Consider the following 113,051-nt stretch of genomic DNA (forward strand, 5'->3'; position numbering starts at 1 on the left):
GGGTGGTTGTTGATCACCCTGGACACGGTCTGGTGCGAGACTCCGGCGCGCTCCGCCACGTCCTCAAGCCGCGGCAGCCGCGCGTTGCTTTTAGTCATGGGGCTATTGTGCGCGACGCCGCGCCGCAACACGAATGCCGCCCGCCCCCGCAGGGCAGGCACGCAAAAAAGTCCCCGGTTCCTGTTGCCAGGAACCGGGGACTTTCCACTCTTCGCTAAAAGAGTGGGCCCTGTGGGGATCGAACCCACGACCCACGGATTAAAAGTCCGATGCTCTACCAACTGAGCTAAAGGCCCAAACTGACCGTCGAAATGCCTGCCTCAACGGCCTGCACAGCGGGTGTCAGTTCCAGTCCATTTCTGGACGTTAATACTGTACCCCAGTCCGGGGGTGACTTTTCGCACGGGGCCTTCCGCCGCCGTCGTCCCGCCCATTTCACGGCCCGGCGACGGCGGAAACCGCGCGGCGCCGGGGAGCAAAGGCCCCGAAAGCGCGCTCGATTCCCGCACGGACCAGGAGTAGCGTGGGAGCATGAGCGAGAAAGCAGGAACCAGCGGCCCGGGCGGGGCGGAGCGGCACCACAAACCAAAGCCTTTTGCGCCCATAGATTTCGAGCCATTCGCAGGGGGTGCGGATCCGGCACGCGTGTCCGAAGCGGCACACCTCGCCGCCCAGGCACTGGTGCGCCACGGGCGGGACAGCGACGATCCCGTCATCACCAAACGCCTAGTGAAGCTCGCCGACGAACAGGGCCTCGAGGCCATCGCCGAAATGTGGGCCGAGAGCCCCGCGCGCTCACTTCCCGGTGCACTGTGGCGGCTGTACGCACTCCGCGCAGCCACCGTCCAGGACCCGGAGCGCATCTCCGTCTACTTCAAGGCGGGCAAGGACACGGCACAGGTGTCCAACGTGGTTGCCGGAGCGGCCGAACCGCCGGGCGCCGACGAAATGAAGACCATGGCTGACGCCATTCTGTCCGGAGCGTTCGACGGCGACTTCGACGTCGCGCTGGAGCGTTCGGCCGCGTTTTGCCGCGTGGTTGCGCTGGGACAGGCTACCCTCGCGGACGGTGCCGATCACAGCAACGAGGTCCACGCCCGCAAGCTGACGCGCAACTCGCACCTCCTGGTGAAAACCGCCGAAGACCTCGAACACGCCGCCAACGCCTGGCGGCTGGGCGAGCTCGACTGACCCATTGGGCCCGATCTGTCAATGTTGACTTGGAAGGGCCAAAGTAGAACACTGAAACTGGTGCCGAGCCGCGAAACCCCCGGGCTTCAAAATTTAGCCGCCTAGAGCGGCCTACCGCCGAGAGGCGTATCCGGTTCGGCACCATTTTCATGCCCGGTTGCCGCTGCCGGTAAAGTACTGACTAGCTGCGGGGCGCGACGCCAAGTCACACAATCCGCGGTGCCCAGCCCTGACGATCCTCCGGAGACCAGTACTAATGAAGCTGCGCCTTTTTCCGCAGGAGCCCGCAGGGCTGAACCTTCTCTCACAGCTGGCAAGGCAGATCGTCCTGGCCAGCGCCACCATGGCGGAGATCCTGGGAGCACCGGCCACTGAGCATCACCGGCTTGTCGAGGACATGCACAACCACGAGGCCAAATCCGCTGAGCTGCACTTCGCCCTGCTGACCCACATGCGCACCAGCTTCGTGAACCCGCTGCCCCGCGAGGACATGTACGGCCTGTCCCTGTGCCTCAACGAAGCAATCGAGAAGCTGGACGCCGCGGCCGAGCTCGTGGCGCTCTACAAGCTGGACCGGCTTCCGAAACGGGCGGCCGACCAGCTTGAGATCATCAGCCGCCAGGCCGAACTCACCGCTGATGCCATGCGGCGGCTGAACAACCTCGACGACCTTGAGGACTACTGGATCGAGGTCCTCCGCCTGGCCAAGCGTGCCGAGCGGACGCACCGGATCTGGGTGGCGGACATGCTCAAGGACATGAAGTCCACGCAGTACGCCCGGAACAGGGACATCGCCAACCAGCTGGTGGACGTCACCAAGGACATGCGGCGCATCGCCACCCAGGTAGGCAGCATCATCGTCAAGGAATCCTGACGTGACGCTGTTCATCTTCGCCATGGTGGTGGTCCTGGCCGCGGCGTTTGCGTTCATCAACGGCTTTAGGGACGTGTCGACGTCGGTGGCCCTGGCAGTCCGCACCCGGGCGCTGACGCCTACGGTGGCCGTCCTGCTGGCTGCCACCTTCAACTTCGTCGGCGCCCTGCTCAGCGCCGGCCTGGCCGTGGCCATCAGCCAGACCTGGGTCACCCTCCCCCGCGGCGACAGCGGCCTGACCATCCTGGCGGCCGGCCTGGCCAGCGCCTGCACCTGGGGCCTGTTGCTCTGGTGGCGCGGCATCCCGTCGTCCTCCACGCATGCCCTCGTGGGCGGCCTGGCGGGCGCCGGCACCGCGAGTGTGGTGGTGGGTGGCAACTCCGTGGGCGGCGTGGACGAGTCGCTGCTGTTCCAGGTGGTACTGCCGCTGGCCCTCTCGCCGGTCATCGCCTTCATCGGCGCGTACCTGCTGGTCTTCCCGGTCACCTGGGCTGCCCGCTATGCGCAGCCGAGCGTCATTAACAAGCGTTTCAGGACCGCACAGTCGGTCGCCGCGGGGGCGGTTGCCTTTGGCCACGGGCTCCAGGACGGGCAGCGCATTAGCGCCGTGCTTCTCCTGGCCCTCTTGGCGGCGGGGTACAGCGGCGGCGGCTCGATCCCGCTCTGGGTGGCCATGCTGTCGGCGGTCATGATCACCGTGGGCACACTGTTCGGCGGATGGCGCATCTCGCACACAGTGGGCTACCGGCTCATCCGGATTGATCCGCTCCGCGGCGTGGTGGCGCAGGGCTTCAGCGCCATCCTGCTGTTCCTCGGCGCGATCGGCCTCCACTGGCCACTCTCCACCACGCACACCGTCACGTCGTCCGTGCTCGGCGCCGGGGAAAACCAGCATTTCGCCACAATCCACCGGAAGCTGGTGATCCGGATCCTGTGGCTCTGGGTCCTGACGCCGGTCACCACCGCAGCGGCTGCCTTCGTCCTTGAACTCGCGCTCTCCCCGCTCATCGGGGCCTAACACCCATCGAATGCTGCAAAACGGCCCTTCTGAGCGTTCAGAAGGGCCGTTGCGGAGCAATCGACGAGGCTGGGGCGATTTACCCGAAGCGGCCGGAGACGTAGTCCTCCGTGGCCTTCTGGCTCGGGTTGTTGAAGATGGTGCTGGTCTCGGCAAACTCGATGAGCTTGCCCGGCTTGCCGGTTCCGGCGATGTTGAAGAACGCCGTCTTGTCCGAAACGCGGGCTGCCTGCTGCATGTTGTGGGTCACGATCACCACGGTGTACTGGTCCTTGAGCTCGTTGATGAGGTCCTCAACGGCCAGGGTGGAGATCGGGTCCAGGGCCGAACACGGCTCGTCCATGAGGATCACCTGCGGCTCCACAGCGATGGCGCGGGCGATGCAGAGCCGCTGCTGCTGGCCGCCGGAGAGGCCGGAGCCGGGCTTTTCCAGCCTGTCCTTGACCTCGTTCCAGAGGTTGGCGCCCTGGAGCGAGCGTTCCACGAGGGCATCGGCCTCGCCCTTGGACATCTTCTGGTTGTTCAGCTTCACGCCGGCCAGCACGTTGTCCCGGATGGACATGGTGGGGAACGGGTTGGGCCGCTGGAAGACCATGCCGATTTGGGATCGGACCGTGACGGGGTCCACGCCGGGGCCGTACAGGTTGTCGCCGTCGAGAAGCACTTCACCCTCGACGCGGGCGCCCGGGAGGACCTCATGCATGCGGTTGAGCGTCCGCAGGAAGGTGGACTTGCCGCAGCCGGAGGGGCCGATGAACGCCGTGACGGATTTGGCTTCGATGTTGATGCTGACGTCTTCGACGGCCAGGAAGTTGCCGTAGTAGACGTTCAGGTCTTTGACGTCGATGCGCTTGGACATGATGTTCCTTTAACTTGCTGGTATGGATTGAAGTCTAGATCCCGGCTGTCCGTTCCGGAACGGCCGGCGACCTGCCTAGCGCCCGGTCTTCGGGGCGAAAATCCTGGCAATCAGGCGGGCCCCGAGGTTCAGGAGCATCACCAGGATGATGAGGACCAGGGCGGCGCCCCAGGCCCGCTGCGAGGACGGGTCCGGGTTGGACGGCGAGGTCGGGTTCAAAATCTGCGTGTAAATGAACGTGGGCAGGGAGGCCATCCAGCCGCCGAACACGTTGTTGTTGATGCTCGTGGCGAATCCGGCGGTCACCAGGATGGGTGCGGTCTCGCCGATCACGCGGGCGATCGCCAGGGTGACACCGGACGCTATGCCGGAGATCGCCGTCGGAATGACCACCTTGAGGATGGTGCGCCACTTGCGGACGCCCAGGGCGTAGGCCGCCTCGCGGAGTTCGTTGGGGACGATCTTGAGCATTTCCTCGCTGGAGCGGACCACCACCGGGATCATCAGCACGGAAAGCGCGACGGCGGCGACGGCGCCGGTCTTGGTGCCGGGCCCCACCACCGCGAAGAAGAAGGCGGCGGCAAAAAGGCCGGCAACGATGGACGGGATGCCGGTCATGACGTCCACGAAGAACGTGATGGCACGGGCCAGCGGGCGGTCGTTGCCGTATTCGACGAGGTAGATCGCAGTCAGCAGGCCCACCGGCACGGAGATGACCGTGGCCAGCAGGGTGATCTGGACCGTGCCGAGGAGCGCGTGGTAGATGCCGCCCAGGACGGGTCCGCTTCCTTCGGCGGCCCTGTTGTCATAGACGCCGGTGACGCCGTTCATGGACGTCCCCAGGAATCCTGGCGTGATGATGCCCGGGATGCCGTTGACCAGGACGGTCCAGATTACGGAGATGAGCGGCAGGAGCGCGACGAGGAAGGATCCCACCACCAGGCAGGTGGCCAGCTTGTCCTTGGCCTTGCGTGAACCTTCGACGGCGGCGCTCCAGCCCACCAGTCCGGCGGCGAAGAGGATGGCGGAGACGATTCCCCAGCCGAAGGCGTTGAAGCCGATCAGCGCGAGGATGGCTGCGCCGAGAACCAGCGCCACGGCGAGGACCACGTACGGGGCAAACTTGGGCAGCTGGCCCTTGGTCAGTGCCGACCTTTTGCGGGCCGGGGTCAGGGTGGAGGTCATTTAGTTGGCTCCCGAGAATTCTTTGTGCCGGCTGATGATCCAGCGTGCAACCATGTTGACGGCCAGGGTGATCACGAACAGGACCAGGCCGGCGGCGATCAGCGTGCTCACCTTCAGGCCGCTCGCCTCAGGGAAGTTCAGGGCGATCTCGGCGGCGATGGTCTGGTTGCCCGACTGGATCAGGCTGGCGGTGAGGGCGCCCGAGGACAGGACCAGCGCAACGGCCATGGTTTCGCCGAGCGCCCGGCCGAGGCCCAGCATGACGGCGCTGATGATGCCCGGGCGGGCGAAGGGCAGCACGGCCATCTTGATCATTTCCCAGCGGGTGGCACCGAGGGCCAGGGCGGCTTCCTCGTGCAGCTTGGGGGTCTGGAGGAAGATCTCGCGGGACAGCGACGTGATGATCGGGAGCACCATGACGGACAGCACGATGCCGGCGGTCAGGATGGTCTTGCCCGTGGCCGATGCAGGACCGTGGAAGATGGGCAGCCAGCCCATGTTGGCCGCGAGCCAGTCGTAGGCCGGTGCGATTTCCTTGGCCAGGAAGGCGGCGCCCCAGGCGCCGTAGATGACGGACGGGATGGCGGCCAGCAGATCGACCACGTAGCCGAGGCCGGATGCCAGCCTGCGCGGCGCATAGTGCGAGATGAAGAGGGCGACGCCGATGGCGATCGGGGTGGCGATGACCAGCGCGATGACGGCGGCGATCAGCGTGCCCACGACGATCGGCCAGATGTAGGCGAAGAAGCCCTTGCCGCCCTGGATGTCTGCGGCCGGGGCCGTTAAAGCAGGAATTGCCTGGATGACCAGGAAGAGCGCAACGCCGAACAGCACGGCAAGGATCAGGCACCCTGCTGCCAGGGTTGCTCCGGAGAAGACTTTATCCCCGGCGCGGCCTGCGCCTCGGGAACTTGTCAGGGAGGTGGTGGTCATACCTGGCCCTTCGGTGTTGGTGTTGCGGAGGTGTGGAACTTGGTGAAACTGCGTTTGACACGCCTAAGTTCCCCGCCCTGCCTTGCGGCTGGGCGGGGAACTTCGGCGTTCAGTTCAAACCTTACGACTTGACCTTGATGGACTCGATGGCCTTGGCAGCCTTCTCAGCCAGGGTGGAGGACAGCGGAGCCGACTTGGCGGACTCAGCAGCGGCCTTCTGGCCCTCTTCGGAGACTACGTACTTCTCGAATGCCTTGACCAGGTCAACGGTTTCCTGCTTGGGGTAGGTGGTGCAGACCAGGTGGTAGGAAACCAGGACGACGGGGTAGGCGCCGGATTCGGTGGTGGTGCGGTCCAGCTTGATGGCAGCGTCGTTCGTGGCGCGGCCTTCGACGGCCTTGCCGGCGTCAACAGCCTTGGAGGCGGCCTCGGGGGAGATCTTGACGAACTCGGAGCCGACCTTGATCTGGGCGGTGCCCAGCTTGCCGCCGACGGCGGAGTCATCGGCGTAGGTCACGGCACCCGGGGTGTCGGTGACGGTCTTGACGACGCCGGACGTGCCCTTGGCGTTCTCGCCCTTCAGCGAAGCAGGCCAGATGCCGTCAGCCTTGTCCTTCCAGACGTCAGGCGCTGCAGCAGAGAGGTATTCGGTGAAGTTCTTCGTGGTGCCGGAGTCATCAGAGCGGCTGACCGGGGTGACCTTGAGGTCCGGAAGCTTGGCATCCGGGTTCAGGGCAGCAATGGCGGGGTCGTTCCACTTGGCGATCTCGCCGCGGAAGAGCTTGGCGGCCGTGGTGGCGTCCAGCTTCAGGTCCATGACATCCGGCACGTTGAACGCGATGGCGATCGGGGAGATGTAGACCGGGATGTCGATTGCGCCTTCGGGGCCGCACTTAGCCTTGGAGGCCGCGAGTTCCTCGTCCTTCAGGTAGGCGTCGGAACCGGCGAACTGTGCCGAGCCGTCGATGATGGCCTTGCGGCCGGCGCCGGAGCCGTCCGGGGAGTACTGCACGGTGGCGCCCTGGTTTGCGGTGGCGAAGTTGGTCTTCCACACGTCCATGGCTGCGCCCTGCGCAGAGGAGCCGATGCCGGTCAGGGTTCCGGTGACCTTGGTGCCGGCAGCGGACTGCGTGCCTGCGGGAGAGTTCGTGGCGTTGTCTGAACCGCACGCGGTGAGCGCGAGTGCGCCAACGGCGATGACAGCGATAGCCGCGTGGCGGCCGAAGCGGAGTGCCTTCACTGGATGTACCCCTTCCAGGGTTTTCTGATGCGATCCGAACCGGAGACGTCCGGACAGGGAGCTGCGTACTTTTTGTACCTTCATTGAAGTTATGGGCCGCAGGTAACGAGTGTTGGGGTCCAAGGTGAACGGAAGGTTAACGACGGCGGGACATTGGCTTACACCTGCAGCGTCACCATTGCGTTAGGTACGTCACAGCCGTAGTGGGCCGCGTGAACTGCGCATGACACGATGGGCTTCATGGAGACACCCGGGAAACTGGACGCGCACCGCCTTGGCGAGGGGCCGCCGTCGGACGCTGACATCGATCTGTACCGCAGGCTCAGCAGCGACATCGCCGCCGGGGTGGCCGTGGTTTCCACGGTGCTGCGCAACCGGGATTATGCCGCGACGGTCAGCGCATTTCTCTCGGTTTCCTATGATCCGCCGACCCTGCTGGTCAGCCTCTATGCGGAATCGCGCATCGGCGAGGCGGTCGCAGAGGCAGGCACATGGGCGCTGAGCCTGCTGCCCGGCAAGCACCAGGGCACCGCAAACTGGCTGGCCAGCCCCGGGATCCCGCTGCACGGGATGCTCGCGCAGGTTCCGTACCGCCGCGGTCCCGCCACCGGAGCCGCCATTATCGACGGGTCCCTCGCCTACTTTGAGCTGCGAACGGTATCCGTTCATGCGGCCGCCACCCACCTGCTCGTTGTCGGAGAGGTCGTGGCGATGGGTAGTGACGCTTCACCGTCGGAGGCCGCTGACCCGCTGCTGCACTTCGGTTCGGAGTACCGCCGGCTGGCCCCCTGAGCCAGCCACATCAGCCGGCGACCAATCGCAGCCGGGCCACGAGCGTCGCGGCGAGCAGCGCCGTCGTGCTTCCCTCAGGCCTGCCTGGGAAGAGCCCGGAACTTGAGCCAAAATTGCGCCAACCTAACGGAGTCCCTGACTTTGCCGGTCCACCCTTGAGGCATAACCATCCAGGCACGAACCCAGCACCCGTGAGAAGGAAAGAATCACAGGCCGACCACACGATTCTGAGGGGGGATCACATTGAGTATCAGTTCGAATCACTGCACACACGGTGTCACGCACCGGTTCCAGTATTATCTTGGTCATGGCCAGGCCTGCGGTGAGGGTTCCCGTCACCGGTATTGCACGTACAGCACTGGATACCGCATGGGACCGGATCTTCTTCCTGGTCGGTGGTGTCGCCGCCGTCTGGTTGACGTACCTTCTCCTTGAGCTCAGCTTCCAGTGGGGCTGGGGCCAGATCTGGTTCACCTTCATCTTCTGGGCCATGCTCGCCTATCTCGTCCTGCCAAGGCTCCATTCGATCCTGACCCGTATCTACGTGCCCGATTACTTCATCGGGCGGGCCCGCACCAGCGACGGCCTGCTGGGCGACCCCGTGAACGTCGCCCTGCTCGGCACCGAAGCGCGGCTGCACCAGGCGATGCGCCGCGCGGGGTGGACCATCGCCGACGACGTGACCCTGGCCACCAGCTGGAGAATCGTCACCTCCACGCTCCTGCGCCGCAGCTACCTCGAGGCCCCGGTCAGCCCGCTTTTCCTGTTCGGCCGGCAGCAGGATTTCGCCTACCAGCAGGAAATGGACGGAAGTCCCGGCAAGCGCCACCACGTCCGTTTTTGGCATTGCCCTCCCGGGTGGCTACTGCCCGGCGGGCTGGCCGTGGACTGGCTGGCCGCCGGCACGTACGACCGCAGGGTCGGTTTCTCGCTGTTCACCCTCCAGATCACCCACAAGATCGACGAGCACACGGACGATGAGCGGGACCACATCGTCAAGACCATTTCCGACGCCGAGCCGTCCGCTGCCGTCAGGGTGGTCCGGGACTTCTCCACCGGTTACCACACGCGGAACGGCGGGGGCGATGAGATCGCGACGGACGGCGACCTCCCCATCGTCGACCTCCGCGGAACGCCGGCGCCCGGCGGCGCAGCTCCCCGCCTCCCGAGCGACAGCCGGAACAAGCGCCCCGCACCCACCATCATCGGCGCGGCCCTCGTCGCCGGACGTGCAGTGGCCGCAGCGGCTCTGGCCATGTCCATCGCACTCTTCCCCGACGAGCACCTGGAGCCGCTCCTTCAGCCCGGTGCCGGCGCGGGTGCCGATCCCGGGCTTACGTTGGTGCAGGCCCAGCTCGTTCTGTACTTTGGCCTGGCAGCGGTGGTCCTCTTCGCCCTCACGGAATTGCTGCTCGCCTGGCTGGTTTTCCTGGGCCGTAACTGGGCGAGGACTCTGACCATGGCCGTGAGCACTGTCGCGATCGGCCTTCAGGTCATTGACGTGGCCCGCGGCGGTCCCGGGATCACGCTGCAGACCAACCTCCCTGGCCTCACGCTGGATATCCTGCTCATCCTCGCCCTTTCGAGCCAGCGGTCGCGCGTGTATGCCCGCCGCGACCGTAAAGAGCCGAAGCGGATCTCGGCCCGCCCCGGCGGGCGCGCCGCCATCTGAAGGCGCGCCGCCATCTGAAGGCGCGCCGCCAAGTGAAGGCGCCCGCCGCTGAGAGCAGGGACAGTCAGACGGTGGAGGGGTCCGTGTTGGCGCCGCACAGGATAACGGCAACGCGTTCGCCCTCCGCCGGAACGTACGCCCCCGAGGTCAGCGCGGCATACGCGGCCGCGGCACCGTGCTCCACGACCATCCGGTACTCGGCCCACAGCAGCGAGCGCGCGGCGACGATCTCGTCGTCGGACACCAGCACGCTCTTCACACCTGTCCTGACCGCCACTTCAAAGCCGATCTGTCCGATCCGCCGCGCCCCCAGGGAATCCGCCGCGATCCCGGCGACGGCCACGTCCACCGGGGCTCCCGCCTCGAGGGCAGCACGGAGTGTCGGGGCGGTGACGGGCTCCACGCCCACGACATTGGCCAGGCCTTCGACGGCGGCCGCGATCCCGGCCATCAGGCCCCCGCCGCCCACAGCCACCATCACGGTGTCCACGCCGCCCAGCTGTTCCAGGAGTTCCGAACCGACCGTGCCGGCACCCGCGGCAATCTCCGGCTGGTCGTAAGCGTGGCAGTACACGGCTCCGGTTTCGGCTGCATACGCGATGGCGGCGTCGTAGGCGACGGCGTATTCGGCGCCGCGCTGGATGACGGAAGCCCCGGATTCCTTGAGCTTCTTCACCTTCATGGCGGGGGCGTTCTCCGGGACGAAGACGGCGGCCGGCACTCCGGCCTGCGCAGCGGCATAGGCGTTGGCGAGGCCGGCATTGCCGCCGGAGGCCACCACGATTCCGACGTCCTCCTTCAGCTCCCCGCGTTCACGGCAGGCAAGCACCCGGTTGAACGCACCTCGCGCCTTGAACGTCCCGGTGTGCTGCATGAACTCGCACTTCAGCCATACGTTCCCGGGAAAGCTCCCCTGGTCCGCTGCTATCACCGGGGTGCGGCGCACCAGCCCGGCAATCCTGGCAGCGGCTTCATCGACGTCAGTTCGCGTGATCATTTCATCCCCGGGTGGCAGTGTTGAGTGGTTCGGTGGCGCGGCCGCCGTAGTCGTGGCCGATCCGCCGGGCGGCGTCCTGCAGGAGCGGCACCACCGTTTTTTCGATGGCCTCCGCGGGCAACCTGTGGGTCTGGAGGGAAACGTTGACTGCCGCAACCACGTCGTTGCCGCGCCAGACCGGAACGGCCACGCCGCGGAGGCCTTCCTCCAGTTCCTGCGAAACCATGGACCATCCCCTGGCGCGGGCCTGTTCCACTTCGGCCTGCAACTGCTCGAGGCTTCCGATCGACCGCTCGGTGAACCGCTGCAGCTGCACGGAATCGAAGTACGTTTTCAGTTCGGCGTCGGACAAAGCACCCAGCAGCACGCGCCCCATGGAGGTGGCCCAGGCGGGGAACCTCGTGCCCACGCTGATGGAGACACTCAGGAGCCTGGGTGACGGGACGCAGGCAACGTAGATCACGTCGGTGGCGTCGAGGATGCACAGGGACGTTGTTTCGTTGAGTTCCGCGGCCAGCGATTTGAGGTGACGCTCCGCGATCCTCGGGAGCGCCAGGTTTGCCAGGAATGACTGCCCGATGTCCAACGACCGTGGAGTCAGTTCGAAGTACGGGCCGTCGGCGCGAAGGTAGCCCAGGTCCGTCAGCGTCAGCAGGAACCGCCGGGCGGAGGCCCTGGTCATGTCGGACTTCGCAGCGACCAGGGAGACGGTCAGCCGGGGCTCGTCCGGGGCGAAGGCGCGCAGTACGTCAAAGGCCTTCTCCACCGACTTCACGTAGTACGCGGGATGCTCCGCCATGGAATCGCTTGCCCTCCCTGAAGCTCACTTTCGGCGCCACGCAGGCGCTCGGCCGCAGGCTTATTTCGATCATATCCGGATGAACCACGACGTCGGCCCGCGTCAGGGAGGCATGGCCCCTGCGGAGGCGCTTGGCGGAGTCCGCGGAAGGTCAGTTTTTCGCTTGGAGGGCGTAAGTGTTTGGCCCAGAAGGGTTCCGGTCGCCGGCGCCAGTCCAAGGATGGGAATCATGGCGGCTGCCTGGGCGCGCAAGTGGTCCCCGCCGTCGGCGCACTCCACGCTCTGCGCCCTCGCGCTGGCGATGGTGGCCGTCACGTGCCCCGCGTAGACGAAGTCATAGACAAACGCGTCCGGGGACAGTTTCGCCCGCCCCCATGCCGGTTCATCGTCGTTTCCCTTGCCGATGGGGGTGGCGTTCACGATCAACGATGCCTGGGGAGCCTGGTCCTGGGCCTCTGCCCAGGTCACCGAGCTGGCGTCCATGCCCAGGCTGGCGGCCAGGTCCAACAGCTGCTGTGACGCCTGCGGATCCCTGTCGGTTACGGTGACCTTGCCCGTCAGCCCCCTCAGCGCGATCAGCGCCGCCCGTGCGGCTCCGCCCGCCCCCAGCATGAGGGCGTGCCGCTGGTGCCGGTTGCCGAGGAGTTCGGCGACGGCGGTGATGTCCGTGTTGTGCGCGGTGAGCGTCCGGCCTCGCCGGACCAGCATGTTGGAGGCTCCGCTGAGCCTGACCTGCCCCGTTACGGTGTCAGCCGTGCGGGCGGCCCATTGCTTATGGGGCATGGTGACGTTGGCGGCCACGACGTCGGCCCCCAGCAAGGCGGCGCGCACACCCGCCATGTCCTGCCCGGCCGGCACGTCCCACGCCTCATACGTCCAGCTGCTGCCGAGCTGTTCGAACACCGGGCTCCACAGTCCGGGGGACATTGCCCTCGAGGCTTCCGAGCCGATGAGGAACAAGCGGTATCCGGGCGTTTGGTTTTCCATGGTGACACCTCTCAGTTGGGAGACTCAGTTCGGGAGGCGTTGTGAGGCGCCTCACACTGCGGTACGCTATTCCATAATCGCATACCGCACAGCTGTTCGGAATGCGCACAATTTGGATCGCACCCCCATGCATCGGAGCATCCGTCTTTCAGTGTGGAAGGACCCTCAGAATGACCAATCTTGCAACCGCCGAAACCGCAGAGGCGCAGCGCAGGCTCAAGCGGGCCAAGAAGGCCGCGCTGGCCGCGTTCCTCGGCGGCGCCCTGGAGTACTACGACTTCTTCATCTACGCCACGGCGGCATCGCTGATCTTTTCGAAGATCTTCTTCCCCTCGGGTGACGCCACCGTCGCGCTGCTCGCCTCCTTCGCCACCTTCGGCGTGGCCTATGTGGCCCGCCCCTTCGGCGCAGTCTTCTTTGGCCACCTCGGCGACAAAATCGGACGCAAGGCAACGCTGGTGCTCACCCTCGTGCTGATGGGTGCTGCGACATTCCTGATCGGCGCACTGCCTGACTTCAACACGGCCGGCTACTGGGCGCCCGCCCTGCTGGTGCTGCTCCGCCTCATGCAGGGCCTCTCGGCGGGCGCTGAAACCGCGGGGGCCTCGGCCCTGACCACGGAGGAAGCTCCCACGGGCCGGCGCGGCTTCTTCGCCAGCTTCGCGATGAGCGGCATTTCCTTCGGCATCGTGCTGGCCTCCCTGGCCTTCCTTCCGGTGGCCGCCATGAACGAAGCGGACCGGCTTGCATGGGGCTGGCGCATCCCGTTCTGGCTCTCCGTCTTCGTGCTCTTCGTTGCCTACATGGTCCGCCGTTCGCTGGAGGAACCTGAGGTCTTCGAGGAGAAGCACGATCACGGCGAGCTGGTGAAGCTGCCCTTCGCCAAGATGTTCAAGACCCACCCGGCGCAGTTCTTCCAGGTGGCCCTGATGTCCTTCGAAACCGTCACCAACACCTTTATGCAGTCCTTCGGGCTGGCCTACGCGGTGTCAGTTGGCGTGGACGCTGCCACCATGCTGTGGGTCAGCATCCTGGGCAACGTGATCGCCATCGCCACCCAGCCCCTGATGGCCTCACTGTCGGATAAGTTCGGCCGGCGCAAGGTCTTCATCAGCGGCGTGGTCGGCTCGGGCATCATGATCTTCGTGTACTTCTCGGTCATCTCCACCGGCAACATCCCCATGATCTTCCTGGCAAGTACCCTGATCACCGCGGGAACGTACGCCGCATCCAACTCCGTCTACCCGGCGTGGTTCTCCGAGCTGTTCAACGTCAAGGTGCGCTACTCCGGGATGGCCATCGGGCTGCAGATCGGCATCCTGTGCGCCGGTTTCACCCCGCTGCTGGGAACCGCCCTTGTGGGTGCCACCAAGGCCAACTGGGGTCCTGCTGCCTGGATCGTGGCGGCGTCCTCGCTGCTGGCAGTCGCCGGCGCACTGTGGGCCCGCGAAACCCACAAAACGCCGCTGCGCGAACTGGGCAACCCGGTCCGCTGACGCATCAGTGGTTGAGCCTGTTGAAACCCTGGTGGTTGAGCTTGCCGCCCCCCCCGATCTCGACAAGCTCGATCACCGGCGGCAGTTCGATCACCGGGCGGGACGCTCGGTCACCAACGCCGGAGCCGGGCCAGCAGCGTGGCGGCGAGCAGCGCCGTCGTAATTTCCAGGGCGACGATGGCCAGCAATCCTTCGGCCGCGGATCCGGCCGGCCCTGCTGCCGGCAGGGCAGCCGCCCCGTGGCTGTGGCCGGCCGCCCCGCTACCGGCCACAGCACCACCCAGGAGCAGGGCGGCGTGCAGCACCGCCATGGCCAGCCCGCATGCCATCACCTGCCGCAGGGAACCAGCCCTTCCATCGCGCCAGATGTGGACAGCGCAGGGCACGCAGACTCCCACCATGGCCAGCATCAGCAAATTCAGCCACAGCCCGTGGTGGCTGCAAGCGACGAGCCAGAGGTGCACCAGGCAGGATGCGGCCGTCGCAGCGGCGACAACGCGGGAGTGGACCACGCGGCGGGGGCGGAGGACGGGGCCTGCGGCGCTGCCCCATCCCCGAAGGGCTGTCACGGCGTCAGCCTAGCCGTGGCAGTGGCCGCCCGCCGGCTGCGAACCGGCGGGCACATCGAGGACGGGGCTGCGGTCAAAGAACCCTTCGGGGCGCAGCTTGAAGCCGACGGTGTCCACCGGCATGATGGGCCAGTCTTCGGTCCGCGGGAAGTGCGTCAGGCCGAAGGTGTGCCACACCACGATGTCCTGGCCGTCGATGTCCCGGTCCTGGGCGACGTAGGCCGGCAGGCCCGCTCCCCCGACGTGCTGGTTCACGAAGTCCCCGCTGGGGTAGCGCTCGCCTTCCGCGAAACGGGTGACCCACAGGTCCTTCGTGGCGAACGCGGCCCGCTGCGCTATGGACGAGCCCGGATCGGCGAGCAGCGTGGGCTGGCCCTGGGCGTGAAGCTTGTAGCCCACGGGCTCGCCGAGCCTGTTGCGCGAGTCCGGGTTGGAGATGATCCAGGTGCGGCCGTTGCGCGCGTCAGCCTCACGGACGCCTTCCGATTCACGGGCCAGCAGGGTGCGCCGCCGCGAGAAGGCGTTCCCCCGTTCGTTGCCCTCCCCCATCGGCTGCCGGACAACGTCCTCCTCCTCGACCCGGTTGGTGAACCCGTCGATCGCCATGTCCAGGCGGGCACTGAACAGGTGCTGGTGGAAGGGCGCGCCCAGCCCGGGAGCCAGCTGGGAAATGTTGGCGGAGCCGCCCTCGGGGTAGGCACTGGTGAACACGACGCCGGTGGCTTTGGCCTCGAACTCGATGGTGCCGTCGAGGTACAGGTACCAGTAGAAGCCGTAGTCGTAGTTGCCGATGGTGGTGAAGAAGGAGATGACCAGTCGGCGGTTCCGGCGAGTGTAGGTGACGCCCGACCAGAGATCACTGTGCTTGGCCAGGATTCCCCAGTCCTCTTCATGCATGCAGATGCCGTTGCGGATTTCGCGGGGGTTGCCGAAGGCGTCGCTGATCACCGGGCTGAGGTAGGTGATGTCGCCGAGGCAGTCGCATCCGAGTTCAAGCGAGTTGGCGTACTGGCCTACGAGGTACTCCCCCGTGTCGAAGTAGTTCTGCCAGGACCTGATGGGTGAGGGGTCGCCGTACGGGACCACCATCTCGGCGATCGATGCCCGATTGATGATGGGGCGCTTCCGCCCGCCGTCCCGGAAGGCGATGTTGTGCAGCACCACGCCTTCGCGGACATCGAAGCCGACGTCCAGGCTCCACTTTTCCCACTCCACGTGGTTGCCGCCGGCGACGGTGAAGCTGGGCCCTTCGGGCTGCGTGATGCTGATGGGCTTCTGGGTGGTGCGGAGCGGGCCGGTCAGCTCCGGGTCGGTGTAGTTGCCGTGTTCCGCGGGAACCGGGAAGATGCCGGTGTCCAGCACCTGGGTCACCGTCTTGCTGACGACGTCGACGTATGCCACGAGGCCGTCGACCGGATGCGCCCAGGCGCTGTCCCCGGGGAATTCCTGGACGAACGCGAGGCCCCTGAGGATCCTGCGGCCCTTCTCCTCCGGGTATTCGAAGACGCCAGCGGACAGAGGGGCAACGCGCACCTTGCTGACGTCCAGTTCACGTGCCGCGAGCGCGCTGAGCCACCGTTCGTCGGAGGCAAGGAGTTCCTCGACGACCTCGAACTCCTCCTCGAGAACAGGGAGTTCACCCGTCACGGAAGTGTCCAGCTCGACGGCGGAAACCACCGCGCCGTACGTAGCGGAAACGGTGATGTCCAGGGGCCGGGCTCCGGCCACGTCGTGGATGAAGACCCGGAAGCGGCGGTCCTCGGAATCCGGCGCGGCGTCCCGGGCCGGATCCAGCAGGCCCAGGTAGGCGATCCGCTTCTCCGCGCCCAGCAGGCCCTCGGCGCGGAGGATACTCTGCACCTCGGTGATTTCGGCACTCGTGGCCAGGCGGTACGGGGTCACTACGTCTGTGATTGAGGGCGTCATTGCGGCCTTTGGTCGGGGACCCGGAAGGGTCGGTTTTTTATTTTCTATGTCTGTAGAGAATAAGCGTCCGTAAGATGTGCCACAAGGGTCCGACGCCAAATATTTCCGGGGAGTGCAGCTACGTGCCAAAGATTGTTGACCACGATGTTCGCCGGCTTGAGCTGGTTGACGCGACCTGGCGGATCATCGCCCGGCTGGGCATCGAGGGCGCCACGATGCGCGAAATTGCCACCGAAGCCGGCTTTGCCAACGGCGCGCTCAAGCCCTACTTCCCCACCAAGGACACCCTCCTGACATTTGCGTTCAGCCACGTCTTCAACAGGACCAACGAGCGGATCGAGGCGGTCACCGCCGGCAGATCGGGGATCGCTGCGCTGCGGGCGTTCTGCGTGGAGGTGCTGCCGCTCGACGAGGAGCGCATCAACGAAGCACGGATCGTGATCCCGTTTTGGCAGAAGGCCGTCAACGACGCCGGAAAGGCCGCCATCCACCGGGAATCCATGGAGCAGTGGCATGCAGCGCTGCTGGGACACCTCGCGGAGGCGAGGGAAAGCGGCGAGCTGACAACCGGCGTCGCCGACGCCGCCCTCGCCGGCCACCTGCTGAACATGCTCCTCGGCGCCCAGATATCTGCCGCACTGGCGCCCGAGGGCCAGGCGGACCTCGGACTGAGTGAACAGCTGGAGGGCTTCCTGGCGCTGCTGACCCGTTAGCCTTGAACCTCAGGATCCCATCCCCCGGACTGCGACGACCGGGGATAACCAACCAGGAGACGCCGGCTGTGACCATCCCAAAGGAAATCGACACGCCGGAGGTCATGGTTGACCTGGACATACTCGAGCGGAACATCGACCGCATGGCATCGGCCGTCCGGGCGAAAGGCCTAAGCCTGCGCCCGCACGCCAAAACGCATAAGATCCCCGAGATCGCCGCCCGCCAGATCGCCGCGGGAGCCTCGGGCCTGACCGTGGCAACCATCGGCGAAGCGGAAGTGTTCGCAGCCGCGGGTGTCGATGACCTGTTCATCGCCTATCCGCTCTGGGTTTCTCCACAAAAAGCCGACCGGCTTCGGCGCCTGTCGGAAACTGCACAAATCGCCGTCGGCGTGGATTCCGCGGCAGGGGCGGCCATGCTGGGAACCGGGCTGGGGAAGGCGGCCGGGAGCGTGAGCGTTCTCGTGGAGGTCGACAGCGGCCACCACCGGAGCGGCGTCAGTCCGGAGGCAGTGGCGCCGGTCGCCGAAGCAGCGGCGCGCGCCGGGCTGAAGGTCGCGGGAGTCTTCACCTTCCCCGGTCACAGTTATGCACCCGGCATGCCGGTCGAGGCGGCCCGGCAGGAGCAGCGGGCCCTGCAACAGGCGTCCGAAGTTCTTGCCGCGGCGGGGTTCGACATCACGCGCCGAAGCGGCGGTTCCACCCCGACGGCAATGCTGACTGGGAATTCGGTTGCCACCGAGGTGCGTCCGGGCGTCTATGTCTTTGGCGACGCCCAGCAGCTGGAGCTGGGGCGGTGCGCCGTGGAGGACATCGCACTGACGGTGGCGGCCACGGTGGTCAGCCATCATGAAACCCCGGCGGCCGGTCCCGCACGTTTCATCATCGACGCCGGCAGCAAGGTTCTCGGCAGCGATCGGCCGGCGTGGGCAAGCGGCTTCGGACGGCTGATCGACCAGCCCGATGCCCGGATCACCGCACTGTCGGAGCACCATGCCACCGTCGAGTGGCCCGAGCGCGGGACCATGCCGGCCATCGGGCAGCGGCTGCGCGTCATCCCCAACCATGTGTGCCTCGCGATAAACCTGGTCGACGACGTCGCAGTCACCAGCCGCGGCGAGCTCGTGGACCGGTGGGCCGTGGCTGCCCGCGGAAAGAACAAGTGATGACGAAGCCGGCCGGGAAATCTTTTTTCGACATGTGTTGAAAAAAGATGACACTGCGGACCTTCGGCGCTAACCTGAAATGACTGTGTTCCAGGACACAGTATTGGGGACCCACTTCAGATGGCCATCCGTCGTCAGGAACATCCATGTCTGCAACAACAGCCCGTCCCGCGTGCCAGGACCTCACCTCCAGCGTGGCCGCCTCGTTTGACCACTGGAGGCATCTGGTAGCCCAGTCCTTCGTCCCGCTGCTCGCCGAGACGGACGACGCCGGCACGTTCCGCGGCCGGATGCGGTCCCGCGTGCTGGACCGCCTGTGCATCGTGGAGGTGTCGGCCACATCCCACAGCGTGCACCGCACCCCGGCCCTCTTGGCGCAATCAGACCAGCGCTACTTCAAACTCAATCTCCAGCTGGAGGGAACCGGGCTTCTCATCCAGGACAACCGCGAGGCGGTGCTGCGGCCCGGAGATCTTGCCATCTATGACACCAACCGGCCGTACACGCTCGCCTTTGAAGAACAGGCCCGGATGATGGTGGTCATGTTCCCGCACGACTCACTCTCATTGCCGCCCGACTATGTGGGGCAGCTCTCGGCGGTCCGGCTGTCAGCCGGCAGCGGCCTGACGGGGATCGTGGGTCCGTTTATTGCCCAGCTCGCCCAGAACCTGGAGGCCCTCAGCGGCCCCAGCGGTTCCCGGCTGGCCACCAACGCGCTCGATCTCGTGTCCACCATGCTGCACTCGGAACTGGCCATGGCGCCGGACAGGATGAAGCCCCAGGCAGTGCTGGCAACGTCGGTCCGCGAGTACATCGAGGCCAACCTGGCGGACCCGGACCTGTCGCCGGCCAGCATCGCGGCTGCGCACTTCATCTCCACCCGGCACCTGCACAACGTGTTCCACGAATCAGGCTCGACCGTTGCCAGCTGGATCAGGAGCAAGCGGCTGGAGCATATCCGCCGCGACCTGCGGGACCCCCTGCACTCCGGCACCTCGGTGGGGGCCGTCGCGGCACGCTGGGGGTTCCTGGACGCGGCCCATTTCAGCCGCACCTTCCGCGAAGCATTCGGCCAGTCCCCCACCGACTGGCGGCGGTCAGCCCGGGACCAGGCCTAGATGAGCCCCTGGGCGAGCATCGCATCGGCCACCTTGACGAATCCGGCGATGTTCGCGCCCGCCACGTAGTTTCCCGGGGCGCCGTACTCGTCCGCGGTCGCTGCGCAGCGGTCGTGGATCCCCACCATGATGTCGGTCAGCCGCTGTTCCGTGTGCTCAAAGCTCCAGGAATCCCGGCTCGCGTTCTGCTGCATCTCGAGGGCTGACGTGGCCACGCCGCCCGCATTCGCGGCCTTGCCCGGGGCGAACATCACACCGGCATCCTGGAACACCGCCACGGCCTCACGGGTAGGCGGCATGTTGGCGCCTTCGCCGACGGCGAGCAGTCCGTTGCGGACCAGCCGGGCGGCAGCGTCGCCGTCGAGCTCGTTCTGCGTGGCGCACGGCAGCGCCACGGTGGCGTCGACGTCCCACACGGAGCCGCCGTCGACATAGGAGACTCCGGGGCGGCGGACCTCATAGTCCTTGAGGCGTCCGCGTTCCACTTCCTTGATCTGGCGGAGCAGGCCGACGTCGATTCCCGCCTCATCAACGACGTGGCCGGAGGAATCGGAACAGGTGGAACCGCAGGCCGCCCTTGTAGGGTCCCAGCGCGGAGTTGAACTCCACGCGGAAGCCGCGGTTGATCTGCACCCGGCCGGCATCGTCCATCCACGGCACCCGGAAGATGATCTGCCGCTCGGGCTCGCAAAGCCGCTCCAGCACCGCGCCCTCAAGGAATTCAGGGTGGCGGTCGTGCACCGGGCCCAAGCTTTCGAACACCTCGGTAACAGCTTGGTGGAACTCGGCTTCGCCCGCGTTCCTGGCCAGGACCGTGTCCCGGATGGCTTCAAGCCGCGCGTCCATGCAAATCTCCTCGTTTTGCTCCCCCGCTGCGGGGGCTGCCATCTGTCCGCACTGTTCGCAGCGCGGCGCGCCTGGTTTCCATCCAACGGATTGCGACCGACGCTCCCGCGGGCAGTTCCGCAGCCAGGCGTTAGTATTCCGTATTGTGATACTAACATTTCATACAATGAAATTACGGTCTGCGATGACGCTGCGTAGGGAAGCTCACCCGTGACTCACATCTGCCTCCTTCTCTCGGGAGCTGCGCTGTTGATCAACGGGCTGGCGTCGCTGGGCACACTCCCCCGCCGGGACGCGGCCGTATTCAGCCTGGCCATCGGCAGCATTCAGCTGGCCCTGGGCGTCACCTATTTGGGTACGGCCCCTCCTGGTGTTGACGGCGGCGGCCAGCAACTGCTTCTCGGCGCGGCCGGGATGTTCCTGTTCGGTCTGACGTACGCCTATGTGGGGCTGGATTACCTGCTGGCACTCGGGTCCAGGGGCCTCGGCTGGTTCTGCGGTGTGGTGGGCGCGTGCGGACTCCTGCTCGCTGCCGCCTGGTCCGCGGCGGATACTTTCCTGGCAGTCCTATGGCTCTGCTGGAGCTATCTGTGGATGCTGTTCTTCCTTCAACTGGCGTTGGGCCTCGCGCGCCTGACGCCGCTGGTTGGCTGGTCCCTCGTCCTCACCAGCCAGGCGTCGGCCACGGTGCCGGCGTTCATGGGGCTGACCGGCCGGTGGCCTGGCGAACCGGAGATCGCAGCGGGAGCCGCTGCATCCCTGCTGGCGCTATTGCTGCTTGCCGGCGGCCTCGCCTGGCGCGGGCGGCACCAAACCGCTGCCCGCGCCGCCGCCGCCGCCGTCGAAAGTCCGTTACCCGGCGAACTCAGGCTCTAGGATCCGGGCCCGCTTCTCCACGCGGACTTCCACCAGCACGCCCGCCACGAAGAGCACCGGGACTGCTGCCAGGAGTGCCACGGCGGTTTCGGTGCTTCCCCCGATCAGGGACGTGAAGTTGCTGACCACGAGGTAAAGCACCCAGGCGAGCAGCACGGATGCCAGCACCGGGGCTATCAGCGTCTGCCAGGACTGCCCCGGCACCGGCTCCCGGCGGAAATAGGCGACGACGGCCAGCGAGGACAGCATGTACAGCACCAGCAGTGCCGCAACAGCGAGTCCGCTGAACCAGGAGAAGAGAGTCAGCACCGGGTCCATGGCCAGCAGCGCAAACGGCGCCACGAGAAGCACGGCCACCGCCGTCTGGATCCAGGCCGCCACCGCGGGCGCGCGGTACTTGTTGGTCCGCGCCACGATTGCGGGCATGGAGCCGCGCAGCGCCAGCGAATGAAGGTAGCGGTTGATGCCGTTGTGGAAGGCAATGATGCCGGCCAGCAGGGACGTCACCAGCAGGACGCCGGCGGTGACGCCTGCCCACGGTCCGAACATCTCAACGAGCGGGCCGATCACGAACGAGGTCGCGTCGCCGGACTCGAGTGCAGCCCCTGCCGCGTCGGCAACGTGGGACGGACCGTAGAAGCTGACCAGCATCCAGGTGATGAAGGAGAAGAAGACGGCGATGATGCCCACGGAGAGATACGTGGCCCGCGCAACGGTCCGGTGCGGGTCCTTGGCTTCGGCGGAGTAGATGGCCGTGGATTCGAAGCCGAACATGGAGGCCACCGCGAACATGATGGCAACGCCGGGAGCTCCGCTGGCGATGGCTTCCGGCGCGAACGAGGCCGCGAGGTCCAGCCCTTCGGGGCCGCCGCCCTTGAACAGGACGGTGAATCCGAACATCAGCAGAATAGCAACTTCCAGGCCCACCAGGACCGCAAGGACGCGGGCGCCCAGCTCGATGTTCATGGATCCCAGGACCTGGACACCGGCCATGGTGACCAGCGCGAGCAGCCACCAGGGAACCGTTAGCCCGGCGGATGCCAGGAGGCCGGAGAATGCGGCACCGTATAGCCCGTACATCGCGGCCTGCACGGTGCTGTAGGCCAGCAGGGCCAGCCACGCCGCCCCGGCGCCGACCTTCCGCCCGAACGCTGCTGTGACATAGGCGTAAAAGGCACCGTTGGTCTGCACCTTCCGGCTCATGGCCACAAAGCCGACGGCGAAGATCACAATGACGATGCCGACGACGAGGTAGGCGCCCGGGGCGCCGGCACCGTTGCCGAGCGCGGCCGCCAGGGGTGCTGCTCCGACGATTCCGGTCAGCGGGGCCTGGGCGGACAGGACAAAGAAGAGAATGCCCAGCACACCGATGCTGCCGGCGCGCAGGGCGGTGGAGTGTTCCTGGCGTGGACTGGATTCTGCTGTCCGGGACTCGGAATTGGAAATACTCATTTGATCCTTCTTAACGGTCATGAGTGTTGGGAAAGGTTCTTGGGGGGCGACGGCGCCGGTTTGTCTGTGGGCTGTTTCGCAGGGTGAGGGCCGCGCAAGCGGGCTGCGCCGTGACATCCAGAATGGCACTGATGTCCGGGGGCGTCTTGTCAAGCAGCGATCAGTTATTGTTCCTGAGCGCAGTCACGCCGGGGACTGCCGGTTTGCCAGCATGGACTAAGCGCCTTTGGCGGCCTCCATGCCGCTTTCGATGGCACCGTCGATAAATCCGCCCCAGCCGTTGGCGATATCGGAGCCGGCAAACAGGATCCGGCCGTGTGCCGCCTGCATGGCCCGGACGCTGTTTGCTGCCCTTGACGGCCTGGTTCTCCAGTACCTCGCGGGAGTGGATCGCGCCCTTATCGCCGCGTCGCTTGAGGAAGTTCACGACGTACTGCTGCTTCGGACCGGCGCCGGCGGGCAGGCTTAGGCGCCGCCCGGACGCAGCTGTTCGCCTGGCGTCAAGAGCCGTTCGCGGATACACAAGACGCCCCGGAGGCAGCCGGGGCAGACTCGAGACATAGCCTCAGGCCATGCTGGCCGGTGCGCATTGCCTACTCGAAGTGGAGTACCCCATGGAAACTTACGACGCCCTCCTGGCCTCGATCACCCCGGACTCGGGCGAAACCCGGACCATCCTTGACCCCGCCACCGGCACCATTGTCGGAGAAGCACCCGTGCACACCGTCGAGGACCTGGAGCGGGCCATCACTGCCGCCGAGACAGCCCAGCCGGGCTGGGCTGCCCTGGGCCACGAGGCCCGGAGCGCCGCGCTGCTCAAGGCGGCGGACGCCGTCGAACGCTCCGCCGAAGAACTCGCCCGGCTGCTCTCCCGCGAGCAGGGCAAACCCCTGAACGGCCCCAACGCCCGCTTCGAAGTCGGCGCCTGCGCCGCTTGGCTCCGCGCCACCGCCGCCACCGTGCTCAACCCCGAAATCGTGGTGGACGACGGCGAAACGTACGCCGAACTGCACTACAAGCCCATCGGCGTCGTCGGCGCCATCGGCCCGTGGAACTGGCCCATGATGATCACCATCTGGCAGATCGCCCCCGCCCTCCGGATGGGCAACACCGTGGTGGTCAAGCCCTCCAAGATGACCCCGCTGTCCGTCCTTGCCCTGGCCAAGGTCCTCAACGAGGAGCTCCCCGACGGCGTCCTCACCATCGTCTCGGGGGACCGCGAGGTGGGTGCCCGCCTGGCCGAACACCCCGCCGTCGGAAAGATCATGTTCACCGGCTCCACCGCCGCCGGCCGGGCCATCATCAAATCCTCCGCGGACACCGTCAAGCGCCTCACGCTGGAACTGGGCGGCAACGACGCCGGCATCGTCCTGCCCGACGCCGACCCCAAAGCCATCGCCGAAGGCCTCTTCTGGGGCGCCTTCATCAACACCGGCCAGACCTGCGCCGCACTGAAGCGCCTCTATGTACACGACGACATCTACGACGCCGTATGCGAGGAGCTCACCAAGGTCGCCGCCGCCATGCCGATGGGCGTGGGCCTCGACGAGAACAACGTCCTGGGACCGCTGCAGAACAGGGCGCAGTACGACATCGTGGCCGGGCTCGTGGAAGCGGCCAGGGAATCCGGCGCCCGGATCCTGCTGGGCGGCAACCCGGACCCCGACCAGCCCGGACACTTCTACCCCGCCACGCTCGTGGCCGACATCGACAACGACAACCCGCTGGTCGCCGAGGAGCAGTTCGGCCCCGCCCTGCCGATCATCCGCTACGGCACCGTGGACGAAGCCGTGGCCAAGGCCAACGCGCTCGACGTCGGACTCGGCGCCTCCGTCTGGTCCCCGGACATCGCCGCCGCACGCCAGGTCGCTGCCCGGATCCAGGCCGGCACGGTGTGGATCAACAAGCACGGCGCCGTCGACCCCCGCGTTCCCTTCGGCGGAGCCAAGCAGTCCGGCTACGGCCTGGAATTCGGCGTCGAAGGCCTCAAGGCCCTCGGCGTGCCGCAGGTCATCAACGGCTAAGTTTTCCGGCGCTGCATGACGACGGCGACGGGCCGGGGCGCCAAAAGCACCCGGCCCTTAGTCCCGGGAAAACCTGCGGCAGTGGCAGCAGCATTAGGCCTGGACGAGCAGCCCCGTAGCGAACATCATGGCGATTCCGAGGATGACTCCGGTGGCGGTCAGCGGCGTAAGTGTCCGGCCGGTTCCGTCCTTGAGCATGGGCAGCAGTTTGATGGCGACCTGGCCGACAGCTCCGGCGCCCAGCCCCAGGAGGAATGCGGCGAGGGTGGGCTGGTAGACCGTGGCTCCTATCAGGGATCCGAGCACCGCGGGCGCCCCGGCAATGAGCCCCAGCAGCGCGAGGCGTCCGAACGGTGGGCGTTCCCTGGCCAGCGGCGTGACGATGGCGAGGCCTTCGGTGGTGTTGTGAACGGCGAAGCCGACGATAAGTGACGCGCCGAGGGCCAGTGACCCGACGGCATAGGCCGATCCGATCGCCAGGCCTTCGCCGAGGTTGTGCATTCCGATGCCGATGGCGATCAGCAAAGCCAACGTGCCGGGTGCGAGCGCGGCCGGCTCACCAGTGGTGAGAACGTTCCGGTGCCCGCGCATCCAGGCGTCGGCGGCTTCCAGCATCAGGTAGGCGATGACGGCACCGAGGATGACGACGAGCGGACCTCCGAAGGAGGCGTTCCCGGAGACAAGTCCGAAGGCTTCGAGCGTGGCGTCGAAGGTCAGGAAGGCCAGCAGCCCGATGGTAAATCCAATGAGCCCCCGCACCCAGGCCGCGGATGAACGCCGCACGAATGGCATCCAGAGCATTCCCATGGCCACGGGAATGACACCCACGTAGATTCCCAGCAGCGCCATAAGCCCGAAGAAGGAGCTGTCGCGCTCGGGGCTCAGCGAGGCAGCGTCGATGCCAGCGGTGATCTTGCCGCCGACGGAGGTCACGAGCGCCAGCTCGTAGGGGTCCCCGTCCACCCAGTTATAGCTGACGGTGATGGTGCTGGCCTCCATCGGGGCCATGGTGTCCCGGGTCTGGGTGAAGGCCGCGTAGTAGTCGGAGACGTTGACCTGGGCGATGGCCACAGGGTCCGGCCCCTCGTTGCGGACCGTGAGGATTATCTGGCCAGGCGTGAGGCGGATGCCCTCCACCGCGACCTCTTCCTTGGGAGGAATCCCCTGGCCGAGCCGGGACAGTCCGGGTCCGTTCAGCAAGGAGAACAGGCCCAGGAGGACTGCTATGAGCACCAGGGGCCCCAGTCCGAGCAGCCAGCGAGGCTTCGGTCGCCTCAGTGCGGTGCCGCCTTGAGTGGTTGTCTCAGGGATGTCTGTCCGTGTCATGATGCGCTCACCTCGAAGAAGCCCATCCAGCCCAGTTCAGCGAATTCGGTCTTGTGCGCGTGGAACATGTACTTGCCCGGGTACGGGAAGCGAAGCTCCAGCATGCCGCGCTGCCCCTGCACCTGCGAGACGGTGTCCGTGTATTCGCTCGGGGTCAGCATCGTTCCGGTCGGGTAGTAGTGGAAGAAGTTCGCGTGTATGTGGAACGAGTTGATGGGGTCGTATTCCAGCACGTTGATCAGGTGGATCCGGACCAGTTCGTTCTGCTTGACCTGCACGGGGAAGTCCATGAAATGGAAGGGCAGGCCGTTGACCGAATAAAACTCGTTGTCGTCTCCCCCGTCGGTGTTGTACCCGTTCATCACCATGACCATTTCATTGTCGGCCTTCGGGCGGCCCTTCTTGGGCTCGATGATGAAGCCGCCGTAGAGGCCCTTGGCGATGTGCGGAGCCAGGGGCGACTGGTGGCAGTGGTACAGGTGGGTGCCGAAGGGCGTGGCATCGAATTCATAGGTGAAGCTCTGCCCGGGGGCAATGGATCCGGCCCCGATGCCGGGGGTGCCGTCCATCTCGGCCCGGTGGATCCCGTGGAAGTGAATGGTGTGCGGGTGCGCACCGGCGTTGGTGAAGTGGATCCGCAGCGCATCCCCTTCGCGGGCCCAGAGCGTCGGTCCGGGGATCCGGCCGTTGTAGCTCCAGCCCGGGAATGTCACACCGGGGGCGATCTCGAAGTCCTTATCCACCGCGACGATGTCCCATTCCCGCAGCGTCTGGCCATCAGCCAGGGTGCTGGTCTTGCCGCGGTCAAAGTCGTGAAGGATTGCGGTGGGGTCGATGCCGGCCCGCTCAGGCAGCACGGAACCACCGGCGAATCCTGCATGCCCGGCGTGGTTTCCCGTATGGGCAGGGTGGTGACCGGCCGCAGCATGCCCCGGATCCTGCACTGCCCCGGGCACCCACGACGCCAGGGCGGGCACGGCGGCGAGCGCCGCGGCGCCGGAGAGCATGGTCCTCCGGCTCGGCCGCGCGCCTGCGGCTGATTCAGGCCACCGCTCCATCGGATCTCCAATGAGAGAACAATTTTGTTAGGCCAGTCTAACATTCATGTTCTGTTGGTAGTATCGGATCATGAGCGTCTCCGAACTTAGTTCCGCCGCCCAGGACTACCTCAAGATGATTTGGTCGGCCACGGAATGGTCGGCGACCCCGATCACCGTCGGGGCGATGGCAGAGCGGATGGGCGTGAAGCCGTCCACCGTATCGGACGGGATCAGGCGGCTCGCCAAACAGGGGCTGGTCACCCACGCGCCGTATGGAAGTATCGAGCTGACCCGGACGGGGAACGATCACGCGGTCGAAATGGTGCGCAGGCACCGGCTCCTGGAGACATTCCTCGTGAAAGTTCTGGGTTATGGCTGGGACGAGGTGCACGATGAGGCTGAGATTCTCGAGCATGCCGTTTCGGCCACGATGATCACGCGCATTGATGAACTGCTCGGGCACCCGGTCCGCGATCCCCACGGGGATCCGATACCGTCGCCGGACGGCCAGCTGCGCCCGCCGCAGGGAGTCCGGCTGGCCGCCGTGGATCCGGACAGGCCGCTGACGATCACCAGGATTTCCGATGCTGATCCGGATATGCTGCGGTACTTCACCGAGCTCGGACTGGCACCGGATACCCGGCTCACCGTACTGGCTCACCGCCCGTACGCCGACGTCACGACGATCCGCCTGCCGGACCGCGACCTGGACATTGACCTGGGCCCGTCAGCAGCAGAATCCATCTGGGTCATCGCCAGCTAGCCCGACAAGCGGACGCGCGGCGCGCGCCTCAGGAAGCGCTTCCCGTCACACTGTCTCGGACAGTCCTGCCCGCAGGAGCGGCGCGAAGAACGTGGCGAGCTCGGCTGCCGCCGTGAGCGGCAGGACGTTCGCCACGTACTGGTCCGGGCGCACCACCACGACGACGCCGCCACGATCAAGGCCGCGCAGTTCGAAGATGTCGGCAGTGGGATCGGTGCCGTAGACGTTCTCCAGGTAGGTGAGCTTGAACGGGCCGACTTCCGGCTTGAACACCGCCGGGACTGTGCCGATGTCGATGCCCGTGTGGTCCTGCTGGTAGATGACCTTCACATCGAACCAGGCGTCGCGGTCGGCGCCTTCGGGTGTGGCGGCGAGCGGCGAGTCCGTCGCGCTCGCCAGCCATGCGGCCAGGTCCGCGGTCGGCGAGGAGGCGCCCGCAACGGCCGCGTCGGCGAAGACGTAGATCCGCCACCTGCCGTCCGCCTTCGCCTGGTGGCCCAGGTGCACCGGGTTGGTGTCGCAGACCCGCACAACGGGCGCGGACTTGAAGCGCTTGCCGATGGTGAACCCGGCGGCCAGGTCCTGGTGCGTCGGCTCGCCGATGAGCACGGACGGGGCGTACTGGGTCATGAACCCGGCGGGGAACTCGGCGGTGTTTACGTAGAAGTCCTCGAGCTCGGAGGGGCTATCAAATTCCTCGGGCTTCTTCGCCATGAGCGTGGACCACTCCTTGTCGAAGTCGATGAGGTTCTTCGCAATGACCTGGCGCTCGGCCGAGTAGGTGGACAGCAGGCTCTCCGGGCTGCGGCCCTCAAGCACGTGGCCGAGCTTCCAGCCCAGGTTGAAGCCGTCCTGCATGGAGACGTTCATGCCCTGGCCGGCCTTGGCACTGTGCGTGTGGCAGGCGTCGCCGGTGATGAATACGCGGGGCGTGCGGCTGCCCCGCTCGTGCGGGAGGACGTCGTCGAACCGGTCGGTCAGGCGATGGCCCACCTCGTACACGCTGTGCCACGCGACGTTGCGTACGTCGAGCGTGTAGGGGTGGAGGATGTCGTTCGCCTTGGCGATGATCTGCTCAATGGTGGTGCTGCGGACGGCGCCCTTGTCATTGGGGTCCACTTCGCCGAGGTCGACGTACATGCGGAAGAGGTGGCCGCCTTCGCGCGGGATCAGCAGGATGCTGCCGCCCTGGCCGGACTGGATGGCACATTTCAGGCGGATGTCGGGGAAGTCCGTGGCGGCAAGGACGTCCATGACGCCCCAGGCGTGGTTGGCCTGGTCGCCGGCGAGCGTGCAGCCGATCGACTCGCGGACCTTGCTCCGCGCGCCGTCCGCGCCGACGACGTACTTGGCCCGGACAATGCGCTCCCGGCCTTCGTCGGGGCCTGCCGTGTGGATGAGGGTCACGGTGACCGGGTACTCGCCTTCACCGGTGACCTCGAGGCTCCGGAACTCATAGCCGTAGTCCGGCGCCATGCGGGCGGGCGAGTTTGCCATGAACTCCGCGAAGTAGTCCAGCACGCGGGCCTGGTTGACGATGAGGTGCGGGAATTCGCTGATGCCCGCCGGGTCGTCGATGGCGCGGGCGGCACGGACAATGCGGGAGTGATCCGCAGGGTCCGGCTTCCAGAATGCCATTTCGGTGATGCGGTATGCCTCGGCGATGATCCGCTCGGCGAAGCCGAAGGCCTGGAAGGTCTCGACGCTCCGGGCCTGGATGCCGTCGGCCTGGCCGATGGCGAGCCTGCCGCCGCGGCGCTCCACGATCCGCGTGGTGACGCCCGGGAACTGGGAGAGCTGCGCGGCGGTGAGCATGCCGGCGGGTCCGGTGCCCACAATGAGCACATCAACCTCGTCTGGAAGTTCGGCGGGCCGGTCGATGCCGACGCCGGCGGCGGGCTGGACTCGCGGGTCTCCGGATACGTAGCCGTGGTGGTGGAAATGCACGGGGTTTCCTCACTTCGTTGTGTGGCTGTCTAGGGCCGTCATTTGTGTTCGATATCAGAACTATGCGTTCGATAATAGAAATCTATTGCTGATCAAAAACTGTACGCAGATATGACCTGCGTTACAAGTGCCCGAAAAACTCCCGGAAAATCAGGGGTTGACGTTCGGAAGCTCCTAGGCAATAGTTATCGTATACGATTTCGTACTCGATGAGGAGTAACACTTGGAACAGGTCACCGACCACATCCTGGCCGCGGCCCGCAAGGTCATCGCGGTGCACATCAACTATCCCAGCCGGGCAGCCCAGCGCGGCCGCACGCCGGAGCAGCCCTCCTACTTCCTGAAGCCATCGTCCTCCCTGGCCCTCAGCGGCTCGGTCGTGGAACGCCCGGCCGGCTGCGAACTCCTCGGATTCGAAGGCGAGATCGCCCTGATCATCGGCAAGCCGGCCCGCCGCGTCGGCCTCGAGGACGCCTGGAGCCACGTCGAGTGGGTCACCGCCAGCAACGACCTCGGCGTCTACGACCTTCGCTACGCGGACAAGGGCTCCAACCTCCGGTCCAAGGGCGGCGACGGTTTCACTCCGGTCGGGCCCGGGCTGATCCCCGCCGACACGGTGGATCCGGCAAAGCTGCGCATCCGCGCCTGGCATAACGGCGAGCTGGTCCAGGACGACACCACCGAAGACCTGCTCTTCCCGTTCGCCAGGCTCGTGGCCGACCTGTCCCAGCTGCTCACCCTCGAAGAGGGCGACATCATCCTGACCGGCACGCCGGCCGGCGCCTCCGTTGCCAAGCCGGGCGACGTCGTCGAGGTTGAAGTCAGGACCAGTACGACGACGGCGGGCGGCACCGCTTCCGGCCTCTCCACCGGCCGCCTGGTCACCAGGGTGGAGGAAGGCACGACGGCGTTCGCTGACTTCGGCGCCCGGCCCAAGACTGATGACCTGCAGCGGGAGGAAGCCTACGGCTCCCGGGAGGGGGCGGGGCTGCCGGCTCAGGCACCAGAGGCGCCGGCTCCGGTCCTAACCCCGGAGCTGAAGGCCAAGCTGGAAAGTGTCTGCACCGCCACCCTGTCCTCCCAGCTGCGCAAGCGCGGCCTGAACAACGTCAGCATCGACGGCCTCACGTCCACCAGGCCGGATAAGCGGATCGTCGGACTGGCCCGGACCCTGCGCTACGTGCCCAACCGCGAGGACCTGTTCAAGACCCACGGCGGCGGCTTCAACGCCCAGAAGAAGGCCATCGACTCCGTCAACGAGGGCGAGATCCTGGTGATGGAGGCCCGCGGCGAAAAGGGCACCGGCACCATCGGCGACATCCTGGCCCTCCGCGCCCAGGTCCGCGGCGCAGCCGCCATCATCACCGACGGCGGCGTCCGGGACTTCTCCGCCGTGGCCGCCATGGACATGCCCACCTACTATGCCAACCCCCACCCGGCCGTGCTGGGCCGCCGGCACATCCCGTGGGACACGGACATCACCATCGCCTGCGGCGGCACCACCGTGCAGCCCGGCGACATCATCGTGGCCGATTCTGACGGCATCCTGGTCATTCCGCCCGCCATGGCCGAGGAGGTCGCGGACGACTCCGTCGCCCAGGAACGCGAGGAAGTCTTCATCTCGGAAATGGTGCAGCAGGGCCACAGCGTGGACGGGCTCTACCCGCTGAACGCCGAATGGCGCCTCAAGTACGAACAATGGGAAACGGACAACCAATGACTGAGACTGTCACCGCCGCCGGCACCCAGACAGGCAGCAAATCCGAACAGGCCTACCAGGCGGTCAAGGCGCGCATCGTGGACGGGACCTACTCCCCCGGCTACCGGCTGGTGCTCGCCAAGATCGCCGAGGACCTCGGCGTCAGCGTGGTCCCGGTCCGCGAAGCCATCCGCCGGCTCGAAGCCGAAGGGCTGGTGAAGTTCGAGCGGAACGTCGGCGCCACCGTGTCCGGCATCGATCCCACCGAATACCTCTACACCATGCAGACCCTGAGCATCGTCGAGGGTGCCGCCACAGCCCTGTCGGCACCGCTGATCGGGGCGGCGGACGTGGCCCGCGCCCGGGCGGTGAACGAGGAGATGCGCGAATGCCTGCTGCACTTCGACCCCGTCCGCTTCACCCGGCTGAACCAGGACTTCCACAGCGTCCTGTTCGAGCACTGCCCCAACCCGCACATCCTGGACCTGGTCCACCGGGGCTGGAACCGGCTGGCGTCGCTGCGGTCCTCCACGTTCCGCTTCGTCCCCGGCCGGGCGCACGACTCCGTTGAAGAACACGAAGCCCTCCTGAAACTCATTGAAACCGGCGCCGACGCCGACACCATCGAAAAAGCAGCACGACTCCACCGCAGCGCCACCCTGGACGCGTACCTGGCGCAGGCGACACCCGATCACCAGACCCCACAGCAGTAAGGAAACAACAATGACGTTCACTGCCGAAGCGACCAAGACGCACTACATCCCGGAGGACCTCCCCGCCCATATCCAGCACTACATCAACGGCGAGTTCGTTGACTCGGTGGGCGGCAAGACCTTCGACGTCCTGGACCCGGTCTCCAACACCAACTACGCCACCGCCGCGGCCGGCCAGAAGGAGGACATCGACCTCGCCGTCGCCGCCGCCCGCGAAGCGTTCACCAAGGGCCCGTGGCCGAGGATGAAGCCGCGGGAACGCGCCCGCGTCCTGAACAGGATTGCCGACGCCGTCGAGGCCCAGGAGGAGCGCCTCGCCGAGCTCGAGACCTTCGACACCGGCCTGCCGATCACCCAGGCCAAGGGCCAGGCCCTGCGCGCGGCGGAGAACTTCCGCTTCTTCGCGGACCTGATCGTGGCCCAGTTCGATGACGCCATGAAGGTCCCCGGCTCGCAGATCAACTACGTGAACCGCAAGCCGATCGGCGTTGCCGGCCTCATCACCCCGTGGAACACCCCGTTCATGCTGGAGTCCTGGAAGCTCGCCCCGGCCCTGGCCACCGGCAACACCGTGGTCCTCAAGCCGGCGGAGTTCACCCCGCTCTCCGCCTCGCTGTGGGCGCAGATCTTCAAGGACGCGGGACTGCCGGACGGCGTCTTCAACCTGGTCAACGGCCTCGGCGAGGAAGCCGGCGATGCCCTGGTCAAGCACCCGGACGTCCCGCTGATCTCCTTCACCGGCGAGACCACCACGGGCCAGACCATCTTCCGCAACGCCGCCGCCAACCTCAAGGGCCTGTCCATGGAGCTCGGCGGCAAGTCCCCCTGCGTCGTGTTCGCCGACGCCGACCTCGACGCCGCGATCGACTCCGCCCTGTTCGGGGTCTTCTCGCTCAACGGCGAGCGCTGCACCGCGGGCTCCCGCATCCTCGTGGAGCGCGCCATCTACGACGAGTTCTGCGAGAAGTACGCCGCCCGCGCGAAGAAGATCGTCGTCGGCGATCCGCACGACCCCAAGACCCAGGTGGGCGCCCTGGTCCACCCGGAGCACTACGAAAAGGTGGCCTCCTACGTGGAGATCGGCAAGTCGGAAGGCCGGCTGCTGGCCGGCGGCGGCCGCCCGGAGCACCTCCCTGCGGGCAACTACATCGCCCCCACCGTCTTCGCCGATGTCGCCCCGGACGCGCGGATCTTCCAGGAGGAGATCTTCGGCCCCGTCGTCGCGATCACCCCGTTCGAGAACGACGACGAAGCCCTCGCCCTGGCGAACAACACCAAGTACGGCCTGGCGGCCTACATCTGGACCCAGAACCTGACCCGGGCCCACAACTTCTCGCAGAACGTCGAGGCCGGCATGGTCTGGCTCAACAGCCACAACGTCCGCGACCTCCGCACCCCGTTCGGCGGCGTCAAGGCCTCTGGCCTGGGCCACGAAGGCGGCTACCGCTCCATCGACTTCTACACCGACCAGCAGGCCGTGCACATCACGCTCGGCACGGTCCACACACCCAAATTCGGCGCTTAAATCTCAAGCCGGCGCCAGCCAGACCCCTTTCAACGAAGAGAGAACATCATGACTGACTTTGTACCCACCCCCTCCGTCCCGGCTCCGGACATCGTCCGCTGCGCGTACCTGGAACTCGTTGTCACGGACCTCGCGAAGTCCCGCGCGTTCTACGTGGACCTCCTGGGCCTGCACGTCACCGAGGAAGACGAGAACGCGATCTACCTCCGCTCCTTCGAGGAGTTCATCCACCACAACCTGGTGCTCCGCAAGGGCCCGGTGGCCGCTGCCGCGGCCTTCGCCTACCGCGTGAAGTCACCTGCAGAAGTGGACGCCGCCGAGGCGTACTACAAGGAACTGGGCTGCCGCACCGAACGCCGCAAGGACGGCTTCACCAAGGGCGTCGGCGACTCGGTCCGCGTCGAGGACCCGCTGGGCTTCCCCTACGAGTTCTTCTACGACGTGGAGCACGTGGAGCGCCTCACCCAGCGCTACGACCTCTACTCGGCAGGTGAGCTGGTCCGTCTGGACCACTTCAACCAGGTCACCCCGGACGTTCCCCGCGGCCGCAAGTACCTGGAGGACCTGGGCTTCCGCGTTTCCGAGGACATCAAGGACTCCGACGGCGTCACCTACGCCGCGTGGATGCACCGCAAGCAGACCGTGCACGACACCGCCCTGACCGGCGGCAACGGCCCGCGCCTGCACCACATCGCGTTCTCCACCCACGAGAAGCACAACATCATCCAGATCTGCGACAAGATGGGCGCCCTGCGCATCTCGGACCGGATCGAGCGCGGCCCCGGACGCCACGGCGTGTCCAACGCCTTCTACCTCTACATCCTGGACCCGGACGGCCACCGCATCGAGATCTACACCCAGGACTACTACACGGGCGACCCGGACAACCCCGTGGTGACCTGGGACGTGCACGACAACCAGCGCCGCGACTGGTGGGGCAACCCCGTCGTTCCCTCCTGGTACACCGAGGCCTCCCTCGTCCTGGACTTGGACGGCAACCCGCAGCCCGTCGTCGTCCGCGAGGAAAAAAGCGAGATGGCCGTGACCGTGGGCGCGGACGGCTTCTCCTACACCCGCAAGGAGGAGTCCGCAGGACAGAACACAGTGGAGGGCTTCAAGCTCGGAGCGCAGGTCTAAGCCATGCTGGACGCGAAGACGATCGAGGCCATTGCCGACGAACTGCTCGAAGCCGGCCGGAACCGCAAGCCGGTGCCGCGCCTGACTGCCCGCTACCCGGACATGACGGTGGAGGATTCCTACGCCGTGCAGCAGTTGTGGCGGCGCCGGAACGAGGAAGCCGGGCGCACGTTGGTGGGCCGCAAGATCGGGCTCACGTCCAAGGCCATGCAGGCCGCCACCGGCATCACGGAACCGGACTATGGCGCGATTTTCGACGACATGGTGCTCGAAACCGGCTGCTCCGTGCAGTGGGACAAGTACACCCACCCCCGGGTGGAGGTGGAGCTGGCGTTTGTCCTGAAAGACGCACTCAAAGGCCCCGGCTGCACGATTTTTGACGTCCTGAACGCCACCGACTACGTGGTTCCTGCCCTCGAGATCCTGGACTCCCGGATCGAGATGGAGGGCAGGACCATCGTGGACACCATCGCGGACAACGCCGCGATGGGCGCCATGGTGGTGGGCGGCAATCCCGTCCGCCCGGACGCCGTCGACCTCCGCTGGGTCTCCGCGATCCTCTACAAGAACCAGACCGTGGAAGAGACGGGCGTGGCAGCCGGCGTCCTGGACCACCCGGCCAACGGGGTGCACTGGCTGGCCAACAAGATCGCCGCCCACGGCGACGGAATGAAGGCCGGGGACATCATCCTGGCCGGGTCCTTCACACGCCCGCTGTGGGTCTACAAGGGCGACACCGTGCACGCCGACTACGGACCGCTGGGGAGCATCACATGCCGCTTCGAGTAGAACCCGATGCAACGTTCCGCGACGCCCTGGCCGCCGCGGACCGTCCCTTGGCGGGAATGTGGGTGTGCTCCGGCAGCCCGCTCGTCGCCGAAATCTGCGCCGGGGCCGGACTGGACTGGCTCCTGATCGACGCCGAACACAGCCCCAACGGCCTGGAATCCATCCTGGCCCAGCTGCAGGCGGTCCACGGCTACCCCGGGCACGTGGTGGTGCGGCCGCCCGTCAACGACACGGTGGTGTTCAAGCAGTACCTGGACCTCGGCGTCCAGAACCTGCTGGTCCCCATGGTCAACTCCGCAGCCGAGGCCGAGGCAGCGGTCGCCGCCACGCGCTACCCGCCGCACGGCGTCCGCGGAGTCGGCTCCTCGCTGGCCCGCGCTGCACGCTGGAACCGTGTCCCGGACTACCTCGCCCGTGCATCGCAAACGGTGAGCGTGACAGTTCAGATCGAATCCGAAGCGGCCGTGGCGGCGGTGGAGAACATCCTGGCGGTGGACGGCGTGGACGCCATTTTCCTGGGCCCCGCCGACCTCGCCGCCTCCATGGGCCTGCTGGGACAGCAGGAACATCCCGAGGTGCGCGCCGCCGTCGAACACTGCATCGCCGCCGCGAAGAAGGCGGGCAAGCCCGCCGGAGTGAACGCCTTCGCCCCGGCCACCGCCCGCGCCTACCTCGACGCCGGCGCTGCGTTTGTCCTGGTGGGCGCCGACGTCGCCATCCTGGCCCGCGGCTCCGAAGCACTCGCCGCCGAATACATCCCCCGCGTCCCGGTGGTTGGGCCCGGGGAAACCCCCGCCAGCTACTGATCCGAACCCGGCAAGCATCAGGCGGTGAAAACGCCCACCACATTCTTGAGGAGACCCCCCGCATGACCACTTCCCCCGTAATCTCCCCTGCCGTCACCCCTGAGCAGGAGGCCGCGCTTCTGGCGTCGGTCCCCAGCGGTCTGCTGATCGGCGGCCAATGGCGGAACGCGTCCGACGGCGGCACGTTCGACGTGTCCGACCCCGCCACCGGCGAGGTGCTCGCCACCCTCGCATCTGCCACCAGTGAGGACGCCCTCGCCGCGCTCGACGCCGCAGAAAAGGCCCAGGCTTCCTGGGAGCGGACGGCGCCGCGGGAACGCGCCGAAATCCTGCGCCGGGCCTTCGACCTTGTCACGGCACGCGCCGAGGATTTCGCGCTGCTCATGACCCTGGAAATGGGCAAGCCCCTGGCCGAAGCCCGCGGCGAAGTCACCTACGGCGCCGAGTTCCTGCGCTGGTTCTCCGAAGAGACGGTCCGCGACTACGGCCGCTACCTCACCACCCCCGAAGGCAAGAACAAGATCCTGGTACAGAAGAAGCCGGTCGGGCCCTGCCTGCTCATCACGCCGTGGAACTTCCCCCTGGCGATGGCCACGCGCAAGGTTGCTCCCGCCGTCGCCGCGGGGTGCACCATGGTGCTCAAACCGGCGAAGCTCACCCCGCTGACAGCCCAGGTGTTCGCCCAGACCATGCTCGACGCCGGACTTCCCGCAGGAGTCCTCAACGTGGTGTCCTCCTCCAGCGCCTCCGGGATCTCCGGCCCGCTGCTGGCAGACCCGCGGCTGCGCAAGCTCTCGTTCACCGGTTCCACCCCGGTGGGCAAGGGGCTCATGGCAGACGCCGCGCAGAACGTACTGCGCACTTCCATGGAGCTCGGCGGCAACGCCCCGTTCATCGTGTTCGAGGACGCAGACCTGGACCAGGCCGTGGAAGGCGCCATGGCCGCCAAAATGCGGAACATGGGCGAGGCATGCACCGCGGCCAACCGGTTCCTGGTCCAGGAATCCGTGGCAGCCGAGTTCACGCAAAAGTTCGCCGCTGCCATGGCTGAACTGGCCACCGGCCGCGGCACCGAACCGGACTCGCAGGTGGGTCCTCTCATCGACGCCGGCGCCCGTGACGACGTGCACGCCCTGGTCAGCGCCGCCGTCGACGCGGGGGCAACAGCCCTCACCGGCGGTTCACCCGAGGCGGGGGCCGGCTATTTCTACCCGCCCACCGTTCTGGGCGACGTGCCGAATGACGCCGAAATCCTGCGCCAGGAAATCTTCGGCCCGGTGGCTCCCGTCACCACCTTCAGCACCGAGGAGGACGCCATCCGCCTCGCCAATGCCAGTGAGTACGGCCTCGCCTCCTACATCTACAGCCGCGATTTCAACCGGCTGATACGGGTGGCCGAACAGATCGAGTTCGGCATGGTGGGCTTCAACGCGGGCGTCATCTCCAACGCGGCGGCCCCGTTCGGCGGCGTGAAGCACTCCGGTCTGGGCCGCGAAGGCGGCTCCGAAGGGATCGCCGAATACACCACCACGCAGTACATCGGCATCGCCGACCCCTACGCTCCCTGACCTCCTGCAGTTCGCCAAACCACCACCAGCGGGCCACACCGTCGTGCCCGCGGAAAGAGACACCATGAGCGCTCCGTCGCATCCACAACGCAATTCGGCACGGGATAACCGCCGGGTAGCGTTTGCCACTATCGTCGGAACCACCATCGAGTGGTACGACTTCTTCATCTACGCGAACGCTGCCGGCCTGGTTTTCGCCAAGCTTTTCTTCGAACCCGCCGGCAACGACATAGCCCTGTTGGTTTCCTTCGCGTCAGTGGGCCTGAGCTTCCTGTTCCGGCCCCTGGGCGCATTCCTCGCCGGACACTACGGCGACCGGCTGGGTCGCCGGGCCATGCTGGTCCTCACCCTGATCCTCATGGGGGCCGCCACCACGCTGATCGGCGTGCTGCCCACCTACGAGACCGCTGGCCTGGCTGCACCCGTCCTGCTGTTGCTCCTGCGCATCCTGCAAGGCATCTCTGCGGGCGGCGAATGGGGCGGTGCAGTCCTCATGGCCGTGGAACACGCGCCCAGTGCCAAGCGCGGCCTGTTCGGTTCATTCCCGCAGCTCGGAGTCCCCTTGGGCATGCTGCTTGCCTCAGCGGTCCTGGCCCTGATGTCCGGCGTGGTTTCGCCGGGCGCGGCTTTCGTCGAGTGGGGCTGGCGTGTCCCGTTCCTGCTCAGCTTTGTGCTGATCGTCGTGGGCTTCATTGTCCGCCGGAGCGTAGACGAGAGCCCTGTCTTTGCGGAAATTGCCACTCGGAGGCAGCAGACGCGCGTTCCAATCGTGGAGCTGTTCAAGAAGCACTGGCTGCTGGTCATCATTGCGGCGCTGGTCTTTGCAGGCAACAACGCGGCGGGCTACATGACCACCGGAGGGTACATCCTCAGCTACGCCACCGCACCCAAGGGACTGGCCATGGACCGCACCGAAGTGCTCCTAGCCGTCACGGCCTCCGCCGCGCTGTGGTTCATCTTCACACTCCTCGCCGGCTTCCTCGCCGACAGCATTGGCCGGAAGAAGACCTACCTCATCGGCTATGGCTGCCTGATCGTCACGTTCTTCCCCCTGTTTTGGCTCATCAATACCGGCAACATCTGGGCCATGCTCCTGGGCCTGGCCATATTCAGTGTCGGACTCGGCCTGACCTACGGACCGCAGGCCGCTCTCTACAGTGAACTCTTTCCGGCATCCATCCGGTTCTCCGGAGTTGCCATCTCCTATGCGTTGGGCGCGATTATCGGCGGTGCCTTTGCTCCGACGATCGCCACTGCACTGGTCCAGGCGACCGGGACCACCACGTCAGTGTCTGCGTACCTGCTGATTCTCGCACTGATCTCAACGGGGGCGGTGCTGGTGATCCGCGAACGGAAAGGCATCGATCTGGGCATCGACAACCAGGCCGAGCAGGAAGTCGGCGCCACCGTGTTCGACAAGCGCAGCGCCGTCGTCGCTACGGACATCGCCGCCAAGGTCTGACGCAACCGTCCGCTTCCCGGGCCTCCGCGCGCAGCGGTGCGGGGCCCGCTGGCGTCAAGCACCCTCCGCCGGCGATGCAGCGGCCGCCTGCCGCGGCAATGTCGGGGCAGGCTCCGGCAATAGACTGGAGCCATGGCCCAGACTGGACTCTACGCAAGCAGACGGTTCCTTCGCGGCCGGATCAGGACAGGGCTGGTCCGCAGCCGGAACTCGCTGATCCCCGGGATCCAGATGACCGTCGGCGCGGTGGGAGCCTACGCCTTCGCTGAGTACGTCCTGGGCCATTCCGGCCCGCTGTTCGCCGCCACGTCCGCCCTGATCGCGCTGGGTTTCTCCCGCGATCCCCGCCTGCGGAGGGTGATCGAGGTGGGCCTGGGCTGCACCATCGGCATTGCCGTGGGCGACCTGCTGCTCCACTGGCTCGGCGCCGGGATCTGGCAGGCCGCCGTCGTCCTCCTGATCTCAATCCTGCTGGCCCGCTTCCTGGACAGCGGCACCATCTTCACCACGCAGCTGGCGCTGCAGTCACTGCTGGTGGTGCTCCTGCCGGCACCTGCCGGCGGGCCCTTCACGCGCAGCCTCGACGCCGTGGTGGGCGGCGTGGTTGCCCTGTTGGTAACCATCCTGGCGCCCAAGGATCCGCGCCGCGAACCGCGCAAGGACGTGCAGAAGCTGCTCCATGAGCTGGCGGAAGTGCTGCGGGAATGTGGCTCGGCCCTGACCCACAGCGATTCCACCCAGGCCTGGCACGCCCTTGTCCGCGGCCGGAGCAGCCAGCCGCTGGTGGACGCCATGCGGCACTCGCTGCGGGCATCCGGCGAGGTGGCCACACTGGCTCCCGCGTACCGGAGGCACCGGGACGAACTGGACCGGCTGGAGCAGTCGCTGGATTACATCGACCTCGCGCTGCGAAACAGCCGCGTCTTCGCACGCCGCCTGACCAGTTCCATCAACCATGCGGCGCTGTCAGACGAAGCCACCGAGAACATCGCCGAGGTCCTGCAGGAGACCGCCGCGGCCATCGACGAACTCTCGCTGGGGCTGGCCGAAGTGCACGAGGGCGCCCGCCGCGCCCACCTGCGCAGTGCGCGTCAGGATCTGGGTGTGATCGCCGGGCGGCTGCACCCGAAGATGCTGAAAGTGGAGCGGCTCGAGGGCGAAACCGTGGTGATGCTTTTCCGGCCCCTGATGGTGGACCTGATGGAGGCCGCCGGCATGGATTCCAGCGAGGCGCGCGACATCCTGCCCCCGCTGTAGCGGGGCCACGGAACCCCGGACCAGGAATGTCGGGCCCGCCGGATAGTGTGGAGCAATGGCTACAAAGACTTCCCGGGCGTCCAAGACACCGGGCTATAAGTGCGCGGAATGCGGCTGGACCACGGTCAAGTGGGTGGGGCGCTGCGGTGAGTGCCAGGCGTGGGGAACCGTTGAGGAAACCGGCGCCGCGGTGGCCCGTACGACGGCGGCCACTACCGTTTTGGAGCCCGCCCGCCCCATCGCCGAGGTGGACGCCACCACCGCCGCCTTCCTGCCCACGGGCGTGGACGAGCTGGACCGCGTGCTGGGCGGCGGCGTCGTGCCCGGCGCCGTGATCCTGCTGGCCGGTGAGCCCGGGGTCGGCAAATCCACACTGCTGCTGGACGTGGCCGCCAAGTTTGCCCGGACGGGCCAAAGCGTCCTGTACGTCACGGGCGAGGAATCCGCGGCGCAGGTCAAGCTGCGGGCTGAGCGGATCGACGCGATCGCGGACACGCTGTACCTGTCCGCGGAGACCGACCTTGGCCAGGCCCTGGGCCAAGTGGAAAAGGTGGAACCGAAGCTCCTCGTGGTGGACTCCGTGCAGACGCTGAGCAGCGCGGACGTGGAGGGCAGCTCGGGCGGCGTTTCCCAGGTGCGTGAGGTGGCGGCGTCCATCATCGCGGCCGCCAAGCGCCGCAACATGACCACGCTGCTGGTGGGGCACGTGACGAAGGACGGGTCCATCGCCGGGCCGCGCCTCCTGGAGCACCTCGTGGATGTGGTGTGCCAGTTCGAGGGCGAGCGCCACTCACGCCTCCGGCTGCTGCGTGCGGTCAAGAACCGGTACGGTCCCACGGACGATGTGGGCTGCTTCGACCTCAACGAGGACGGCATTGAGGGCCTGGCGGACCCCAGCGGGCTGTTCGTCACCCGCACCAAGGATCCGGTGTCCGGCACATGCATCACGGTGACCATGGAGGGCAGGCGCCCGCTGCTGGCCGAGGTGCAGTCGCTCCTAGCCGAGAGCCCCAACTCGCAGCCGCGCCGGGCCACCAGCGGCCTGGACAGCTCGCGCGTGGCCATGCTGCTCGCCGTGTTGCAGCAGCGGGCGGGCTGCCTGCTGCAGGAGGACGACTCCTATGTGGCCACCGTGGGCGGCGTGAAACTCAGCGAGCCGGCCACGGACCTTGCCGTGGCGCTGGCGGTCGCATCTGCCAAGGCTAAGAAACCACTGCCGCAGCGGCTCATCGCGTTCGGGGAGGTGGGGCTGGCCGGTGAGGTCCGTCCCGTGCCCGGCATCAACCAGCGCATCCAGGAGGCGCACCGGCTGGGCTTCACGCACGCCGTGGTTCCCTCCAGCCACAACGGCCCGGGCCCGGTGCCGGCGGGCTTCTCGGTGCGGGAAGTCGGCCACCTGACCGAGGCCCTGAGCCTGCTGATCAGTTAGGCGGCACGCCTTCGAGCGGGGACGCGCCTTCTGATCGACCTACCCGGCCGGACGAGCCGGACGGCGGGCGGGCCGGATGGTCGGCCGGCGGGCGGGCGGGTCCAGGCAAAAAGTGGCCCGCGCTGGTCTGCCGGCGCGGGCCACTGCTGTTGATGTTCGCCTCCCTCGGAGGGCTGGGGCTAGTTCTTCCGTGCCCGGGTGCGGACCAGTGCGGTGGCGCCAGCGGCGAGGCCAAGCACGCCTGCTACCAGCCCGAACCAGCCGGCGGTTTCGCCGCCGCTGGACGAACCCGCAGGGGCCGTTGACGCGGCCGGTGCCGCTTCCGGCGTCGTGGTTGCAGAGCCGTCGGCTTCAGCTGCAGTGGTGACGAAGGCGGGTGCCGGACGGTGCTCTTTTTCTGCAGACGCGGGCGCGGATGCGGACGCGGATGCAGGCGCGGACGCGGATGCTGCGGCGTGATCGCGCTCAGCCTCTTCCGTGTCAGCCCAGTTAACGGTGGTCCCGTCGGTGTAGCCCTGCATGGCCGGCAGCGTCACCGTCGTGCCGGCAGCCGGGAGCCGGCCAACCGAGAGGGTGAACGTCTGGAATTCGTTCTGGCCGATCTGGTGGGCGGTGTCGGCCGTCCAGATCACGCTCGTGGGAGCCTTGGTCACGGTAGCCCCGTCAATCTCCACAGGCTTGGGCAGTGCAGTGGTGACAACCTGCGCCTTCCAGCCGTCGATCGGCTTGACCGAGACCGACGTCAGCGGCGTGTCGGTGGGGAGTTTGACCTCGAGCCGGTTGGTCTTGGCGGTCTCGGATTCATTCGGGACGCTGAAGGTCAGTTTGGTGAATCCGCCCTCGGCGGTCTTGGACGGATCGACGGTGACGTGCGCGGACGCGGCCACGGCGCCGGCGCCAAGGAGCCCTGCGGTCATCGAGGCGGCGGCTGCGGTCTTGAGGGCACGGCGAAGGAAGCTATTCATGGCAGGTTGCCTTTCACAAGAGAAAAAATTCGTCAGGAACAGGCCCGCAGCAGTGCGGGCGCGGGAAAGAGAGTGTGAGCCGCCCCTCGGTCCCTGTCCTTATGTGAAGGGACCCTTCTAAGCGGCCGGCGCGAACGCGGGAGGTCCCCGCAGGGACGGCAGTCGCAGCCCTGGGCTTGACGGGGGAAGAAGGGCCGGCACAGCGCAGGGGCCGGAGACACGGGCCGGAACGATGCCGACCGGCTCGGGCCGGCGGACCAGGGGACGCAGCCAGGAGGCCAGGATTCCCAGGGCCTGCTCTCCGCGGGCCATGATCAGTGCGGTGGCGAGGGTGGCCAGGGCGTGGGCTGCAAACATGAGGCCGTCGGAAGCGGCATCGTGGGCAGGTGCGGCACCGGCGAAGGCCTCCGCGGCCAGCACCGTGCCCGAGTGCTGGGCATGGCCCGGCATCAGCGGGTGGGGCGTCGTCGCGGGGGACGCGGCCCGCAGTGCGTCGAATGCCCAGTGAAGCCAGAGCTGCCCGGCACCCAGCAGACCTGTAAGTGCGGGGAAGGTCAGCCGGAATCGCGTCAGCGCGGCCACCGGGATCATGGCGACGGCACAGAGCGCCGCGAGGATCGCGGGCGCCGGCAGTTGGCCGCCGGCGGCAAGGTGCCCGCCGGCCGAGAATCCGATGACGATGGACCCGATCAGCGCGGTCCGGAAAAGCCGGAACGAGGCACGGGGCAACATCGGCGGTCCTTTCCGGAAGATCAACGGCGCGAGCGAGGGGCGGTGGCCCGATTCGGGAGCTGGCACGATTCGGGCACTGGCACAAGTCTGGCTGTGGCCCAATTCTGGCGGCCGTTCAATTCTACTGTCCCGCCAGTGCCGCACCTTCTCCGGCGGGCGATCATGACATGCTGCCGGCCAGGTTCTCGGGTCTCGTAGCAGGACTCGTTCTCAGTACTCGTGGCGGCGTCGTTGGGAGCCAGGCGCCGCCGCACGTACGCACCCGTTGCGAGCAGTCCCGCCGCGAGCGCAGTTCCTCCCGCGGCAACGCCCCAGGGGAATCCGGCCGCCTCTGCGGGCTCATGTACGGGAGCCGGCGTTGCAGGCTGCGCTGTTCCGGATTTCCGGATCCCGTTCGCCTGCCCGGCCGTGAAGGTGAAACTTCCCTCAATGGGGTGGGAATCGGAGGACACCACGCGCCAGAGAACCTTGTACCGGCCGGCGGGGGCGCCGGCTTTGATGGCTTGGGCGACGTGGTTGTTCACGATGACCACCGGCCCTACAGCCTGGTTCGTGCCGCTTTCGTCCTTAACCAGAATCTGCGAGCCGATCGCGATCGGCGTCCTGTTGAACGTCAGCCGGACCATGCCCGGAACAGCCGTGACGACGGCCCCGTCAGCAGGCTCCACAGCTTCAGCCACGTCGTGGGCGGCCGCCGGCTGCGCCGCGGCCAAAGGGAAAACGGTCACGCAGGCGGCAAGGAGCGGGCCTCCGATCGCCCTGCGCAGCCGCCACGTTCTGAACCGCGGGCCCGTGGCACACCACCCTCCGTCGTCGGCTGTATTTCCTGCCCCAGTGTAAGACCCGGTGCTGGATCGCGGACCACCCTTCCGGGGCGGCCTCCATGACCAACCGCCCTCCCGGGCACAAGGTTTTCCCACGCTGCCGTGCTTAGAGTCGGCATGTCACAGCGGCCTGCGCTCTGAGGGGAGGCACAGATGGATCTTCGTGGCTCACTGCGCCTTTTCCGCGCTGTCCTGGTTGCGGGCATGGCGATGTCCCCCACCACCGCGGGGCACGTGCTCGGCGGCGGGGCGACCGCTCCGGACAACGCCTTCGGCATCGCCGGGCGGGGGGCCGGCCTTGTCGGCCTTGCCGCAGGGACCGCCGCCCTCATCCGGACGCGCACTCGGCGGAAGAACTGACCCGACTAAGCAGGCCTGTGGCTTGGTCAGGGCTGTGGCCTGGTCAGGCCTTCGGCCCAACCAGGGCCCTGCCTACGAAGCGGTTACCACCAGCGCCACGCTGTGCCCGCCGAAGCCAAACGCGTTGACGATGCCCGCCGTCGCGGTGCTGCCGCTGACGGTTCCGGTGATGACGTTGAGGTCCACCTCGGGGTCGAGGTTGCCCAGGTTGTACGTGCCGGGCAGGTCGCCGGTCCGCAGGGCCTGGAGCGTGGCGATCGCGCCCAGCGCGCCGGCACCGCCGAGCAGGTGCCCGGTGAGCGACTTTGTGGACGTCACCGGCACCGCGGTGCCCATCACGGCACTGATGGCCTGCGCTTCCAGCCTGTCGCCCACCGGAGTGGACGTCGCGTGGGCGTGCACAAACCCGATATCCGCCCCGCTGAGGTCCGCCGAGGCGAGCGCCTTCTCCATGACCCGGCGCTGCATGTCCGGATCAGCAGCCACGATGTCGCTGGCGTCCGAAGTCACGGCACCGCCCGCAATGGCACCGAGGACGTCCGCGCCGCGCGCCCGGGCATGGGCCTCGCTCTCCAGCACCAGGATGCCGGCGCCTTCCGCGATGACGAAGCCGTCACGGTCCCGGTCAAACGGGCGAGAGGCCCCCTGCGGGTCGTCGTTGCGGGTGGAAAGGGCCCTGATCTGGGAGAAGCCGCTGATGATGAGATCGTTGACGCACGCATCAACACCGCCGGCAATGACGACGTCGGCCGCTCCGGAGCGGATCATCTCGGCGCCTTGCGCGATCGCTTCGGCGCCGGACGCGCAGGCGCTGACGGGCGTGCGCGCCCCGCCGCGGGCGCCGAGGTCGATGGAGACCCAGGCCGACGGCCCGTTGACCATGATCCGGGTCAGGGTGTGCGGCGAGACCTTTCGCGGGCCGCCGCTGTCCAGCTCCCGGGTCTGGGCGAGCGTCGTGTCCAGTCCCCCGTAGCCCGAACCGATCACCACGGCGAGCCGTTCGGGATCGACGTCGGGGGTTCCTGCCTGGGCCCAGGCCTCCCGGGCAGCAACGAGCGCAAGCTGTCCGCAACGGTCCATCCGTTTGAGCTCGCGGGTGCTCAGCAGGGACGCCAGATCGGCCGTGACGCGTCCCGCCATCCGCACCGGCAGGGCCTGCGCCCACTCCTCGGACAGCGCGGCGATGCCGGAACGCCCGGCCAGCAGCGCCGTCCAGGTCTCGGGAACCGTGGCGCCGAGGGGGTTGAGCGAGCCCATGCCGGTAACGACGGCCCGGGATGAAACTGCAGACATGGCACACCTTGCTTCCAGGAACCGGACGTGATGCCCGGCGTTAGACAATTCGGAACCGCTCAGCCCGACCGGATAAACCGAGACCGGCGCGAAGGACGCCAACCCCGGGGTTCCATGGGGTATTCGGATCCTTCTGGCCGGCGGAGGGCCGCGGCGGCTACTTTGCGGGGTTGTGGGTTCCGATCGGCACGAGCGTGAGGTCCGGATGGTTCTTCTCGATGCGGCGCAGCGCCCAGACGTCGTTGAACAGGGCGAGGTATTCGCCGTCGGACCGCAGCAGCACCTCAGCGCCGATCACGTTGGCCAGCGCGGGCATGGCGTCCGCCGTCGAAATCCTTGCCATGGAATACGGGAGGCGCTCCAGCCGCATGGGTGCGCTGAAGTCGTGGGCCATGCGGTCCTCCACCACTTCGAACTGCATGGGGCCGACGGCGGCAAGCACCGGCGCCTGGTCACCGCGGACGTCGGAGCGCAGCACCTGGATGACGCCCTCGTGCTCGAGCTGCTCGATGCCGCGGCGGAACTGCTTGAAGCGGCTGGGGTCCTTGGAGCGGGCCACCTGGAAGTGTTCCGGCGCGAACAGCGGAATGGCCGGGAACTCCACGGGCTCCTCGAGGAAAAGGCTGTCCCCCACCCGCAGCGAGGACGCGTTGACCAGGCCGACCACGTCGCCGGGGTAGGCCTCGTCGATGACTTCGCGTTCGCGGCCGAACACCTGCTGCGCATACTTCGTGGCGAAGGATTTGCCGGTGCGCGTCTGTGTCACCACCATGCCGCGCTCGAACACGCCCGAGCAGACCCGGATGAATGCCACGTGGTCGCGGTGGGCCTTGTTCATGCCGGCCTGCACCTTGAAGACGAACCCGGCGAACGGGGAGTCCACGGCACGCGGCTGGCCGTCCACATCGGGGCGCGGCGCGGCGGGCGGGGCGAAGTCCACCAGGGCGTCCAGGATTTCCTTGACGCCGAAGTTCAGCGCCGCGGAGCTGAACAGGATGGGAGTGGCCTCGCCGGCGTGGAAGCTCTCCACGTTGAACTCGAGGTTGGATTCGATGACCAGCCCGGCTTCGTCGACGGCGTCAGTCCAGTTGTTGCCCTGGCTCTCCGCCGCTTCCTCCGGGGTGAAGTACTCGGTGAGGGCGATGTTGGCGCCGGCGTTGTTGCGCTGGAACCGGGCGAAGCGGTCGTTGCGCAGGTCCCACACACCGCGGAAGTCGCCGGAGATTCCCACGGCCCAGGTCAGCGGCATGGGCTGGAGTCCGGTGCGTTCGGTGATTTCGTCCATGAGCGCCAGCGCGTCCAGGCCCGGACGGTCCCACTTGTTGATGACGGTGATGATGGGCAGGTTCCGCTGCTTGCAGACCTCGAAGAGTTTCATGGTCTGCGTTTCCAGGCCCTTCGCCGCATCCACCAGCATCACTGCGCAGTCGACGGCGGCGAGCACCCGGTAGGTGTCCTCCGAGAAGTCCGCGTGGCCGGGGGTGTCCAGCAGGTTGATCACGGTGTCGCGGTAGGAGAACTGGAGCGCCGCGGAGCTGATGGAGATGCCGCGGTCCTTTTCCATCTGCATCCAGTCCGACACTGTCTCCTTGCGGTTGGCCTTTCCGCTGGAGGCTCCCGCCGTGCCGATGACCTTGGCGTGCAGGGCGAGGGCCTCGGTGAGCGTGGACTTGCCGGCGTCCGGGTGTGAGATGACAGCGAACGTCCGGCGCCGGCCCGCCTGCTTGTGAATCTCATGGACTCGGGCGGGGCTGAGGACTTCTTGGGACACGGTGCTACTTTCGCTGCGATCCGCGGAGGATCCTGGTTTCGGAAATATATGCGGGGTCTGAAAGGTCAGAAGCCCTGATGAATCTGAGGCTTAGGAGAATTCAGTTGCCGGGTGGCGGCGGGAACGCGCCAGCCAAGGCTTCAAGTTTATCGCAGCGCCGGAAACCGTGCGGAAGGCGGGCCAAAAATGGCCGTCCGCCGGCCCCCGTCGGACGCACTCCGGAGGGCTTCCCGGCAGCTCTCCGAAGGGGCACTTTGAGGCTTGTCCGTGCGGTTCTTGGGGTAATGTACGTCTAGGATGGTGCATGCGGGAAACCGAGTACTTTTGATCCTGCCGGCGGACTCCTGAAAACCGGCATACTTGCAGGGCCGCCCTGCACCTTTGAAGGGAATGTCTATGGCTCGCAGCCCTGAAGAATCGCTGAAAGCGACTTTGGGGAGGGTGGCCCCGGGAACCCCGCTGCGGGACGGTCTGGAACGCATTCTCCGCGGACGCACCGGCGCATTGATTGTGCTGGGATCGGACCGGACCATCGAATCGATCTGTTCCGGCGGCTTCGACATCGGCATCGATTTCTCCCCCACGCGGCTGCGCGAGCTGGCCAAGATGGACGGCGCCATCATCTGTGACAAGGACGCCGGGAACATCCTCCGTGCCGCGGTCCAGCTGGTCCCGGACTCGAGCATCGAAACGCAGGAATCCGGCACCCGCCACAGGACCGCGGAACGCGTCGCCATCCAGACCGGCGTCCCGGTGATCTCGGTGAGCCAGTCCATGCAGATCATCGCACTTTACGTAAACGGGCTGCGGCACGTACTGGAGGGCTCCGAGAAGGTCCTGGCCCGCGCCAACCAGGCCCTCGCCACGCTGGAACGCTACCGGTCCCGGCTGGACCAAGTCACGAGTTCGCTCTCCGCCCTGGAGATCGAGGCCATGGTGACCGTCCGCGACGTCGCAGTCACGCTGCAGCGCCAGGAAATGGTGCGCCGGATCTCGGAGGAGATCTCCCAGTACGTGCTGGAGCTCGGCGAGGACGGCAGGCTCCTGTCCCTCCAGCTGGACGAGCTCACGGTGGGCCGCGGGCCCGGCAGCGACATCATCATCCGGGACTACGCCGGGCCGAATGCGTCCCCCGAGGACATCGACGGTGCCGTCAACGCCCTGCTCAGCCTGGGCCCCACCGAACTGATCGACCTCGGCAAGATCGCCGGGATCATCGGGTTTGCCGGCGGGGTGGACACGCTCGACGCAGTCGTTCAGCCGAGGGGCTACCGCCTGCTGTCCGGTCTGAAGGCCGTCCCCAAGGCCGTGGCGGACCGGCTCGTGGACCACTTCGGCGGGCTGCAGCACCTCATGGCCGCGAGCATCGACGACCTCATGACCGTGGACGGCATCGGCGACCAGCGCGCCCGCACGGTCCGCGAGGGCCTCAGCCGGATGGCCGAAGCCAGCCTCCTGGACCGCTTCCTCTAAACCCCAACGATTGCTCCGGAAGTGCCGTTTTGGGCGTCCAAAAGGGCAGTTGCGGAGCAACCGATGGCGGAAAGGCTGTCAGCTCAGCTGGAAGACCGCCGGCGGGCTGACCTTGGCGCCGAGCTTGGCGATGAACACGTAGTATCCGCTGCCGGCGCCGGACCCCTCCGCGATCTTCGCGCAGCCCTGCACCGAGCGGCTGCGCGACCAAGGGAAGTTCGCCGTCTCGCTCTTGCCGGGGGCGATGGTCTTGACGAGGTCGTTGCTGGAGGCCTGGCAGTCGCCGGACGAGAAGATCCGGTCCGAGCCGCTGGTGACCAGGAACTCCATCTGCGAGGTGCCGATGTTCACCTTGCACGGCAGTTTCCCGCCGTTGGTGACCTTCAGGGTCAGCACCGGCTTTTCCTCCGGGCCGTAGGAGGCCTTGTTCGTGGCGGCCGTGACGGTCACCAGCTTCTGGTCACAGGTAGGTGAGGCCGACGGCGTGGCGGAGGGGCTCGCGGACGGCGCCGCGGCCGTCTGGCCACCGGTGGGCTGCGGGGTGCTCCCGCCCTCCGTGGCGGCGACCTGCTCCGTTTTGGCGGTAACGGCGGCGGACACTGTGGCAACACCGCCGGCGATCAGGCCCAGGACCAGCAGCAGCGCTCCCCCGGCGAACAGCCGACGACGGCGGTACACTGCGGGGCTCGCCTTCCGCACGGTCCGGGCCCCCGGACCGGCAGTGTTTTTTCCCGCTGTTTTTCCGGCCGGCGCCTTCGTTGCCGGTTTCTTCTTCATCGCCGATTTCTGCGCCGGAACCCGGCCCGCGCCGGATGTCGGATCGTCCTGCCTACCCATCCTTCTAGGCTAGAGAACGGCCGGGTTTATGGAGTTCCACCACGCCGGACCCAGGAACAACCATGTCCAATTCGTTGCTCAATTTTCCGTGACAACTGTCAGCAGGCTTACTAAAATTGAATTCCGGTTACCACTTACCGGGCCTAGTAGGAGAGGAGCACTGATGGAAAATCATGTGTCTGTCGGTCATCTTGAAAGAGTCCTGCTGCCGCTGACTTTTGGAAAGCACCAGAGCCACGGAACGGAGTTCACAGTTCTCGCCGTTGAGATCTGGAACACCGGCATCGTGGTCAACCTGCACCTTGCATCAACCAACGGCTCCGAGCCACACACCCCGGAAATTGCCATCTACGACCACTTCGGCACGGAGTACCGGCTGGATGAGGTTGCCACCGTCGGCGCCCGTCAGCTGCAGTTCTTTGCTCCGTCGATTCCCGAAGGGACGCGGAGCCTGACCATCCGCTGCGCGGATCCGGACGGTGCCAGCTTTGTGGTCGCGCTTGCCGTGCCGGCCGCCAATGGCCGGGGAGGCGAGACGCTGCACGGCCACGTGAAACGCCTGCCCGCCCGGCTCAACGGAACTCAGCCCAACGGGCTGGACCCGGACATGCATCAGGAAGCCAGCTGACAAATCACCGGCCGGCATGGCCGGACCGGATTTCAACTAGAGTGTTGGCATCAAAACCACAACCGTTTCCTCCGCCGCGTCCACGGACGCCCCTGCCGAAATAGAGCTGCCAGCGATCCACCGCGCCCTGGAGAACTGGTTCGGGGACGAAGCCCGGGACCTGCCGTGGAGATCGCCCGACTGCTCTCCGTGGGGCGTGCTCGTAAGCGAAATAATGCTCCAGCAGACCCCCGTGGTGCGGGTTCTCCCTGTCTGGGAAGAATGGCTGCGGCGCTGGCCCGAACCCGCCGCGCTGGCCGGCGAACCGGCAGGTGAAGCCGTCCGTGCGTGGGGCCGCCTCGGCTACCCGCGGCGCGCCCTGCGGCTGCACGGCGCGGCTCTCGCGATCGTGCAGGACCACGGCGGCGAGGTCCCCGGGGACTATGCCGAGTTGCTCGGCCTGCCGGGCGTGGGCGGCTACACGGCGGCCGCCGTCGCCGCCTTTGCCTTCGGGCGCCGCGAAACAGTGGTGGACACCAACATCCGGCGCGTCCACGCGCGCCTCTTTTCGGGCAGCGCGCTGCCGGCACCGGCGCTCACGGCCGCGGAAATGCGGCTTGCCGCCGAGCTGCTGCCGGACGACGTCGGCAGTTCCGTCCGCTGGAACGCTTCAGTCATGGAGCTGGGGGCGCTGGTCTGCACCGCGCGTGCGCCCAAATGCGCCGCGTGTCCGGTGCGCGAGCGGTGCGCATGGCTGGCGGCCGGCGAGCCGCCGCCGTCGTACACGCCCAAGGGCCAGGCCTGGCACGGCACGGACCGCCAGGTCCGCGGCGGCGTGATGGCCGTCCTGCGGCTGGCCGACGCGCCGGTGCCGGCGGAGATGTTCCAGCAGGCGCCGGCGGACCTCGGCTTCGAGGCTACCGGGATCGGCGTCCCGCTCGCCGCGCTGCATCGCCTGAACTGCGCGCCAGAGCAGCTGGAGCGGGCACTCGCCGGGCTGCTGGAGGACGGTCTCGCCGAGCTGCATCATGGCGGCTACAGACTGCCGGCCTAGCGGCTCGGAACCCGTGCAGAGCTTCTGCGGGCCGGCTTTTGATCTCGAATTGGCAGTCGTTCCGGAGTCAGGGGTAACGATGTCTGCACCAGTTTTGGCCAGCGGGTCCGCGCAGCAATGAGCCGGATCTACGCTGAAGTATGGGCAAGGCACGGGTACTTCTGGCCACAATTGCGACGACGATGGTCCTCTCCGGATGCCACATGTTCGAAGTGGCGTGTCCGGCGATCGCCCAGGCGTCGGGAGTGTCGGTGACGGTCGCGGCAAGCTACGCCCCGGCCGTGAAGGCCCTCCACTTGAAGGCGTGCCAGGACGGGGTGTGCAGGGAGTCTGACCTGAACCTCGTGCCGGGCAGCATTGCCGTGGACCTGGGCTGTGAGCCCTACGTTCCGGGACCCGGCGTTCCGAAGCCTGGCGTTCCGGGGCAAGGCGGCGCTCCGGGGACGGGCGCTCCGGGGACGGGCGCTCCGGGGACGGGCGCTCCGGAGCCCGGCGCTCCGGGGCAAGGCGTTCCGGGGACCGCCGTTCCGGCGCCTGATGTTCCGGAGCAAGGCTTCCGCGGGCCGGACAGTCCGTGCTCGGCCACGGCGTCGCCGGACGGGACCAAACGGGGAATGCTCATGCTGGATTTCCTGACGGAGTCGCCGATGGACGTCACGGCCACGGGAACTTCCATTGACGGAAGCGCCTTGCCGGTGCGCACCCTGCGCTTCACTCCGAGGGGCGATTACCCGTTCGGCGAGCCGTGCGGGCGGTTTATCTCCGCTTCCGTGGTCCTGGATGAGACCGGACTTCACCAGGACCGCTAGGCTGCTGGACCGCTAGGCTGCTGGTCCGCTGCTGCAGGTCCGCTCACGGGCGGCCTTCAGGGTTCTCCGAAACCCGCCTGCACCAGGCCGGCCACATATGCCACGGCCCGTTCCGCATCCGGGCCGGACGCTTCCACATGGAGCACCGAGCCTTTTCCTGCCCCCAGCGTCATGAGCCCCGTCATGGAGGCGCCATCGACGCCGTTCACCGTCACGTCGGCGTCGAGCGCGGCAAGGCCACCGGCGATCTTTGCCGCGGGCCGGGCGTGCATGCCGGCCAGGTTGACGAGCTCAAAGTCGCCGGTCGCGTCCGGAACCGCGGGAACCGACACAGCTCCGGGAACTCCTGCCTGACTGTTTTCGCTGCGGGCTACTCCGGCGGCGCGGCCGGCCCCTGCGGCAACGTGTGCGGCCGAGGGAACATGTTCCTCGAGCTTCGGGCGCGAGGCGGGGTAGCCGTGGGTTGCCTCGGCCGCCCGTTTGACCGCGTGGACGCTGGCGCCGCCCTGTGCCGCCACAGCGGCCGCCACGAGGCCCTCCACAATGGGCGCGTCGGCGAGGAGCACGGTAGCGGGCCCCTCCGCGAATTCCAACGCCGATTCAGCGGTCATGACGGCCGAGCCGAGGTCGGTGAGCACCACAACGCCGTCGCCGCCGGCGGCCAGTTCCAAGGCGGACATCACCTTTTCCAGGCTGGTGCCGATCCGGCCGTCCGAGGTCCCGCCGGCCGGAACCATCATCACGTCCGGCGCCATCTGGGCTGCCAGTTCCACGGCGCCGTCGGCGATCTTTTCACTATGGGAAACCACAACGATCCGCACTGTCACGCGGCGGCTCCGGCTGCGGCGCGGAGGATCAGGGCGCTCGAGGCCGCCCCGGGATCGCGGTGGCCGGCACTTCGCTCGCCAAGGTAGCTGGCCCTGCCCTTGCGTGCTACGAGGGGATCAGTGGCCACTGCCCCAGCCTCGGCGGCCTCCGCCGCGGCAATCAGCACGGCAAGGGTGTCGCCGTCGGCGGCTGCTGCGGCTGCGGCTTCGACGGCGGGGGTCCACGCATCAACCATGGTTTTGTCTCCGGACTCAGCCTTGCCCCGGGCTACGATGCCGTCCCGGGCGGCGCCAAGCGCCGCAGCGAGCCCCGCGGCATCGATGTAGGCTGCGTCGCCGAGCGCTGTGCCGGCGCGCAGGAACGCCGTGCCGTAGAGCGGACCCGCCGCCCCGCCCACCTTCGACATCAACGCCATGGCCGTCAGCTTGAGCGCAGCCCCCGGGGTTTCCGGCGGGCTTTCAGCCAGCTTGTCCAATACCGCCTGGAAGCCGCGGTCCATGTTCTCGCCGTGATCCGAATCGCCGATGGCCCGGTCCAGTTCAATGAGCCACACCCTGTGCTCCGCCATCGCCTGCGCAGAGAGCGTCAGCCATTTCACGGCCCAGTTGACGTCCAGCCCCACGGCTACACGCCCCAGCGCAGGGCGGCGGTGTGCACGGGCGCATCCCAGAGGGCAGTCAGTTCGTCATCAAGCCGGAGCACCGAGATGGAGCAGCCCTGCATCTCAAGGGACGTGATGTAGTTCCCGACGAGTGAACGCTCCACGGTGGCGCCCCGGTCCGCCAGGACCTGCGCGGCCCGGCGGTAGACAATGTAGAGCTCGCTCAGCGGAGTTCCGCCCATGCCGTTGACGAACAGCAGGACCTTGTCTCCGGAAGCCACTCCGAGGTCGCCGAGTACGGGATCCAGCAGGCGGTCGGTGATGGCGTCGGCTCCTTCCATGGCGATCCGGTGCCGCCCTGGTTCACCGTGGATTCCAATGCCGATCTCGATCTCGTCATCCTTGAGGTCGAAGCTCGGGGAACCCGCATGCGGGACGGTGCATGCAGAGAGCGCGACACCCATGCTGCGCACGTTCTGGTTCACCCGGTCCCCGATGGCCGCAACGGCATCAAGGTCATCGCCCCGCTCAGCTGCGGCGCCGGCAATCTTCTCGACCAGGACCGTGCCGCCCACGCCCCGGCGCCCCGCAGTGTAGAGGGAGTCCTCCACGGCGACGTCGTCATTGACCAGTACCGTGCGGATCTCCACGCCTTCCGCCTGTGCCATCTCCGCCGCCGTCTCGAAATTGAGGACGTCACCTGTGTAGTTCTTGACGATGTGGACCACGCCCGCACCGGAGTTGACCGCGAGTGTGGCCGGAATGATCTGGTCCGGAGTGGGTGACGTGAAGACGGCGCCTGGCACAGCGGCGTCGAGCATTCCCAGCCCGACAAATCCGGCGTGGAGGGGTTCGTGCCCGCTGCCGCCGCCGGATACCAGGCCTACTTTCCCCGCCACGGGGGCGTCCCGGCGGGTGACGAACTTCGGGTCTGCGTTGACGGTCACGAGGTCGGCATGGGCGAGCCCAAACCCTTCCACTGATTCGTCCACCACAGCGCGGGGGTCATTGATGAGCTTTTTCACGGCCGGGCTCCTGGGCTCTCGGTGCTTCGTCATTGACATCGGTCACGATGTGATTTGACCCTACTACCGGGACCCGGCCTTCGGTAGCTCTGGTTACGGCCACATGCGGAAACCACGCGAACAGCCGCTGGAACATGCGCGGAAACAGCGGAGGGACAGCGAAAGGGACAGCCCCCAATGACTGTCCCTTCCGACCTCCCGAAAGTTTATCCAGCAAATGTATAAAAAGAAAGATGTGATTGCGGGAAGGTTTGAGCAGATCTTGAGCTTTTCCAGCGCGAATTCCGCACTATCGCTGTCACCATCAAGGTGTTGGGCGGTCACCGGACCGATAAGTCAGCAGAGTCGGGGTAATAGATGTACTCGAAGCGTCCCATTCAGGGATCCGCGGGGCTGCAGATCGCTGCCGCCGCCGCTGGTGCCGCTACCCTGCTTGGTCCGCTGTCTCTGCCGGGGTTCCGGTGACCGCCCACGCCCCAGCAAGGGAGGCCGGGAAGACTCCTAGAGGTTCTTGATCATCCGGGTGTTGCCGAGGGTGTTCGGCTTGACGCGGGCAAGATCCAGGAATTCGGCAACGCCCTCGTCATGGGAGCGCAGCAGTTCGGAGTACACCTGCGGGTCCAGCGCCGATTGATCGGCCATCACTTCAAAGCCGTGCCGCTTGAAGAAGTCCACCTCGAACGTCAGGCAGAACACCCGCGAGACACCGAGCGCCGCGGCCTCCTCCAGGAGGCTCTCGACGAGGACGTGGCCCACGCCTTTCCCCCGCCAAGCATCCGAGGCGGCAAGCGTGCGGACCTCAGCGAGGTCCTCCCACATAACGTGAAGGGCGCCGCAGCCGATCACCTCTCCGTCGGCCGATTCCGCGATCCGGAACTCCTGCAGGCTCTCGTAGTAGGCCACAGTCTCCTTGGCCATCAGGATCCGCTGGTCGGCCAGGGGCGCTACGAGTCTCTTGATGGCGGCCACGTCGCTGGTGCGGGCGGGGCGAATAGTGAAGGCGTCAGTCACAGCCCCATCTTACGGCGGCCACCCACCCGGCCCGGTCAGGCACGTCAGCCGCCGACCCCCGCAACCTCCGGCAACCGATCCCCCTCAGGAAATCCGCTACCCTCACCTCCGCGTCCGATCGCCTCACCTCCGCAGCGGCCGCAGCACCCCCAGCCGGCGCCGGCCGCTCACCTCCGGCTCGGAGACTGCGACATTTACCGCGTGCTCGCTCGTTCCTCGCTTAGACGCACGCTACATAAATGCCTCAGCCTCCTTCGCCTCTTGCCGCACGGCGGCTTGGGCCCCTGGCCGCATTGCGCGGCCAGCCGCCGGCCTACCCTGCCCGGCGTTTGGCGACTTGCGCTTGAGCGGCGGCCGGAGCAGGCATTTGTGTAGGCGCCGTCTAAGCGAGGAACGAGCGAGGCGCCGGCAAATGGCTGTCCGGCCGCTGCGGAGGTGACCACGGGAGGGCGAGCCGGAGGGGACCACGGGAGGGCTCGCAGGCGGCTTAGAGACCGAGTTCGGCTGGCAGCGGCAACTCCTTGCCCAGGACGTTCTGGGCGAGGAAGTGCTCCACCACGCCGTACCAGACCTTGGCGTGCTGCGGCTGCAGGATCCAGTGGTTCTCGTCGGGGTAGAACAGGAACCGGTGGCTGGTCTGGCCATTCTCGTCGGCGGCAAGCTGGGATTTGGAGAGCAGTTCGTACCAGAGCCGCAGGCCTTCGCCGATGGGCACCCGGTAGTCCTTGTCCCCGTGGATCACCAGCATGGGCGTCCTGATGTTCTCCACGTGGAGGTGCGGCGAGTTCTCCATCGCCATCTCCGCCGTCATTTCCTTGAGCCAGTACTGGGACGCGTCCGTGGTGGGTCCGAACTGGTCCAGCGCCCACAGGCTGGCGTGGGTCACGATCGCTTTGAACCGGTCCGTCTGCCCGGCGACCCAGTTGGCCATGTACCCGCCGAAAGATCCGCCCATCGCTGCTGTCCGGCTTTCGTCAATGTCCGGCCGCTGCACCACCGAGTCCGTGATGGCCATCAGGTCCGTGTAGGGCTCCTTGCCCCAGCCGCCCCAGCCCCGCTGGATGTACGCCTGGCCGTAGCCCGTCGACAGGCCAGGGTCCGGCAACAGGACGGCGTAGCCCTTGGCCGTCAGCAGCCAGGGGTTCCAGCGCCAGGTCCACACATTCCAGGACCCCAGCGGGCCGCCGTGGATCCACAGCAGCAGCGGCGCCGGGCTATCCGCCGACGCCCCTGCCGGCAGCGCAAGGTAGGCGGGAACGCGCGCGCCGTCGGCCGCCGTCGTCTCCACCCGTTCGAGCGAACCCTCAAACCGCGGGCGCTCAGCCGGCGCCGGCAACCTGGTGACGTCCCCGGTGGCGAGATCGATCCGCACGGGCTCCGAGGGAAACTCGTAGGAGCTGCGGAGCGCATAGGCGCTCGCGCCGTCCGGTGAAACCACGACGTCGGTGTAGGCCGCCGCGTCCGGCGTCACCCGGGCGACGCTCCCCCGGGCGGCTCCTGCCGCAGCAGTGACCCTGAAAACGGGCGACGCGCCGTCGTCGTCCGCGGTGACCAGCAGGGCCGAACCGTCCGGGAGCCAGGCCTCGGGGTGCGCCCAACGGTCCCAGTCGTGAGCCAGGGGCGTGAGGTCCTCACGACCGGCCTGACCGGAAACATCGAGAAGATGGAGCTTGACCTGCGGGGCCTCCTGCGGCGTGGTGTCGCTCTCGCTGACGACGGCCAGGAACCGCCCGTCAGGGCTTACGGGCCCCGGGAAGTAGCTCATCCCTTCCCGGTCGAGGAGGACGCGCTGCGTGCCCGAGGCAACATCCACCGCTACGAGGACAGAACGCAGGTCCGCCTTGGCCAAGGGCTTGGCGAAGCTCGTGTAGATGGTTTTTCCGTCCGGGCTAATGACGGACTCCGCCTCACGGAGCCTGGATCCCGCCGTTGGGGTGAGGTTTCTGAGCTTCAGGGGCGCGGCGCTGTCCACGGTGCCGGGCTTGCCGGGTTCCCCCTCCGGCCCGGATTCCACGGCGAACAGCCGCGGCTGGGCAGGGCCGAGGTCCGCGTCCCAGTACCGGACGGGGTATTCGCTGTGCAGGATGGCCGCCACCTTGTTGTCCTTGCGGCTCTTGCGTCGCTCAGCGTCGCTGTCTTCGTCCGTGGAGCCCGCAAGGACGGAGGCAACCACGAAGGCCGCGTCAGCGTCCTTCGCCGTCATCACCTTCTCCACTCCGCCGTCCCTCGACAGCACCACCCGGGCCTCCCCGCCGTCGGCAGGCAGCAGCCAAAGGGCGGTCACGGGTTCACGGTCACTGTCCGTGTTGTCCGGATCGGGGCGGGCCGAGGTGAAGTAGACATCGCCGTTGGCCGCGAACACGGCACCGGCCTCGCCCTTGGCGCTGCGGGTGATGCGGCGGGCCTGCTTCTGCCCCGCGGGATCCACCTCCCACAGCGCGGTGACGTACTCCGTGCCCTTGCTGTTGAGCGTGGCGACCGTGGTGACCAGCCGCCGCCCGTCGGGGCTGAGGGCCAGGCCACTGACGCGCGGGATCGCCAGGTAGTGGTCGAGGTCGTGGAAGGGGGTCGCTGGTTTTTCGCGCAGGATCTCTGCGTCATCGGAAGCCATGTGGCGATTCAACACTGTCTGTGCGCTGGATCACAGGGACGTTCACTAGCGGTGAAACGGTGCTTTCAGAACAGCGGGCTGCGGGTGCTGGGGCGCTCCGGCACCGGGGTGCCCGGCAGCGGCGAGACCGGCCCTCCCCCGCACGAACGGCCGTGCCCCGCAAGAACGGCCGTGCCCAAGGCCGGTTAGGCGGGCCAGGGCCGGTTATGGGAGCAAGCATGGGGCGTTGCGGGGGCCGGGGTGCTCCGGACCGGCGAAGGGCGCTACGGCACCGCCACGACCGGCCGTACCCCGCACGAGCGGCCGTACCCCGCACGAGCGGCCGTGCCCGGGGCCGGTTAAGCGGGCCAAGGTCGGTTAAGCGGGCCAGGGCCGGTAGTGCGGGGTGGAGCGAGTTAGAGCCGGAGCGCCGCCCTCGAGGCGACGTACGGACGGAGTCGGGAGCAACACAGAAGCCCCGCCTGCTCCCTTTCGGGGCGGGCGGGGCTTCCTTGGTGCTGGAGTGCGGCTCGAGCCTAGGCGCTCGGGGCGATTTCCGGAATGCGCGGCTTGGCGTTGCCGGCGAAGGTGAACTTGGCGTCGTCTCCTTCGCCGTCCACATCCACCACCACGATGTCGCCCGAGTGCAGCTCGCCGAAGAGGATCTTCTCGGAGAGCTGGTCCTCGATCTCGCGCTGGATGGTGCGGCGCAGCGGCCGGGCGCCCATGGCGGGATCGTAACCGCGGGTGGCCAGGAGGACCTTGGCCGCCTTGGTCAGCTCGATGCCCATGTCCTTGTCCTTGAGGCGCTTCTCGAGGCGCGTCACGAACAGGTCCACGATCTCGATGATCTCGTCCTGCGTCAGCTGCGGGAACACCACGACGTCGTCAACACGGTTCAGGAACTCGGGGCGGAAGTGCTGCTTGAGCTCTTCCGTGACCCGGGCCCGCATCCGGTTGTAGCCGGTCTGGGTGTCCGTGCCGGACTGGAAGCCGGTGGCCACGCTCTTGGAGATGTCCCGGGTACCGAGGTTCGTGGTCATGATGATCACGGTGTTCTTGAAGTCCACCACCCGGCCCTGGGAGTCGGTCAGGCGGCCGTCTTCCAGGATCTGGAGCAGCGAGTTGAAGAGGTCCGCGTGGGCCTTTTCCACTTCGTCGAACAGGACCACGGAGAACGGACGGCGGCGGACCTTCTCGGTCAGCTGACCGCCCTCTTCGTAGCCGACGTAGCCCGGAGGGGCACCGAAGAGCCGCGACACCGTGTGCTTCTCCGAGTACTCGGACATGTCCAGGGTGATCAGGGCGTCTTCGTCACCGAACAGGAATTCGGCGAGGGCCTTGGCGAGCTCGGTCTTGCCGACGCCGGTGGGGCCGGCGAAGATGAACGAGCCACCGGGGCGCTTCGGGTCCTTCAGGCCTGCCCGGGTCCGACGGATGGCCTGGGACAGGGCCTTGATGGCCTCGTTCTGGCCGACGACGCGCTTGTGCAGCTCGTCTTCCATCTTCAGCAGCCGCGAGGACTCTTCCTCGGTCAGCTTGAACACCGGGATGCCCGTGGAGTTGGCCAGGACTTCGGCAATCAGGTCCTCGTCCACCTCGGAGATGTCGTCCATCCCGCCGGTCTTCCAGTGGCGTTCCTTCTCCGAGCGCTCCGTGATGAGCTTCTGCTCCTTGTCACGCAGCGCGGCGGCACCCTCGAAGTCCTGCGCGTCAATCGCGGACTCCTTCTCCATCTTCAGCACAGAGATGCGTTCGTCCATCTCCTTGAGCTCCGGCGGAGCGGTCATGCGGCGGATGCGGAGCCGGGCACCGGCTTCGTCGATGAGGTCGATCGCCTTGTCCGGCAGGAAGCGGTCCGAGATGTAGCGTTCGGAGAGGTTCGCTGCCGAGGCGAGGGCGCCGTCGGTAATGGTGACCCGGTGGTGTGCCTCGTAGCGGTCGCGCAGCCCCTTGAGGATCTCGATCGCGTGCGCAACCGAAGGCTCCTTGACCTGGATGGGCTGGAAACGGCGCTCCAGCGCGGCGTCCTTCTCGATGTGCTTGCGGTACTCATCCAGCGTGGTGGCACCAATGGTCTGCAGCTCACCGCGGGCCAGCATGGGCTTCAGGATCGAGGCCGCATCGATGGCGCCTTCGGCGGCACCGGCACCCACGAGGGTGTGGATTTCATCGATGAAGAGGATGATGTCGCCGCGGGTGCGGATCTCCTTGAGGACCTTCTTGAGGCGCTCTTCGAAGTCACCGCGGTAGCGGGAGCCGGCCACGAGGGACCCGAGGTCCAGCGTGTACAGCTGCTTGTCCTTGATGGTCTCCGGCACATCGCCGCGGACGATCGCCTGGGCAAGGCCTTCGACGACGGCGGTCTTGCCGACGCCGGGCTCGCCGATCAGCACCGGGTTGTTCTTGGTGCGGCGGGAAAGGACCTGCATGACGCGTTCCATTTCCTGCTCGCGCCCGATGACTGGGTCCAGCTTGTTCTCGCGCGCAGCCTGCGTCAGGTTGCGGCCGAACTGGTCCAGGACAACCGAACCGGCAGGCGTGCCTTCAGCCTGTCCGGGGCCGACGCCTGCGCCGGTGGCTTCCTTGCCCTGGTAGCCGGAAAGCAGCTGAATGACCTGCTGGCGGACGCGGTTGAGGTCCGCACCGAGCTTGACCAGCACCTGAGCCGCAACGCCTTCACCCTCGCGGATGAGTCCCAGCAGGATGTGCTCCGTGCCGATGTAGTTGTGGCCGAGCTGCAGGGCCTCGCGCAGCGACAGCTCCAGCACCTTCTTTGCACGCGGGGTGAAGGGGATGTGGCCGGAGGGCGCCTGCTGGCCCTGGCCGATGATCTCCTGTACCTGCTCGCGGACGCCGTCGAGCGAAATGCTCAAGGACTCAAGAGCTTTGGCGGCAACACCCTCACCCTCGTAATGTAATTGTGGTTCAGCATGCGTGCCTCTTCTTGGGCAAGCACAACTACGCGACGGGCACGGTCCGTAAATCGCTCAAACATTTCGCCACACTCCTAGCTACGACGTACTTTGATGCTACGTGGGAGATCCAGACTTGGGGAGCTTGTTCGCCACAGGGGAAACCGTGACGCTTGCGCCACCTTCGCGGCCGACTGCCGGAACCGGCCGCGCGGCGCCCAAGACGCTTCCTCAGATGCCCTCCCTGCTCCGCGCGGCCTGCCCGTGCATTGCATGCCGCTCAGCCGCAATACCGGTCCGGAATAACGGTTGATGGCTCCGTAACATTTTACGGATATGGCCGCCGCCGAAGAGCCGGCATTCACGAGCTGACCGATTACTCCGCGCCCGGCAGTTGATTCCACCAAGAGGGGATGCCTGCTGATTAAGGCGGCGGGAAAGAACCTCATGCTTAAACGACGGCGCCCCCGGTAAACACCGGGGGCGCCGTCCTTATGCTCAGAGTCCCAGCAGCCTAGGAATTTGCCTTTTGATAGGCTTCCTGAATTTCAGCCTGGATGCGGCCGCGGCTATTAACCGTGTAACCGTGGTCCCGCGCCCACTGCCGTATCTGCGCCGAGTCCTGGCTGCGTCCAACTGATGCCCTGGTGCGGGCAGGGCGGCCGGTGGACGTTTTGCGGCCGGCGGAAACAAAGCGTTCCAGCGAGGACCGCAGTTCTGAAGCATTGGCGGATGACAAGTCAATTTCGTAACTCACACCATCCAGCCCAAAGCGGACAGTTTCGTCCGCCGATCCCCCATCCAGATCGTCCACGAGGACGATATTGACTTTCTGTGCCATGAAAATTCTCTCTTTTGGAAAGGGTCCTGAATCCAGAAAAGCAGGATGTAACTATTTAAGTATCTCCCGCATTAAGGCAACGCGTCAAAACGCGCAAGGGTTCCCTGTGGGAAACCCCCGGAAAGAATGTTGCCTGTTATTTGTCTGATTCAGCCGGCGGCGCGGAAGGCGCGTCCGGACCCTGGCCTGGCCGAGGGCCGGCTGCGCTGTCCGGGCTTGCCGCAGGCCCGTCTGCAGCCGCCGGTCCACCCGGACCGCCCTGCCCGTCGGCAGCCGCCCGCGCGTCGGCTTCGGCCTGCGCCCGGGCCTCGGCCTGACGCTCGGCCTTGTCCGCATTGAAGATCGACTTCATGGCAAACCAGAAGAGCAGGCCGACCACCAGCGACGGCAGCAGGACGGCTACGTAATCCATGCTCAGTGCCCTTCGGGCTTAAGGAGCGGGAAGAGGATGGTTTCGCGGATGCCGGCGCCGGTGAAGAGCATCACGAGGCGGTCGATGCCGAGGCCGATGCCGCCCATGGGCGGCGCCCCGTACTCGAGGGCACGGAGGAAGTCCTCGTCCAGCTGCATGGCCTCGACGTCGCCCGCGGCCGCGTGCCGGGACTGCTCGGTGAGCCGCTCCCGCTGGATGACGGGGTCGATGAGCTCGGAGAAGGCGGTGCCGCGCTCCATGCCGCCGATGATGAGGTCCCAGGCCTCGATCAGGCGCCCGTCCTCACGGTGCGGGCGGGCCAGCGGCTGGGCCGACGGCGGGTAGTCGTATACGAAGGTGGGGTTCAGCAGAGTGGGCTCCACGATCTCGCCGAAGAGTTCCACGGCCAGCTTCTCGGCGTCCCACTTCGGGTCCATCTTGACGTCGTGCTTCGCCGCCACCGCGCGCAGTTCCTCCAGCGGGGTGTCCGGGGTGATCTCCTGGCCCACAGCCTCGGAAAGGCCGGGGTACACGGACAGCCAGGCCCAGTCGCCGTCGAGGTTGATCTCGCCGGCTTCGGTCTGCAGCGTACGTCCGGCGCCCACGGCGTCCGCGGCGTCGAGGATGATCTCCTTGATGCGGTCTGCCATGACGAACTGGTCAGCCCAGGCCTCGTAGCATTCGAGGGTGGTGAACTCAGGGCTGTGGGTTGAGTCCACGCCCTCGTTGCGGAACACGCGGCCCATGTCGTAGACGCGGTCGATCCCGCCCACCACCGCGCGCTTGAGGTAGAGCTCGGTGGCGATCCGGAGGGTCATCTTCTGGTCGAACGCGTTCATGTGCGTTTCAAACGGGCGCGCCAGGGCGCCGCCGTGGACCAGCTGGAGAATGGGGGTCTCCACCTCCACGTAGTTGTGGCGGTACAGGCTTTCACGGATTGACCGGGTGATGGCGGCCCGGGTGTAGACCATCTCGCGTGCCTCATCGCGGACCATCAGGTCCACGTAGCGCTGGCGGACGCGGGTTTCCTCGTTCAGCCCCGCGTGCAGCACCGGCAGCGGACGCAGCGCCTTGGACGCCATGGACCAGGAATCCGCCATGACGGAGAGCTCGCCGCGGCGGGAGGAGATGACCTCGCCCTTGATGAAGACGTGGTCGCCCAGGTCCACCAGGGCCTTCCAGTCCGCGAGCGCCTCTTCGCCGACGTTGGCCAGGCTGAGCATGGCCTGCAGCCGGGTGCCCTTGCCGTCGACGCCGCCTTCCTGCAGCGTGGCGAAGCAGAGCTTGCCGGTGTTCCGGACAAACACCACACGCCCGGTGATTCCGACAACGTCCCCGGTGGTGTCGTCGGCTTCCAGGTGCGCGTACTTTTCACGGATCTCGCCGAGTGAATGCGTGCGTTCAACACCCACCGGATATGCCTCGGCCCCGCGTTCAATCAGCTTGGCGCGCTTTTCCATGCGGATGCGCATCTGTTCGCTGGCGTCGACCGGCTCTGGGGCATTCTTGGGGGCGGGGGTGTTTTGGGAAGTCACAATCATCAAGTTTACCGGGACTTCGCCTGCCCGGCTTTCGGGCCGCCGATGCGCCGGCCGCCCTGCCGGAATTACTGTCAGGGGCGGGGCATAGACTCGGGCTGTGGAGACGTGGACGGTTCAGACGGACGACGACGGCGGCCAGCTTGAGGTGCATTCCTTCCGGCCCGCGGGCCTCACCACGGCGGACCGCAGCGCCGCCGCCGGTGACCGGCCCGCACCGGCGGCACCCGGCGTCGTCGTAATTCATGGAACCCTGGTGACCGACGCCCTGTACCGTCCGTTCGCCCGGAACCTGTGCCTCCTCCTGAGCCGGCCGGTGCACTGCTATAACCGCAGGGGCAGGGCCGGGTCCGCGCCGCAGCCGGACGACTATTCGTTGGCCACTGAGATCAGCGACCTCACGGCAGTCATGCGGGCGACCGGATCGCAGGATGTGGTGGCCCACAGCTACGGCGGCTTCGTGGCGCTTGAAGCTGCGCGCAGCATTCCGCCCCGACGGCTCGTAACCTATGACGCCGCGGTGTCGCTGTCCGGAAATCTGAACCCCCGCTGGCGTCCGGAGCTGGAGCACGCTGTGACGGAGGGGCAGCTCAACCACGCATGGGCGCTGCTGGTGCAGGGTCTCGCGACCGCGGGGCCTGTCTCCTACCTGCCCCTCGGGGCGCTCCGGATGCTGAGCATCCTGTCCGCCCGGACCAACCTCGGCGCCGAGATGCGGGAGCTGCTGCCGACAGCCGTCAGGGAAATGCGGGCCGTGCTCGACGCCGACGCGCACCCGGATGATTTCGTGGGACTGTCCACGCCCACACTCATGCTCAGCGGTGGCTGGAGCCCCGGATATTTCGCGGAATCGGGGCGCCAGCTCGCCGCCGCCGTTGCGGCGATCGAGTTCGGTGTGGTCCCGGGCCAGCTGCACGAGGGCCCCATCCGCCCCGGGAAGCGCCTGGCCATCAGGATGGCGCGCTTCCTGGACGGCACCGACGGCGGACTGCGCCACTGAGCATGCAGGCACCTGGCCCGCAGTGGCCCGGGCCTGCAGTGACCAAGCAGACGGGCGCCGCAGGCGGGCCGGGCTGTCAGCGGAGCCCAGCCTCGGCTAGGCTCGGAGCATGACGCGCGAGATCATCAGCACACCCGACGACGGCAAACTTGAGCTGTTCACCACGGGCGCGGAGCTCGCATCGGCGGGTTCCGGCGTCGTTATCGTCACGGCCTCCATGGTGACGGCTGCCGACTACACCCGCTTCGCCCAGAAGCTCAGCGCCGAACTGGGCCGTCCGGTCCACACCTTCAACCGCCGCGGCCGCGGCGAATCGTCCGAGCAGCCCGCGGACTACACGCTGGACGTCGACATCCGCGACCTCGCTGCCGTGATGAAGCACACGTCCAGCACCGACGTTTTCGGCCACAGTTTCGGCGGCGCCGTGGCGATTCACGCTGCCAGGACCCTCCCGGTGGAGCGGCTTGCCGTCTATGACCCGGCCGTTTCCGTCAACCACAGCGTCAAGGCTGACTGGACCACTGAATATGAACGCGCGACGGCGGCCGGAGACGACGACCGCGCCCTTGCCGTTTTGCAGCGCGGAATTGAGGCCGGCGGGGCGTTCTCGTCGCGCATGCCGCTGTCCATGCTGACCCTGGCCAACAAGCTCACGGCGGGCACCTCGGTGGGCAAACAGCAACGCGAGATGATGCGCACCGGCGTCCGTGAGATCAAGGCCATCATTGCCGCCGACATGCCGGCGGAGCCCTTTCTTGACCTGCCGCTGGAGACGCTCATCATTGTGGGCGAGAAGAGCCCCGCCTATTTCGGCGTGGCCTGCGGCCAGATCCACGACGTCCTGTCCGGCTCCAGCTACACCATCCTGCCGGGCTTCGGGCACGACGGCGTCAACCGCGCACCGGACAAGCTCATCACGGAACTCAGCGACTTCTTCGCCGGCTGACCTGACCCCGGCCGCCGGTTGAGCCCGTCGCAACCAGCGCGAACGGACACTTGAGGCCCTCTTCCAGCGGAAAATCAGGGCTTAAGTGTCCGTTCGCGCTCAGCGGGAGGGGCTTAAGTGTCCGTTCGCGCTCAGTGGCTGGCGGTGCCTGACGTCTTTCGCATCATGGCGGACAGGACGACCGCTGCAACGGCGATGATGGTGGCCGTCAGGAAAGCGGCATTCATCCCGGCGACGAGCCCGGATCCTGCCGAGACCACGGCGAAGATGGACACCAGCAGCGCCGTGCCGGCGGCACCGGCCACCTGCTGCAGGGTGCTCATGATGGCGGACCCGTGCGAGTACAGGTGCGGCGGCAGCGGATTCAGTCCGGTGGTGAAGGCCGGCGTGAACAGGAGCGCGAGCCCCAGGCTCAGGCCAACGTGCATGGCGATGATCCACCACACCGGGGTGCCTGCATTCAGCAGCGAGAACTGCCACAGCGCCAGCACCATGAGGGACGATCCCGTCACGGTGAGCGGCAAGGGGCCCACTTTGTCGAACAGCCGGCCGATCACCGGTCCGAGCAGGCCCATGGCGAGGCCGCCGGGCAGCAGCGCCAGCCCCGTCTCGAGGGACTTCAGGCCGCGGATTTCCTGCAAGTACAGCGGAAGCAGGATGACGGCACCAAACAGAGCCACCATGGCCACGACCATGAGCAGCACGGACACCGTGAACATGCGGAAATCGAATGCCCTCAGGTCCAGCAGCGGGGCCTCGGACTTTTGCAGCCGGAGCTGGCGCAGCACGAACGCCACGAGTCCGGCGACGCCGATGACCAGGGCTGCCACGGCGAGCGTGCTCGGTCCGCCATTGCCGCCGTGGCTTCCGCCGATCTGGCTGAGGCCGTACACCAGGCCGCCGAACGCGGGGATGGTCAGCGCCACGGACAGGAAGTCGAGCCTGGACTTCTCTGTTTCGCCGACGTTGGTCAGGAACCTGGCACCGATCGCCAGCGCCGCCAGCGCGATGGGCAGGACGAAGACAAACATGAAGCGCCAGGAGAAGTGCTCCAGGATCAGGCCAGAAACCGTGGGGCCCATGGCCGGCGCCACGGAAATGGCGATGCTGACGTTGCCCATGACTGCCCCGCGGCGCGACAGCGGCACCAAGGTGAGGATGGTGGTCATCAGCAGCGGCAGCATGATGGCGGTGCCGCCGGCCTGGACGATTCGCGCCAGCAGGAGGACTTCGAAGCCGGGCGCGGCGGCAGCCAGTGCGGTTCCGCCCGTGAAGAGGCCCATGGCCAGCAGGAAGACGGCGCGGGTGGACAGCCGCTGCAGGATGAAACCGGTGGTGGGGATCACCACCGCCATGGTCAGCATGAAGCCGGTGGAAAGCCATTGCACCGTGGGTGCGTCCACTCCCAGGTCCACCATGAGCCGCTGCAGGGCAACGTTCATGATGGTCTCGTTGAGGATCACCACGAAGGTGGCCACGAGCAGCGTGACGATGACGGTCACGGCCTCGCGGGACATCTTGTCAGCCGGCAACCCTCCGGTTGGGGCTGGGGCGGCCTGCTTCGTTTCGGTGACCGCTCCGGATGGCGGGTTCAACGAGGCGTCTGGCTCGCGCACGGGTTCACCGTGGGAATTTGACGTGACTTCGGTAGACATGGAGAGACCCTCGGGGTGTTGGGAGTGATGGCTTGCGGACACCGCCGCTGCAGACTCCAACAGTGTAAGGGCCGGACTCATTCCCGTACATGGGCATGAGTGTTACGCCGGCAGGTAGGTGCCGTGCCCCGCTGTGGGGCTAGGAGCTGAGCGGCACGTTGTCGATGAGCCGCACGGCACCTACCTTGGCCGCAACGATCGCCAGTCCTTCGCCGCGGAACGGAGTCTCCCGGCAGTTCTCGGCCAGCGGTTCCAGCGTTCCGGGATCCACCACGTCGAGGTAGTCCAGTTCGACCAGCCGCTGGGATTCGATGAGGGCCCGGGCCGACTCCACATCGAGGGCCTCGTTCGCGTTGGCCCGGTCTTCAATAAGCCGCAGCGAACGCGACAGCACCAGGGCGGCTTCGCGTTCCTCGTCCGAGAGGAAGCGGTTGCGGCTGGACAGCGCCAGGCCGTCTTCCGAGCGGACCGTGGGCACGGCGACGATCTCCACGGGAAAGTTCAGGTCAGCCACCATCCGCCGGACCAGGGCAAGCTGCTGGGCGTCCTTCTGCCCGAAGTAGGCCCGGTAGCGCGGCAGTCCTCCTCCGGCGCCGGTGACGAACGCACCGTTGCCCGGGAGTCCCGTGCCGGGGGTCCCCAAATGGAGCAGCTTCGCCACGACGGTAAGGGCGCCGTCGAAATGCCCGGGACGGGACGCGCCTTCCCATTTATCGCCCAGCGCGCCGGCCGTGATCCGGACCATTGGCCTGCCGCCGGGGTACATTTCCTCCACCGACGGGGCGAACACCAGGTCCACTCCCTGTTCCTCGAGCAGGGCCATGTCGGCCTCGAGCGTCCGCGGATAGCGCTCCAGGTCCGCCGCTTCTCCGAACTGCAGCGGGTTCACGAAGATGGACGCCACCACCACGTCGTTCTGTTCGACGGCGGCCCGCGCCAGCCGCACGTGCCCCTCGTGCAGGGCGCCCATGGTGGGCACCAGCCCCTGGGAGGAGCCACGTTTCTGGGTCAGGAGCAAGCGGCTCTGGGCACGGAGCGACGCTCCGGTGGTCACAAGTCGGATTCCCATTTCAATGTCCTCCCGGGGCCTGGGGGCCGTCGTCATCTGTGCTGTCAAGGGCGTTGCGGATGCCGTCCAGCTGGTCCGGTTTCAGCAGCCCCCGCCCTTCGGCCCGCCGCGCTGTTGCCCGCGCCATGGCCAGGTACGCCTCGAGGATGTCGCCGTCGTGCTCCCGGAGCGCCCGCGCGTGAGCGGCCACGGTTCCCGCGTCACCGCGGGCCACGGGTCCGGTGAGCGCGGACTCGCCGGAGGCGAGCGCGTTCTCCAAGGTGGCCCGCAGCAGCGGGCCGAGCATGCGTTCCGGCGCGTCCACGCCCACTTCGCGGAGCAGCTGCGATGCCTGCGCCACGAGGGTCACCAGGTGGTTGGAGCCGTGCGCGAGGGCTGCGTGGTAGATGACGCGGTCGCCCTCGGCGATGACCACGGGTTCCGCGCCCATCTCCACCACAAGGGCCTGGGCGATGGGCAGCATGGCGGCATCCGCCGTGACGCCGAACGTGCAGTCCAGGAGCCGGGTCAGGTCAAGGCTCATGCCGGTGAAGGTCATGGCCGGATGCAGCGCCAGCGGCACGGCTCCGGCGGCGCGCACAGGATGGAGAACGCCGACGCCGAAGCGGCCGGACGTGTGTGCCACGAGCTGCCCCGGCTGCCAGGCGCCGAGTTTGGCCAGCCCCGCCACGAGCCCTTCCAGGGCGTCGTCCGGGACGGCCAGCAGCACCAGTTCCGAGCGCTCCACGATGTCCTGGACGTCGAGCACCGGGACTCCGGGGAGCAGCGTTTCGGCCCGCTCCCTACTTGCGTCAGAGACGGCGGAAACGCCGACGACGGCGTGTTCGGCCGCGCGCAGAGCCGCGCCCAGGACCGCGCCGACCTTGCCGGCCCCGATGATTCCGACGCCGAGGCGTCCGGGCTTAGCCACGTTGCGGGCCTTCCTGTTGAGGTGGATTGGACGCCCGGGGCGAGGCGCGCTGATCGAGCAACCGCTGATCGAGCTTGGGGCCACGCCAGCCGGGTTCCCTAGGCGAGCTTGCGAGCTTAGGGGGCTGGTGGGGAGCGAGATCTCCGGTTTCGACAGGCTCAACCAGCGGGGCAGGCTCAACCGGCGGTGCGGGCTCAACCAGCGGGGCCACCTGCGCGAGCCAGTGTTCGCTGGTCTGCCGTTTGCGGGCGGCGCGGGCGCGGGCTGCCTGGGCGTCGAAGAGGGCCAGGGCCTCCACAACGTCCGCCTGGATGACCCGCGGGGTCACCGGACCGGCCGTGGTGTGGAGCACGAGGTCGGCCAGCCTAAACCTCCGCGCCAGCGGCCCCTGGTGCAGCGCCATCGACTGGGTGCGCTGGTGCGGCACCACCACGAGTTGGCGCCACCAGCGTCCCGATCGCATCAGCAGGGCGGTGTCTGTCGCGGCGAAGCCGTTGCGCCGCCAGCCGAGGGGCGCCAGGAGGCGGGCCCGGCGCGGCGTGGTGACAAAGCCGCCGTCGGAATCGAGGCCGTTCAGCCCGCACCGGAAAACCCGCAGGGGCTCGGCGGTGCCGGGATCCGGCAGGACCAGGGCCAGCATGTTCAGGACGTCACCGATCTTCCCGACCGGCAGCAGGGTGGTGCGGGATCCTGCCTCGCCGTTGTTGCCGGCGGCCCCGTACCCGGCGACGTTGACCTGCATCCGGTACCAGCCGAAGATCCGCCACAGCGGCGGCTGCACCACCCTCAGCGCCTGGATCCTGCCCGGCGGAAGGGTCTGCGCCTGAGTGTCCAGGAGCCCGTACCGGAGCCGGATGCCGTCCGGGGAAATTGCCGCGGTGAAGTTGTAGCCCTTGTGGAAGGAGCTCCAGTAGGCGGCGATCAGGCCGAGCGCCGCCGGGATCAGGTACAGGAAGAAGCCTCTGTTCTCGGTGACCGCGGACAGCACCACGGACGTCACAGCGCCCAGCACCACGAAGACGCTCTGCTCGCTGAGCAGCAGGGAACCGATCAGGCGCGACGGCGGGACCTGCAGGACCTGCTGCTCCGGCGCCTCCGGCGCGGCGGCTTCAGGACGCCCGGGATCGGGTTCAACACCCGATGCGCGGGCCAGGATGGTGGCCCGCAGCTGCCGGGCATCGTCCATCCGCAGGTACGCGAGCCTGACCGCTGACTCGCCGGCGTCCGCCACCTCGAATTTCAGTTCCGCGAGTCCAAAGATCCTCGCCAGCAGGGGCTGGACGATGTCGATCGCCTGGACCCTGTCGAGCCGGGCCTGCCGCTGCTGCTTGAACAGGAAGCCCGTGTTGACGCGGACATAGCCTTCCGCCACCTGGTACCGGGTGAAATACCAGGACAGGATGAACCCGAGAACCGCCAGCACCAGGACCAGGGCCCCGCCGGCCAGGAGCCACGGGGCCCGGCCGGCAATCTGGCCGTCCACGAGCGGCTCGCCCTGGAGCATCCTCTCGAAGGTGTCCCGCCCGAAGAAGTACCCGATAGCAGCCAGCGCCACCCAGCCCCGCACGAACGGCGAGGCCGGATGCACCCGCAGCCACTCGCCGTCGTACTTTTCGCCGGGAACAGCCATGGGACCGCCGGCGGTCACAGCCCGGCCAGCCTGGCTTCACCGCGCGCTGAGAGCTGTTCGCGCAGGCGTGCGCCTTCCTCGGCGGGAAGCCCGGGGATCGAGGCGTTGGTTGAGGCTGACGCCGTGTGCAGCGTCAGCGTGCACAGCCCCAGCCACCGTTCCACCGGCCCGACGCTGATGTCCACGTACTGCATGCGTCCGTACGGGACCACCATGACGCGCTGAAAGAAGATGCCGCCGCGGATCAGGAGGTCGTCGTCACGCTCCGCATAACCGATGGCGCGCACCTGGCGCGGAATCACGACCAGGCGCCACAGCGCGAGCACCAGCATGAACGCGGGCACGGCGACGGCGAGCCAGAGGGGCGGCCACGTCCACCAGCCGAGCAGGATGAGGAGCAGGGGCAGGCTCAGCAGGGCAACCACGATGAGGTTTCCAAAGGCCCATTCGGCCAGGCGGACCGTGACGTATTTGGGGGAAACGCGCAGCCACGTGATCCCCGGCGGATCAATCGCCGCGGTATGCATACTCGCCTTCCCCTTTTGCCTTGCCGCGGTGGCCCTGGCCGGGCAGGCCCTGCGCCGAATCGGTGTCGCCGTCCTCGGGCGGGATCTTGCAGAAGCGTTCGACGACGAGTCCCACCACCACCATGACCAGGCCTCCGCCCGCCATGGCGAAGGCAACCCAGGTGATGTCCTGGGTGCTGCGCAGGCTCCAGACCCGCAGCTGGTCCACGAAAATTCCGGCGTGCCAGCCCAGCAGGACGGATCCCGCGTACGCGCAGGCCTGCGCGAGCACAAGGGTCCTCGCGGCGAGGATCGGATTGAGCGGGGCCCTCTTCTTGGTGCCGTTGCTCTTTTTGGTGCTGTTGCGCCAGCGCAGGACCCTGATGCCCAGGACCAGGGTGAGGGCGACGATAACGCCCATCGTGACGAGGGCGGTGACCGGCAGCACCGGAGTGGCCATGCCGTAGCGGCTGGTCAGGACGGTCGCGGACCAGCCCGCAACGGCCACGGCCAGTCCGACCACGGCAAGCAGGAGCGGGTTCATGGGCTTCACGTCCTTACACCGCCCCCGCTGTGGGCACTCCGTTGAAGTCCCCGAAGCCGTCGAACGGGGTGAGGTCAGGGAAGTCGGCGGCCTTGGCCGCCAGCTCGCCGACGCGCACACCATTCAGGGTGGCCGAAGGTTCGATCACGGACCACGGGTAGAGCACGAACGCCCGCTCCGCCGCGCGGGGATGCGGAACCGTGAGCACGGGATCGGAGCTTTGCAGGTCGCCGTACACGATGATGTCGACGTCGAGCGTCCGCGGGCCCCAGTGCACCTCGCGGACCCTGAGGTGCTTGTTCTCCACCGCCTGGCAGTGCTTAAGGAGCTCCAGCGGCTCGAGGGACGTTTCCACGGAAATAACCATGTTGAGGAAGTCCGGCTGGCCGGCCGGGCCGCCCACGGCTTTGGTCTGCACCACCGGCGACACCGCGAGCAGCCGCACCTCCGGCCGGTCGACGAGGTCCGCCACGGCTTCGGTCAGCGTGTCGTTCCGTTCTCCGAGGTTGCTGCCCAGGGCGAGCACCGCCCGCGTGTACTGGGTGTTCATGGGCGCTCCCGGTAGACACTGACGGCGACGTCCCCGAAGGGAACCTCGATTGGGGCTTTTGGCTTGTGCACCGTGATCTCCACGGCTTCGATCTTGAATTCCTTGAGCAGGCCCTCGGCCATGCGCACTGCCAGGGCCTCAATCAGGTTCAGGGGCTCACCGGTGATCCAGTCCGTGATCCGTCCTGCCACCTCGCCATAGTGGGCAGTGTCCCGGACATCGTCCGACGCCGCGGCCTGGCTGAAATCCAGGTGCAGCACGGCGTCAACAACAAACGGCTGGCCCTCGCGGCGTTCAAAGTCGAACACCCCGTGGTAGCCCGTGGCCGTGACACCGCTCAGTGAGATCCTGTCCATCGTGCCTGCCTGCTCAGTGGCCGGGACTGGGGGCCATGCGGGCCGCGACCTTGACGGCGTCCAGGCTGGATCCGACGTCGTGCACGCGGACAGCCCACGCTCCGCGGGCTGCGCTGATAGCCGTGATGGCGGCGGTGGCGGCGTCGCGCTCCTCCGGGAGCGCGGCCTTGCCGGACACCGTGAGGAGCGTGCCGAGGAAACGCTTGCGGGAAGCGCCCACGAGGACCTTGTGCCCCATCGCCTCGAGCCGCCCGAGGTTTCCGAGGAGCTCCCAGTTCTGCTCGTCCGTCTTGGAGAAGCCGATGCCCGGGTCAATGATGATCTGCTCGGGCAGCACGCCTGCTGCGTAGAGCTTGTCCCGGACGCCGCTGAGCTCGGAGACGACGTCGTTCGCGACGTCGTCATACTCCGTCAGGGAGGTCATGGTCTTGGCGTCGCCGCGGCGGTGCGTCAGGACATACGGTGCCTTGCGCGCGGCCACGAGCTCGGCCATTCCCGGTTCGATGCTGAGACCGGAGATGTCGTTGATGATCGCGGCGCCGGCGTCCAGGGCGGCTTCCGCCGTGGAGACGTGGGTGGTGTCGATGCTGACCAGCGCACCGGCCTTGACCAGGGCCTCAATGACCGGCAGGACCCGCCGCTGCTCCTCGTCGGGGCTGACTTCCTCCGCGCCCGGGCGCGTGGATTCACCGCCGACGTCGATGATGTCGGCTCCCGCGTAAAACATCCGCAGGCCGGCGGCGATGGCGGTGTCCGGCGTCGGGTGCTTGCCGCCGTCGCTGAACGAGTCCGGGGTGACGTTCAGGATGCCCATCACCAGCGTGCGGCCGGTGGGCAGGTCTTCGAATTTGGCTGCCGGCCGCGGTTTGCGCAGGACGGGCAGGGGTGATGTAGCGGGTCCGGTTCCAGGTGCTGCAGCTAGGGAATCCATAGTCTGTTTATTACCTTCCGAGTATGAGGCTCATGGCTTCGGCACGGGTGGCCGGGTCATGAAGTTGCCCGCGGACCGCGCTTGTGACGGTTTTGGCCCCGGGCTTGCGGATGCCGCGCATGGACATGCACATGTGTTCGCATTCCACGACCACGATGGCTCCGCGCGGCTTGAGGTGCGTGACCAGTGCCTCGACGATCTGAGTGGTGAGGCGCTCCTGCACCTGCGGCCGGCGGGCGAAAATATCCACCAGCCGTGCAAGTTTGCTCAGTCCCGTGACCTTGCCCTCGTGGGAGGGGATGTAGCCCACATGCGCCACCCCGTGGAACGGAACCAGGTGGTGTTCGCAGGTGGAGTAGAACGGGATGTCCTTCACCAGCACCAGTTCCTCGTGGTCGAGGTCGAAGGTGGTGGAAAGGACGCTTCCCGGATCCTGGTGCAGGCCGGCAAAGACCTCGGCATAAGCCTTGGCCACGCGCCGCGGGGTGTCATGCAGGCCGCCGCGGTCCGGATCCTCGCCGATGGCCAGCAGGATTTCCCGCACCGCCGCTTCAATCCGCGGCCTGTCCACCTTGTGGTGCCGGCCGGATCCGCCCTCCGCTGAGTGATCGGCGGAGGCGGAATGGTCGTCGTCGTCGAAGTGAGTCACACCAAAGAGCTTAGCCGTGGTGGCCGTCTGGACCGGCCTCCGTGACTCCGCTTTGGAAGGAGGCGTCCTCCGAAACACCTTGGGAATGCGGCGGCAGCGCGTCCAGCGGCTCTTCCAGCCGGGCTTCCTTCGCTTCTTCCTGGGCCTCGCGTTCGGCCTTCTCCAGCCGGGACTCCACCGGGCCGGCCGTCTGGACGGGCCGGGTCTCCTTGGACAGCCACACTTCGCGGAAGTCGCGCTTGCGGATGTCGCGGAAGACGTGCGCGATTTCGGCCTGGTTCAGGGTCTCCCGTTCGAGCAGTTCCAGCGCCAGCTGGTCCAGCACGTCGCGGTTTTCCGTGAGGATGGCGTAGGCCTCGTCATGGGCCTGGTCGATCAGGCGGCGGACTTCCTCATCCACGATGTAGGCGATCTGGTCCGAGTAGTTGCGCTCGTGGCTGGCGTCCCGGCCGAGGAACGGCTCGCCGCCGCCCTGGCCCAGCCGGACCGCGCCCACACGCTCGCTCATGCCATACTGCGTGACCATCTGGCGGGCCGTGGCCGTGGCCTTCTCGATGTCGTTCGAGGCGCCGGTGGACGGATCGTGGAAGACGATCTCCTCGGCAACACGGCCGCCCATGGCGTAGGCCATCTGGTCGAGCAGCTCGTTGCGGGTGATGGAGTACTTGTCGGTCTCCGGCACAACCATGGTGTAGCCCAGTGCGCGCCCGCGGGGCAGGATGGTGATCTTGGTGACCGGTGCCGAGTTACGCAGGGCCGCGGCAACCAGCGCGTGGCCGCCTTCGTGGTAGGCCGTGATCTTGCGCTCGTGTTCCTTCATGACCCGGCTGCGCTTCTGCGGCCCGGCCATGACGCGGTCAATGGCCTCGTCCAGCGCACGGTCATCGATCAGGTTGGCGTTGGAGCGGGCGGTCAGCAGGGCCGCCTCATTCAGCACGTTGGCCAGGTCCGCACCTGTGTAACCGGGTGTTTTCTTGCCCACTGCCTTGAGGTCCACGTCCGGCGCCATGGGCTTGCCCTTGGAGTGCACCTCAAGGATCTGGACGCGGCCCACGAGGTCCGGCGCTTCAACGGAAATCTGCCGGTCGAAGCGGCCCGGGCGGAGCAGCGCCGGGTCCAGGACGTCGGGCCGGTTGGTGGCGGCGATGAGGATGACGTTGGTCTTGACGTCGAAGCCGTCCATTTCAACCAGCAGCTGGTTGAGGGTCTGCTCGCGTTCGTCGTTGCCGCCGCCGATGCCCGCACCGCGGTGGCGGCCGACGGCGTCGATCTCGTCCACGAAGATGATGGCGGGTGCGTTGGACTTGGCCTGCTCGAAGAGATCGCGGACGCGGGAAGCGCCAACGCCGACGAACATTTCAACGAAGTCCGATCCCGAGATGGAGAAGAACGGCACGCCGGCCTCGCCTGCGACGGCCCGGGCCAGCAGGGTCTTGCCGGTGCCCGGAGGACCGTACAGCAGCACGCCCTTGGGGATCTTCGCGCCCACAGCCTGGAACTTGGCAGGTTCTGCAAGGAACTCCTTGATCTCCTGGAGCTCCTCCACGGCTTCGTCGGCACCCGCGACGTCCACGAAGGTCACCTGCGGCATGTCCTTGTTGACCATCTTGGCCTTGGACTTGCCGAACTGCATGACCTTCGAGCCGCCGCCCTGCATGCGTGACAGCAGGAACCAGAACAGGACTCCGAGCAGCAGCACCGGGATCAGCAGCGAGAACAGGCCAGACAGCCAATTGCTCTCCACCGGCTGGTCCGTGTAGCCCTTGGAGGGGTTCGAGTCGGTAACGGCTTTGACCACGTCCGGGCCGCGGTCGTTGACGAAGAAGAACTGGACATTCTTGCCCTTGTCCTGGCCGTCGATGACCAGGTTGTCCTTCAGGACCAGGTCCACGCGGTTTTCGCCGTCGAAGATCTTGGCCTGTTCCACCTTGCCGCTCTGGGCAAGAAGCTCAAGGCCCGGCTGGGTGTCGATCCGTGTCGCACCGCCCGGAGCCAACGTTGCAAAGGCCAGCAGGAGCATGCCGACCACAACAATGATCCAGATGCCCGGGCCTTTGAAGAAACTCTTAGCTTTCATCTGTTCGGGGGCTGGCCCCGTCCCTCCTGGTAGTGCTGCACGGCGCGTGGACTGCGCGCGTGTGGTGCTGCTTCGCTTCTAGCTATACACCGTCCGGAGTAGATCACGCACGATGTAGGGGAAAAGTTCCCTCTGGGCGTAGCACGGCGCGTGGGGCGCGCCCGTTGGTGCGGCAGGCAGGCCTGACGCCGGGCCCGTCCGCCGGGCCGGCCGCTCGCGCATTTCTGCACCACTTCCGGCGCCGGCAGGATCCGGGCTCCGCGGATTGGATGGGCCCGGCCCCGTCCTCCGCGGCCAAAGAGGTGCAGAAATGCCGGACGGTGCCGCCGCCACTCCCCCTCCACAGCCCGCCTCACTCCCCTCCACAGCCGCGAAACGGGCCGGTTGTCCACATAGCCAGCCCGGCGACTGCCGCAATTCCGGGGCACAGTGCAGGCTGAACACCATGCTTCCTGCGGATTTCCTCACCGGGCAGGGCGGGGTGGCCAGGCTCGCGCACCTCCGAAGGGCAGGCTTCACGCGGGCTCAGATCGACCACGCAGTGGACTCCGGCCTGATTCTCAAACACCGGCACGGGGTCTACCGCCTGCCCCAGGCCGATCCGGACTTCATCCGCGCCTATGAGCTCAACGCCGCGGTCACCTGCGTCTCAGCCGCGGGCCACTACGCGCTGTGGACCATTCGGGCTCCGGACCGTCCACACCTGGCAGCCTCCCACCGCCGCCTCCCCGCCGGCCCCCTTGCCCACAGGATCAGCGGAAATGTCTCGACGCTGCTTCCTCCGGTCCTGCCCTTGAAGGACGTCCTGGTTCATTGCCTCCAATGCCTGCCTGAACTTGAGGCCCTCGTGATGGTGGAGTGCGCCTACAACCGTGGCGAGACCGATCCGGATTTTTTGCGGCGGCTGCTGCCGGGCGCCCGCAACGGCCGGGCACGTGCGGTCCTGGATCTCGTCGAACGCGGGTCGGATTCGCTGCTTGAGACGGTCGCCCGCGTGCTGTTCCGGAGGCACGGCTTCGACGTCCGCACGCAGGTCTACCTTGAGGGCATCGGCTATGTGGACTTCCTCATCAACGGCTGCCTCATTGTCGAGATCGACGGCGTGGGCTTCCACCTCAACAAGCCGCAGTTCAAGAAGGACATCCGGCGGAACAACGTTGGTGCAGCAACCGGCTACCGCGTCCTGAGATACCTTTACGAGGACGTGCTGCACCGCCCCGACGAGATGCTGGAACAGATCCGCCTGGCCCTGGCCACGCCGCCACGGACCTCCTGCTGACGGCCGCTTTTCCCCTGCCCGGGCTCCCCCAGCCGGCCGCGAAGGCTCGGCCTCTGCATTTTTGCACCCTATTAACCACCTCACGCCGCCATCTTAACCGCCTCACGCCGCCATCGAGCCCTTGTTTCCAAGGTTCGACGGCGGCGTGGAAGCCCAAAGCGGAGCAGAAATGCGCAGTCCGCGGGAAAAGAGGCCCGCTTACTCGTATACGTGCGGGGCCAGCGTGCCCACGAAGTCCAGGTTGCGGTACTTTTCGGCGTAGTCCAGACCGTAGCCCACCACGAATTCATTGGGGATGTCGTAGCCGACGTACTTGACGTCGATCTGCACCTTCGCGGCCGTCGGCTTACGGAAGGCCGTGCAGACTTCCACGGAAGCGGTGCCGCGGGACTCGAGGTTGGTCTTCAGCCAGGACAGCGTGAGGCCGGAGTCGATGATGTCCTCGACAATGAGCACGTCCTTGCCCATGAGGTCGGTGTCGAGGTCCTTCAGGATGCGCACCACGCCGGAGGACTGCGTGCCGGAGCCATAGGAAGAAACGGCCATCCAGTCCATGGAGATGTGGCTGTGCAGTGCACGTGCAAGGTCCGCCATGACCATGACCGCGCCCTTGAGCACGCCCACGATCAGGATTTCACGGCCTTCGTAGTCTTTGTCGATCTGCGCCGCGAGCTCGGTGATGCGCTGCTGGATCTGTTCCTTGGTGTAGAGAACGTGTTTAAGGTCTGCCTGGACGTCGGATGAATCCACCAATAGCTCCTGTGTAGATGCGGGGATGTGTAGATGCTGGTGCGACTATTTACGGATCGGTTTTCGAAGCCGGAATACAAGCTTCCCACAGCGTGCGCCCTCGCGGGGAACCCCGGCGGCGCCGCCCTGCTTCCCGTCCCGTTCGCCTGCCAGCAGCTGGGCAAGCGAAAGACGGTAGACGCTCACTCCGCCGGGCAGCTCCACGGGTCCGGCCGAACCCTGCCGGCGAAGCAGCGCTTCCGCGGCGAGGAGCCGCTGGTAGCTGGGCTGCTGGCCGCCGACGTCGGCGGCGGCCTTGGCGATCACCCGGAACCTGATGGCCGGCGACAGTTCGTTGAGGGCCGCCTCCGGCAGGCTGACGTCGTGACCGGCGCGCTCTGCGAGCCCGGCATAGGTGTTGTTGGCCACCTCCTCCAGATAGTCCGCGTCCAGCTGGAGGATCGCGGCGGTCCGGGCAAGGGACTCCGCAACGCCGGGGCCCAGCTTTTCCTCGAGCAGCGGCATGACTTCCACGCGGGTCCGGGAGCGGGCAAAGGCAGGGTCCGAGTTGCTGGGATCGTGCCAGGGTTCGAGCTCCTCGGCACGGCAGATCTCCACGGTGTCCGCGCGCCGGAGGCCCAGGAAGGGCCGCAGCAGCTTCCCGCGCACGGGCCGCATGCCGGCCAGCGACCTGGTGCCGGAGCCGCGCGCGAGGCCGAGCAGCACCTGCTCGGCCTGGTCATCGAGGGTGTGCCCCAGGAGAATCGCGTCCGCGCCCCACTCGGCCGCTGCGGCTTCCAGCGCGGCATGCCGTGCGTCCCGGGCTGCCGCCTCCGGGCCCACACCGCTGGAAGCTACGTCCACGGTGCGGATCTGAACCGGGCTGAGGCCAAGTTCCCTGAGGGTTTCCGCCGCACGGGCTGCCACGTCCGCGGAACCGGGTTGCAGCTGGTGGTCCACCACCACTGCTCCCACAGCTACCGGGTGGCCGTCCACGTGGCCGCGGCGGGCGAAATAGGCGGCAACGGCGGCGAGGGCCAGCGAATCGGGGCCTCCGCTGCAGGCCACGAGGATCCGTTCCGGGTAGCCGGCCTGGGACAGCGCTTCCTGCAGCATCTTCCGCGCTGTGCCAAGGACGGGGGCCAGCCGGCCGGGCCTGCGCCGTCCGGTACGGGCGGGGCTGCCGCCGCCGGAATCGGGCATGGAGGCGGCGGTTGATGCGCCCTGCACGGAAACTAGAGCCCCATCCTGTCGATCCAGATCTTGGCGTCGTGGATCTCCGGTTCGGTGGGGAGGTTCTCCGCCCCTTCCCAGACCCGGTTGAAGCCTTCCATTCCTGCCACTTCCACCACGGCGCGGACAAACTTGGCGCCGTCGCTGTACTGCCGCATCTTGGCGTCAAGGCCCAAGAGGCTGCGGATGAACTTCTCCATGGCGCCCCTGTCCTTGCCGCGGGCGTTGAAACGCTGCCTGATGGTCTTCACGGAGGGCACGATGCTCGCATCCACAGCGTCCATCACCACGTTGGCGTGGCCCTCGAGGAGGCTCATTACGGCGGTGAGGCGGGACAGTGCGGCCTTCTCTTCGGGGTTCTGCAGGAGGTCCAGGATAGCGCCCCTGCCGGGCGTGGTGCCTGAGGCGGTGCGGTCCTTCAGCGACCGGGCAGCCGCCGACGCCCGCTCCATGAGCGAGTCGACGTTGCCCAGAAGATGTCCGCTGAGGTTGTCGATCTCGCTCAGCATGTGGTGCCGGAGCCAGGGCGCCGCGGCGAACTGCACGCGGTGCGTCTGCTCGTGGAGGCACACCCAGAGCCGGAAGTCCTCGGGGTTCACGTTGAGCTCGCGCTCCACGGCGATGATGTTCGGGGCCACGAGCAGCAGGCGCCCGCCGGACGGTGCATGGGAACCTTCGGCGAGTGCGGCGAACGGATCGTACTGGCCCAGCACCTTGCTCGAAAGGAACGCCAGCACCGCGCCCAGCTGGCTGCCGGTGATGGCTCCGCTGACAGCCGCAGCACCGGGGCTGATGTTCCCCCTGCGGTTCTCCAGCATTTTTTCGATGGCGGGCTTCAGCATCACCGCGAAGCTCTGCGTGTTGGCTTTGGCCCAGGAGGCGCGGTCCACCACCAGGACCGAAGAGTCGCGGAGATCGCGCGCGGCCTCCAGCCCCGTGATGTGGTGAACGTGGGGCACCGATGCATCGGCCAGTGTGCGCAGCTGGTCCACGGCTTCGCCGATCTCCCTGGCGCTCAGTGAAGGGCCCGCGGGAGCAAGCCGTGCTGCTGTGGACGCGGCAAGGTCCCAATTGATCAGGCCCTGGGCCGGTGCTGTTGTCTGGCCTGCAGTTGACTCCATACGCACCATCAGAACACACGCGCCCGGCAACGCGCCTTAAAGTTCGCTCACCGGCGAACAGCCGGCAACCGGGCCCGGCGCCGGCAGGCAGCGGTGTTTGACCGTTAGCTGCAGCCGCAGGCGGCAAGCACAGTCGCCGAGGCGTCCAGGGCCGGTTTGTTGCCCGCCGCACCCGGGGTCAGGCCGTTGCCGATGAACGAGAACACTAGAAGCCGGCCGTCCGCGTCCACCACGTAACCGCTCAGTGCAATGACGCTGTTCAGGGTTCCCGTTTTGGCGCGGACCAGACCGGCGCCCTCGGCTGTGGACTCATCGATATACCTGTCCCCGAGCGTCCCCGTGAGGCCGGCCACCGGGAAGCCGGCCAGCGCCGCCCTCAGGCGTGTATCCCGGCCGGAGGTGATGGCACGGACCACCTCCGAGAACTGCCGGGCGGAGACCTGGTTGCCCAGCGCCAGCCCGGAAACATCCGCTGCCACCATGCCATCCGTGCGGACGCCCAGGCCCGTGAGCTGTCCGAGGACCGCAGTCTTGGCCGTTTCGTTGCTCGCTGGCTGGCCGGTGGCGACAGCCGACATCCGGCCGAGGGTTTCGGCGAGGTAATTATCGGAGGTCTGGAGCATGAGGTCGACCTGCTGGCTGACCGTTGCCGACTGCACCTCCCCGAGAACGGCGGCGTCTGCCGCTTGTTTTCCGTCAACACGTCCGACGGCGGGCGCCACCGTCAGTCCCGCGGCCGCGCCGGCCTCCCTGAGCCGGGCCGCGAATGCCTCACCCGCGGCAAGGGCGGAGTCCTGGGGCCGCGGCCCGGTGGTCACTGCAGGATCGAACCGTGCGGAGTTAAGCGCCAGCGGGAACAGCGGGGCCATCTCCCCGGCTGCCACGTCATCGGGGCTCCAGGCCGGGTTGAGCGAAGGCCCGGTGAAGAGTGAGTCGTCCACGAGGACCTCCACCTTGCCAGTGAACCCGTCCTTGCGCAGCGACTCCACGGTCAGCCTGGCAAGGGTGGCCAGCCCCGCATGGCCGAGCACCTTGTCCTCGGCGGATTCGCCCTCACCCAGCAGGACGTCCCCGCCGCCCACCAGCACCACGGACCGTGTCCCGGTGCGGGCCGAACCCGACGGCGACGCCGCCGGCGAGCCCGCCGGGGGAACGGCGACCGCCTTGGTGCTGAACCGCGCCTCAGGACCGATCGCCCGCAGCGCCGCCACAGCGGTGAGCAGTTTCATGTTCGACGCCGGGACCCTTTTGGCGGCACCGTCCCGGTCGAACAGCACCTTGCCCGTGGCTGCATCCTGGACCACGCCCGTGAAGGAACCTCCGCCGTCGGTCTTGAGGGCAGGGTTCAGCCTGGCTGCCACTTTCGCCGGAACGGGAACGGGTGCCGCGTTGCTGAGCGGCCCGATGCCCTGGGGGACGGACAGGCGTTCCGGCACGAGCTGCCATGCAGGGGTTTGGGCGGCGTCGGCGGCCGACTGATCGGGGCCGGTCAGGGCCGGGGCGATGAGCATACCGGCGGGCAGCGCCAGAGCGGCAAGCAGAAGCGTCAGCAGGGCCGTGGGCCAGGCCCGGATCAGCGTGTGGAGCCTTTCGCGGCTGTTTGTTGTGCCGGTGGTGCCACTCATACTGCTGGTCCTCAAAGTTCTGAAATTACCCCACTAGTTCCTGAAACCTGGGACTGTCGCTATATCCTCAATAGTAGTCGGCGGCACTGACAGTCTTTCCGCGTGCCGCGAACACCAAGCAATCGTCGAGGAGCATTCCATGAAGCATGACGTGACCATCGAGATCCCCAAGGGATCGCGCGTCAAGTACGAAGTCGACCATGAGACCGGCCGAGTCCGCCTGGACCGCGTCCTCTTCACTTCAATGCAGTACCCCACCCACTACGGATTCTTCGAGAACACCCTCGGCGAAGACGGCGACCCGCTGGACGCACTGGTGCTCCTGCAGGACTTCGATCTGCACCCGGGCGTCATCGTTGAAGCCCGCCCGATCGGCGTCTTCAACATGACCGACGACGGCGGCGGGGACGCCAAGGTCCTGTGCGTGCCGGCCGACCCCAGGTTCGACCACATCCAGGAAGTCAGCGACGTCAGCGAGTTCCTGATCAAGGAGATCGAGCACTTCTTCACCCGGTACAAGGACCTGGAGCCCGGCAAGTGGGTCAGGGCCGAGGGCTGGGCCGACCGCGCCGCTGCCGAAGCAGAGCTCGAGGCTTCCATCAAGCGTTACGTGCCTGCGGCACACTAGTCCCCACCGTCACCCTAACCTCGCTTCGCTCGGTCAGGGAACCCGGACGGCGTGGGCCCAGCGCTTTACCTCGACGGCGGCAGGTGCGGTTCCATGTGAACCGCACCTGCCGCCGTCGCGTTTTTCCCGGCCACTTTTTCCCGCCCCAGGGTGCTGCGCGGAGGGCATGTCCGGGCACCTTAGCGCAGGCGTCCGCCGGCCGAAGTCAGCTCCGTAACGTCCCCCGTCCGGAGATCTTGCCTCCCAGCTACCACCGGGTAGTCTGATTTTCACCATGTTCACGCTGACTATCAACCAAACAGACAGCCGGCGCGACGGCGACCGGGTCCCGCAGCTCCTCAAGGACCTCCGGCATATCCCGGCGCGCCTGGACTTCGACCGCTCCGTGGAGGACGAGGTGCAGGGGATCCTGGACTGTCCCCATCAGGCCGTGGAAGCCGCCATGATCGCGCTGCGTTGCGGCAGCTGGTTCGTGGGGATCGGCGTGGGCCCCGTGAACGAGCCGCTGCCGAACCAGATCAAGGACGCCTCCGGGCACGGGCTGGTCTACGCGCGCCGGGCGGTGGACCGGCTCCGCTACGGCAAGGAGCGTATTCCGGTGGCCGTGGAGGGACCTCTGGCGGACGTGGCAGCGGAATCCGAATCGGTGCTCCGGCTCCTGGGCCATATTGTCCGGGACAGGAGCGAGGCCGAATGGCGTGTCCTGGATCTGCTGACCCCCGGTGTTCGCGGCCAGCAGAAGGCAGTGGCGGCGGAGCTGGGCATCACGTCCCAGGCCGTCAGCAAGGCCGTGGCGAGGTCGCAGTGGAACGAGGAGCACGCTGCCCGGCCGGCCGCGGCAAGGCTGCTTTCACTCATTCTCGAGGTGCGGTAGTCACTATCGGGGTGGGCCGAAGCCCTATCTGGCCGTCAGCGCGGGAGCGCCTGAACAGCCCGGCGCTTACAGGAGCCCGCGCAGCACGTGCGCGGCGCCGTCGTCGTACACGGACTTGGTGACCTCATCCGCCGCGGCAACCACTTCCTCCGGGGCCTGGCCCATGGCGACGCCGCGTCCCGCCCACGTGAGCATTTCGATGTCGTTGCGGCCGTCGCCGATGGCAACCGTGCTGGAAGCCTCCACGCCGAGCCTGCGGCGCAGGCTTTCGAGCGCACTGGCCTTGGTGACTCCCGCTGCGGCAATGTCCAGCCAGGCGGTCCAGCCCACCGAGTACGTGACGCCGGCAAGGCCGATGTGTTCAATGGCCTCGTTGAACTCCTCCGGGGTGTTCTCCGTGCTGAAGACCACGACGCGGACGGCCGTGGCCTCCAGCATGGTCTGGAAATCGACGCCGATGGCTTCCACGCCGAAGCTCGCATCCTGGAAGCGCTCGGTGGAGAGGAAGTTGCCGTCCTCATCCTCGAGCGCGTATTTGGCCGAGGGCAGACGCTTGCGGAGGGCGCGGAGCGCCGGGCCGGGATCGAACGTGGCCTTGTGGATGATTTCGTAGCCATCCGCCAACTCGGGATCCAGGCGCAGGGTCACGCCGCCGTTGCAGCAGACGGCGTAGCCGCGGTCGATCCCGATCTGTTCAATGACGGGAAGGGTCGCGTTGAGGGACCGGCCTGTGGCGATCATGACGTCATGGCCGGCGGCAACCACGGCCTGCGCGGCTTCGCGGACGGGGGCGGACATGTGGCCGTCGTGGTCCACCAGGGTTCCGTCCACGTCCAGGGCGATCATGAGTTTCTGCGTCATTTCTTGCTGGTCTTCGATGCCAGCGGCTGAGTTCTCAGTCAATGTAGTCATGCCTATTAGTAGAGCAGACACCCCTGACACCCGCTAGGACGCAGGCCACAGCACCGTGTGAACAGCAGGTAAATACTCACAGGTTTTCCCCGGTGTGAGTGTTTACCCTAGAGGACCGGGAGGACTTCGAGGCCGCCGATGTACTTCTGCAGGGCCGCCGGCACGTTGACGGAGCCGTCCGGGTTCTGGTGGTGCTCCAGGATGGCCACGATCCAGCGGGTGGTGGCCAGCGTGCCGTTGAGCGTGGCCACGGGACGGGTGCCCTTGGGTGTGCCGTCCTCGCTGAACACCCGCTCACGGATGTTCAGGCGGCGGGCCTGGAAGGTGGTGCAGTTGGAGGTGGACGTCAGCTCGCGGTAGGCGCCCTGCGTGGGGACCCATGCCTCGCAGTCATACTTGCGGGCCGCGGACATTCCAAGGTCGCCGGCGGCGGTGTCGATCACGCGGTACGGGAGCTCGCACTTGGCCAGCATCTCCTCTTCCCAGGCGAGCAGGCGTTCGTGTTCCGCGGCAGCCTCTTCAGAAGTGGTGTAGATAAACATCTCCACTTTGTTGAACTGGTGCACGCGGATGATGCCGCGGGTGTCCTTGCCGTGCGAGCCGGCCTCGCGGCGGTAGCAGGAGCTCTGGCCGGCGAAACGGATGGGGCCGGGGGTGAGGTCCAGGATCTCGTCCGCGTGGTACCCGGCCAGGGGCACCTCGGAGGTTCCCACAAGGTAAAGGTCGTCTTCAGCGAGACGGTAGATCTCGGCGTCGTGCTTGACGTCAAAGCCGGTGCCCTGCATGGTCTCGGGACGGACCAGTGTGGGGGTGATCATGGGGACGAAGCCGGCCTCGATGGCCTGGTCCATGGCCATCTGCAGCAGGGCCATCTCGAGCCGCGCGCCGACGCCGCGGAGGAAGTAGAACCGTGAGCCGGAGACTTTGGCGCCGCGCTCCATGTCGATCGCGCCGATCAGTTCGCCGATCTCCAGGTGGTCCCGCGGTTCGAAGTCGGGGAATTCACGCGGTGTGCCGACGGTCCTGACCACTATGTAGTCGTCCTCGCCGCCTTCCGGCACGCCTTCCTCGATGAGGTTCGGAATGGTGCGCAGCAGTTCTTCCTGCTTGGCCTGCGCGGCATCTGCCTCGGCTGACGCGGCCTTGACCGCCCCGGCAAGCTCGCGCACCTCCGCCAGGAGCGCCTGCTTTTCCTCGCCCTTGGCCTGGGCCACCTTCTTGCCGAACACGTTCTGTTCAGCGCGGAGGTTCTCGAAGCTGATCAGCGCGGCCCGGCGCGCGGCATCCGCGTCGATGATCGCGTCCACCAGGGTTTCGTCCGCACCGCGGGCGCGCTGGCTGGCGCGGAACTTGTCCGGGTTGTCGCTGAGGTCTTTTACGTCGATCACCAGACAAGAGTATCGAATCCGAACGGCTGTCCGGGCGGACGCCGTCGGCAACCCGTTCCGGCGCGGATGACTGGACGGGTTGCTGGACTGTGCGCGGCACCGGGCGGGATAGTGTTGGAGCACCATGAGCGACCTGCTTCTCTACGTCCTGATCGCTGGGGCCTTGGCGTTCGCCGTCTCCAGCTGGTGGGGTGTGCGCAGGCTCAAGGCCGCACACGCACGCAGCGCCGTCCGGGAGGACGCCCACGAGCACGGCCTCGAACGTCAGCGTGTTGCCGTGGTTCTGAATCCCATCGCAGCCAAGGCCGCGGAGGCACGCGCCGCGATCCAGCGGGCCTGCCTGACGGCAGGCTGGGAGGCCCCACGTTTCTTTGAGACGACGCCCGAGGATCCCGGCCATTCGCAGGTGCGGGCGGCGCTGGAGTACGGGGCCGACGTCGTCCTGGTGGGCGGCGGCGACGGAACGGTACGCGTCGTGGCCGAGTCCCTTGCGCACACGGGGGTTGCGATGGGCCTGATCCCGCTGGGAACGGGCAACCTGCTGGCGCGCAACGTGGACCTGGACGTCTATGACCTTAACGGCAGTGTCCAGACCGCCCTGTTTGGCCATCAGCGCTACATCGATACAGCGCGGATGCGGATTGAGAACTCGCGGACCGGCCACTCGTCCAGCCATGTGTTCCTCGTGATTGCGGGGATCGGGATGGATGCCGAGGTGGTGGGCGATACCAACGCCGGGCTGAAGCGGGCCGTGGGCTGGCTCGCATACACGGAGGCGGGCGTCCGGCACCTGCCCGGGCGTCGGAAGAAAGTGTCAATCTCCCTGGACGACCAGCCCGAACAGGCCCGCAAGATCCGTAGCGTCCTCTTTGCCAACTGCGGGCTTGTCCCGGGCGGAATCGACCTCATTCCCCAGGCCATGATCGACGACGGGATGCTCGACGTGGTGGTCATGAGCCCCCGGAGCGCCGTCGGGTGGCTGGCCATGTACGCCAAAATCCTGTTCAAACACAAGCGGCACCTGCCCGTCATGAGCGTGTACCGGTCCGGCAAGGTGGTTATCAAGTGCCCGGAGCCGATGCCTACGCAGCTCGACGGCGATACGTCCGGGGACGCTACAAAGGTCACGGTCCAGGTGGAGCCCGGGTCTCTGCTGGTCCGGGTCAGGGAAGACACGGCCCGTCAGTAGCGGGAAACAGCAGGATCAGCGGTTAGGGACTGGCAGGTAAGGACTGGAAGGATCTGGAGGGGCGCTAAGGTCCTGGAGCACGCAGGTCTTGGGACGCGCACCGCGGAAGGGCGGCCGCGGAATCGTGGATGGCCTAGGCCGTCTTGGCGGCACCCGGGTGCTTGGCGGCTTCGGCGGCGGCCTTTGCGGCTGCCCGGGCCTCTGACTGCTCGCGGATCATGGCCTGTTCCTCTTCGAAGCGCAGGCGGTCCGCCCGGTCTGCATCGTCCCCGTCCCAGTCCTGGTTTTCGGAGGTCGGCTTGGGATTGACGATCATTCCCTGGCCGTCGTTGTCGGTGCTGGTTCTGTCTGACATGACCCGCTCCCTTCGTTGGGGCCACCCCCCATGTTGATCAGGCAAGCATACGCACAGTAACAAAGGCAGGGAAGTGCCCCACGGGGCATTTGTCTACGCTGTGGGCGAAGCATTCACCGTCATCCCGGAGCCGAGAGTTTCGCCTGCGAGTATCTCTCCGACCCATGCATGCGCAGCGCGGAATGCTTCGTCGGACGTATGCGGCGGGACCACCGGACGCTGGGCGTCCGCGCGCCCGTAGGAGCCCAGGAACCGTGTTGCGGGGCTGATGCGGTGCAGGCCGGCGAGGGCGTCAGCCACCCGGGCATCCGCCACGTGGCCGTCGGCGTCAATGCTGAAGAAGTAGTGGCCCAGGTACTGGCCCGTGGGCCGGGACTCGATCCGGCTCAGGTTGACGCCGCGGGTGGCGAACTGGTCCAGGATCTCCATGAGGGCACCCGGCCTGTCCTCGGGCAGCGGGACCACAACTGTTGTTTTGTCCGCGCCGGTCCGGGCGGGCAGCACCCCGGGACGGCTGACCAGGACGAAGCGGGTCACGGCTCCGGGGTTGTCGCCGATGTTCTCTGCCAGTACATGAAGCCCGGGCTGCTCCGCGGCGACGATGGGGGCGCAGATGGCGGCGTCATAATGCGGGTTGTCCTCCAGCAGCCCCATTGCTGCTGCCGCGGTGGAGGAACCGGGAATGTATTCCACTCCCGGAATATTGGCATCCACCCAGAGCCGGCACTGCGCCCAGGCGTGGCCGTGGGTGGAGACCCTCCGGATCTGCGAGATTTCCACCCCGGGCCTGGCCACGAGCACAAAGCTGATGGGCACAAGCGCCTCCCGGATGATCCGGAGCTCCTGTCCCGTGGCGATGGCATCCAGTGTGGCTGTCACCCCGCCCTCCACCGAGTTCTCAATGGGCACCATGGCGGCGTCCGCGGATCCGTCGCGGACCTTGTCCAGCGCGGTGTTGACGTTGGACGACGGGATACGCACAGCCTGCGCCGCGTCCGGAACCTGCATGAGCGCCGCCTCCGTGAACGTGCCCTCAGGGCCAAGGAAGGTGTAGGTGGGGCGGGAGGCAGGCATGAGTATTCCTTTGGTGTTATGTACGGGCGGGTGCGGACGGCGCGGAGGTCAGAGAACCACTGGCTTGAGGCCGTTGTCCGAGACCAGCGGCTTGCCGGATTCGAGCCACTGGTCCATGCCACCGGCCACATTCATTGCCGAGTAGCCCTGGCCCACGAGCCACTGCGCAGCGCGGAAGGACCGCCCGCCCGTGCGGCAGATGACGTAGAGGTCATCGTCCGGGTCAAGGTCACCGAGGCGTGCGGGAAGCTGGTCCATCGGGATGTGCAAGGCGCCTTCCGCGTGTCCGGCCACCCACTCGTAGTCCTCCCGCACGTCCAGGATGGTGGCGTCCGCCGGAACGTCGTTGACGGTGACGGTATCGAAGTCGCTCATGGGAGTCCTCTCCTTGGCTCAAGCTCTCAGCACCAGCGTATCGCCAGCAACGGGCCGCGCACCTCCGGGCTGCGCAGGTTACGCTGGTCAGGAGCCCCCGAAGGAGAGCCTCAGTGCCTGCCCGCCCCCTCGCAATACGTGCCGCCTCCGCTGACAGCGTGAGGGGAATGCCCGAGAGCCCGGATCCCCGCTTCCGTGGCTGATATCCACCACCTTTCCGCCGTCCGGCTCAGGGATGCGTTGCGCTCGGGCGAACTCTCCGCGCGGGAGGCGGCAGCCCATTTCCTCGGCAGGATCGAAGAAATCAATCCCCGGCTGGGGGCATTCGTCACTGTCACCGCAGACATGGCCATGGCTGACGCCGCCGCGGCGGACGCCGCGTACGCGCGGCGCTCTCCGGGCCAGGAATTGCCGCCGCTCCACGGCGTGCCGCTGGCCTTCAAGGACCTCACCGACGTGGCCGGAGTGGTCACGACACACGGCAGCGCGGCCCTGGAACGCCGCCCCGCCCCGGCGGACGGGGCACTGGCCGCGGCGCTGAAAGCTGCCGGCGCCATTTCCCTTGGCAAGACGCAGGTGCCCGAGTTCGGACTGACCGCCTACAGCGAAAACCGCATCGCACCGCCGTCGCGAAATCCATACGCCCTGAGCCGCAGTTCGGGCGGCTCCTCCGGCGGGAGTGCCGCCGCCGTCGCCGCCGGGCTGATCCCGTTCGCGCCGGGAACCGACGGCGGCGGGTCGGTCCGGATTCCGGCTGCGGCCTGCGGCCTCCTGGGGCTCAAGCCGGGCCGTGGGTTGGCCCCCGCCGGGGAAAGCGGCGGTGATCCGGCAAAGCTGGTGGTGGCCGGGCCGCTGTCGCGCTCGGCAGCGGACGCCGCACTGATGCTGGACGCACTGGTTCAGGACGGATCCCAGGGTGCAGGCCAGGGTGCGGGCCTGGAGCCCAAAGGCGGATACCTGGAGGCCGTAGCCCGCGAGCCGGCGAAGCTGCGCATCGGGGTGAGCCTGGACAGCCCGTGGTCCGGGATCTTCCCGTTCACGCCGGATGAAGAGGCCCTGGACGCGCTTGAGGCCGGGGTACGCCTCTTGACCGAGGCCGGGCACGACGTCGTCGAAACTACGGTCCGCTACGACAACCGCTATCCGGACGCCTTCACCACAGCATGGACCGCGGGGGTCGGGGCCGCCCGGATCGCACCGCAGCGCGAAGCCCTGCTGACTCCCCTGACCCGGACGTTCCGGCGCCGCGCCCAGCAGCGGAGCGCCTCGAAACTCAGCGAGTCGCTTGCTTTCCTGCGGCAGTTCCAGCGCGACACCGTGGCACAGTACGCGGAATGGGACCTGATCCTCACGCCGTCCCTGGCCCAGACGCCTCGGCCCGTGGGCTGGTTTACGGGGTCCGCCCACGGGGACGGGCACTGGCCGGTTTCCGAGTGGGCCGGCGACGCCGACGGCGACTACCGCAGGCAGTGCGAGTTCGCGCCGTGGTCCTCCATGGTGAACGTCTGCGGCCTGCCGGCCGTCAGCATCCCGGTGCACTGGACGGGCGGAGCCGCCGGCGAGGGGCTTCCGATGGGCATCCAGCTGATCGGCCATCCGGGCTCGGAAGCACTGCTCCTGCAGACGGCGGCACAGCTGGGATTCTAGGCGGCGGGCCGGATGCAGTTGCTGCGGGCAACCGAAAATGTGACAACCGCGGGCCGGAGTGTCACCCTTAAGTAAATGAGCAGAACTCATTTATCCGATCGCCCCGCTACAACGCCGGGCGATACTTCATTTTTTGGCCACCCAAAGATGCTGGCCAGCCTCTTCTCCGTGGAAATGTGGGAGCGGTTCTCCTTCTACGGCATGCAGGGAATCCTGCTCTACTACATGTACTTCACGGCGGCCGAGGGCGGCCTCGGAATTGAGCAGGGCCTGGCCGCGGGCCTCGTCGGTGCCTACGGCGGAGGGGTTTACCTGTCCACCATCCTCGGCGCCTGGCTTGCGGACCGGCTGTTCGGTTCCGAACGGGTGCTGTTCGGCTCCGCCATCATGATCATGTGCGGGCACATCGCCCTGGCACTGGTGCCCGGAATTCCCGGCCTGATCGCCGGGCTGGTGCTCGTGGGCGTCGGCTCCGGCGGCCTGAAGGCCAACGCCACCGCCCTCGTCGGCACGCTGTACGGCGAGAAGGATGACCGCCGTGACGCAGGCTTCTCGATCTTCTACATGGGCATCAACCTTGGCGCGCTGATCGGCCCGCTGGTCACCGGCTGGCTGCAGCAAAGCAACGGGTTCCACTGGGGCTTCGGTGCCGCGGCCGTCGGCATGGCCCTGGGACTGGCGATCTATGCGCTGGGCCGCAACAAACTCCCGGAGGAGGCGCACCGCGTGCCCAGCCCGTTGCCAGCCGCGCAGCGCTCCCGGTACGGGCTCATTTTCCTCGGCATCGCAGCGGCCCTTGCCCTGCTCCTCGCGACGGGCGTGGTGAACGCGGAGAACCTCGCCATGACCGTGGCCTACGCCGCGATCGGCGCTTCCATCCTCTACTTCGTGCTGATCTTCGCCAGCAAGAAGGTCACCGGCACCGAACGCAGGCGCGTGGCCGCCTTCATTCCGCTGTACATTGCCTCCGCGGCATTCTGGGCGCTGTTCCAGCAGCAGTTCACGTTCATCGCCGTGTACTCCGAGGAGAAGCTGGACCGCAACCTGTTCGGCTGGGAAATGCCGGCCGCCTGGGTGCAGTCCATCAACCCGGTGTTCATCATCGTCTTCGCCGGGGTGATGGCCGCTCTCTGGACACGGCTCGGCTCCCGGCAGCCCGGCTCAGCCCTCAAGTTCTCGATCGGCCTGTTCGTGATGGGCCTGGCGTTCCTGGCGTTCATTCCGCTCGCCGGCGAAGGAAAGACGCCCCTGCTGGCCCTCGTGGGGATCCTGTTCCTGTTCACCCTCGCCGAACTGTTTCTGTCCCCCATCGGCCTGTCCGTGACCACCAAGCTCGCACCGCAGGCCTTCCACACCCAGATGGTGGCGCTGTTCTTCCTGTCGGTCTCGCTCGGCACCACGCTGGCGGGCATCCTGGCGGGGCTGTACAACCCGGCCGACGAACTTCCGTACTTCGTCGGCATCGGCGGCACGGGCATGCTGCTGGCTGTCGGCCTGGCTGCCGCGGCGCCGGCTATCAGGAAATTGATGGGCGGCGTACGCTAACCGCGTGAACCCCGTGACACGCCTCCCTGTTGAGCGGCGCCTCTACGTCGCCGCTCCCGGTGAGGCAGCCGACGTCGAAATCCTGCCAGCGGGCGATGTCACCGACGGCGTGGTGCGGGTGGGCGGTACCGTCCGCCGCCCGCACCAGCCGCAAAGCTATGCCGTGGCCGGCTACCTGGACTGGCTGGAGGACGCCGGGTTCGAGGTTCGCCAAGGTTCCTGGGCCGGGACGGGACCGGCCGGGATGTCCTCACGTTCGTGCAGGGCGAGTGCGCCGGGGCCGTGCCGGAACAGTGGGTGCAGTCCGAGGAGCTGCTGCGCTCCGTGGCGCTGTTGGTGCGCCGCCTGCATCAGGCGTCGGCCGGTTTTGTGCCGTCCCGGCATCCGTTTCCGCAGCATTTGTTTCCGCCCCGCCCGGTCCGGCAGGACCAGGGCGGGCTGGTCTGCCATCTCGATGTGACCCCGCAGAACGTGGTGGTCCGCGGCGGCCGGGCCGTGGGCGTCATCGACTTCGACCTCGCCGGGCCCAGCACGGGCTTCAGGGATTCCTTCAATACGGCGATGCACTGGGCGCCGCTGCGGGACCCGGCGGATGCCTGGGAAGGCTGGGAAGCGGTGGATCCGTTCCGGCGCCTGCGCATCTTTGCCGACGCCTACGGGTGGACGGAAGACGAACGACGGCGGCTGCCGCAGTTCGGCGCGGAGGCCGCCAGGCTCTCGCACGACCGCATGGCACACAACGCCCGCACCCTTGGGGGCGGCTGGGCGCGGATGTGGGCCGACGGCGTGGGCGGCCTGATCAGCCGCCGCGGCCGCTGGCTGGAAGACAACGCGCCGCGGCTGATTGAGGCTCTGACGGTCTAGGCGTCAGACGGTGCCGGTCAGAAGGTGCCGGTCAGAACGTGCCGGAGGACGAGGTAGAGAGGCCCGCCATCAGCAGCGCGAAAGAAACGATCGCCAGGACCGTCAGAGCGATGCCGATGTACCCCATCACGAGGCCCGCAATGGCGAAACCCCGGCCCGACGGTTCGCGCCGCAGTGCCATGTGGCCAAGGATGACCGCTGCCAGCTGCGGCAAGAGGAAAAACCCGAAACCCACGAACACCGCAATCCCGCAGCACAGGCTGGCGATGCTGAGGTTCTTCGGCGCGGCGGCCATGCCGTAGTAGGAAGGCTGGCCGTAGGGGCTGCCGTATTGCCCCGGCTGGCCGTAAGGACTGGCAGGCTGGCCGTAAGGACTGCCGGGCTGCGAATACGGACTGCCGTACGCTCCTCCGGCCCGGTCATTCTGCCGGCCCGGCCCGCCGTACTGCTGTCCGTACTGCTGTCCGTACTGCTGCCCGTACTGCTCGCCAGGCGGCGTGTAGAGCGGCGGCGCCGGGATGTCCGATCCCTGCGGCGGAATGTACGACGGCGGCTGGTAGCCGTCAGGTGTTGGGTCGCCGCCCGGCCCGGCGGGGCGCTGCTCTGTCATGGAATCCCCTCATTAAGTCCTGAACAAAACACTACCGCCGCACCAGGACTTTTATTCCTCCTGCGTTGGCGGCGGCCGGTGCTGCGAAGGGCCTTCTCCGGCCCTGGCGCTACTTGGGCAGCAACTCCCACAGCAGCCACAGCGGCGGGGAAAGCAGCGCCGTGGAGACAAGGCCGGCCATCAGGGCAACCCCGACGGAACGAAGCGTCGGTCCGGACTGATACGCCCTGCCCCCTGAGTACAGGCCCGCTGAGTACAGGCCCCCGGAATGCCGGCCCAGGGAAGATTGGCCCAGGGAAGACTGGCGCAGCGAATACCGGTTGCGGGATGCGGGCCGGTGCGGCGGCGGAAAGGCCGGCCGGGCTGTTGGCGGAAGCACCGTTGACGGCAGAACAGTGGCGTGCCGAAAACCGGAGTTCCGGACGGTGGCGTGCCGGGGAGCGGACTGCCGGGCAGCGGCCGGCCGTGCTGCAGACAGCGGCGCGGATGATGAGGCGGCAGCTGATGAGCCGGCGGCGGGCGGCTGGGTGGTTGACGCACGGGAAGCGCACGGGCCTGAGGCGTCGGGACGGCGCCCTGCATTCTTCGCCACGGCGATCCGCCCGGGCCGGCCCCCGGGGCCGGTTGCCTCCTGCACCTGGGGCCGGGTCAGGAGCCGGCCGAGCTGGGCGTAGAGCTCCACAACGGCCTGGGAATCCAGCACATCCGGCATTCCGGCCACCGCTGCCACCACGGTGTCGATTCCATGGGCTTCAATGCCCGAGGCAGTGGTTCCGGACAGGCCGGCCTTCCCGGCAATGCAGATCAGGGAGCGGACGAAGCGCCGCCGGGACGCCGGAAGCAGGGCGGCCACGGCGGCGGCCTGCCCCAGGGCCACTTCGACGGCCGGGTGCTGTGCGTAGCCGTTGTGGCGCAGCACGCCCTCAGTGACCTCCACTCGGCCGGTCCAGGTCTTCGCTCCGATCACGATCACGCCGCCAGGGCCCACCAGCACGTGATCCAAACGGGCCAGCGGCCGCCCGGGCCAGTGGACGTCGTGCAGGAGGAACCAGCCCCGCGGAACCAGCTCTCCAAGCCTGGCCGCCATCAGCTGATTGCAACCAGGAACCGCACCGACGCCACCTGGCCCGGTATGATCCGCCCGGTCAAGGTCACGCTTCAGCCGCGCAATCCGCTCTGAGGCCAGCCGCGTTCGCTCGAATGCGCCATCCGCAGCCCCCATTGTTCCCCCCTGAGTTCCTCGCCCTTCCGAAAGCGAACGCCCCTCCGGTCAACCGTTGTCCCGAAAGCAAGGTGCGCCGCCGCTGCCCGCGCCAGGCCCCGCCGGTCCTTTCCACCCGGACGGACGCCCGCCGTCGTCATTGCTGTTGAAGGTAGCAGTCCCGAATCGGCCGGTATATAGGTACTTTTGGCCCCTGTACTCAGTTTTTGAACCTAAATACGTCCAAGTAGTCGGCCTATTTACAGACATCCGGCGTCACAGGGGCCGGATTTCGGACATGCCGTGCTGCGCCCCGCCGTCGTCTGGCATGCTGGTGCAATGGCTAGCCGCGCGGGCACAGTTGCCCAACCCCAAGACCTTGTTGACCTGACCGCTCTTCTGGATGCGTATTACGACGTCAAGCCTGATCTGGGAGACCCCGGACAGCGCGTGGCGTTCGGGACCTCCGGGCACCGCGGATCCAGCCTGAAAGCGTCCTTCAATGAAGGGCATATCCTGGCCATCACCCAGGCGATTGTGGAATACCGCGCCGGCCAGGGCATCACCGGACCGCTGTTCCTGGCCAAGGACACGCACGGGCTCAGCGAACCGGCGCAGAATTCCGCCCTGGAGGTGCTGGCCGCGAACGGCGTCAGCGTCCTCATTGATGCCCGCCACGGCTACACGCCCACCCCTGCCCTGAGCCACGCCATCCTCACCTACAACCGGAACGCCCCGGCAGGCGCCCCGCAGGCCGACGGCATCGTGGTCACGCCAAGCCACAACCCGCCTGCTGACGGCGGCTTCAAGTACAACCCGCCGCACGGTGGCCCCGCTGACACGGACGCCACCGGCTGGATCGCCAACCGCGCCAACGAACTGCTGGAAAACGGACTCCGTGGTGTGAAGCGCATCCCCGTGGCCGACGCCCTCGCCGCCGAGACCACCGGCAAATTCGACTTCCTCAGCAGCTACGTGGACGACCTCCCTTCGGTCCTGGATCTGAACGCGATCCGCGAGGCGGGCGTCCGCATCGGAGCCGACCCCATGGGCGGCGCGTCGGTGGACTACTGGGGCGAAATCGGCGAACGGCACCACCTGGACCTGACGGTCGTGAACCCGACGGTGGACCCGCAGTGGGCCTTCATGACCCTCGACTGGGATGAGAAGATCCGCATGGACTGCTCGTCGCCGTCGGCCATGGCGTCGCTCATCAACCGGATGTCCGAGGGCGCCACGTTCGACGTCGCCACCGGCAATGACGCCGACGCCGACCGCCACGGCATTGTCACGCCCGACGGCGGCCTGATGAACCCGAACCACTACCTCGCCGTCGCCATCGACTACCTGTACCGCAACCGCAGCGGCTGGAACCCGAACTCCGTGGTGGGCAAGACCCTCGTCTCCTCGTCCATCATCGACCGCGTCGCCGACGGCCTGGGCCGCAAACTGGTCGAGGTGCCCGTGGGCTTCAAGTGGTTCGTGCCCGGCCTGCTGTCCGGCGAAGGCGCATTCGGCGGCGAGGAATCCGCCGGCGCCGCGTTCAACAAGATGGACGGCAGCGTCTGGACCACGGACAAGGACGGCATCCTGCTGGCCCTGCTGGCCTCAGAGATCACAGCCGTCACCGGCAAGTCGCCTTCCCAGCTGTACAGGGGCCTCACGGACCAGTTCGGCGCCCCGGTGTACGCCCGGATCGACGCCGCCGCAACGCGTGAACAGAAGGCTGCGCTCGGCAAGCTGTCGCCGTCGGACGTCACCGCCACGCAGCTGGCCGGCGAGGCGATCACCGCCAAGCTGACCAAGGCGCCCGGCAACGGCGCCTCCATCGGCGGCCTGAAGGTGGTCACGGAAAACGCCTGGTTCGCCGCCCGCCCGTCCGGCACCGAGGACGTCTACAAGATTTACGCGGAGTCCTTCAAGGGCGCCGACCACCTCAAGCAGGTCCAGGCCGAGGCCAAGGCGCTGGTGGACGGGGTTATCTCCTAAGCTCCCACAACTCGAGGATGCGCCGGATGGTGCGGTTGCCATCCGGCGCCATGTCCACGAGCGATATTTGGTCAAGAACGACGGCGTCGCCCGGGTTCAGGCGTCTGTCGCCACGGTGGGACACATGAGGGCGGAAGTTCTGCCGCGTGTGGTGCGGGCTGGCGACGCGTCCGGAGACTTGCTCCACGGCCTGCACGAGGGTTTCGTGCAGCGCCTGGAGCGAGGGGTCAGCCCCGACGAGGCTGACGGGCACGGATCCCTGGCGCCCGAAGCGGTCGTCCGCCCCGATGGCCAGGACGGTGCCCAGCGCCTGCCTGGCCGGCAATTCGGCGAGGGCCGCGATGCGGGCGGCGTCGCCGTCGTTCCTGACGTCGAAGCGCACCAGCGTGATGTGCAGCGGCCAGTCGCTGCGCAGGAATTCCTGGCCCTCCGCCACGGCGTCGATGAACGCGACCATGATGAGGTTCCGCATACCCCAAGTTTGGCACCGCGCACCCGACCGGCCGGGGCTGAACAGGACTAATATTGGAATTGGCCCGGATGCTTGCCGTGCAGTTCTGCTGCAGAAATGCTGCCCCGAATGCCTCCGGAATGTCCCCCATATTGCCGGAGGCATTCCGCGCCGAGGCCATTTTGGTAGCCGGGACCATTTTCGGGCGCCGGAACCATTCCGGGATTAGACGGTGCGGACGACGTCCTCGTAGGCGAACTTCGGCTTCGCTTCGCCCCAGGCGCCGGCTGCGGGATGGCCGATGTTGACCACCAGGAAGCTCTTCTGGTCGCCGGCCGGGAAGAACTCGGCGTCGATGGCGGCAAAGTCCGCGCCCGTCATGGGACCCGCGGCGAAACCGAGCGAACGCACAGCCAGGATGAAGTAGCCGGCCTGCAGGTGGGCGTTGTTGTTGCCCGTGGAAGTCGCGAGGTCCGGCGAGGCGTCGTACATGGCCTTGGGTGCGTTGTAGCCGGGCAGGAAGGTGTCCCACTGCTGCTGCCAGGAGGTGTCGTAGCTGAGGACCGCGACGAGGGGCGCGGAGGCCGTCTTGGCGCGGTTCCCGGAGGACAGCGCGTCCACGAGCTTGGCGCGGGCTTCCTCTGAGCGCACGTAGGTGACGCGCAACGGCTGGGAGTTGAAGGCGGTGGGACCGAATTTGGTCAGTTCATAGATGGCGCGGGCCTGCTGCTCGGTGACCTCGCCGGTGAAGGCGTTGGCTGTGCGGGCTTCGGCGAAGATCGCGTCCACGGCGGCGGAATCGATAACGGCTTCTTCATGGGCGATTGTCATTGGGTCCCTTTCGCTTGGCCGCCGTCCCTGCCGGGACGCGCGGGCAGTCCTGCTTTCCATGCTTTCAGCTTCGTGTGCCGGTGTCCTCTTCCCGTGACGGGCGGTTACGGGGCCTGACGTTTCGCACACGCCCTCTCGCGCCGTGCGCATTGGCCCGCCCCGCTCCGGTCCCTTCGCATTGGCCCCTCCCGCGCTGCCCTCTCGCATTGGCCCCTCTCGCACGCGGCCGCAGCGCGGTATTGTTGCACCCGAAAGATCCCGGCCCCCGACAGTGCGGGCTACCCCTCGGAAAGGCCCCGGCAATGAGCATGCTCGGAACCAAATGGAAGCTGCACGGCAACGGTAAAGCCGTCCGCCCGGGCGAAGTGGTGGCGCTCAGTGAGCGGCTCACCTGGCCCCTGACCATCGGCGTGGGCATGCAGCACGTCGTGGCCATGTTCGGTGCCACATTCCTGGTGCCCATCATCACGGGAATGCCCCCGGCCACCACCCTCTTCTTCTCGGGCATCGGCACGCTCCTGTTCCTGGTGATCACCCAGGGGCGCGTGCCCAGCTATCTCGGCTCGAGCTTCGCGTTCATCGCGCCCATCCTGGCGTCCCAGCAGCAGTACGGCGTGGCCGGCGCGCTGGGCGGCGTGGTGCTGGCCGGCGTCGGGCTTGCCGTGATCGGTGCGATCGTCCAGAAATTCGGCGCGGGCTGGATCAACCGGCTGATGCCGCCCATCGTCACCGGCGCCATCGTTGCCCTGATCGGCCTCAACCTCGCGCCCGCAGCCAAGAACAACTTCGACGCCGCACCCGTGACCGCGCTCATCACGCTGGTGACCATCATCCTGGTAAGCGTGCTGTTCCGCGGGATCGTGGGCCGTCTAAGCATCCTGGTGGGCGTGGTGGTGGGCTACCTCGCGGCCATGATCCGCGGCGAGGTGAGCTACGCCAAGATGGACGCGGCCGCGTGGGTCGGGCTTCCGCATTTCCAGACTCCCGAGTTCCACCTCGGTGTGGTGGGCCTCTTCGTGCCGGTAGTGCTGGTGCTGGTGGCCGAGAACATCGGGCACGTGAAGTCGGTGTCCGCCATGACCGGCCAGAACTTGGACGGCGTCTCCGGCCGCGCCCTGATGGCCGACGGCGCCGCCACCGTGCTGGCCGGCTTCGGCGGCGGTTCCGGCACCACCACGTACGCGGAAAACATCGGCGTCATGGCCGCCACCAAGGTCTACTCCACAGCCGCGTACTGGGTGGCCGGCATTTTCGCCATCCTGCTGAGCTTCTCACCGAAATTCGGCGAACTGATCGCCACCGTGCCCCCGGGCGTGCTGGGCGGCGCCGCCACCATGCTGTACGGCATGATCGGCATCCTCGGCGTGAAGATCTGGGTCCAGAACAGGGTCAACTTCTCCAACCCCGTGAACCTGACCACCGCCGCCGTCGCGCTGATCATCGGCATCGCGGACTACACCTGGACCATCGGCGACCTGAAGTTCACCGGCATCGCGCTGGGCTCCGCCGCCGCCCTGGTGATCTACCACGGCATGAAGGCCATCGCGAAGGCCCGAGGAACGGCAGCCGAACCGGAGACCGAGGGGCTGGTGCAACACAACCTGCCTCCGGCCGCCAAGGCGGCGATCAACGCGGCCGCCAAACGGTCATCGAAGAAGCGGTAGGGACCGGCTTCAGGGTTTCCCCGGCATTTCTGCACCATTTTCAGCGCCGCTGGCCCCTTGGCGCCCCGGGAATCCGGGGCGCCAAGGTTCTGGCCGGCTCCAAAGTGGTGCAGAAATGCGGCACACTGCGGCCTACTGCGGCGCGCGGCTACCCGGCGTCGAAGGTCTCATCCTCGCCATTCGGTGACTTTTCCTTCGGCAGATCGTTGCCGCTGCCGTCCGGCACCCGGCGGCGTCCTGCCCCGGCTCCGAGGAGAACTGCACGGAACCCGGCTCGTCCGCATTTCCTTCATCTATTTCGGCGTCCGCAGACGGCACAACGGCGTCTTCGGCCCCGGGAGGAGGACCGGGATCGCGCGGAATGGGCGCTTCCCCTGAGCGTTGGTCGAACCCTGCTCCGCTGCTGTCCTCCTCCTCGCGGGGCTGGGCGAATTGCTGGGCATTTCCGCCGGTTTCCTGCTCCACGGTGGGTGTGCCGTAACCTCCCGCCACCTCTTCAGGGGCTGCGTGCTGGTTGTCCTGGCTCATGTTTTTCCTCCTGGTTGGCTGGAAATGGTTGGCTGGAAATTACCGGATGTTGGTGAGGCGCCGCGGTCATATCCCTCGGCGCCGCAGTCAGAGTCCCTTGCCTCCGGTGACGGGAACCACTGCCCCGGACATATACGAACCTGCGTCGGATGCCAGCAGGACGTAGGCGGGGGCCAGCTCGGCGGGCTGGCCTGCCCGCTGCACGGGCGTGTCCCGGCCAAACGTGGGTAGCTTGTCCGGCCATTCGGTGGCCGGAATGAGCGGAGTCCAGATGGGGCCGGGCGCCACGGCGTTGACCCGGATTCCCTTCGGCCCCAGCTCCTGGGCGAGGGCCTTAGTGAAGGCAACCTGGGCCGCCTTGGTCATGGCGTAGTCAATGACCCCCGGGGAGGGGTTGAAGGTCTGGATGGACGCGGTGGTGATGATGGACGCGCCGGCTTTGAGGTGCTGGGGATCCATCGGGCCGGTCAGACCCGGCTGTTTCTGCTCTGCTTCGGAAAAGGCCCGGCATGGTACGTCCCCCCGGGGACCGGCGGGCTCGCCAGGCTGCTTCGCTGAATCACTCATAGTCCACCTACTCACAGTGTCGGGCTACTAACAGTGCATCGTTCAGGGCCGGCACTTCGGGGCGGCAGGTAGAAGATCCGCCCAACGTCCGCCCCCGCTCCGGTCCGGCCGGACGGTCAGGCCGGTCGGTCCGGCCTTTCGAACCTAACGCAGGTTTGAGGACCAAGTCCATCACCTGGCCGAAAATAGACAGCAAACTGAGCAGTTGTTGAATTTCGGCTAGGGTTGAGCCTAGGTTTGGAGCAAAGTGCCAGCCGTGACGCCGAGGGAGGAGGAGGCATGACCGATCCTGACACCCCGGCTCGCAGCGGCAGGAATGAGACGCGGGAGGAGCAGCTCGACCGGAACTGGATGGAACTGCTCCAGGAGTTGCGGGTGCTGCAGACGGGGGTGCAGATCCTTGCCGGCTTCCTGCTGACGCTGCCCTTCCAGCAGCGGTTCCAAACGCTGGACGACTTTCAGACCAACCTTTACCTCGTCAATGTGGCGCTTGCCGCACTGACCACCGCCTTCATCCTGCTGCCGGTCAGCGTGCACCGGCGGCTCTTCCGGCAACGGCTCAAGGAAACCCTCGTGACCAGCGCGGACAACATCACCAAGATCGCCTTGGGCGGCGTGGCGGCCCTCAGTGTAGGGACCGCCGCGCTTGTTTTCGACGTCACGGCCGGCCGCAGCGTCGGCCTCATTGCGGGCGCGGTGCTCCTTGCGGTGCTCGCCATCCTCTTGGTCTATGTCCCCCTGCATCTGCAACGGCAGGCACGGAAATAGGTTGCCAGGGCTGAAACATCCAGGACTGAAACATTCAGGCGGGGACATCCGATCAGGCGGCGGCTTCCATTCAACTGAACACGGAGGATTAATGAGCAAGTGGGTCAAAGAGCACGGTCTGCTATTGGCAAACGTGGCGCTGTTCCTGATCTTTTTCGGCGGCATGATCCTCAGCGGCGCCAGCAGCTACAGCGAAGACCAACTGGCCCACGGCGAGCCCGCCGTCACCGTCGCGCAGTATCTGGGAACCGGCGCTTTTGTGGAAGCCACGTTTGAAAACTGGGAATCCGAGTTCCTGCAGATGGGCATGTACGTCGTCCTCACCGTCTTCCTCTTCCAGAAGGGATCCTCGGAATCCAAGCCCATGGGCAAGGACGCACCGCAGGACCAGGACCCGCGCGACGCCACCATCAAGCCGTCAACGCCCTGGCCCGTCAAACGCGGCGGCGTGGTGCTCAAGCTCTATGAACACTCTCTCTCGATCATGTTCCTGCTGCTGTTCCTCGCCTCGTTTGCACTGCACGCGATTGGCGGCAGCGAGGAATACAACAGCGAACAGGAGAGTCACGGCCAACCGACAGTGAGCATCCTGGGCTACCTCGCCACGAGCCGCTTCTGGTTCGAGTCCTTCCAGAACTGGCAAAGCGAGTTCCTCGCCGTGGCGGTGCTGGTGGGCACGTCCGTCTATCTGCGCGAGAAGGGCTCTCCCGAGTCAAAACCGGTGGCCGAGCCGCACTACGAGACCGGAGCCTGAGCCGGCACCTCAGAGCGACGGACGGTCAGCCGTCATGCTCCTTCGAGCACCTGCCGCGTGGCCCAGGCGAGGTATTTGCCGGCATTGGCGACGGCGTCCTCCGGGCTGTCGGCCACGTCCAGCAGCTGCGCCGCGGCAACCACACCGTGTTCGGCCAGCTCCTCCGGAGTGACCAGAATCCGGCCGGCCACAACAATCACCGGGATCCCGCGGTCCCGGGCGGCGTCGGCGAGGGCGATGGGCGCCTTGCCGGTCAGGGACTGCGAATCCATGGAGCCCTCCCCGGTGATCACGAGGTCGGCGTCCTTGAGCTGTTCGGCGAGCCCCGTCAGCCCGGCCACGAGCGCGAAGCCGCCTTCCAGCGTGGCTCGCGTGAACGCAAGGAACGACGCCGGGAAGCCGCCTGCCGCTCCCGCTCCCGGAACGTTGACGTCCCGGCCAGTGGCCTCCCGGAGGAGGGACGCCCAGTTTCGCAGGCCGTCGTCGAGGTTTTCCATGGCGGCGTCGTCGGCGCCCTTCTGCGGGCCGAAGACATACGCGGCGCCGGTGCGGCCATACAGCGGGTTCTGGACATCGACGGCGATCCTGAAGGTCACGGCGGACAGGCGCGGGTCCAGCCCCGAGACATCGAGCGACACCACATCGGCCAGGGATCCGCCGCCCAGCGGCACCACGTTTCCTAGGACGTCGAGCGGCTTGAGGCCCAGGGCGCGCAGGGCGCCGCTGCCGGCGTCGCTCATGGCCGAACCGCCGACGCCCAGCACGATCTCGGTGGCGCCGGCATCCAGCGCGGCCGCGATCAGCTGGCCGCAGCCGTAGCTGTGCGCCCGGAGGGAGTTCTCCGGCGTCGGCTCCATGTGGGCGAGGCCCGAAGCCTGCGCCGTCTCGATCACTGCAGTGCCTCCGCCGGCGCCGTCTTTCCGCAGCGCCCACGCCGCGCCGACCGGTGCCAGGATGGGGCCCACCACCGCGTTGATCCGCTCTTCGTAGCCGGCAGCGACCGCTGCCTCGAGGGTGCCTTCGCCGCCGTCGGCCACCGGGAACTGGGTGGCTACGGCGTCGGGATACACGCGGAGGGCACCTTCGGCGATGGCGGCGGCGGCTTCGACGGCGGTGAGGGACCCCTTGAACTTGTCCGGGGCAATGAGGATACGCATGGCACCATCCTGCCAGCAATCTAGGGGAAGACGCTTGCCGTTTCCGTCATTCGGGCAGCGTGGGCCGTCTGGCAGCCAGCGCCGGTGCGCGGCGCGGGCTACTCCTCGTGCCCATGGTCCCCGCTCATCAGGTCAGGGCCACTCGCCGCGGCTCTGCAGCATGTCCTTGAGCAGGTCGGCGCGGTCCGTGACGATGCCGTCAACGCCGAGGTCCAGGAGCCGGCGCATCTCCGCCGGTTCGTTGACGGTCCACACGTGCACGTAGAGGCCGAGCTCGTGCGCACGGCGGACATATCCCGGCGTCACCACGGGAATGGACTTGTAGCTGACCGGCACTTGCAGGGCATCGACGCCGCGCAGCGCCCGGCCCAGCGCGGCCCGCGCCAACGAACCCGGGCCCGGAACGGCCAGCAGGGGGCCCAGCAGCACAACAAGGGCGTTGGTTACGATCCCTGCCGAGGACGCCGTGCGGCGGCTGAGCAGCTTCAGCACCGCCCGCCGCCGGCGGTCCGAGAAGCTGGCGATCAGCACCCGGTCATGGACGCCGTGGCGTTCGATCGCGGCGGCGAGGCTGCGCACGGAGTGCCAGTCCTTGACGTCGAGGTTGAACCGCGTGTCCGGGAATGCCGCCACGAGTTCATCGAAGCTCGGCACCGGCTCCGCCCCCCGGATCCGCGCCCGTGAAACATCTTCCGCGCTGAGGCCGGAGATCCGCCCGACGCCGTCCGTGAGCGCGTCCAGCGAGGAGTCGTGGAAGAGGAGCAGCACGCCGTCGGACGTGGTGTGGACGTCCGTTTCGACGTATCGGCAGCCGAGTTCGACGGCGGCGCGGAACGCGGCCATCGAGTTCTCCAGGCCTTCGCGGGAAAATCCGCGGTGTGCCAGGGCGACGGGCTTGCCTGCACCGGGAACTGCCCTGGCCTTAGCCCCGGCATCAGGACCTGCACCAGTGCCGGCGGCGGAGAAGAAAGGCAGCGGTTCGGTCACCTTCGAAGCGTAGCGGAGGCGCCGGGCTCCCGGTCAGTCCGGAAGGATCTCCACGCCGTCGCCGCAGTGCAGCAGCGTGCGGCCGCGGCCGCCGTCGAGGTCCACCCAGACCACCGTGTGATCCGGCGTGACCGCAGAAATCATCCCGCCCGTTTCGAAGCCCGGCGAGAGCCGTACGGTGACGCGGTCTCCCGCGCGCAGGGCGGACCAGTGCGCATCCGGCTCCGCGCGGCGCAGCGGAGTATCGGCCGAGCTTGTTGTCTTGTTCCTGGCCACGACGTCCCCTATCGGTCACACTCTTGCATCATCAGACGCGCCCCACTCTAGGGTTCGAACGTGAACGTGAGTTGACCGCCAGCTGGGAGAACGGTGGCAGGCCGGCGACGGCAGTGTTTACGGCAGCCGGACGCCGAGCGCGGCGAGCTTTTCCTCGAGAATCTGGGCCACGCCGTCGTCGTCGAAATGCGGCGCCTGCTGCCCGGCGGCACGGATCGCTTCCGGGTGGCCGCTGGCCATGGCGTAACCGTGGCCGGCCCAGCGGAGCATCTCGATGTCATTGGGCATGTCGCCGAACGCCACGACGTCGGCGGCTTCGATCCCCAGCGACGCGGCATACTCCGCCAGCGTGACAGCCTTGTTGACGCCGGGGACGGACAGCTCCAGCATGGCGATGGTGGGCGCCGAATGCGTGACGGCGGCGAGGTCCCCGACGGCGGGTGTCACCTCGGCAAGGAAGTCGTCGGCGGTGCCTTCGCGGACGATCGCCAGGAATTTGACGACGGCGTCCTCCGCCGTGAGCGTCTCGGCCAGCGGCGCCGGGGTGAACTCGGAAAGCAGCTCGCTGGAACCGTTTTCGATGAAGCCGGGCTCGAGGTGGAAGCCCGTGAGGGTTTCCGCGGCGAAGAGGGCCGTGGGGCGCAGGCTCTTGATGATCCGGCGGACCTCGAAGACGTCGTTCAATGCCATGGTCCGGGCGGAGATCATCTTGTCCGCCTCGAGGTCCCACACCACGGCTCCGTTGGAACAGATCACCGTGCCGGTGTGGCCAAGCTGCTCTTCGAGCGGGTGCAGCCAGCGCGGCGGGCGTCCGGTGACGAAGACGAGTTCGACGCCGGCCCCCCGGCAGGCGTGGAAGGCGCGGATGGTGCGGTCACTGATTTTTCCATCGTGCCCAAGGATCGTTCCGTCTATGTCACTTGCTACCAACCGCATGCTGCCAGTCTACGTGGGCACGGAGGGCCGGTCGGCCGCCGTCTTCCGGGCGTCCTCCCGGATCAAGGGGCAGAAGGCGGGTGGCTGGTGGATCCCCGTACCTGCAGCTCACTGGATACCAGATGAAGGCGGCGCGGCACATCAGGACTTCCGATGCGTTCGAGAATGAACTTGCCCGCCTGGACTCCGACGGCCAGGTTGCCGTTGTCCACCGAGGTCAGGGAGATGTGGCGGATCCGCGCGAGGTACGTGTTGTCATAGCCCACCAGCGAGACGTCCCCCGGCACGGCAAGGCCGTGGTCGGCGGCAGCGGAAAGGGCACCGATGCAGGCGACGTCGTTGAAGGCGAAGATTGCCGTTGGCCGGTCGGGGCCGGCCAGAAGGCGGTTGGCGGCAGCAAAACCGCTTTCCTCGCTCATGCCTCCCGACACCACCCGGGGTTCGAGTCCGGCAGCCTTCATCGCATGTTCGTAGCCCGCCCTCCGGCGCCTTCCGACCTCATCGGGACCCTGCAGATGGGCGATGCGCGTGTGGCCGAGGGCCAGCAGGTGCTCGGTCGCCTTGCGCGCGCCCGCTTCGTCGTCGTTGACCACGATGTCCACTCCCGGCAGGGCAGGGTCAAGTGTCCCTGCCAGGACGACGGGCACAGCCGCGGCGGCGGCTTCGATGGCGGATGACTCCGTGGTGGTTCCCACCACCACCAGCCCGTCGATGCGCTGTTCGAGCAGGGCTTCCACGGAACGCCGGCCCACCCTGCGGTCCGTGTAGGAGTCCGCGAGGATGGGTGAAACTCCGGCCGCGTGCAGTGAGGCGGTGAGCCCCTCCAGGAGTTCGACGAACCAGGGGTTCCGGAGGTCGTTCAGCAGGACCCCGACGGTGCCGGTGCGCGGCATGGAGAGCCCGCGGGCCAGCTTGTTGGGGCGGTATCCCAGTTCCTCCATCGCCTCCAGCACCGCCCGGCGTCGGCTTTCACTGACATTTCCGGAACCCTGCAGGACCAGGGAGACCAGCGACTTCGAAACCCCGGCGCGGGTGGCGACATCGCGGATGGTGGGCCTGCCGGCGGGCGTCCCGCTCGCGGCGGACGGGTGGGTCACGGTTTCTCCTCTCGGTGCCATCTCAGCCTAAGGGGTTGACGGTGATGTCCGGCTTCATCCATTATGGACCGGTCCAAGGAAATTCCAAAGAGGGAAGAATCTTCATGAGCGCACCGCACACACGACAGTTGCTCGCCGGCATGGTGGGAGGCGGGTCCGGAGCGGACATCGGCAAGACCCACCGCCATGCCATGCGGCTGGACGGCCAGTTCGACCTGCGGGCCGGCGTGTTCGGCCGCGATCCTCGCGAGTCCGCGGTGCTGGCCGGCCAGCTGGGCGTGCCGGAAGACCGCACCTACCGGGACTACCGGCACATGGCCGAAGCGGAAGCAGACCGCGAGGACGCCGTGGATGTGGTGGTTGTCGCCACGCCTAATGACAGCCATTTCGAGATCGCCCGGACATTTCTCGAGGCGGGCATCTCGGTGGTGTGCGAGAAGCCGCTGACGCGCGATTCGGCCACCGCCGCGGAGCTGGTCCAGGTGGCTGCCGCCAACGGCGTGGTGCTGGCGGTTCCGCACTGCTATTCCGCCTACGCCATGGTGCGCCAGGCGGCCCGGATGGTCCGCGACGGCCGGTTGGGCAACATCACGTTCGTGGACGTGGAACACGCTTCGGGCTGGGCCGCCTCCCCGCTGGAGCATCTCGGGCACAAGCAGGCCGCCTGGCGCACCGATCCGGACATCGCCGGGTTCCCCAGCGTGGTCGGAGACCTGGGCACGCATGCCTTCCACCTTCTGCGCTACATCACCGGGCTTGAGGCCGAGCGGCTGTCCGGGCGGCTGCACACGCTGGTGCCCGGCAGGCGCGTGTTCGACCACGCCACGGTTGAGCTGCAGCTGACCGGCGAGGTGCCCGCCCGGATCTGGGCCAGCATGGCCGCGACCGGCCACAACCACGGCCTGCGCATCCGCGTCTTCGGCGACCAGGGCAGCTTGGAGTGGGAACACGAGGACCCGCACCACCTCAGGGTCCAGGACCTCGACGGGACCACGACCATCCTCACGGAGGGTCTCCGCACACTGTCCGAGGACGCATCGCGCCTTACCCGGGTCGGACTGGGCCATCCCGAAGGGTTCCTGGAGGCCTTCGCCAACTTCTACCGCGATCTGGCAGAGGAGTTGCGCGCCCGGCGGGACGGCACGCTGCCCGCCACCCGCGAGCTGAGCTTCCCCACCGGCGAGGACGGCCTCGCCGGCGTCAGGTTCGTCGAAGCCGTCGCGGCCTCCCACCACAACGATGCCGCCTGGGCCGTCCCGGCGGGCGCCACAGAGAAAGCACGGGTCTAGCCATGCAGCGCTTCGCACTCATCGGGGCAGGATTCATCGGCTCCGTCCACGCCGCCAACCTTGCGGCCAACCCTGGCGTCGACTTCCGCCTCGTGTACGACGTCGATCAAGGCCGGGCGCAAACCCTGGCCGCAGCCCACGGCGCGCGCGCAGCCGCCTCCCTGGACGAGGTGTTTGACAGCTCGGCCATCGACGCCGTCTTCATTGCATCCTCCACCGATACGCATGCGCAGCACCTGCGCCGGGCGGCCGACGCAGGCCTGGCGGTGCTTTGCGAGAAACCGATCGATCTGGACCTGCAGCAGGCCCGGGAGACCGCAGCGTATGCCTCCGAGCATGCGATTCCGGTGATGGTGGATTTCAACCGCCGGTTCGACCGCGATTACGCCGAGCTCAGACGGATTGTTGACGCCGGTGAGATCGGCAAGGTTGAACTCATTCAGCTGTCCAGCCGCGGCCCCGCGATGCCGCCGCTGTCCTACATCGCCACGTCCGGCGGCCAGATGCGCGATCAGGCCGTTCACTTCTTCGACCTGGCCCGCTGGCTCACCGGCCTCGACCCGGTCGAGGTCTTTGCCACCGGATCCGCCCTGGCCGAACCCAGGCTGCAGGAGTACGGCGACGTCGACACCTCCGCGGTGACACTCCGGCTCCCCGGCGGCGCCCTGGTACAGATCGACTGCGCGCGCCGCACCGGCTACGGCTACGACGAACGCATCGAGATCATGGGGTCCACAGGCATGGCCGAGGCGCGCCGACACCGGACGGGCGCCGTCTCCCGCTACCAGGCCGGACGAGTCACAGACGACGGCCTGCACCCGGGCTGGTTCGAAAGGGTCCAGCCCACCTACGCGGCCGCGCTCGCCCACTTCGTCGCTGCCCTGGACGACGGCTTGGACGGCGGCGCGCTGGGCGAGGGCGCACTGATCACCCCGTCGCTCGAGGACGGGCTGAAGGCCCAGGCCATCGCGGAGGCGGCCACGGCTTCCCTCCGCAGCGGACGAACCGAAACGATCCACTACGAAACCGTCTTGGTCCCTTCAGCGCTCCATGGATCGGACTGATCACCGGCGCGTTTTGTTCCGGCCCTCAGATCGTGGCGGGTCGCGTGGCGCATTACCTGCGGAGTAGGTTCCGGAGGCTCTCCACGGTGACGGCCTCAAGCGACGTCACGAAGTGGCGGCCGGCGGCGGCGGAGGGCCGGACAACTCCCGGGACCACCACGACTTCCATCCCGGCGGCCTGGGCACTTGTTGTGCCGCTGACCGAATCCTCCACGGCCACACAGTTAGAGGGCTCAACGCCGAGGAGTTCGGCGGCCGCCAGATAGGGGGCCGGGTGGGGCTTTCCCTGCGGGACCATGTCACCGGCGACGACGGCGTGAAAGGTTCCGATGGGTGCTGCGGATGCCACGCGGGTGGCGACCGGGCTGAAGGCCATGGTGACCAAGGCCGAGGGTATCCGGGCCGCCGCGAGTTCGGCGAGGATCCTTTCGGCGCCGGGCAGCCACGGGATGCCCTCTTCGAGTTTCGCCACAACGCGCCTGAGGAGGTCGTTGATGATCTCCTCTGCGGACAGGGGTACGCCGTGATGCTGAAGTATGGCAGCGGAGACCTGCATGGCCTGCCCGACAGTGGAGCGGCCGTTGTCGGCGGTCCACTCCACGCCGTGCGTCCCCGCAAGATCCCGCTGGGCAGCCATCCAGAACGGCTCTGTGTCAACCAGGGTGCCGTCCATATCCCAGAGAACGGCTTTAAGCTCATGCGGGTCCGTTGAAGTCATGGCCCCGACCGTCCTTTCGGAATTCCTGAGATCCGCTGCTGCGCTCATCCGCCCACCGCGTTCACGGCGACGGATGCGAGCAGATCCCGGACCGCGTCCGCCCCCTCGTCGGAGGAGAAGTCTGAGCTCAAGCCTACGACGCTGACTCCGGCTGCGAGGTAGGTCAGCGCGGTGGCCGCCTTCATGCCGCCGGTGGCGACGAACTGCACGTCGGGGAAGGGTCCTTTCATGGCCTTGACCCAGTCGGGGCCGAGAACCGAGGCGGGGAAGGCCTTGAGCCAGGTGAGGCCGAAGGCCTTGGCACGGAGGATTTCGCTCGCCGTGGCCACGCCCGGGAGGTGCGGCATGCCGCGCCGGATGCTCTCGTGGATGATGCCTTCATCCAGTCCCGGGGAGACTGTGAAAGATGCGTTGGCGGATGCCGCGGCGTCCAGTTGGTCGGTTCCGATGATGGTGCCTGCGCCCACGGCCACGCCGCGTTCGGCGGCGGCGCTGGCCACCGCTGCCAGCGTGCGGATGGCTTCGGGTGTTTCGATGGTGACTTCGACGTGCTGGACGCCGGCGTCCCATGCCCGGGTGGCGGACCGGACTGCCTCGCCGGGTGTGAGGCCGCGGAGTACGGCGATGACCGGGACCCGGAAGAAGTCGTCGTCAAACCAGTCGTGGAGCAATGTGTGTGCCAAGGTGTCCTCTTTCAGATGTCGTGGAGCGGTTGGGGAGCGAAACCCCCGGATCTCGACAAGCTCGATCAGCAGACGTCACCGGGTCGCGTAGCTGCGCGGTCTGGTTCCGTGGCCCGGGCGAAAGTCGGCACGCGTGCCCAGCGTCCAGGCGGCGAACGAATGTCCCAGGGCGAGCCGGTCCGCGGGTTGGTCGCCGCGGAGAAGGCCGGCCAGGTATCCGGCCGCGAACGCGTCGCCCGCGCCGACGGGTTCGACGACGTCGACCCGGTGGGCGGGGACGCGGAAGGCGCGTTCCTCGCCGTTCTGATCCCGGACAAATTCCACTGCTTCGGCGGCCGAGTCCTTGATGACCAGGTGGCGGGGACCCGGCAGGAGTGCCGATACCTGTTCCGCCGTGGTGCAGCCCCAGAGGGTTTCCGCTTCATCGAGCCCCACGAGGACTACCGTGGCGCTGGCGGCCAGCTCCAGCAGCCGCGGTCCGGCGGCGCCGACGCCCCACAGGGCGGGGCGGTAGTTGACGTCGAAGGAGACCTTGTATCCCGTCGCGCGGGCGTGGGTGAGGAGGTGCTCCGTCAGCGCCGAGCAGCTGGCCGACAGCGCGGCATTGATGCCGCTGGTGTGGATCCAGCCGGTCTGCTCCAGCGGCCAGGCGCCGGAATCCTCCGGCGCCATGGCTGAGGCCGCTGACCCGGCCCGGTAGTAGAGCGTCCTGGCGCCGTGGCCCAGGTCGGGGTCCTTGAAGTACACGCCCGTGGGGGCGGTGCTGTCGCGGGTGACCAGGCTGACGTCCACGCCCCGGGCGGCCAGGCCCTCCATGATGCGGTCACCGAACGGGTCCTGGCCGAGGCGGCTTGCCCACCCGGCCCGGTACCCGAATTCGGCCAGGTGCGCGGCGACATTGGCCTCCGCTCCCCCGTATCCCAGCAAACATTCGTCGGCTTCGCTCAGTGGCTGGGCCTTTGCGGGGGTGACTACGGCCATGGTTTCGCCGACGCAGAGCACGTCCAGCGTCATTTGACGGCTCCTGCGGTGAGGCCGCTGACGAAGAACCGGCCCAGGACGAGGTAGAGCAGGACGGTGGGTGCGGCGACCAGCACGGCGCCGGCCATCAGCTCGGAATAGTCAACGGTGGTGGTTCCG

At 67.3% G+C, this 113,051-nt stretch carries 105 protein-coding genes, 1 tRNA gene and 4 pseudogenes (2 of these 110 running past the window's edge); 43 read left to right on the forward strand and 67 right to left on the reverse strand.

The window, feature by feature from the left end:
* Together ASG92_RS19115 and ASG92_RS19120 are read right to left on the reverse strand one after the other, a co-directional pair.
* Positions 1–98: the 5' portion of a LacI family DNA-binding transcriptional regulator gene (locus tag ASG92_RS19115; RefSeq protein WP_056632222.1), read on the reverse strand. 913 nt of this gene lie to the left of the window's left edge; only the first 98 of its 1,011 coding nucleotides appear in the window; the start codon lies at positions 96–98; the stop codon falls past the left edge of the window.
* Between the two features lie 125 nt (positions 99–223).
* Positions 224–296 (reverse strand) — tRNA-Lys (locus ASG92_RS19120).
* A gap of 235 nt (positions 297–531) precedes the next feature.
* Here ASG92_RS19120 and ASG92_RS19125 point away from each other — a divergent pair.
* From ASG92_RS19125 to ASG92_RS19135, 3 genes are all read left to right on the forward strand, one after another.
* Positions 532–1,191 (forward strand): hypothetical protein, encoded by a 660-nt coding sequence (locus ASG92_RS19125; RefSeq protein WP_056631802.1) that lies wholly within the window; start codon positions 532–534, stop codon positions 1,189–1,191.
* 256 nt (positions 1,192–1,447) lie between these two features.
* Positions 1,448–2,065, forward strand: a complete 618-nt coding sequence (locus ASG92_RS19130) for a hypothetical protein (RefSeq protein ID WP_056631805.1) — start codon at positions 1,448–1,450, stop codon at positions 2,063–2,065.
* Position 2,066: 1 nt separating this feature from the next.
* Positions 2,067–3,083, forward strand: a complete 1,017-nt coding sequence (locus ASG92_RS19135) for an inorganic phosphate transporter (protein WP_056631807.1) — start codon at positions 2,067–2,069, stop codon at positions 3,081–3,083.
* A gap of 79 nt (positions 3,084–3,162) precedes the next feature.
* Here the strand turns inward: ASG92_RS19135 and pstB are convergent, their stop codons facing one another.
* The 4 genes from pstB to pstS all read right to left on the reverse strand — a co-directional run bounded on the left by pstB (position 3,163) and on the right by pstS (position 7,300).
* Positions 3,163–3,942, reverse strand: coding sequence for a phosphate ABC transporter ATP-binding protein PstB (gene pstB, locus ASG92_RS19140; RefSeq protein ID WP_056631810.1), 780 nt, complete (start codon positions 3,940–3,942; stop codon positions 3,163–3,165).
* Between the two features lie 75 nt (positions 3,943–4,017).
* Entirely contained in the window at positions 4,018–5,127 is a 1,110-nt protein-coding gene (gene pstA, locus ASG92_RS19145) for a phosphate ABC transporter permease PstA (RefSeq protein ID WP_056631813.1), read from the reverse strand.
* On the reverse strand, positions 5,128–6,060 hold the full coding sequence (pstC, locus tag ASG92_RS19150; RefSeq protein ID WP_056631815.1) for a phosphate ABC transporter permease subunit PstC: 933 nt from the start codon (positions 6,058–6,060) through the stop codon (positions 5,128–5,130).
* A gap of 121 nt (positions 6,061–6,181) precedes the next feature.
* Complete coding sequence (gene pstS, locus ASG92_RS19155) at positions 6,182–7,300, reverse strand: phosphate ABC transporter substrate-binding protein PstS (protein ID WP_056631816.1); 1,119 nt, start codon at positions 7,298–7,300, stop codon at positions 6,182–6,184.
* Between the two features lie 240 nt (positions 7,301–7,540).
* Here pstS and ASG92_RS19160 point away from each other — a divergent pair, with 240 nt between their 5' ends.
* A complete protein-coding gene (locus ASG92_RS19160) occupies positions 7,541–8,092 on the forward strand; it encodes a flavin reductase family protein (RefSeq protein WP_056632224.1) in 552 nt (183 codons plus the stop codon).
* A gap of 307 nt (positions 8,093–8,399) precedes the next feature.
* Positions 8,400–9,764, forward strand: a complete 1,365-nt coding sequence (locus ASG92_RS19165) for an LssY C-terminal domain-containing protein (RefSeq protein ID WP_056631819.1) — start codon at positions 8,400–8,402, stop codon at positions 9,762–9,764.
* Positions 9,765–9,828: 64 nt separating this feature from the next.
* Here ASG92_RS19165 and ASG92_RS19170 read toward each other — a convergent pair whose 3' ends face one another.
* The 3 genes from ASG92_RS19170 to ASG92_RS19180 all read right to left on the reverse strand — a co-directional run bounded on the left by ASG92_RS19170 (position 9,829) and on the right by ASG92_RS19180 (position 12,547).
* The gene (locus ASG92_RS19170; protein WP_056631821.1) at positions 9,829–10,761 is read right to left on the reverse strand and encodes a threonine/serine dehydratase; all 933 of its coding nucleotides are present in this window, start codon (positions 10,759–10,761) and stop codon (positions 9,829–9,831) included.
* Position 10,762: 1 nt separating this feature from the next.
* Complete coding sequence (locus ASG92_RS19175) at positions 10,763–11,560, reverse strand: IclR family transcriptional regulator C-terminal domain-containing protein (protein WP_056631825.1); 798 nt, start codon at positions 11,558–11,560, stop codon at positions 10,763–10,765.
* 102 nt (positions 11,561–11,662) lie between these two features.
* On the reverse strand, positions 11,663–12,547 hold the full coding sequence (locus ASG92_RS19180) for a shikimate dehydrogenase (protein WP_082579603.1): 885 nt from the start codon (positions 12,545–12,547) through the stop codon (positions 11,663–11,665).
* Positions 12,548–12,717: 170 nt separating this feature from the next.
* Between ASG92_RS19180 and ASG92_RS19185 the strand changes: the two genes are divergently transcribed.
* Positions 12,718–14,043, forward strand: coding sequence for an MFS transporter (locus tag ASG92_RS19185; protein ID WP_056631828.1), 1,326 nt, complete (start codon positions 12,718–12,720; stop codon positions 14,041–14,043).
* Between the two features lie 110 nt (positions 14,044–14,153).
* Here the strand turns inward: ASG92_RS19185 and ASG92_RS19190 are convergent, their stop codons facing one another.
* Both ASG92_RS19190 and ASG92_RS19195 read right to left on the reverse strand, forming a co-directional pair.
* Positions 14,154–14,612 carry a hypothetical protein gene (locus ASG92_RS19190; RefSeq protein WP_056631830.1) on the reverse strand — a complete coding sequence of 153 codons (459 nt, stop codon included), beginning with the start codon at positions 14,610–14,612 and terminating at the stop codon, positions 14,154–14,156.
* A 9-nt stretch (positions 14,613–14,621) separates the two neighbouring features.
* Entirely contained in the window at positions 14,622–16,538 is a 1,917-nt protein-coding gene (locus tag ASG92_RS19195; protein ID WP_056631832.1) for a primary-amine oxidase, read from the reverse strand.
* A gap of 122 nt (positions 16,539–16,660) precedes the next feature.
* Here ASG92_RS19195 and ASG92_RS19200 point away from each other — a divergent pair, with 122 nt between their 5' ends.
* The 3 genes from ASG92_RS19200 (at position 16,661) to ASG92_RS19210 (ending at position 19,535) form a co-directional block, all read left to right on the forward strand.
* Positions 16,661–17,251, forward strand: a complete 591-nt coding sequence (locus ASG92_RS19200; protein ID WP_056631836.1) for a TetR/AcrR family transcriptional regulator — start codon at positions 16,661–16,663, stop codon at positions 17,249–17,251.
* A 68-nt stretch (positions 17,252–17,319) separates the two neighbouring features.
* Entirely contained in the window at positions 17,320–18,417 is a 1,098-nt protein-coding gene (locus tag ASG92_RS19205) for a D-TA family PLP-dependent enzyme (protein WP_240987196.1), read from the forward strand.
* A 146-nt stretch (positions 18,418–18,563) separates the two neighbouring features.
* Positions 18,564–19,535, forward strand: coding sequence for a helix-turn-helix domain-containing protein (locus tag ASG92_RS19210; protein WP_056631839.1), 972 nt, complete (start codon positions 18,564–18,566; stop codon positions 19,533–19,535).
* On the opposite strand, the pseudogene ASG92_RS19215 reads toward ASG92_RS19210, so the two are convergent.
* Positions 19,532–20,381, reverse strand: a pseudogene (locus tag ASG92_RS19215) (Glu/Leu/Phe/Val dehydrogenase dimerization domain-containing protein). The gene ASG92_RS19210 and the pseudogene ASG92_RS19215 sit on opposite strands and share 4 nt — an antisense overlap.
* 210 nt (positions 20,382–20,591) lie before the next feature.
* Here ASG92_RS19215 and ASG92_RS19220 point away from each other — a divergent pair.
* Positions 20,592–21,257: an AmiS/UreI family transporter gene (locus ASG92_RS19220; RefSeq protein WP_056631842.1), complete on the forward strand. Its 666-nt coding sequence runs from the start codon at positions 20,592–20,594 to the stop codon at positions 21,255–21,257.
* Here ASG92_RS19220 and ASG92_RS19225 read toward each other — a convergent pair.
* Positions 21,234–22,709, reverse strand: coding sequence for an APC family permease (locus ASG92_RS19225; protein ID WP_056631845.1), 1,476 nt, complete (start codon positions 22,707–22,709; stop codon positions 21,234–21,236). The two genes, ASG92_RS19220 and ASG92_RS19225, sit on opposite strands and share 24 nt — an antisense overlap.
* A gap of 216 nt (positions 22,710–22,925) precedes the next feature.
* Positions 22,926–23,039, reverse strand: coding sequence for an FAD-dependent oxidoreductase (locus ASG92_RS28470; protein WP_157372280.1), 114 nt, complete (start codon positions 23,037–23,039; stop codon positions 22,926–22,928).
* On the opposite strand from ASG92_RS28470, the gene ASG92_RS27600 reads away from it, so the two are divergent.
* Together ASG92_RS27600 and ASG92_RS19230 are read left to right on the forward strand one after the other, a co-directional pair.
* A complete protein-coding gene (locus ASG92_RS27600; RefSeq protein WP_240987197.1) occupies positions 23,038–23,178 on the forward strand; it encodes a hypothetical protein in 141 nt (46 codons plus the stop codon). The two genes, ASG92_RS28470 and ASG92_RS27600, sit on opposite strands and share 2 nt — an antisense overlap.
* A gap of 145 nt (positions 23,179–23,323) precedes the next feature.
* Positions 23,324–24,733 (forward strand): aldehyde dehydrogenase family protein, encoded by a 1,410-nt coding sequence (locus ASG92_RS19230; protein ID WP_056631852.1) that lies wholly within the window; start codon positions 23,324–23,326, stop codon positions 24,731–24,733.
* A 93-nt stretch (positions 24,734–24,826) separates the two neighbouring features.
* Here ASG92_RS19230 and ASG92_RS19235 read toward each other — a convergent pair whose 3' ends face one another.
* Both ASG92_RS19235 and ASG92_RS19240 read right to left on the reverse strand, forming a co-directional pair.
* Positions 24,827–26,059: a metal transporter gene (locus ASG92_RS19235; protein WP_056631855.1), complete on the reverse strand. Its 1,233-nt coding sequence runs from the start codon at positions 26,057–26,059 to the stop codon at positions 24,827–24,829.
* The gene (locus tag ASG92_RS19240; protein WP_240987198.1) at positions 26,056–27,117 is read right to left on the reverse strand and encodes a multicopper oxidase domain-containing protein; all 1,062 of its coding nucleotides are present in this window, start codon (positions 27,115–27,117) and stop codon (positions 26,056–26,058) included. The genes ASG92_RS19235 and ASG92_RS19240 overlap by 4 nt, the downstream gene beginning before the upstream one ends.
* A gap of 70 nt (positions 27,118–27,187) precedes the next feature.
* On the opposite strand from ASG92_RS19240, the gene ASG92_RS19245 reads away from it, so the two are divergent.
* Positions 27,188–27,862, forward strand: a complete 675-nt coding sequence (locus ASG92_RS19245; RefSeq protein WP_056631859.1) for a metal-dependent transcriptional regulator — start codon at positions 27,188–27,190, stop codon at positions 27,860–27,862.
* A 45-nt stretch (positions 27,863–27,907) separates the two neighbouring features.
* Here the strand turns inward: ASG92_RS19245 and ASG92_RS19250 are convergent, their stop codons facing one another.
* Positions 27,908–29,809 (reverse strand): FAD-binding monooxygenase, encoded by a 1,902-nt coding sequence (locus tag ASG92_RS19250; protein WP_056631861.1) that lies wholly within the window; start codon positions 29,807–29,809, stop codon positions 27,908–27,910.
* A 223-nt stretch (positions 29,810–30,032) separates the two neighbouring features.
* Between ASG92_RS19250 and ASG92_RS19255 the strand changes: the two genes are divergently transcribed.
* From ASG92_RS19255 to radA, 10 genes are all read left to right on the forward strand, one after another.
* Positions 30,033–31,529 carry a fumarylacetoacetate hydrolase family protein gene (locus tag ASG92_RS19255; RefSeq protein WP_056631864.1) on the forward strand — a complete coding sequence of 499 codons (1,497 nt, stop codon included), beginning with the start codon at positions 30,033–30,035 and terminating at the stop codon, positions 31,527–31,529.
* Entirely contained in the window at positions 31,526–32,221 is a 696-nt protein-coding gene (locus ASG92_RS19260; protein ID WP_056631866.1) for a GntR family transcriptional regulator, read from the forward strand. The genes ASG92_RS19255 and ASG92_RS19260 overlap by 4 nt, the downstream gene beginning before the upstream one ends.
* A 10-nt stretch (positions 32,222–32,231) precedes the next feature.
* Positions 32,232–33,746, forward strand: coding sequence for a 5-carboxymethyl-2-hydroxymuconate semialdehyde dehydrogenase (gene hpaE, locus ASG92_RS19265; protein WP_056631869.1), 1,515 nt, complete (start codon positions 32,232–32,234; stop codon positions 33,744–33,746).
* 48 nt (positions 33,747–33,794) lie between these two features.
* Positions 33,795–34,883 (forward strand): 3,4-dihydroxyphenylacetate 2,3-dioxygenase, encoded by a 1,089-nt coding sequence (gene hpaD / locus ASG92_RS19270; RefSeq protein ID WP_056631871.1) that lies wholly within the window; start codon positions 33,795–33,797, stop codon positions 34,881–34,883.
* A 3-nt stretch (positions 34,884–34,886) separates the two neighbouring features.
* Positions 34,887–35,672, forward strand: a complete 786-nt coding sequence (gene hpaH / locus ASG92_RS19275) for a 2-oxo-hept-4-ene-1,7-dioate hydratase (protein ID WP_056631874.1) — start codon at positions 34,887–34,889, stop codon at positions 35,670–35,672.
* Entirely contained in the window at positions 35,657–36,478 is an 822-nt protein-coding gene (locus ASG92_RS19280) for an HpcH/HpaI aldolase/citrate lyase family protein (RefSeq protein WP_200952017.1), read from the forward strand. The genes hpaH and ASG92_RS19280 overlap by 16 nt, the downstream gene beginning before the upstream one ends.
* A gap of 62 nt (positions 36,479–36,540) precedes the next feature.
* Entirely contained in the window at positions 36,541–38,046 is a 1,506-nt protein-coding gene (locus ASG92_RS19285; protein WP_056631878.1) for an NAD-dependent succinate-semialdehyde dehydrogenase, read from the forward strand.
* Positions 38,047–38,110: 64 nt separating this feature from the next.
* The gene (locus ASG92_RS19290) at positions 38,111–39,508 is read left to right on the forward strand and encodes an MFS transporter (protein WP_056631881.1); all 1,398 of its coding nucleotides are present in this window, start codon (positions 38,111–38,113) and stop codon (positions 39,506–39,508) included.
* Positions 39,509–39,640: 132 nt separating this feature from the next.
* On the forward strand, positions 39,641–40,765 hold the full coding sequence (locus ASG92_RS19295) for an FUSC family protein (RefSeq protein WP_056631884.1): 1,125 nt from the start codon (positions 39,641–39,643) through the stop codon (positions 40,763–40,765).
* 55 nt (positions 40,766–40,820) lie between these two features.
* Positions 40,821–42,194: a DNA repair protein RadA gene (radA, locus tag ASG92_RS19300; RefSeq protein ID WP_056631886.1), complete on the forward strand. Its 1,374-nt coding sequence runs from the start codon at positions 40,821–40,823 to the stop codon at positions 42,192–42,194.
* A gap of 179 nt (positions 42,195–42,373) precedes the next feature.
* Here the strand turns inward: radA and ASG92_RS19305 are convergent, their stop codons facing one another.
* From ASG92_RS19305 to ASG92_RS19315, 3 genes are all read right to left on the reverse strand, one after another.
* A complete protein-coding gene (locus ASG92_RS19305) occupies positions 42,374–43,159 on the reverse strand; it encodes a YcnI family protein (RefSeq protein WP_056631889.1) in 786 nt (261 codons plus the stop codon).
* A gap of 117 nt (positions 43,160–43,276) precedes the next feature.
* Positions 43,277–43,891: a hypothetical protein gene (locus ASG92_RS19310; RefSeq protein ID WP_056631892.1), complete on the reverse strand. Its 615-nt coding sequence runs from the start codon at positions 43,889–43,891 to the stop codon at positions 43,277–43,279.
* 20 nt (positions 43,892–43,911) lie between these two features.
* Positions 43,912–44,619 (reverse strand): copper resistance CopC family protein, encoded by a 708-nt coding sequence (locus ASG92_RS19315; protein ID WP_240987199.1) that lies wholly within the window; start codon positions 44,617–44,619, stop codon positions 43,912–43,914.
* Positions 44,620–44,868: 249 nt separating this feature from the next.
* On the opposite strand from ASG92_RS19315, the gene ASG92_RS19320 reads away from it, so the two are divergent.
* On the forward strand, positions 44,869–45,075 hold the full coding sequence (locus tag ASG92_RS19320; RefSeq protein WP_056631895.1) for a hypothetical protein: 207 nt from the start codon (positions 44,869–44,871) through the stop codon (positions 45,073–45,075).
* A 72-nt stretch (positions 45,076–45,147) separates the two neighbouring features.
* Here ASG92_RS19320 and ASG92_RS19325 read toward each other — a convergent pair whose 3' ends face one another.
* Positions 45,148–46,368 carry a beta-ketoacyl-[acyl-carrier-protein] synthase family protein gene (locus ASG92_RS19325; protein WP_056631898.1) on the reverse strand — a complete coding sequence of 407 codons (1,221 nt, stop codon included), beginning with the start codon at positions 46,366–46,368 and terminating at the stop codon, positions 45,148–45,150.
* Positions 46,369–46,525: 157 nt separating this feature from the next.
* Entirely contained in the window at positions 46,526–48,139 is a 1,614-nt protein-coding gene (locus ASG92_RS19330) for a peptide chain release factor 3 (RefSeq protein WP_056631901.1), read from the reverse strand.
* Positions 48,140–48,535: 396 nt separating this feature from the next.
* Here ASG92_RS19330 and disA point away from each other — a divergent pair, with 396 nt between their 5' ends.
* A complete protein-coding gene (gene disA, locus ASG92_RS19335) occupies positions 48,536–49,612 on the forward strand; it encodes a DNA integrity scanning diadenylate cyclase DisA (RefSeq protein ID WP_056631904.1) in 1,077 nt (358 codons plus the stop codon).
* A 78-nt stretch (positions 49,613–49,690) separates the two neighbouring features.
* Here disA and ASG92_RS19340 read toward each other — a convergent pair whose 3' ends face one another.
* Entirely contained in the window at positions 49,691–50,449 is a 759-nt protein-coding gene (locus ASG92_RS19340) for a hypothetical protein (RefSeq protein WP_082579604.1), read from the reverse strand.
* 163 nt (positions 50,450–50,612) lie between these two features.
* Here ASG92_RS19340 and ASG92_RS19345 point away from each other — a divergent pair, with 163 nt between their 5' ends.
* From ASG92_RS19345 to ASG92_RS29990, 3 genes are all read left to right on the forward strand, one after another.
* On the forward strand, positions 50,613–51,077 hold the full coding sequence (locus tag ASG92_RS19345) for a hypothetical protein (RefSeq protein ID WP_056631911.1): 465 nt from the start codon (positions 50,613–50,615) through the stop codon (positions 51,075–51,077).
* 214 nt (positions 51,078–51,291) lie between these two features.
* Positions 51,292–52,110, forward strand: coding sequence for an A/G-specific adenine glycosylase (locus ASG92_RS19350; RefSeq protein ID WP_240987200.1), 819 nt, complete (start codon positions 51,292–51,294; stop codon positions 52,108–52,110).
* Between the two features lie 140 nt (positions 52,111–52,250).
* Positions 52,251–52,919: a hypothetical protein gene (locus ASG92_RS29990; RefSeq protein ID WP_056631918.1), complete on the forward strand. Its 669-nt coding sequence runs from the start codon at positions 52,251–52,253 to the stop codon at positions 52,917–52,919.
* A 56-nt stretch (positions 52,920–52,975) separates the two neighbouring features.
* On the opposite strand, the gene dhaM is transcribed toward ASG92_RS29990, so the two are convergent.
* The 9 genes and pseudogenes from dhaM to lysS all read right to left on the reverse strand — a co-directional run bounded on the left by dhaM (position 52,976) and on the right by lysS (position 64,683).
* A complete protein-coding gene (gene dhaM / locus ASG92_RS19360) occupies positions 52,976–53,746 on the reverse strand; it encodes a dihydroxyacetone kinase phosphoryl donor subunit DhaM (protein ID WP_056631919.1) in 771 nt (256 codons plus the stop codon).
* Entirely contained in the window at positions 53,743–54,369 is a 627-nt protein-coding gene (dhaL, locus tag ASG92_RS19365; RefSeq protein ID WP_056631922.1) for a dihydroxyacetone kinase subunit DhaL, read from the reverse strand. Before dhaL ends, dhaM begins: the two co-directional genes overlap by 4 nt.
* Positions 54,370–54,371: 2 nt before the next feature.
* Entirely contained in the window at positions 54,372–55,373 is a 1,002-nt protein-coding gene (dhaK, locus tag ASG92_RS19370; protein ID WP_056631925.1) for a dihydroxyacetone kinase subunit DhaK, read from the reverse strand.
* A gap of 501 nt (positions 55,374–55,874) precedes the next feature.
* On the reverse strand, positions 55,875–56,384 hold the full coding sequence (locus ASG92_RS19375) for an amino-acid N-acetyltransferase (RefSeq protein ID WP_056631928.1): 510 nt from the start codon (positions 56,382–56,384) through the stop codon (positions 55,875–55,877).
* A gap of 487 nt (positions 56,385–56,871) precedes the next feature.
* The gene (locus ASG92_RS19380; RefSeq protein WP_157372281.1) at positions 56,872–58,995 is read right to left on the reverse strand and encodes a prolyl oligopeptidase family serine peptidase; all 2,124 of its coding nucleotides are present in this window, start codon (positions 58,993–58,995) and stop codon (positions 56,872–56,874) included.
* Between the two features lie 515 nt (positions 58,996–59,510).
* Positions 59,511–61,972 (reverse strand): annotated as a pseudogene (locus ASG92_RS19385) (ATP-dependent Clp protease ATP-binding subunit).
* Positions 61,973–62,403: 431 nt separating this feature from the next.
* Positions 62,404–62,730, reverse strand: coding sequence for an Lsr2 family protein (locus tag ASG92_RS19390; RefSeq protein WP_056631935.1), 327 nt, complete (start codon positions 62,728–62,730; stop codon positions 62,404–62,406).
* Between the two features lie 136 nt (positions 62,731–62,866).
* Positions 62,867–63,142 carry a hypothetical protein gene (locus tag ASG92_RS19395; RefSeq protein ID WP_056631938.1) on the reverse strand — a complete coding sequence of 92 codons (276 nt, stop codon included), beginning with the start codon at positions 63,140–63,142 and terminating at the stop codon, positions 62,867–62,869.
* 2 nt (positions 63,143–63,144) lie between these two features.
* The gene (gene lysS / locus ASG92_RS19400) at positions 63,145–64,683 is read right to left on the reverse strand and encodes a lysine--tRNA ligase (RefSeq protein WP_056631941.1); all 1,539 of its coding nucleotides are present in this window, start codon (positions 64,681–64,683) and stop codon (positions 63,145–63,147) included.
* 97 nt (positions 64,684–64,780) lie between these two features.
* Here lysS and ASG92_RS19405 point away from each other — a divergent pair, with 97 nt between their 5' ends.
* Both ASG92_RS19405 and ASG92_RS19410 read left to right on the forward strand, forming a co-directional pair.
* Positions 64,781–65,680, forward strand: a complete 900-nt coding sequence (locus ASG92_RS19405) for an alpha/beta hydrolase (protein ID WP_056631943.1) — start codon at positions 64,781–64,783, stop codon at positions 65,678–65,680.
* A gap of 109 nt (positions 65,681–65,789) precedes the next feature.
* On the forward strand, positions 65,790–66,626 hold the full coding sequence (locus tag ASG92_RS19410; RefSeq protein WP_056631945.1) for an alpha/beta hydrolase: 837 nt from the start codon (positions 65,790–65,792) through the stop codon (positions 66,624–66,626).
* 131 nt (positions 66,627–66,757) lie between these two features.
* Here the strand turns inward: ASG92_RS19410 and ASG92_RS19415 are convergent, their stop codons facing one another.
* From ASG92_RS19415 to ftsH, 11 genes are all read right to left on the reverse strand, one after another.
* Positions 66,758–68,281 (reverse strand): MDR family MFS transporter, encoded by a 1,524-nt coding sequence (locus tag ASG92_RS19415; protein ID WP_056631948.1) that lies wholly within the window; start codon positions 68,279–68,281, stop codon positions 66,758–66,760.
* A 139-nt stretch (positions 68,282–68,420) separates the two neighbouring features.
* A complete protein-coding gene (locus ASG92_RS19420) occupies positions 68,421–69,350 on the reverse strand; it encodes a pantoate--beta-alanine ligase (RefSeq protein ID WP_056631951.1) in 930 nt (309 codons plus the stop codon).
* A 1-nt stretch (position 69,351) separates the two neighbouring features.
* Positions 69,352–70,260 (reverse strand): DUF2520 domain-containing protein, encoded by a 909-nt coding sequence (locus ASG92_RS19425; RefSeq protein WP_056631953.1) that lies wholly within the window; start codon positions 70,258–70,260, stop codon positions 69,352–69,354.
* On the reverse strand, positions 70,253–71,890 hold the full coding sequence (locus ASG92_RS19430) for a PH domain-containing protein (protein WP_082579622.1): 1,638 nt from the start codon (positions 71,888–71,890) through the stop codon (positions 70,253–70,255). Before ASG92_RS19430 ends, ASG92_RS19425 begins: the two co-directional genes overlap by 8 nt.
* Positions 71,891–71,904: 14 nt before the next feature.
* Positions 71,905–72,417 carry a PH domain-containing protein gene (locus tag ASG92_RS19435; protein ID WP_056631959.1) on the reverse strand — a complete coding sequence of 171 codons (513 nt, stop codon included), beginning with the start codon at positions 72,415–72,417 and terminating at the stop codon, positions 71,905–71,907.
* A complete protein-coding gene (locus ASG92_RS19440; protein WP_056631962.1) occupies positions 72,398–72,949 on the reverse strand; it encodes a DUF3180 domain-containing protein in 552 nt (183 codons plus the stop codon). The genes ASG92_RS19435 and ASG92_RS19440 overlap by 20 nt, the downstream gene beginning before the upstream one ends.
* 4 nt (positions 72,950–72,953) lie before the next feature.
* Positions 72,954–73,490, reverse strand: coding sequence for a 2-amino-4-hydroxy-6-hydroxymethyldihydropteridine diphosphokinase (gene folK, locus ASG92_RS19445; protein ID WP_056631965.1), 537 nt, complete (start codon positions 73,488–73,490; stop codon positions 72,954–72,956).
* Complete coding sequence (folB, locus tag ASG92_RS19450) at positions 73,487–73,846, reverse strand: dihydroneopterin aldolase (protein ID WP_056631968.1); 360 nt, start codon at positions 73,844–73,846, stop codon at positions 73,487–73,489. Before folB ends, folK begins: the two co-directional genes overlap by 4 nt.
* Positions 73,847–73,859: 13 nt before the next feature.
* The gene (gene folP / locus ASG92_RS19455) at positions 73,860–74,777 is read right to left on the reverse strand and encodes a dihydropteroate synthase (protein WP_056631971.1); all 918 of its coding nucleotides are present in this window, start codon (positions 74,775–74,777) and stop codon (positions 73,860–73,862) included.
* Positions 74,778–74,787: 10 nt separating this feature from the next.
* The gene (folE, locus tag ASG92_RS19460; protein WP_056631974.1) at positions 74,788–75,426 is read right to left on the reverse strand and encodes a GTP cyclohydrolase I FolE; all 639 of its coding nucleotides are present in this window, start codon (positions 75,424–75,426) and stop codon (positions 74,788–74,790) included.
* A 10-nt stretch (positions 75,427–75,436) separates the two neighbouring features.
* A complete protein-coding gene (gene ftsH / locus ASG92_RS19465) occupies positions 75,437–77,503 on the reverse strand; it encodes an ATP-dependent zinc metalloprotease FtsH (RefSeq protein WP_056631976.1) in 2,067 nt (688 codons plus the stop codon).
* A gap of 445 nt (positions 77,504–77,948) precedes the next feature.
* Here ftsH and ASG92_RS19470 point away from each other — a divergent pair, with 445 nt between their 5' ends.
* Positions 77,949–78,782 carry a type IV toxin-antitoxin system AbiEi family antitoxin domain-containing protein gene (locus ASG92_RS19470; RefSeq protein ID WP_056631981.1) on the forward strand — a complete coding sequence of 278 codons (834 nt, stop codon included), beginning with the start codon at positions 77,949–77,951 and terminating at the stop codon, positions 78,780–78,782.
* Positions 78,783–78,980: 198 nt separating this feature from the next.
* On the opposite strand, the gene hpt is transcribed toward ASG92_RS19470, so the two are convergent.
* The 4 genes from hpt to dacB all read right to left on the reverse strand — a co-directional run bounded on the left by hpt (position 78,981) and on the right by dacB (position 83,490).
* Positions 78,981–79,532 (reverse strand): hypoxanthine phosphoribosyltransferase, encoded by a 552-nt coding sequence (gene hpt / locus ASG92_RS19475; RefSeq protein WP_056631984.1) that lies wholly within the window; start codon positions 79,530–79,532, stop codon positions 78,981–78,983.
* A 45-nt stretch (positions 79,533–79,577) separates the two neighbouring features.
* Positions 79,578–80,627, reverse strand: coding sequence for a tRNA lysidine(34) synthetase TilS (tilS, locus tag ASG92_RS19480; protein ID WP_200952022.1), 1,050 nt, complete (start codon positions 80,625–80,627; stop codon positions 79,578–79,580).
* Positions 80,628–80,746: 119 nt separating this feature from the next.
* Entirely contained in the window at positions 80,747–81,865 is a 1,119-nt protein-coding gene (locus ASG92_RS19485) for a zinc-dependent metalloprotease (RefSeq protein WP_056631987.1), read from the reverse strand.
* 104 nt (positions 81,866–81,969) lie between these two features.
* On the reverse strand, positions 81,970–83,490 hold the full coding sequence (gene dacB, locus ASG92_RS19490) for a D-alanyl-D-alanine carboxypeptidase/D-alanyl-D-alanine-endopeptidase (RefSeq protein WP_056631991.1): 1,521 nt from the start codon (positions 83,488–83,490) through the stop codon (positions 81,970–81,972).
* Between the two features lie 139 nt (positions 83,491–83,629).
* On the opposite strand from dacB, the gene ASG92_RS19495 reads away from it, so the two are divergent.
* Both ASG92_RS19495 and ASG92_RS19500 read left to right on the forward strand, forming a co-directional pair.
* Positions 83,630–84,118 (forward strand): inorganic diphosphatase, encoded by a 489-nt coding sequence (locus tag ASG92_RS19495; RefSeq protein ID WP_056631993.1) that lies wholly within the window; start codon positions 83,630–83,632, stop codon positions 84,116–84,118.
* A 274-nt stretch (positions 84,119–84,392) separates the two neighbouring features.
* Positions 84,393–84,992, forward strand: coding sequence for a hypothetical protein (locus ASG92_RS19500; protein ID WP_056631996.1), 600 nt, complete (start codon positions 84,393–84,395; stop codon positions 84,990–84,992).
* Between the two features lie 66 nt (positions 84,993–85,058).
* Here the strand turns inward: ASG92_RS19500 and ASG92_RS19505 are convergent, their stop codons facing one another.
* Both ASG92_RS19505 and serS read right to left on the reverse strand, forming a co-directional pair.
* The gene (locus ASG92_RS19505) at positions 85,059–85,904 is read right to left on the reverse strand and encodes an HAD family hydrolase (RefSeq protein WP_056631999.1); all 846 of its coding nucleotides are present in this window, start codon (positions 85,902–85,904) and stop codon (positions 85,059–85,061) included.
* Positions 85,905–86,011: 107 nt separating this feature from the next.
* Entirely contained in the window at positions 86,012–87,292 is a 1,281-nt protein-coding gene (gene serS / locus ASG92_RS19510; RefSeq protein ID WP_056632002.1) for a serine--tRNA ligase, read from the reverse strand.
* A 124-nt stretch (positions 87,293–87,416) separates the two neighbouring features.
* Here serS and ASG92_RS19515 point away from each other — a divergent pair, with 124 nt between their 5' ends.
* On the forward strand, positions 87,417–88,481 hold the full coding sequence (locus tag ASG92_RS19515; protein ID WP_056632006.1) for a diacylglycerol kinase family protein: 1,065 nt from the start codon (positions 87,417–87,419) through the stop codon (positions 88,479–88,481).
* Between the two features lie 133 nt (positions 88,482–88,614).
* On the opposite strand, the gene ASG92_RS19520 is transcribed toward ASG92_RS19515, so the two are convergent.
* From ASG92_RS19520 to ASG92_RS19530, 3 genes are all read right to left on the reverse strand, one after another.
* A complete protein-coding gene (locus ASG92_RS19520; RefSeq protein ID WP_056632009.1) occupies positions 88,615–88,836 on the reverse strand; it encodes a hypothetical protein in 222 nt (73 codons plus the stop codon).
* Between the two features lie 93 nt (positions 88,837–88,929).
* On the reverse strand, positions 88,930–89,910 hold the full coding sequence (gene pheA / locus ASG92_RS19525) for a prephenate dehydratase (RefSeq protein WP_056632013.1): 981 nt from the start codon (positions 89,908–89,910) through the stop codon (positions 88,930–88,932).
* A 48-nt stretch (positions 89,911–89,958) separates the two neighbouring features.
* The gene (locus ASG92_RS19530) at positions 89,959–90,285 is read right to left on the reverse strand and encodes a rhodanese-like domain-containing protein (protein WP_056632016.1); all 327 of its coding nucleotides are present in this window, start codon (positions 90,283–90,285) and stop codon (positions 89,959–89,961) included.
* A gap of 195 nt (positions 90,286–90,480) precedes the next feature.
* Between ASG92_RS19530 and ASG92_RS19535 the strand changes: the two genes are divergently transcribed.
* The 3 genes from ASG92_RS19535 (at position 90,481) to ASG92_RS19545 (ending at position 94,341) form a co-directional block, all read left to right on the forward strand.
* Positions 90,481–91,932, forward strand: a complete 1,452-nt coding sequence (locus ASG92_RS19535; protein ID WP_056632019.1) for an amidase — start codon at positions 90,481–90,483, stop codon at positions 91,930–91,932.
* 75 nt (positions 91,933–92,007) lie between these two features.
* Complete coding sequence (locus ASG92_RS19540; protein WP_056632024.1) at positions 92,008–93,477, forward strand: peptide MFS transporter; 1,470 nt, start codon at positions 92,008–92,010, stop codon at positions 93,475–93,477.
* Positions 93,478–93,735: 258 nt separating this feature from the next.
* Positions 93,736–94,341 (forward strand): phosphotransferase, encoded by a 606-nt coding sequence (locus ASG92_RS19545; protein WP_200952018.1) that lies wholly within the window; start codon positions 93,736–93,738, stop codon positions 94,339–94,341.
* A 31-nt stretch (positions 94,342–94,372) separates the two neighbouring features.
* Here the strand turns inward: ASG92_RS19545 and ASG92_RS19550 are convergent, their stop codons facing one another.
* Together ASG92_RS19550 and ASG92_RS28480 are read right to left on the reverse strand one after the other, a co-directional pair.
* Positions 94,373–94,951 carry a DUF4190 domain-containing protein gene (locus ASG92_RS19550; protein WP_056632026.1) on the reverse strand — a complete coding sequence of 193 codons (579 nt, stop codon included), beginning with the start codon at positions 94,949–94,951 and terminating at the stop codon, positions 94,373–94,375.
* Positions 94,952–95,060: 109 nt separating this feature from the next.
* Complete coding sequence (locus ASG92_RS28480) at positions 95,061–96,038, reverse strand: nuclease-related domain-containing protein (RefSeq protein WP_240987202.1); 978 nt, start codon at positions 96,036–96,038, stop codon at positions 95,061–95,063.
* A 453-nt stretch (positions 96,039–96,491) separates the two neighbouring features.
* On the opposite strand from ASG92_RS28480, the gene pgm reads away from it, so the two are divergent.
* Positions 96,492–98,141, forward strand: coding sequence for a phosphoglucomutase (alpha-D-glucose-1,6-bisphosphate-dependent) (gene pgm / locus ASG92_RS19560; RefSeq protein ID WP_056632235.1), 1,650 nt, complete (start codon positions 96,492–96,494; stop codon positions 98,139–98,141).
* On the opposite strand, the gene ASG92_RS19565 is transcribed toward pgm, so the two are convergent.
* Together ASG92_RS19565 and ASG92_RS19570 are read right to left on the reverse strand one after the other, a co-directional pair.
* On the reverse strand, positions 98,131–98,613 hold the full coding sequence (locus tag ASG92_RS19565) for a 2'-5' RNA ligase family protein (RefSeq protein WP_056632030.1): 483 nt from the start codon (positions 98,611–98,613) through the stop codon (positions 98,131–98,133). The genes pgm and ASG92_RS19565 overlap by 11 nt on opposite strands.
* A 204-nt stretch (positions 98,614–98,817) precedes the next feature.
* Positions 98,818–99,423 (reverse strand): malonic semialdehyde reductase, encoded by a 606-nt coding sequence (locus tag ASG92_RS19570; protein ID WP_056632033.1) that lies wholly within the window; start codon positions 99,421–99,423, stop codon positions 98,818–98,820.
* Positions 99,424–99,725: 302 nt separating this feature from the next.
* Between ASG92_RS19570 and ASG92_RS19575 the strand changes: the two genes are divergently transcribed.
* A complete protein-coding gene (locus ASG92_RS19575) occupies positions 99,726–101,087 on the forward strand; it encodes a solute carrier family 23 protein (protein WP_056632036.1) in 1,362 nt (453 codons plus the stop codon).
* Positions 101,088–101,235: 148 nt separating this feature from the next.
* On the opposite strand, the pseudogene ASG92_RS19580 reads toward ASG92_RS19575, so the two are convergent.
* Together ASG92_RS19580 and ASG92_RS19585 are read right to left on the reverse strand one after the other, a co-directional pair.
* Positions 101,236–101,615, reverse strand: a pseudogene (locus tag ASG92_RS19580) (hypothetical protein).
* An 87-nt stretch (positions 101,616–101,702) separates the two neighbouring features.
* Positions 101,703–102,062, reverse strand: a pseudogene (locus tag ASG92_RS19585) (SDR family oxidoreductase); the annotation flags it as partial.
* Positions 102,063–102,461: 399 nt separating this feature from the next.
* On the opposite strand from ASG92_RS19585, the gene ASG92_RS19590 reads away from it, so the two are divergent.
* Positions 102,462–102,950 (forward strand): DUF6328 family protein, encoded by a 489-nt coding sequence (locus tag ASG92_RS19590; protein WP_056632039.1) that lies wholly within the window; start codon positions 102,462–102,464, stop codon positions 102,948–102,950.
* 91 nt (positions 102,951–103,041) lie between these two features.
* Positions 103,042–103,704, forward strand: a complete 663-nt coding sequence (locus ASG92_RS19595) for a DUF6766 family protein (RefSeq protein WP_056632041.1) — start codon at positions 103,042–103,044, stop codon at positions 103,702–103,704.
* Positions 103,705–103,736: 32 nt separating this feature from the next.
* On the opposite strand, the gene ASG92_RS19600 is transcribed toward ASG92_RS19595, so the two are convergent.
* From ASG92_RS19600 to ASG92_RS19620, 5 genes are all read right to left on the reverse strand, one after another.
* Positions 103,737–104,861: a glycerate kinase gene (locus ASG92_RS19600; protein ID WP_056632043.1), complete on the reverse strand. Its 1,125-nt coding sequence runs from the start codon at positions 104,859–104,861 to the stop codon at positions 103,737–103,739.
* Between the two features lie 132 nt (positions 104,862–104,993).
* Positions 104,994–105,848 carry a glycerophosphodiester phosphodiesterase gene (locus ASG92_RS19605; protein ID WP_082579607.1) on the reverse strand — a complete coding sequence of 285 codons (855 nt, stop codon included), beginning with the start codon at positions 105,846–105,848 and terminating at the stop codon, positions 104,994–104,996.
* Positions 105,849–105,881: 33 nt separating this feature from the next.
* Entirely contained in the window at positions 105,882–106,124 is a 243-nt protein-coding gene (locus ASG92_RS19610) for a hypothetical protein (protein WP_056632047.1), read from the reverse strand.
* 117 nt (positions 106,125–106,241) lie between these two features.
* On the reverse strand, positions 106,242–107,060 hold the full coding sequence (locus tag ASG92_RS19615) for a Cof-type HAD-IIB family hydrolase (protein ID WP_056632049.1): 819 nt from the start codon (positions 107,058–107,060) through the stop codon (positions 106,242–106,244).
* Positions 107,061–107,122: 62 nt separating this feature from the next.
* Positions 107,123–108,157 (reverse strand): LacI family DNA-binding transcriptional regulator, encoded by a 1,035-nt coding sequence (locus tag ASG92_RS19620; protein WP_056632052.1) that lies wholly within the window; start codon positions 108,155–108,157, stop codon positions 107,123–107,125.
* 104 nt (positions 108,158–108,261) lie between these two features.
* Here ASG92_RS19620 and ASG92_RS19625 point away from each other — a divergent pair, with 104 nt between their 5' ends.
* Positions 108,262–109,446: a Gfo/Idh/MocA family oxidoreductase gene (locus ASG92_RS19625; protein ID WP_056632055.1), complete on the forward strand. Its 1,185-nt coding sequence runs from the start codon at positions 108,262–108,264 to the stop codon at positions 109,444–109,446.
* A 2-nt stretch (positions 109,447–109,448) separates the two neighbouring features.
* Positions 109,449–110,510 (forward strand): Gfo/Idh/MocA family oxidoreductase, encoded by a 1,062-nt coding sequence (locus ASG92_RS19630; protein ID WP_056632058.1) that lies wholly within the window; start codon positions 109,449–109,451, stop codon positions 110,508–110,510.
* Positions 110,511–110,562: 52 nt separating this feature from the next.
* On the opposite strand, the gene ASG92_RS19635 is transcribed toward ASG92_RS19630, so the two are convergent.
* The 4 genes from ASG92_RS19635 to ASG92_RS19650 form a co-directional block, all read right to left on the reverse strand.
* On the reverse strand, positions 110,563–111,228 hold the full coding sequence (locus ASG92_RS19635; RefSeq protein ID WP_056632060.1) for an HAD family phosphatase: 666 nt from the start codon (positions 111,226–111,228) through the stop codon (positions 110,563–110,565).
* Positions 111,229–111,272: 44 nt separating this feature from the next.
* Positions 111,273–111,911, reverse strand: coding sequence for a bifunctional 4-hydroxy-2-oxoglutarate aldolase/2-dehydro-3-deoxy-phosphogluconate aldolase (locus ASG92_RS19640; RefSeq protein ID WP_056632063.1), 639 nt, complete (start codon positions 111,909–111,911; stop codon positions 111,273–111,275).
* A 75-nt stretch (positions 111,912–111,986) separates the two neighbouring features.
* A complete protein-coding gene (locus ASG92_RS19645; protein WP_056632067.1) occupies positions 111,987–112,925 on the reverse strand; it encodes a sugar kinase in 939 nt (312 codons plus the stop codon).
* A protein-coding gene (locus tag ASG92_RS19650; RefSeq protein WP_056632070.1) for a carbohydrate ABC transporter permease crosses the window boundary here: on the reverse strand, positions 112,922–113,051 show its end. Its footprint extends 782 nt past the window's final position; 130 of the gene's 912 nt are visible here — the last part of the coding sequence; the start codon falls outside the window, past its right edge; the stop codon is at positions 112,922–112,924. Before ASG92_RS19650 ends, ASG92_RS19645 begins: the two co-directional genes overlap by 4 nt.

It is taken from the genome of Arthrobacter sp. Soil736 (assembly GCF_001428005.1).
In the GTDB taxonomy this organism is placed as follows: domain Bacteria; phylum Actinomycetota; class Actinomycetes; order Actinomycetales; family Micrococcaceae; genus Arthrobacter.

Excerpts from the sequence above, each read along its gene's own strand:
- ASG92_RS19125 (WP_056631802.1), top strand. The coding sequence starts at position 532 with ATGAGCGAGAAAGCAGGAACCAGCGGCCCGGGCGGGGCGGAGCGGCAC.
- ASG92_RS19130 (WP_056631805.1), top strand. The coding sequence starts at position 1,448 with ATGAAGCTGCGCCTTTTTCCGCAGGAGCCCGCAGGGCTGAACCTTCTC.
- pstB (WP_056631810.1), bottom strand. The coding sequence starts at position 3,942 with ATGTCCAAGCGCATCGACGTCAAAGACCTGAACGTCTACTACGGCAAC.
- pstA (WP_056631813.1), bottom strand. The coding sequence starts at position 5,127 with ATGACCTCCACCCTGACCCCGGCCCGCAAAAGGTCGGCACTGACCAAG.
- pstC (WP_056631815.1), bottom strand. The coding sequence starts at position 6,060 with ATGACCACCACCTCCCTGACAAGTTCCCGAGGCGCAGGCCGCGCCGGG.
- ASG92_RS19160 (WP_056632224.1), top strand. The coding sequence starts at position 7,541 with ATGGAGACACCCGGGAAACTGGACGCGCACCGCCTTGGCGAGGGGCCG.
- ASG92_RS19165 (WP_056631819.1), top strand. The coding sequence starts at position 8,400 with ATGGCCAGGCCTGCGGTGAGGGTTCCCGTCACCGGTATTGCACGTACA.
- ASG92_RS19170 (WP_056631821.1), bottom strand. The coding sequence starts at position 10,761 with ATGATCACGCGAACTGACGTCGATGAAGCCGCTGCCAGGATTGCCGGG.
- ASG92_RS19175 (WP_056631825.1), bottom strand. The coding sequence starts at position 11,560 with ATGGCGGAGCATCCCGCGTACTACGTGAAGTCGGTGGAGAAGGCCTTT.
- ASG92_RS19180 (WP_082579603.1), bottom strand. The coding sequence starts at position 12,547 with ATGGAAAACCAAACGCCCGGATACCGCTTGTTCCTCATCGGCTCGGAA.
- ASG92_RS19185 (WP_056631828.1), top strand. The coding sequence starts at position 12,718 with ATGACCAATCTTGCAACCGCCGAAACCGCAGAGGCGCAGCGCAGGCTC.
- ASG92_RS19195 (WP_056631832.1), bottom strand. The coding sequence starts at position 16,538 with ATGACGCCCTCAATCACAGACGTAGTGACCCCGTACCGCCTGGCCACG.
- ASG92_RS19210 (WP_056631839.1), top strand. The coding sequence starts at position 18,564 with ATGTCTGCAACAACAGCCCGTCCCGCGTGCCAGGACCTCACCTCCAGC.
- ASG92_RS19225 (WP_056631845.1), bottom strand. The coding sequence starts at position 22,709 with ATGAGTATTTCCAATTCCGAGTCCCGGACAGCAGAATCCAGTCCACGC.
- ASG92_RS27600 (WP_240987197.1), top strand. The coding sequence starts at position 23,038 with ATGGCCCGGACGCTGTTTGCTGCCCTTGACGGCCTGGTTCTCCAGTAC.
- ASG92_RS28470 (WP_157372280.1), bottom strand. The coding sequence starts at position 23,039 with ATGCAGGCGGCACACGGCCGGATCCTGTTTGCCGGCTCCGATATCGCC.
- ASG92_RS19230 (WP_056631852.1), top strand. The coding sequence starts at position 23,324 with ATGGAAACTTACGACGCCCTCCTGGCCTCGATCACCCCGGACTCGGGC.
- ASG92_RS19235 (WP_056631855.1), bottom strand. The coding sequence starts at position 26,059 with ATGACACGGACAGACATCCCTGAGACAACCACTCAAGGCGGCACCGCA.
- ASG92_RS19240 (WP_240987198.1), bottom strand. The coding sequence starts at position 27,117 with ATGGAGCGGTGGCCTGAATCAGCCGCAGGCGCGCGGCCGAGCCGGAGG.
- ASG92_RS19245 (WP_056631859.1), top strand. The coding sequence starts at position 27,188 with ATGAGCGTCTCCGAACTTAGTTCCGCCGCCCAGGACTACCTCAAGATG.
- ASG92_RS19260 (WP_056631866.1), top strand. The coding sequence starts at position 31,526 with ATGACTGAGACTGTCACCGCCGCCGGCACCCAGACAGGCAGCAAATCC.
- hpaE (WP_056631869.1), top strand. The coding sequence starts at position 32,232 with ATGACGTTCACTGCCGAAGCGACCAAGACGCACTACATCCCGGAGGAC.
- hpaD (WP_056631871.1), top strand. The coding sequence starts at position 33,795 with ATGACTGACTTTGTACCCACCCCCTCCGTCCCGGCTCCGGACATCGTC.
- hpaH (WP_056631874.1), top strand. The coding sequence starts at position 34,887 with ATGCTGGACGCGAAGACGATCGAGGCCATTGCCGACGAACTGCTCGAA.
- ASG92_RS19280 (WP_200952017.1), top strand. The coding sequence starts at position 35,657 with ATGCCGCTTCGAGTAGAACCCGATGCAACGTTCCGCGACGCCCTGGCC.
- ASG92_RS19285 (WP_056631878.1), top strand. The coding sequence starts at position 36,541 with ATGACCACTTCCCCCGTAATCTCCCCTGCCGTCACCCCTGAGCAGGAG.
- ASG92_RS19290 (WP_056631881.1), top strand. The coding sequence starts at position 38,111 with ATGAGCGCTCCGTCGCATCCACAACGCAATTCGGCACGGGATAACCGC.
- ASG92_RS19295 (WP_056631884.1), top strand. The coding sequence starts at position 39,641 with ATGGCCCAGACTGGACTCTACGCAAGCAGACGGTTCCTTCGCGGCCGG.
- radA (WP_056631886.1), top strand. The coding sequence starts at position 40,821 with ATGGCTACAAAGACTTCCCGGGCGTCCAAGACACCGGGCTATAAGTGC.
- ASG92_RS19305 (WP_056631889.1), bottom strand. The coding sequence starts at position 43,159 with ATGAATAGCTTCCTTCGCCGTGCCCTCAAGACCGCAGCCGCCGCCTCG.
- ASG92_RS19310 (WP_056631892.1), bottom strand. The coding sequence starts at position 43,891 with ATGTTGCCCCGTGCCTCGTTCCGGCTTTTCCGGACCGCGCTGATCGGG.
- ASG92_RS19320 (WP_056631895.1), top strand. The coding sequence starts at position 44,869 with ATGGATCTTCGTGGCTCACTGCGCCTTTTCCGCGCTGTCCTGGTTGCG.
- ASG92_RS19325 (WP_056631898.1), bottom strand. The coding sequence starts at position 46,368 with ATGTCTGCAGTTTCATCCCGGGCCGTCGTTACCGGCATGGGCTCGCTC.
- disA (WP_056631904.1), top strand. The coding sequence starts at position 48,536 with ATGGCTCGCAGCCCTGAAGAATCGCTGAAAGCGACTTTGGGGAGGGTG.
- ASG92_RS19340 (WP_082579604.1), bottom strand. The coding sequence starts at position 50,449 with ATGGGTAGGCAGGACGATCCGACATCCGGCGCGGGCCGGGTTCCGGCG.
- ASG92_RS19345 (WP_056631911.1), top strand. The coding sequence starts at position 50,613 with ATGGAAAATCATGTGTCTGTCGGTCATCTTGAAAGAGTCCTGCTGCCG.
- ASG92_RS19350 (WP_240987200.1), top strand. The coding sequence starts at position 51,292 with ATGCTCCAGCAGACCCCCGTGGTGCGGGTTCTCCCTGTCTGGGAAGAA.
- ASG92_RS29990 (WP_056631918.1), top strand. The coding sequence starts at position 52,251 with ATGGGCAAGGCACGGGTACTTCTGGCCACAATTGCGACGACGATGGTC.
- ASG92_RS19380 (WP_157372281.1), bottom strand. The coding sequence starts at position 58,995 with ATGGCTTCCGATGACGCAGAGATCCTGCGCGAAAAACCAGCGACCCCC.
- ASG92_RS19390 (WP_056631935.1), bottom strand. The coding sequence starts at position 62,730 with ATGGCACAGAAAGTCAATATCGTCCTCGTGGACGATCTGGATGGGGGA.
- ASG92_RS19395 (WP_056631938.1), bottom strand. The coding sequence starts at position 63,142 with ATGGATTACGTAGCCGTCCTGCTGCCGTCGCTGGTGGTCGGCCTGCTC.
- lysS (WP_056631941.1), bottom strand. The coding sequence starts at position 64,683 with ATGATTGTGACTTCCCAAAACACCCCCGCCCCCAAGAATGCCCCAGAG.
- ASG92_RS19410 (WP_056631945.1), top strand. The coding sequence starts at position 65,790 with ATGACGCGCGAGATCATCAGCACACCCGACGACGGCAAACTTGAGCTG.
- ASG92_RS19415 (WP_056631948.1), bottom strand. The coding sequence starts at position 68,281 with ATGTCTACCGAAGTCACGTCAAATTCCCACGGTGAACCCGTGCGCGAG.
- ASG92_RS19420 (WP_056631951.1), bottom strand. The coding sequence starts at position 69,350 with ATGGGAATCCGACTTGTGACCACCGGAGCGTCGCTCCGTGCCCAGAGC.
- ASG92_RS19430 (WP_082579622.1), bottom strand. The coding sequence starts at position 71,890 with ATGGCTGTTCCCGGCGAAAAGTACGACGGCGAGTGGCTGCGGGTGCAT.
- ASG92_RS19435 (WP_056631959.1), bottom strand. The coding sequence starts at position 72,417 with ATGCATACCGCGGCGATTGATCCGCCGGGGATCACGTGGCTGCGCGTT.
- folK (WP_056631965.1), bottom strand. The coding sequence starts at position 73,490 with ATGAACACCCAGTACACGCGGGCGGTGCTCGCCCTGGGCAGCAACCTC.
- folB (WP_056631968.1), bottom strand. The coding sequence starts at position 73,846 with ATGGACAGGATCTCACTGAGCGGTGTCACGGCCACGGGCTACCACGGG.
- folP (WP_056631971.1), bottom strand. The coding sequence starts at position 74,777 with ATGGATTCCCTAGCTGCAGCACCTGGAACCGGACCCGCTACATCACCC.
- ftsH (WP_056631976.1), bottom strand. The coding sequence starts at position 77,503 with ATGAAAGCTAAGAGTTTCTTCAAAGGCCCGGGCATCTGGATCATTGTT.
- ASG92_RS19470 (WP_056631981.1), top strand. The coding sequence starts at position 77,949 with ATGCTTCCTGCGGATTTCCTCACCGGGCAGGGCGGGGTGGCCAGGCTC.
- tilS (WP_200952022.1), bottom strand. The coding sequence starts at position 80,627 with ATGCTGCAGGAAGCGCTGTCCCAGGCCGGCTACCCGGAACGGATCCTC.
- ASG92_RS19485 (WP_056631987.1), bottom strand. The coding sequence starts at position 81,865 with ATGGAGTCAACTGCAGGCCAGACAACAGCACCGGCCCAGGGCCTGATC.
- dacB (WP_056631991.1), bottom strand. The coding sequence starts at position 83,490 with ATGAGTGGCACCACCGGCACAACAAACAGCCGCGAAAGGCTCCACACG.
- ASG92_RS19495 (WP_056631993.1), top strand. The coding sequence starts at position 83,630 with ATGAAGCATGACGTGACCATCGAGATCCCCAAGGGATCGCGCGTCAAG.
- ASG92_RS19500 (WP_056631996.1), top strand. The coding sequence starts at position 84,393 with ATGTTCACGCTGACTATCAACCAAACAGACAGCCGGCGCGACGGCGAC.
- ASG92_RS19505 (WP_056631999.1), bottom strand. The coding sequence starts at position 85,904 with ATGACTACATTGACTGAGAACTCAGCCGCTGGCATCGAAGACCAGCAA.
- ASG92_RS19515 (WP_056632006.1), top strand. The coding sequence starts at position 87,417 with ATGAGCGACCTGCTTCTCTACGTCCTGATCGCTGGGGCCTTGGCGTTC.
- ASG92_RS19520 (WP_056632009.1), bottom strand. The coding sequence starts at position 88,836 with ATGTCAGACAGAACCAGCACCGACAACGACGGCCAGGGAATGATCGTC.
- pheA (WP_056632013.1), bottom strand. The coding sequence starts at position 89,910 with ATGCCTGCCTCCCGCCCCACCTACACCTTCCTTGGCCCTGAGGGCACG.
- ASG92_RS19530 (WP_056632016.1), bottom strand. The coding sequence starts at position 90,285 with ATGAGCGACTTCGATACCGTCACCGTCAACGACGTTCCGGCGGACGCC.
- ASG92_RS19540 (WP_056632024.1), top strand. The coding sequence starts at position 92,008 with ATGAGCAGAACTCATTTATCCGATCGCCCCGCTACAACGCCGGGCGAT.
- ASG92_RS19550 (WP_056632026.1), bottom strand. The coding sequence starts at position 94,951 with ATGACAGAGCAGCGCCCCGCCGGGCCGGGCGGCGACCCAACACCTGAC.
- ASG92_RS28480 (WP_240987202.1), bottom strand. The coding sequence starts at position 96,038 with ATGGCGGCCAGGCTTGGAGAGCTGGTTCCGCGGGGCTGGTTCCTCCTG.
- pgm (WP_056632235.1), top strand. The coding sequence starts at position 96,492 with ATGGCTAGCCGCGCGGGCACAGTTGCCCAACCCCAAGACCTTGTTGAC.
- ASG92_RS19565 (WP_056632030.1), bottom strand. The coding sequence starts at position 98,613 with ATGCGGAACCTCATCATGGTCGCGTTCATCGACGCCGTGGCGGAGGGC.
- ASG92_RS19570 (WP_056632033.1), bottom strand. The coding sequence starts at position 99,423 with ATGACAATCGCCCATGAAGAAGCCGTTATCGATTCCGCCGCCGTGGAC.
- ASG92_RS19575 (WP_056632036.1), top strand. The coding sequence starts at position 99,726 with ATGAGCATGCTCGGAACCAAATGGAAGCTGCACGGCAACGGTAAAGCC.
- ASG92_RS19590 (WP_056632039.1), top strand. The coding sequence starts at position 102,462 with ATGACCGATCCTGACACCCCGGCTCGCAGCGGCAGGAATGAGACGCGG.
- ASG92_RS19595 (WP_056632041.1), top strand. The coding sequence starts at position 103,042 with ATGAGCAAGTGGGTCAAAGAGCACGGTCTGCTATTGGCAAACGTGGCG.
- ASG92_RS19600 (WP_056632043.1), bottom strand. The coding sequence starts at position 104,861 with ATGCGTATCCTCATTGCCCCGGACAAGTTCAAGGGGTCCCTCACCGCC.
- ASG92_RS19615 (WP_056632049.1), bottom strand. The coding sequence starts at position 107,060 with ATGCGGTTGGTAGCAAGTGACATAGACGGAACGATCCTTGGGCACGAT.
- ASG92_RS19625 (WP_056632055.1), top strand. The coding sequence starts at position 108,262 with ATGAGCGCACCGCACACACGACAGTTGCTCGCCGGCATGGTGGGAGGC.
- ASG92_RS19630 (WP_056632058.1), top strand. The coding sequence starts at position 109,449 with ATGCAGCGCTTCGCACTCATCGGGGCAGGATTCATCGGCTCCGTCCAC.
- ASG92_RS19635 (WP_056632060.1), bottom strand. The coding sequence starts at position 111,228 with ATGACTTCAACGGACCCGCATGAGCTTAAAGCCGTTCTCTGGGATATG.
- ASG92_RS19645 (WP_056632067.1), bottom strand. The coding sequence starts at position 112,925 with ATGACGCTGGACGTGCTCTGCGTCGGCGAAACCATGGCCGTAGTCACC.